This window comes from Tenacibaculum jejuense, assembly GCF_900198195.1.
GTDB lineage: Bacteria > Bacteroidota > Bacteroidia > Flavobacteriales > Flavobacteriaceae > Polaribacter > Polaribacter jejuensis.
Genome location: NZ_LT899436.1, coordinates 1157501 through 1272843, shown reverse-complemented (window position 1 = coordinate 1272843; position 115343 = coordinate 1157501). Strand labels below are relative to the sequence as shown.

At 30.2% G+C, this 115343-nt stretch carries 97 protein-coding genes, 3 tRNA genes, 2 rRNA genes and 1 pseudogene (2 of these 103 running past the window's edge); 37 read left to right on the top strand and 66 right to left on the bottom strand.

The window, feature by feature from the left end:
- The 4 genes in view from AQ1685_RS05875 to AQ1685_RS05860 are tightly spaced (at most 25 nt apart) and all read right to left on the bottom strand, a layout consistent with a single transcriptional unit that may run on beyond the window.
- On the bottom strand, positions 1 to 94 hold the 5' portion of the coding sequence (locus AQ1685_RS05875; RefSeq protein WP_095070292.1) for a hypothetical protein. The gene continues 431 nt to the left of window position 1, outside the view; the window shows 94 of its 525 coding nt (coding positions 1-94); it begins with the start codon at positions 92 to 94; its stop codon lies off the left edge, out of view.
- 25 nt (positions 95 to 119) lie between these two features.
- On the bottom strand, positions 120 to 950 hold the full coding sequence (locus tag AQ1685_RS05870) for a mechanosensitive ion channel family protein (protein ID WP_095070290.1): 831 nt from the start codon (positions 948 to 950) through the stop codon (positions 120 to 122).
- 9 nt (positions 951 to 959) lie between these two features.
- Positions 960 to 2285 (bottom strand): ABC transporter permease, encoded by a 1326-nt coding sequence (locus AQ1685_RS05865; protein WP_095070288.1) that lies wholly within the window; start codon positions 2283 to 2285, stop codon positions 960 to 962.
- Between the two features lies 1 nt (position 2286).
- A complete protein-coding gene (locus tag AQ1685_RS05860) occupies positions 2287 to 3216 on the bottom strand; it encodes an ABC transporter ATP-binding protein (RefSeq protein WP_095070286.1) in 930 nt (309 codons plus the stop codon).
- Between the two features lie 412 nt (positions 3217 to 3628).
- On the opposite strand from AQ1685_RS05860, the gene AQ1685_RS05855 reads away from it, so the two are divergent.
- The 7 genes from AQ1685_RS05855 (at position 3629) to AQ1685_RS05825 (ending at position 12174) form a co-directional block, all read left to right on the top strand.
- Positions 3629 to 4087 carry a MarR family winged helix-turn-helix transcriptional regulator gene (locus AQ1685_RS05855; protein ID WP_095070284.1) on the top strand — a complete coding sequence of 153 codons (459 nt, stop codon included), beginning with the start codon at positions 3629 to 3631 and terminating at the stop codon, positions 4085 to 4087.
- Between the two features lie 21 nt (positions 4088 to 4108).
- Positions 4109 to 6517, top strand: coding sequence for a 3-hydroxyacyl-CoA dehydrogenase/enoyl-CoA hydratase family protein (locus AQ1685_RS05850; protein ID WP_095070281.1), 2409 nt, complete (start codon positions 4109 to 4111; stop codon positions 6515 to 6517).
- A gap of 42 nt (positions 6518 to 6559) precedes the next feature.
- Positions 6560 to 6907, top strand: a complete 348-nt coding sequence (locus AQ1685_RS05845; protein WP_095070279.1) for a four helix bundle protein — start codon at positions 6560 to 6562, stop codon at positions 6905 to 6907.
- A 39-nt stretch (positions 6908 to 6946) separates the two neighbouring features.
- On the top strand, positions 6947 to 8137 hold the full coding sequence (locus AQ1685_RS05840; protein ID WP_095070277.1) for an acetyl-CoA C-acyltransferase: 1191 nt from the start codon (positions 6947 to 6949) through the stop codon (positions 8135 to 8137).
- Between the two features lie 27 nt (positions 8138 to 8164).
- On the top strand, positions 8165 to 9976 hold the full coding sequence (locus tag AQ1685_RS05835; RefSeq protein ID WP_095070270.1) for an acyl-CoA dehydrogenase family protein: 1812 nt from the start codon (positions 8165 to 8167) through the stop codon (positions 9974 to 9976).
- Between the two features lie 168 nt (positions 9977 to 10144).
- Positions 10145 to 11281 (top strand): helix-turn-helix domain-containing protein, encoded by a 1137-nt coding sequence (locus AQ1685_RS05830; RefSeq protein WP_157730124.1) that lies wholly within the window; start codon positions 10145 to 10147, stop codon positions 11279 to 11281.
- A gap of 50 nt (positions 11282 to 11331) precedes the next feature.
- Entirely contained in the window at positions 11332 to 12174 is an 843-nt protein-coding gene (locus AQ1685_RS05825) for a CPBP family intramembrane glutamic endopeptidase (protein WP_157730123.1), read from the top strand.
- 58 nt (positions 12175 to 12232) lie between these two features.
- Here AQ1685_RS05825 and AQ1685_RS05820 read toward each other — a convergent pair whose 3' ends face one another.
- Positions 12233 to 13885: an endonuclease/exonuclease/phosphatase family protein gene (locus AQ1685_RS05820; protein WP_095070266.1), complete on the bottom strand. Its 1653-nt coding sequence runs from the start codon at positions 13883 to 13885 to the stop codon at positions 12233 to 12235.
- Between the two features lie 245 nt (positions 13886 to 14130).
- Here AQ1685_RS05820 and AQ1685_RS05815 point away from each other — a divergent pair, with 245 nt between their 5' ends.
- Entirely contained in the window at positions 14131 to 15249 is a 1119-nt protein-coding gene (locus tag AQ1685_RS05815) for a helix-turn-helix domain-containing protein (protein ID WP_095070265.1), read from the top strand.
- A gap of 47 nt (positions 15250 to 15296) precedes the next feature.
- Here AQ1685_RS05815 and AQ1685_RS05810 read toward each other — a convergent pair whose 3' ends face one another.
- The 5 genes from AQ1685_RS05810 to AQ1685_RS05790 form a co-directional block, all read right to left on the bottom strand.
- Positions 15297 to 16109 carry a DUF4097 family beta strand repeat-containing protein gene (locus AQ1685_RS05810; protein WP_095070263.1) on the bottom strand — a complete coding sequence of 271 codons (813 nt, stop codon included), beginning with the start codon at positions 16107 to 16109 and terminating at the stop codon, positions 15297 to 15299.
- 54 nt (positions 16110 to 16163) lie between these two features.
- On the bottom strand, positions 16164 to 17075 hold the full coding sequence (locus AQ1685_RS05805) for a DUF4097 family beta strand repeat-containing protein (RefSeq protein WP_095070261.1): 912 nt from the start codon (positions 17073 to 17075) through the stop codon (positions 16164 to 16166).
- Positions 17076 to 17152: 77 nt separating this feature from the next.
- Entirely contained in the window at positions 17153 to 17947 is a 795-nt protein-coding gene (locus AQ1685_RS05800; RefSeq protein WP_095070260.1) for a HEAT repeat domain-containing protein, read from the bottom strand.
- A 1-nt stretch (position 17948) separates the two neighbouring features.
- On the bottom strand, positions 17949 to 18470 hold the full coding sequence (locus AQ1685_RS05795) for an RNA polymerase sigma factor (protein ID WP_095070259.1): 522 nt from the start codon (positions 18468 to 18470) through the stop codon (positions 17949 to 17951).
- Positions 18471 to 18569: 99 nt separating this feature from the next.
- On the bottom strand, positions 18570 to 19424 hold the full coding sequence (locus tag AQ1685_RS05790; RefSeq protein WP_157730121.1) for an alpha/beta hydrolase: 855 nt from the start codon (positions 19422 to 19424) through the stop codon (positions 18570 to 18572).
- A gap of 150 nt (positions 19425 to 19574) precedes the next feature.
- Here AQ1685_RS05790 and AQ1685_RS05785 point away from each other — a divergent pair, with 150 nt between their 5' ends.
- The 15 genes from AQ1685_RS05785 (at position 19575) to AQ1685_RS05715 (ending at position 37064) form a co-directional block, all read left to right on the top strand.
- Positions 19575 to 20423 (top strand): universal stress protein, encoded by an 849-nt coding sequence (locus tag AQ1685_RS05785; protein WP_095070255.1) that lies wholly within the window; start codon positions 19575 to 19577, stop codon positions 20421 to 20423.
- Positions 20424 to 20489: 66 nt separating this feature from the next.
- A tRNA-Thr gene (locus tag AQ1685_RS05780) sits at positions 20490 to 20563 on the top strand.
- An 87-nt stretch (positions 20564 to 20650) separates the two neighbouring features.
- Positions 20651 to 21256: a uridine kinase gene (gene udk, locus AQ1685_RS05775; RefSeq protein ID WP_095075012.1), complete on the top strand. Its 606-nt coding sequence runs from the start codon at positions 20651 to 20653 to the stop codon at positions 21254 to 21256.
- Between the two features lies 1 nt (position 21257).
- A complete protein-coding gene (locus AQ1685_RS05770) occupies positions 21258 to 21572 on the top strand; it encodes an FtsB family cell division protein (RefSeq protein WP_095070253.1) in 315 nt (104 codons plus the stop codon).
- On the top strand, positions 21572 to 22921 hold the full coding sequence (locus AQ1685_RS05765) for a methylmalonyl-CoA mutase subunit beta (protein ID WP_095070251.1): 1350 nt from the start codon (positions 21572 to 21574) through the stop codon (positions 22919 to 22921). The genes AQ1685_RS05770 and AQ1685_RS05765 overlap by 1 nt, the downstream gene beginning before the upstream one ends.
- Entirely contained in the window at positions 22914 to 23597 is a 684-nt protein-coding gene (locus AQ1685_RS05760) for a hypothetical protein (protein ID WP_095070249.1), read from the top strand. Before AQ1685_RS05765 ends, AQ1685_RS05760 begins: the two co-directional genes overlap by 8 nt.
- Entirely contained in the window at positions 23590 to 24330 is a 741-nt protein-coding gene (locus AQ1685_RS05755; RefSeq protein WP_095070247.1) for a hypothetical protein, read from the top strand. Before AQ1685_RS05760 ends, AQ1685_RS05755 begins: the two co-directional genes overlap by 8 nt.
- Positions 24323 to 26386 carry a methylmalonyl-CoA mutase gene (gene scpA, locus AQ1685_RS05750; protein ID WP_095070245.1) on the top strand — a complete coding sequence of 688 codons (2064 nt, stop codon included), beginning with the start codon at positions 24323 to 24325 and terminating at the stop codon, positions 26384 to 26386. The genes AQ1685_RS05755 and scpA overlap by 8 nt, the downstream gene beginning before the upstream one ends.
- 16 nt (positions 26387 to 26402) lie before the next feature.
- Complete coding sequence (locus tag AQ1685_RS05745; protein ID WP_095070243.1) at positions 26403 to 27209, top strand: VanW family protein; 807 nt, start codon at positions 26403 to 26405, stop codon at positions 27207 to 27209.
- Between the two features lie 3 nt (positions 27210 to 27212).
- Positions 27213 to 28091: a phosphatidylserine decarboxylase gene (locus tag AQ1685_RS05740; RefSeq protein WP_095070241.1), complete on the top strand. Its 879-nt coding sequence runs from the start codon at positions 27213 to 27215 to the stop codon at positions 28089 to 28091.
- Between the two features lie 106 nt (positions 28092 to 28197).
- A complete protein-coding gene (gene ccsA, locus AQ1685_RS05735) occupies positions 28198 to 31341 on the top strand; it encodes a cytochrome c biogenesis protein CcsA (RefSeq protein ID WP_095070239.1) in 3144 nt (1047 codons plus the stop codon).
- Positions 31342 to 31394: 53 nt separating this feature from the next.
- Positions 31395 to 31910 carry a hypothetical protein gene (locus tag AQ1685_RS05730; RefSeq protein WP_095070236.1) on the top strand — a complete coding sequence of 172 codons (516 nt, stop codon included), beginning with the start codon at positions 31395 to 31397 and terminating at the stop codon, positions 31908 to 31910.
- 56 nt (positions 31911 to 31966) lie between these two features.
- The gene (locus AQ1685_RS05725) at positions 31967 to 33865 is read left to right on the top strand and encodes a polysaccharide biosynthesis protein (RefSeq protein WP_095070234.1); all 1899 of its coding nucleotides are present in this window, start codon (positions 31967 to 31969) and stop codon (positions 33863 to 33865) included.
- Between the two features lie 30 nt (positions 33866 to 33895).
- Positions 33896 to 34672 (top strand): polysaccharide biosynthesis/export family protein, encoded by a 777-nt coding sequence (locus tag AQ1685_RS05720; protein WP_095070231.1) that lies wholly within the window; start codon positions 33896 to 33898, stop codon positions 34670 to 34672.
- Positions 34673 to 34676: 4 nt separating this feature from the next.
- Positions 34677 to 37064 carry a GumC family protein gene (locus tag AQ1685_RS05715; RefSeq protein WP_231970255.1) on the top strand — a complete coding sequence of 796 codons (2388 nt, stop codon included), beginning with the start codon at positions 34677 to 34679 and terminating at the stop codon, positions 37062 to 37064.
- A 36-nt stretch (positions 37065 to 37100) separates the two neighbouring features.
- On the opposite strand, the gene AQ1685_RS05710 is transcribed toward AQ1685_RS05715, so the two are convergent.
- The gene (locus AQ1685_RS05710) at positions 37101 to 37841 is read right to left on the bottom strand and encodes a tyrosine-protein phosphatase (RefSeq protein WP_095070229.1); all 741 of its coding nucleotides are present in this window, start codon (positions 37839 to 37841) and stop codon (positions 37101 to 37103) included.
- A gap of 141 nt (positions 37842 to 37982) precedes the next feature.
- Here AQ1685_RS05710 and AQ1685_RS05705 point away from each other — a divergent pair, with 141 nt between their 5' ends.
- Positions 37983 to 38831 (top strand): N-acetylglucosamine kinase, encoded by an 849-nt coding sequence (locus AQ1685_RS05705; RefSeq protein ID WP_095070227.1) that lies wholly within the window; start codon positions 37983 to 37985, stop codon positions 38829 to 38831.
- On the opposite strand, the gene AQ1685_RS05700 is transcribed toward AQ1685_RS05705, so the two are convergent.
- Together AQ1685_RS05700 and gldJ are read right to left on the bottom strand one after the other, a co-directional pair.
- Positions 38828 to 40096 (bottom strand): UDP-N-acetylmuramoyl-tripeptide--D-alanyl-D-alanine ligase, encoded by a 1269-nt coding sequence (locus AQ1685_RS05700; RefSeq protein WP_095070225.1) that lies wholly within the window; start codon positions 40094 to 40096, stop codon positions 38828 to 38830. The two genes, AQ1685_RS05705 and AQ1685_RS05700, sit on opposite strands and share 4 nt — an antisense overlap.
- 61 nt (positions 40097 to 40157) lie before the next feature.
- Positions 40158 to 41855: a gliding motility lipoprotein GldJ gene (gldJ, locus tag AQ1685_RS05695; RefSeq protein WP_095070222.1), complete on the bottom strand. Its 1698-nt coding sequence runs from the start codon at positions 41853 to 41855 to the stop codon at positions 40158 to 40160.
- Between the two features lie 185 nt (positions 41856 to 42040).
- On the opposite strand from gldJ, the gene porU reads away from it, so the two are divergent.
- From porU to AQ1685_RS05665, 6 genes are all read left to right on the top strand, one after another.
- Positions 42041 to 45424 (top strand): type IX secretion system sortase PorU, encoded by a 3384-nt coding sequence (gene porU / locus AQ1685_RS05690; protein ID WP_095070220.1) that lies wholly within the window; start codon positions 42041 to 42043, stop codon positions 45422 to 45424.
- A gap of 35 nt (positions 45425 to 45459) precedes the next feature.
- Positions 45460 to 46551, top strand: coding sequence for a type IX secretion system outer membrane channel protein PorV (porV, locus tag AQ1685_RS05685; RefSeq protein WP_095070218.1), 1092 nt, complete (start codon positions 45460 to 45462; stop codon positions 46549 to 46551).
- A gap of 72 nt (positions 46552 to 46623) precedes the next feature.
- A complete protein-coding gene (locus tag AQ1685_RS05680) occupies positions 46624 to 47106 on the top strand; it encodes a cytidine deaminase (protein WP_095070216.1) in 483 nt (160 codons plus the stop codon).
- Between the two features lie 258 nt (positions 47107 to 47364).
- Positions 47365 to 48429, top strand: a complete 1065-nt coding sequence (locus AQ1685_RS05675) for a 3-oxoacyl-ACP synthase III family protein (protein ID WP_095070214.1) — start codon at positions 47365 to 47367, stop codon at positions 48427 to 48429.
- Between the two features lie 49 nt (positions 48430 to 48478).
- Positions 48479 to 50014, top strand: a complete 1536-nt coding sequence (guaA, locus tag AQ1685_RS05670) for a glutamine-hydrolyzing GMP synthase (protein ID WP_095070212.1) — start codon at positions 48479 to 48481, stop codon at positions 50012 to 50014.
- Positions 50015 to 50039: 25 nt separating this feature from the next.
- Entirely contained in the window at positions 50040 to 51941 is a 1902-nt protein-coding gene (locus AQ1685_RS05665) for a LysM peptidoglycan-binding domain-containing protein (RefSeq protein WP_095070210.1), read from the top strand.
- A 959-nt stretch (positions 51942 to 52900) separates the two neighbouring features.
- Here AQ1685_RS05665 and AQ1685_RS05660 read toward each other — a convergent pair.
- The 38 genes and pseudogenes from AQ1685_RS05660 to AQ1685_RS05475 form a co-directional block, all read right to left on the bottom strand.
- Positions 52901 to 53452 (bottom strand): sugar transferase, encoded by a 552-nt coding sequence (locus tag AQ1685_RS05660; protein ID WP_095070208.1) that lies wholly within the window; start codon positions 53450 to 53452, stop codon positions 52901 to 52903.
- 15 nt (positions 53453 to 53467) lie between these two features.
- A complete protein-coding gene (rfbB, locus tag AQ1685_RS05655) occupies positions 53468 to 54514 on the bottom strand; it encodes a dTDP-glucose 4,6-dehydratase (RefSeq protein WP_095070206.1) in 1047 nt (348 codons plus the stop codon).
- A 4-nt stretch (positions 54515 to 54518) separates the two neighbouring features.
- Positions 54519 to 55376: a dTDP-4-dehydrorhamnose reductase gene (gene rfbD / locus AQ1685_RS05650; protein ID WP_095070204.1), complete on the bottom strand. Its 858-nt coding sequence runs from the start codon at positions 55374 to 55376 to the stop codon at positions 54519 to 54521.
- A gap of 1 nt (position 55377) precedes the next feature.
- Positions 55378 to 55931, bottom strand: a pseudogene (gene rfbC / locus AQ1685_RS05645) (dTDP-4-dehydrorhamnose 3,5-epimerase).
- A 2-nt stretch (positions 55932 to 55933) separates the two neighbouring features.
- The gene (gene rfbA, locus AQ1685_RS05640) at positions 55934 to 56809 is read right to left on the bottom strand and encodes a glucose-1-phosphate thymidylyltransferase RfbA (RefSeq protein WP_095070203.1); all 876 of its coding nucleotides are present in this window, start codon (positions 56807 to 56809) and stop codon (positions 55934 to 55936) included.
- A 1-nt stretch (position 56810) separates the two neighbouring features.
- Complete coding sequence (locus AQ1685_RS05635; protein WP_095070201.1) at positions 56811 to 57656, bottom strand: NAD-dependent epimerase/dehydratase family protein; 846 nt, start codon at positions 57654 to 57656, stop codon at positions 56811 to 56813.
- The gene (locus AQ1685_RS05630; protein WP_095070199.1) at positions 57653 to 58666 is read right to left on the bottom strand and encodes a lipopolysaccharide biosynthesis protein; all 1014 of its coding nucleotides are present in this window, start codon (positions 58664 to 58666) and stop codon (positions 57653 to 57655) included. The genes AQ1685_RS05635 and AQ1685_RS05630 overlap by 4 nt, the downstream gene beginning before the upstream one ends.
- A gap of 6 nt (positions 58667 to 58672) precedes the next feature.
- A complete protein-coding gene (locus AQ1685_RS05625) occupies positions 58673 to 59812 on the bottom strand; it encodes an NAD-dependent epimerase/dehydratase family protein (RefSeq protein ID WP_095075010.1) in 1140 nt (379 codons plus the stop codon).
- Positions 59812 to 60342 carry an LbetaH domain-containing protein gene (locus AQ1685_RS20615; RefSeq protein WP_317042156.1) on the bottom strand — a complete coding sequence of 177 codons (531 nt, stop codon included), beginning with the start codon at positions 60340 to 60342 and terminating at the stop codon, positions 59812 to 59814. The genes AQ1685_RS05625 and AQ1685_RS20615 overlap by 1 nt, the downstream gene beginning before the upstream one ends.
- Before the next feature lie 111 nt (positions 60343 to 60453).
- Positions 60454 to 61671, bottom strand: coding sequence for a hypothetical protein (locus tag AQ1685_RS05615; RefSeq protein ID WP_157730119.1), 1218 nt, complete (start codon positions 61669 to 61671; stop codon positions 60454 to 60456).
- Positions 61610 to 62860 carry an O-antigen polymerase gene (locus AQ1685_RS05610; RefSeq protein WP_095070193.1) on the bottom strand — a complete coding sequence of 417 codons (1251 nt, stop codon included), beginning with the start codon at positions 62858 to 62860 and terminating at the stop codon, positions 61610 to 61612. The genes AQ1685_RS05615 and AQ1685_RS05610 overlap by 62 nt, the downstream gene beginning before the upstream one ends.
- Before the next feature lie 3 nt (positions 62861 to 62863).
- Entirely contained in the window at positions 62864 to 64294 is a 1431-nt protein-coding gene (locus tag AQ1685_RS05605; RefSeq protein ID WP_095070191.1) for a lipopolysaccharide biosynthesis protein, read from the bottom strand.
- Positions 64295 to 64317: 23 nt separating this feature from the next.
- Entirely contained in the window at positions 64318 to 65061 is a 744-nt protein-coding gene (locus AQ1685_RS05600) for an SDR family oxidoreductase (protein ID WP_095070189.1), read from the bottom strand.
- The gene (locus AQ1685_RS05595; protein WP_095070187.1) at positions 65046 to 65957 is read right to left on the bottom strand and encodes a Gfo/Idh/MocA family protein; all 912 of its coding nucleotides are present in this window, start codon (positions 65955 to 65957) and stop codon (positions 65046 to 65048) included. Before AQ1685_RS05595 ends, AQ1685_RS05600 begins: the two co-directional genes overlap by 16 nt.
- Before the next feature lie 3 nt (positions 65958 to 65960).
- Positions 65961 to 66689 (bottom strand): acylneuraminate cytidylyltransferase family protein, encoded by a 729-nt coding sequence (locus tag AQ1685_RS05590; protein WP_095070185.1) that lies wholly within the window; start codon positions 66687 to 66689, stop codon positions 65961 to 65963.
- A 6-nt stretch (positions 66690 to 66695) separates the two neighbouring features.
- Complete coding sequence (locus tag AQ1685_RS05585; protein WP_095070183.1) at positions 66696 to 67742, bottom strand: nucleotidyltransferase family protein; 1047 nt, start codon at positions 67740 to 67742, stop codon at positions 66696 to 66698.
- Positions 67739 to 68839: a UDP-N-acetylglucosamine 2-epimerase gene (gene neuC, locus AQ1685_RS05580; RefSeq protein WP_095070181.1), complete on the bottom strand. Its 1101-nt coding sequence runs from the start codon at positions 68837 to 68839 to the stop codon at positions 67739 to 67741. Before neuC ends, AQ1685_RS05585 begins: the two co-directional genes overlap by 4 nt.
- Positions 68836 to 69858, bottom strand: a complete 1023-nt coding sequence (gene neuB / locus AQ1685_RS05575) for an N-acetylneuraminate synthase (protein ID WP_095075009.1) — start codon at positions 69856 to 69858, stop codon at positions 68836 to 68838. The genes neuC and neuB overlap by 4 nt, the downstream gene beginning before the upstream one ends.
- Entirely contained in the window at positions 69858 to 70439 is a 582-nt protein-coding gene (locus tag AQ1685_RS05570; protein WP_095070179.1) for a NeuD/PglB/VioB family sugar acetyltransferase, read from the bottom strand. The genes neuB and AQ1685_RS05570 overlap by 1 nt, the downstream gene beginning before the upstream one ends.
- Positions 70436 to 71590 (bottom strand): LegC family aminotransferase, encoded by a 1155-nt coding sequence (locus AQ1685_RS05565; RefSeq protein WP_095070177.1) that lies wholly within the window; start codon positions 71588 to 71590, stop codon positions 70436 to 70438. Before AQ1685_RS05565 ends, AQ1685_RS05570 begins: the two co-directional genes overlap by 4 nt.
- Before the next feature lie 4 nt (positions 71591 to 71594).
- Entirely contained in the window at positions 71595 to 72782 is a 1188-nt protein-coding gene (locus AQ1685_RS05560; RefSeq protein WP_095070175.1) for a UDP-N-acetylglucosamine 4,6-dehydratase, read from the bottom strand.
- A gap of 3 nt (positions 72783 to 72785) precedes the next feature.
- On the bottom strand, positions 72786 to 74111 hold the full coding sequence (locus AQ1685_RS05555; RefSeq protein WP_095070173.1) for a UDP-glucose dehydrogenase family protein: 1326 nt from the start codon (positions 74109 to 74111) through the stop codon (positions 72786 to 72788).
- A gap of 3 nt (positions 74112 to 74114) precedes the next feature.
- The gene (locus AQ1685_RS05550; protein ID WP_095070171.1) at positions 74115 to 74546 is read right to left on the bottom strand and encodes an adenylyltransferase/cytidyltransferase family protein; all 432 of its coding nucleotides are present in this window, start codon (positions 74544 to 74546) and stop codon (positions 74115 to 74117) included.
- 118 nt (positions 74547 to 74664) lie between these two features.
- Positions 74665 to 75675, bottom strand: coding sequence for an NAD-dependent epimerase/dehydratase family protein (locus AQ1685_RS05545; RefSeq protein ID WP_095070169.1), 1011 nt, complete (start codon positions 75673 to 75675; stop codon positions 74665 to 74667).
- Positions 75676 to 75681: 6 nt separating this feature from the next.
- Positions 75682 to 76959, bottom strand: coding sequence for a nucleotide sugar dehydrogenase (locus AQ1685_RS05540; protein ID WP_095070167.1), 1278 nt, complete (start codon positions 76957 to 76959; stop codon positions 75682 to 75684).
- A 4-nt stretch (positions 76960 to 76963) separates the two neighbouring features.
- Entirely contained in the window at positions 76964 to 77941 is a 978-nt protein-coding gene (locus AQ1685_RS05535) for an SDR family oxidoreductase (protein WP_095070165.1), read from the bottom strand.
- 39 nt (positions 77942 to 77980) lie between these two features.
- Complete coding sequence (locus AQ1685_RS05530; RefSeq protein ID WP_095070163.1) at positions 77981 to 78913, bottom strand: Gfo/Idh/MocA family oxidoreductase; 933 nt, start codon at positions 78911 to 78913, stop codon at positions 77981 to 77983.
- A 7-nt stretch (positions 78914 to 78920) separates the two neighbouring features.
- Complete coding sequence (locus tag AQ1685_RS05525; RefSeq protein WP_095070161.1) at positions 78921 to 79496, bottom strand: acyltransferase; 576 nt, start codon at positions 79494 to 79496, stop codon at positions 78921 to 78923.
- 112 nt (positions 79497 to 79608) lie between these two features.
- Positions 79609 to 79683 (bottom strand) — tRNA-Val (locus AQ1685_RS05520).
- 19 nt (positions 79684 to 79702) lie between these two features.
- Positions 79703 to 79777: transfer RNA gene (locus AQ1685_RS05515), tRNA-Val, on the bottom strand.
- Positions 79778 to 79846: 69 nt separating this feature from the next.
- Entirely contained in the window at positions 79847 to 81058 is a 1212-nt protein-coding gene (locus AQ1685_RS05510; RefSeq protein ID WP_095070159.1) for a bifunctional folylpolyglutamate synthase/dihydrofolate synthase, read from the bottom strand.
- Between the two features lie 12 nt (positions 81059 to 81070).
- Positions 81071 to 81919: an energy transducer TonB family protein gene (locus tag AQ1685_RS05505; protein ID WP_095070157.1), complete on the bottom strand. Its 849-nt coding sequence runs from the start codon at positions 81917 to 81919 to the stop codon at positions 81071 to 81073.
- Positions 81920 to 82312: an ExbD/TolR family protein gene (locus tag AQ1685_RS05500; protein WP_095070154.1), complete on the bottom strand. Its 393-nt coding sequence runs from the start codon at positions 82310 to 82312 to the stop codon at positions 81920 to 81922.
- Positions 82312 to 83001 carry a MotA/TolQ/ExbB proton channel family protein gene (locus AQ1685_RS05495; RefSeq protein WP_095070152.1) on the bottom strand — a complete coding sequence of 230 codons (690 nt, stop codon included), beginning with the start codon at positions 82999 to 83001 and terminating at the stop codon, positions 82312 to 82314. The genes AQ1685_RS05500 and AQ1685_RS05495 overlap by 1 nt, the downstream gene beginning before the upstream one ends.
- Positions 83002 to 83232: 231 nt before the next feature.
- Complete coding sequence (locus tag AQ1685_RS05490; RefSeq protein ID WP_095070151.1) at positions 83233 to 84333, bottom strand: ParA family protein; 1101 nt, start codon at positions 84331 to 84333, stop codon at positions 83233 to 83235.
- A gap of 258 nt (positions 84334 to 84591) precedes the next feature.
- Positions 84592 to 86085: a sodium/proton antiporter NhaB gene (gene nhaB, locus AQ1685_RS05485; RefSeq protein WP_095070150.1), complete on the bottom strand. Its 1494-nt coding sequence runs from the start codon at positions 86083 to 86085 to the stop codon at positions 84592 to 84594.
- Positions 86086 to 86101: 16 nt separating this feature from the next.
- Positions 86102 to 87328: a Glu/Leu/Phe/Val dehydrogenase dimerization domain-containing protein gene (locus tag AQ1685_RS05480; protein ID WP_095070149.1), complete on the bottom strand. Its 1227-nt coding sequence runs from the start codon at positions 87326 to 87328 to the stop codon at positions 86102 to 86104.
- 277 nt (positions 87329 to 87605) lie between these two features.
- Entirely contained in the window at positions 87606 to 88679 is a 1074-nt protein-coding gene (locus AQ1685_RS05475) for an anhydro-N-acetylmuramic acid kinase (RefSeq protein ID WP_095070147.1), read from the bottom strand.
- 94 nt (positions 88680 to 88773) lie between these two features.
- Between AQ1685_RS05475 and AQ1685_RS05470 the strand changes: the two genes are divergently transcribed.
- A complete protein-coding gene (locus tag AQ1685_RS05470) occupies positions 88774 to 89916 on the top strand; it encodes an acyl-CoA dehydrogenase (protein ID WP_095070146.1) in 1143 nt (380 codons plus the stop codon).
- Between the two features lie 52 nt (positions 89917 to 89968).
- Here AQ1685_RS05470 and AQ1685_RS05465 read toward each other — a convergent pair whose 3' ends face one another.
- Positions 89969 to 91186, bottom strand: coding sequence for a sensor histidine kinase (locus AQ1685_RS05465; protein ID WP_095070145.1), 1218 nt, complete (start codon positions 91184 to 91186; stop codon positions 89969 to 89971).
- Positions 91187 to 91440: 254 nt separating this feature from the next.
- Between AQ1685_RS05465 and AQ1685_RS05460 the strand changes: the two genes are divergently transcribed.
- Positions 91441 to 91923, top strand: coding sequence for an outer membrane beta-barrel protein (locus tag AQ1685_RS05460; RefSeq protein ID WP_175577900.1), 483 nt, complete (start codon positions 91441 to 91443; stop codon positions 91921 to 91923).
- Positions 91924 to 91989: 66 nt separating this feature from the next.
- Positions 91990 to 92676, top strand: a complete 687-nt coding sequence (locus AQ1685_RS05455; protein ID WP_095070143.1) for a GNAT family N-acetyltransferase — start codon at positions 91990 to 91992, stop codon at positions 92674 to 92676.
- A 2-nt stretch (positions 92677 to 92678) separates the two neighbouring features.
- Here the strand turns inward: AQ1685_RS05455 and AQ1685_RS05450 are convergent, their stop codons facing one another.
- Entirely contained in the window at positions 92679 to 93461 is a 783-nt protein-coding gene (locus tag AQ1685_RS05450) for a tRNA pseudouridine synthase A (protein ID WP_095070141.1), read from the bottom strand.
- Between the two features lie 187 nt (positions 93462 to 93648).
- Here AQ1685_RS05450 and AQ1685_RS05445 point away from each other — a divergent pair, with 187 nt between their 5' ends.
- Entirely contained in the window at positions 93649 to 94698 is a 1050-nt protein-coding gene (locus tag AQ1685_RS05445; RefSeq protein ID WP_095070139.1) for a Ca2+-dependent phosphoinositide-specific phospholipase C, read from the top strand.
- A 205-nt stretch (positions 94699 to 94903) separates the two neighbouring features.
- A complete protein-coding gene (locus AQ1685_RS05440; RefSeq protein ID WP_095070137.1) occupies positions 94904 to 96067 on the top strand; it encodes a pyridoxal-phosphate-dependent aminotransferase family protein in 1164 nt (387 codons plus the stop codon).
- A gap of 23 nt (positions 96068 to 96090) precedes the next feature.
- Here the strand turns inward: AQ1685_RS05440 and AQ1685_RS05435 are convergent, their stop codons facing one another.
- The gene (locus AQ1685_RS05435; RefSeq protein ID WP_095070135.1) at positions 96091 to 97029 is read right to left on the bottom strand and encodes a hydrogen peroxide-inducible genes activator; all 939 of its coding nucleotides are present in this window, start codon (positions 97027 to 97029) and stop codon (positions 96091 to 96093) included.
- 113 nt (positions 97030 to 97142) lie between these two features.
- Here AQ1685_RS05435 and katG point away from each other — a divergent pair, with 113 nt between their 5' ends.
- Positions 97143 to 99407 (top strand): catalase/peroxidase HPI, encoded by a 2265-nt coding sequence (gene katG, locus AQ1685_RS05430; protein ID WP_394341872.1) that lies wholly within the window; start codon positions 97143 to 97145, stop codon positions 99405 to 99407.
- Between the two features lie 136 nt (positions 99408 to 99543).
- Complete coding sequence (locus tag AQ1685_RS05425; RefSeq protein WP_157730118.1) at positions 99544 to 100980, top strand: glycoside hydrolase family 47 protein; 1437 nt, start codon at positions 99544 to 99546, stop codon at positions 100978 to 100980.
- 4 nt (positions 100981 to 100984) lie between these two features.
- On the opposite strand, the gene AQ1685_RS20470 is transcribed toward AQ1685_RS05425, so the two are convergent.
- From AQ1685_RS20470 to AQ1685_RS05365, 12 genes are all read right to left on the bottom strand, one after another.
- Entirely contained in the window at positions 100985 to 101278 is a 294-nt protein-coding gene (locus tag AQ1685_RS20470) for a hypothetical protein (RefSeq protein ID WP_231970254.1), read from the bottom strand.
- Positions 101279 to 101484: 206 nt separating this feature from the next.
- A complete protein-coding gene (locus AQ1685_RS05415) occupies positions 101485 to 102033 on the bottom strand; it encodes a hypothetical protein (protein WP_095070129.1) in 549 nt (182 codons plus the stop codon).
- A complete protein-coding gene (locus AQ1685_RS05410; RefSeq protein ID WP_095070127.1) occupies positions 102023 to 102514 on the bottom strand; it encodes an RNA polymerase sigma factor in 492 nt (163 codons plus the stop codon). The genes AQ1685_RS05415 and AQ1685_RS05410 overlap by 11 nt, the downstream gene beginning before the upstream one ends.
- Entirely contained in the window at positions 102515 to 103363 is an 849-nt protein-coding gene (locus AQ1685_RS05405) for an alpha/beta fold hydrolase (protein WP_095070125.1), read from the bottom strand.
- A 134-nt stretch (positions 103364 to 103497) separates the two neighbouring features.
- On the bottom strand, positions 103498 to 104676 hold the full coding sequence (locus AQ1685_RS05400) for an acetate/propionate family kinase (protein ID WP_095070123.1): 1179 nt from the start codon (positions 104674 to 104676) through the stop codon (positions 103498 to 103500).
- Positions 104677 to 104838: 162 nt separating this feature from the next.
- On the bottom strand, positions 104839 to 106932 hold the full coding sequence (gene pta, locus AQ1685_RS05395) for a phosphate acetyltransferase (protein WP_095070121.1): 2094 nt from the start codon (positions 106930 to 106932) through the stop codon (positions 104839 to 104841).
- Positions 106933 to 106992: 60 nt separating this feature from the next.
- Positions 106993 to 109395, bottom strand: a complete 2403-nt coding sequence (locus AQ1685_RS05390; RefSeq protein WP_095070119.1) for a glycoside hydrolase family 31 protein — start codon at positions 109393 to 109395, stop codon at positions 106993 to 106995.
- Between the two features lie 110 nt (positions 109396 to 109505).
- Positions 109506 to 111419: a 1,4-alpha-glucan branching protein GlgB gene (gene glgB / locus AQ1685_RS05385; RefSeq protein ID WP_095070117.1), complete on the bottom strand. Its 1914-nt coding sequence runs from the start codon at positions 111417 to 111419 to the stop codon at positions 109506 to 109508.
- Positions 111420 to 111439: 20 nt separating this feature from the next.
- Positions 111440 to 112714: a glucose-1-phosphate adenylyltransferase gene (locus tag AQ1685_RS05380; RefSeq protein ID WP_095070116.1), complete on the bottom strand. Its 1275-nt coding sequence runs from the start codon at positions 112712 to 112714 to the stop codon at positions 111440 to 111442.
- Positions 112715 to 112723: 9 nt separating this feature from the next.
- On the bottom strand, positions 112724 to 114130 hold the full coding sequence (locus tag AQ1685_RS05375) for a glycogen synthase (protein ID WP_095070115.1): 1407 nt from the start codon (positions 114128 to 114130) through the stop codon (positions 112724 to 112726).
- A gap of 335 nt (positions 114131 to 114465) precedes the next feature.
- A 5S ribosomal RNA gene (gene rrf, locus AQ1685_RS05370) occupies positions 114466 to 114574 on the bottom strand.
- Positions 114575 to 114675: 101 nt separating this feature from the next.
- Positions 114676 to 115343, bottom strand: a 23S ribosomal RNA gene (locus AQ1685_RS05365); it runs 2116 nt beyond the window's last position.

The window sequence follows — 115343 nt, the reverse complement described above, 5'->3', positions numbered from 1 at the left end:
TTTCTGTTTTCACCTCTTCTTTTTCTTCTTTTTTTATCTGATTACATCCTATAATAAAAATTGAAAAAATTAAAAGGTAAAATTGAAATTTCATCTTAATAGAGTTTGAAGTTTAATGACTATTCATTTTTTTGAATAATATGAACATCTCGTTGTGGAAAAGGAATACTAATTTGATGCTCTCTGAATAATTCATCTATTCGAAAACGTAAGTCACTCTGTATAATAGCCAATTGAAAGCTATTATGAATTGAGAAAACAAGCTCAAAATCTAAAGAACTATCTCCAAAGTTTTTAAATAAAACAATTGGTTCAGGTGTTTTCAAGATTTGTTTGTGCTCATCGGCAGTTTGAAGTAATATTTTTTTCACCAACTGAACATCTGTTCCATAAGCAACTCCAACTTGTACTGAACTTTTAGTTTTACTTCCGTTTTGTGTCCAATTGTATAAGCTGTTTTTTAAATACAAGTGATTAGGTATCACAAGCACTTTATTTTCGATAGTTACAGCTCTTGTAGTTCGTAATTTGATATCAACAACTCTACCTACTTTACCATCAATTTCAATATAATCTCCTACATGAACACTTTGATCCATAATAATGAAGATTCCAGAAATAATATCCTGAAAGAAAGTCTGGAGTGCCAAACCAACACCAATTAATAAGGCTGTAGACGCTGCAAAAACTGCTGTAATCTGAACTCCAGAACTTTGTAATGTGATTAAGAAAATAATAATGTATAACAACCACTTTCCGAAAGAAAAAACAGTATCGAACTTGTTTTTATCTTGAGCTTGTAATTTACCTTTTACATATCTTTTAAATAACTTTAAAAGAAAAGAAGCTAACATAATTACAGCTATCAGTATTAATATTGATTTTACACTGATGCTAATATGATCGTTGTAATGAAAAGTATAGTTTAATACGTTATTTATTTCCTCCATTATTTTTTATTATGAACTATAACGAATCCACTTCCATAAATCTTTATAGTTCGGTTTCTTTCCGTACATTAAAATACCAACTCTATATATTTTAGCAGCTATCCAAACAGCACTCATAAAAGTAAGAATTAATATTAATAACGAAATTACAATTTCCCACCAAGCTACACCAAATGGGATACGCATTAACATAACAATTGGCGATGTAAATGGTATATATGAAAATATCACCGAAATTGGTCCGTGAGGATCATTTATTACTGTAAAGAACCCAACATAAACTCCCAATATTAAAGGTAGCATTATTGGAGTCATAAATTGCTGTGAATCTGTCTCGTTGTCTACTGCTGCTCCTATAGCTGCAAATAAAGAACTATATAACATGTAACCTCCAAAGAAATAAAAGATAAATAAAATAAACATTTGAAGTAATGGTAAATCTAAAACACCTCTAATGATTTTTTCAAATTTCCCCATATCAGCTGCTTGTTTTATTGTTTCCATTTGTTCTGCGGAAACTTGAGCAGTTTGCATTTCAGAAATACTTACACCAAATATTGCTGGTAAAATCATACTTAAAGCAAATAATATAATCCCCCAAATAAAGAACTGTAATAAACCTGCAGATGCATTACCTATAATTTTACCTAACATTAGCTGAAAAGGTTTTACTGAAGAAACAATTACTTCGATAATTCTACTTGTTTTTTCTTCGATAACACTACGCATTACAGAAGTTCCGTAAATTAAAACAAACATAAACAGTAGATAACCTGCAGCACCTCCAGCAATTATACTCGCTACATTCTTGGCCTTAGATGATTCTTCTCCAGAGAAATTATACATTTTTACATCTGAAGAAATTTTAGAAGCTTTAATTTTTGCTAAATCTATTCCAAAATCAGTTAACTTAAGGTTTCGTAAACGCGCATCTATCTTTCTTTCAATGTCATCCATTACAGTTAATCCTGGAGAGTCTTTAGAATAAAACTCTATTGATTTTGCTAGAATTTCTAAACTATCTTTTTTAGGTAGGTATAATGCTCCGTAGTAATCTCCTTCTTCTACTTTTTTCTTAGTTTCCTCTATACCTAATTTTGTATAATCTTCAAATTGTAATGTTTTAGAATCTTTAAATACATCTTTAGAAAAGATTCCAGATTCATCAACAAAAACTATTTTTTTCACTTTCTCTTTATTTTTCTTAGTTAAGAAAAATACTAAAGCTCCCATACCAACCATTAATAATGGACTTAAAAAAGTCATTATTATAAATGATTTATTTTTAACCTTTGCAATAAACTCGCGTTGTATAATTAACTTTAACTTGTTCATCTTAAATTGTTTTGTTTATTGATTGAATAAAAATATCGTTTGCACTAGGCACTAATTCTACAAAATGATTTACCTGACCATTTGAAGTTAAAAATGATAATAAATCATTTGCGTTATTTCCTCCAGCTAATTTTACATTTAACTTTAACCCTTCATTTAAAGATTTAAAATCTGCTGGGGAAACTTCAAAATTCTGACTTAATTTTTGTTGTACTTCTTCAGGTGAATCTGTTTTTAATCCAACTTCAAAAACATTGGTTCTATACTGACGCTTAATATCATCTAACTTCCCATCTAAAATTTTATTAGACTTATTTATTAATGCAATATAATCACACATTTCCTCAACACTTTCCATTCTATGTGTTGAAAAAATAATAGTTGCACCTTCGTCTCTTAATTGTAATATTTCTTTAGCGATTAACTGAGCATTAATTGGATCGAAACCAGAAAATGGTTCATCAAAAATTAATAACTTAGGTTGATGAAGAACAGTTACGATAAACTGTACTTTTTGAGCCATACCTTTAGATAATTCCTCTATCTTTTTGTTCCACCAAGCTGTAATATCAAATTTCTCAAACCAATATTTCAATCTTTTTTTAGCTTCAGATTTACTCATTCCTTTCAGTTGGGCTAAGTACAAAGCCTGATCTCCTACTTTCATTGATTTATACAATCCTCTTTCTTCTGGTAAATAACCAATCTGTTCGATATGATGAGGTGCCAATTTTTCTCCATCTAAAATTACTTCTCCACTATCTGGCATTGTAATTTGATTGATAATTCTAATTAAGGAAGTTTTTCCTGCACCATTAGGACCAAGAAGTCCGAATACACTTCCTTTAGGAATATGCATCGATACATTATTTAATGCAGTATAATCTCCATAGCTTTTTACTACATTATTAATTTCTAATAAATTACTCATTGATTTTTGGTTATTTGATTATAGCTTGATCAAGTTTTATGACAAACTTACACACTTTTATGAGTATTAGTAATGTTATATTACAATATGTTACATTTTTTCAACTTTTTTATCTAAAAAAACAACTCTTTATATGTGTTTGACTAAGATAAAAATACTGGAGAAAGAAATATCGACATTTTTATAATTAATGATTTTACAGATCATCGTTACTATAAATCAATCAACAGAACTACTCTGTTAAAATTCTAGTTTCATCCAAAAAACTGATAATCTCTTAAAAATATTGAAGTTATAATCCCATAATCTCAATTTTTCATATTAATTAATCGTTAAAATTTATTATGCATGCATAATTTTTCCTCTATTTACTATGCATGCATAATAAATTTTTATATCTTTGAAATGTTATATGGATAAAAGTAAATCAATAGATCACCAATTAAGAGCTACATGGCAAGCTGTAGCAAAGATGTATAATGAACAAGCATCAAAACATGATAGTACTATGGCAATGGCTTTTGTATTATTAAATATTGATTACGAGAACGGAACTCCTTCTACTTCACTGGGTCCTTTAATGGGAATGGAACCAACAAGTCTTTCTAGAATTTTAAAATCTATGGAAGATAAAGGTTTAATCTTAAGAGAAAAAAATCCTGAGGATGGTAGAAGTGTAATTATTAAGCTTACTGAATTTGGTAAAGAAAAACGTGAGATTTCTAAAGGTCATGTTTATCAATTTAATAATAAGGTCCGCGAACGTTTAACAGATAAAGAAATTCAAAGTTTTTTTAAAGTAACAGAAATTATAAACAAGCTTATAGCTGAAAAAAAGATATACGGAGATATATCTTCTCAAGCTGTATAAAAATTCAAACCTATATAAGTAATGAGCAAAAGAAGAATTAAAAAGGTAGCGATTATTGGATCAGGTATTATGGGATCTGGTATCGCTTGTCACTTTGCTAACATCGGTGTTGATGTATTACTTTTGGACATAGTACCAAGAGAACTAACAGACAAAGAGAAAGCAAAAGGATTAACTCTAGAAGACAAAGTTGTTCGTAATCGTTTAGTAAACGATGCTTTAACGGCTTCTTTAAAATCTAAACCGTCCCCTATCTACAACAAAAAGTTTGCTGATAGAATTACTACAGGTAATATTGATGATGATTTACACCTAATTAAAGATGTTGATTGGGTAATGGAAGTTGTTGTTGAACGTTTAGATATTAAACAAAGTGTTTTTGAAAAAGTAGAAAAATATCGTACTCCTGGTACTATTATTTCTTCTAATACTTCTGGTATTCCTATCAAATTTATGAATGAAGGAAGAAGCGAAGACTTCAGAAAACATTTTGCTGTAACTCACTTCTTTAATCCACCTCGTTACTTAAAATTATTCGAAGTTGTTCCTGGACCAGACTGTAAGCAAGAAGTTACTGACTTCTTAATGGAATACGGAGATAAGTTCTTAGGAAAAACTTCTGTATTAGCTAAAGATACTCCTGCTTTTATTGGAAACCGTATTGGTATTTTTGGAATCCAATCGTTATTCCACCAAGTAAAAGAATTAGGTTTAACAGTTGAAGAAGTTGATAAATTAACTGGACCAGTAATTGGTCGTCCTAAATCAGCTACTTTCCGTACTGTAGATGTTGTAGGTTTGGATACATTAGTACATGTAGCTAATGGAATTTATGATAATTGTCCAGACGACGAAGCTCACGACTTATTTAAATTACCAGATTTCATCAATACAATGATGGAAAACAAATGGTTAGGTAGTAAAACAAAACAAGGTTTCTATAAGAAGTCGGTAAATGCTGAAGGAAAGAAAGAAATCTTAACACTTGATTTAGACACGATGGAATATCGTTCTAAAAAGCGTGCTAAGTTTGCTACTCTTGAATTAACTAAAACTATAGACAAGCCAATTGATCGTTTTAAAGTATTAGTTGGTGGTAAAGATAAAGCTGGAGAATTCTACCGTAAGAACTTTGCTGCAATGTTTGCTTATGTTCAGAATAGAATTCCAGAAATTTCTGACGAATTATATAGAATTGATGATGCCATGAAAGCTGGTTTCGGTTGGGAAAATGGACCATTCGAAATTTGGGATGCTGTTGGAGTTGAGAAAGGTATCGAATTAATGAAAGCTGAAGGAAAAGAACCTGCTGCTTGGGTTACTGAAATGGTAGCAAAAGGAGAAACTGCTTTCTACACTGTAAAAGACGGAGCTACTTATTATTATGATGTAAATGAAAAAGCTCAGGTTAAAAAACCTGGTCAAGACGCATTTATCATCTTAGATAACATTAGAAAATCTAAAGAAGTATTCAAAAACTCTGGAGTTGTTATTGAAGATTTAGGAGACGGTATCTTAAACTGTGAATTCCAATCTAAAATGAATACAATCGGTGGTGATGTTTTAGCTGGATTAAACAAAGCTGTTGATTTAGCTGAAAAAGACTTCGAAGGATTAGTTGTTGGTAACCAAGGAGCAAACTTCTCTGTAGGTGCAAACATCGGAATGATCTTTATGATGGCTGTTGAGCAAGAGTACGATGAGTTAAACATGGCTATTAAGTATTTCCAAGATACGATGACGCGTATGCGTTATTCATCTATTCCTGTTATCGCTGCTCCTCATGGAATGGCTTTAGGTGGAGGATGTGAATTATCATTACATGCTGACAAAGTTGTTGCTGCTGCTGAAACATACATGGGATTAGTTGAATTCGGTGTTGGAGTTATTCCTGGTGGTGGTGGTTCTAAGGAAATGGCTTTAAGAGCTTCTGATACATTCCGTAAAGGAGATGTTCAGTTAAATGTTCTTCAAGAGTATTTCTTAACTATTGGTATGGCTAAGGTATCTACTTCTGCTTACGAAGCTTTTGATTTAGGTTTATTACAACAAGGAAAAGATGTTGTGGTTGTAAACAGAGATCGTCAAATTGCTGAAGCTAAGAAACATGCATTATTACTAGCTGATGCAGGTTATACACAACCAGTACACCGTAACGATGTATTAGTTCTTGGTAAACAAGCATTAGGTGCATTTATGGTAGCTACTGATTCTATGCAAGCAAGTAGATTCATTTCAGAACACGATCAAAAGATTGCAAACAAACTGGCTTATGTTATGGCTGGTGGAGATTTATCAGAACCAACAAAAGTTTCTGAACAGTATTTATTAGACATCGAGCGTGAAGCGTTCTTAAGTCTAACTACAGAACGTAAAACATTAGAGCGTATTCAGCACATGTTAAAAACTGGTAAACCTCTTCGTAACTAAAGTTACGATTAGTATTGAGATATTAGTATTAAGTAGTTAGAAATGCATAAAGTAGAAAATTTAAAAATATGGCAAAAGTCAATAGAGTTAACAAAAGCTATATATCTACTTGTTTCAGAATTACCAATTGATGAAAAATTCGGACTAACATCTCAGATAAAAAGATGTGCTATTTCTATACCTTCTAATATAGCAGAAGGCGCTGGTAGAAATTCACAAAATGAGTTTAAACATTTTTTAAGTATTGCTAATGGTTCTAGTTATGAATTACAAACGCAATTGATATTAATAATTGAATTAAACTTAATTAATAAAGACAAAGTACAACCTATTATTGAGTTGTGTATTGAAATACAAAAAATGAATTATGCTTTTCAGCAGAAACTATAAACTCAATACTAAAAACTCAATACTCAATACTAAAAGAATATGAAAACAGCATATATAGTAAAAGGATATAGAACTGCCGTAGGAAAATCAAAAAGAGGTGGTTTTAGATTTAAGAGAGCAGATGAATTAGCTGCTGAGACAATTCAATACATGATGGGAAAACTTCCTGAGTTTGACGTAAAACGTATTGATGATGTAATTGTGGGAAATGCTATGCCAGAAGGATCTCAAGGATTAAACATGGCTCGTATTATTTCATTAATAGGATTAAATTCTGTTGATGTACCGGGTGTTACAGTAAACCGTTTTTGTTCTTCAGGATTAGAAACGATTGGTATGGCTGTAGCAAAGATTCAATCAGGAATGGCTGAGTGTATTATTGCTGGTGGTGCTGAAAGTATGACTTCTGTACCGATGACTGGTTTTAAACCTGAACTAAACTATAATATTGTGAACGCTGGTCACGAAGATTATTATTGGGGAATGGGAAATACTGCTGAAGCTGTAGCTCAAGAGTATAAAATTTCTCGTGAAGATCAAGATGAATTTGCTTTAAATTCTCACTTAAAAGCACTAAAAGCACAATCTGAAGATCGTTTTCAAGATCAAATCGTTCCTATCGAAGTAGAAGAAACATACATCGATGGTAAAGGAAAAAAAGCAACACGTAAATTTACTGTAACTAAAGATGAAGGTCCTCGTAAAGGTTCTACTATCGAAGGTTTACAAAGATTACGTCCAGTATTTGCTGCTAACGGATCTGTTACTGCTGGTAACTCATCTCAAACAAGTGATGGAGCTGCTTTCGTAATGGTAATGAGTGAAGATATGGTGAAAGAATTAAATCTTGAACCAATTGCTCGTATGGTAAGTTATGCTGCTGCTGGTGTTCCTCCTAGAATTATGGGAATCGGACCTGTTGCTGCTATTCCAAAGGCATTAAAACAAGCTGGTTTACAACAAAACGATATTGACTTAATTGAGTTAAATGAAGCATTTGCTTCTCAATCATTAGCTGTAATCAGAGAATTAGGATTAAATCCAGATATAATCAACGTAAATGGTGGAGCTATTGCTTTAGGTCATCCGTTAGGATGTACAGGAGCGAAGTTATCTGTTCAATTATTCGACGAAATGCGTAAGCGTGAAATGAAGAATAAATACGGAATGGTAACTATGTGTGTAGGTACTGGACAGGGTGCTGCTGGTATTTTTGAATTCTTAAACTAACGTAACAAAAAATTATAATACAAAAAGATGGCTGAAACATTAAATAAAGACATTTTACGAGGAGGACAATTCTTAGTAAAAGAAACTAATTGCGAAGATATATTTACTCCTGAAGATTTTACTGAGGAGCAAACAATGATGAGAGACGCGGTTATCGAATTTAACGATCGTGAAATTATTCCTCATAAAACTCGTTTCGAGGCTAAAGATTATGCATTAACTGAAGAAACTATGCGTAAAGCAGGTGAATTAGGTTTCTTAGGTGTTGCAGTACCTGATACTTACGGAGGATTAGGTATGGGATTTGTTTCTACAATGTTAGTATGTGATTACATTTCTAGTGGAACAGGTTCATTTAGTACTGCTTTTGGTGCGCATACAGGAATTGGTACTATGCCAATTACATTATACGGTACTGAAGAGCAAAAGCAAAAATATGTACCAGCTTTAGCAATGGGTGAAAGATTTGGAGCTTATTGTTTAACTGAGCCGGGTGCAGGATCTGATGCTAACTCTGGTAAAACTACTGCTGAGTTAACTGAGGATGGTAAACATTATAAAATTAACGGACAAAAAATGTGGATCTCAAATGCAGGGTTTGCTGAGATTTTCATCGTTTTTGCTCGTATCGAAGATGATAAAAACATTACTGGATTTATCTTAGAATACGATAAAGACAATCCTAACGGAGTAACTTTAGGTGAAGAAGAGCACAAATTAGGTATTAGAGCTTCTTCTACGCGTCAAGTATTTTTTAATGATACTTTAATTCCAGTTGAAAACATGTTATCTGAGCGTGGTGGTGGATTTAAAATCGCAATGAACGCATTAAACGTTGGTCGTATCAAATTAGCTGCTGCCTGTTTAGATTCTCAAAGAAGAGTAATTACTGATGCTGTAAAATATGCTAACGAGCGTAAGCAATTTAAAACTCCAATCGGCGAGTTTGGTGCTATCAAATCTAAGTTAGCTGAAATGGCAACTAGCGCATATGTTGGTGAGTCTGCTTCTTATAGAGCTGCTAAAAACATTGAAGATAGAATCGCTATCCGTGAATCTGAAGGAAATACACATCAAGAAGCTGAATTAAAAGGAGTTGAAGAATATGCAATCGAATGTTCAATCTTAAAGGTTGCTGTTTCTGAAGATATTCAAAACTGTGCTGACGAAGGGATCCAAATCTTTGGTGGTATGGGATTCTCTGAGGAAACTCCAATGGAGGCTGCATGGAGAGATGCTCGTATCGCTCGTATCTATGAAGGTACTAACGAAATTAACAGATTACTTTCTGTAGGAATGTTAGTTAAGAAAGCAATGAAAGGTCATGTTGATTTATTAGGACCAGCAACTGCTGTTGGAAATGAATTAATGGGTATTCCTTCTTTTGATGTTCCTGATTTTTCTGAGTTATTCTCTGAAGAAAAAGATCTTATTGGAAGATTAAAGAAAGTATTCTTAATGGTTGCTGGAGCTGCATTACAAAAGTTCGGTCCAGATTTAGAAAAGCACCAACAGTTATTAACTGCTGCTTCTAACATCTTAATCGAGATTTACATGGCAGAATCTGGTATCTTAAGAACTGAGAAAAACGTTAAGCGTTTTGGTGAAGATGCACAAAAAGAGCAAATTGCTATGGCTAAATTATATTTATATAATGCTGTAGAAATTATTACTCAAAGTGCTAGAGAAGGAATCGTTTCTTTCGCTGAAGGTGATGAGCAACGTATGATGTTAATGGGACTTAAGCGTTTCACTAAATATACAAACTACCCTAACGTAGTTGAGTTACGCAATACTATTGCAGAAAAATTAAAAGCAGAAAACAAATACTGCTTCTAACAATATTAGCCTTCGGGCTTAACAATTTCTTCAACTTTTATAGGTTTTAGAATTTAGTTGTTTGTTTAAAGATCACTAATTTTACTTAGTGATCTTTTTTTGTTTTTATATTTTAACAACTTCTTTGAAAAACTATATTTGTTTAAATTTTAGTCAAAAACAAACAAATTGCAAGATTTCTTCCTATTCATTATTTACTCAGGAATTACACTAAATCTTTTATTGATTCTTCTTGTTATAAACAGATTTAAAAAGCAATTTTCAAATCAGATATTAGCATTCATATTAGTATGTTTACTTGTTTTGTTTTTAACTTATGCTTCATCCTACATACAAAGTGATACAATTAGTACTTTAATACTTCCGTTTGGAGCAATTATCTATATGGCTTTAGGTCCATTATTGTTAAATTATGTACAAGCTATTTATGGTAAAATCACAATTCAAAAAGTAATTAAGGATTTGATTCCTTTCTTTATTGGATTACTAACATTTACATTACCTAGTTATATTTTTAAAATTCCAACAAATGAACAAGGATTTAATTACAGTACTCTAATTTACATTATTCCATTTTTAGGTTCTATTTACTTTATTTACTGTTTGTACAATTGCTATAGAACTTTAAAAAAATATAGAACTACTCTTAAAAAGAATTACTCTTTTACAAAAAACATTGATTTAAAATGGTTTTCGATATGGGTAAATGGTTTAATTGCTTTGTTAATAATTGATATGATTTGCGGCGGAATCTTAATTGCTTATCCTTCCCTTCAATTGGTACTTTTTATTAATCTTTTATACTTAACTGGATTAATCTGGTATATGGGATATTATGGATTAAATCAATCTCAAGTTTTTTTGACAACTCAAGAAGTAGAAAAAACAGAAACCAAACTATATAGCCAATCTCCTACTCTAATTCAATCTGATGAGTTTTTAGATTTAGAGAAGAAATTGAAAGAATTATTTGAAAACAGACAGTTATTTAAACAACAAAATCTAACATTAAGAGAAACAGCAGATGCTCTTGAGATTTCAGATAAAAAACTTTCTAATTTCATCAATCAACATTTGAAAACTAGCTTTTATGATTATGTAAATTCATATCGAATTCAAAATTTTAAAGAAAGTATTCGAAAAGGTGATTCTAATCAATTAACCTTACTTGCCATTGCTTTTGATTCTGGATTCAATTCCAAAGCAACTTTTAATAGAGTTTTTAAAAATAGTGAAGGTATTACACCTCTTCAATACAAAAAAAGTATAGAAAAAGGTATCATTGCTTCCAATGAGTCGATTTGATTCTTGTTTATCAGTTGATTTGCTCAAAATTTAAAATGAGTCTCAACATTATGAACACTACAATCCAGACAAAAACAAAACAAAAATCAGACCTTAAAAAGTCTTTAAATTACATTCTTTTAGTTCTTATTGTTTCTTGGGCAATTGGTTTTACGATATATAATTTATTAGATACATCAACAAGTATTATTATTAGAGCTGTATCAGAATTATCCTTAGCTATTATGCCTGCTTTATTAGCCATAATTATTAATAAACGAGAAGGTGGAAATTGGAAATCGTTAAATTTTTTCAAATCATCTGTAAAAGGAATATTTCTAGCAATCTTAATTCCTTTAGTTTATGTAAGTATTGATTTTTTTATTCAAATTTCACTAGGATTTCGAACTAGTCCTGATTGGTCTATTTTAGGAACTTTCCCTAAAAATGCTGCTCTATTATTATTTGGTTACTTAGCTATGACAATATTAGTAATGGGTGAAGAAATTGGCTGGAGAGGTTATTTACAAGACAAACTTTTTAATTCATACGGAAAATTCAAAGGTGTTTTTATACTCGGATTTGTATGGGGAATTTGGCATTTACCTGCAGCTTTACAAGGATACAACTTTCAACATTATCCTTATATAGAAGCTTTTATTACATATCCTCTTATTTGTATCGCTTCATCTATAATTATTGCCTATATCGGTTTCAACAAACATTCAATATTTATTGCTGCTTTTTTTCATGCCGCTAACAATCACTTTAAGGTAACTGTATTATCAACCACAGAAGTAATCGATAACTTTAACTTTATGCTAATTAGTAATTTCGTTTGTATTGATTTAATTTTAATTTTCGGATTTCTTTACTGGAAAAAAATTAAAAAACAAGAACGATTAGAAAAGTAAAAACATAAAAAAAGCTCAATGAAAAAGAATTCATTGAGCTTTAACTTTTATCTCTTTTTTATCTAATAATTAAAGATTTAGTTTTTACAATTCCTTTATCATTTACGAATCTAACGATATATAATCCTTTAGATAAGTCTGATATAGAAATCTCAGTATTAGATTTTGTAAGTTCCACTCTTTTCTGAATAACACCTAAAACATTTACAATGAAAATCTCTCCTCTATCTCTATTATTTATACTGATGATATTTGTTGCTGGATTAGGCCAAACTTTAAATTCATTTTCCGCTTCTTTAATTTCTTCTTTGAGAACGTTACTTCTTCGAGACAACTTATTTTCTTTTGTTCTTAAACTTAACGCATCTAAATAACCATCATTTGAAGTTCCACTGTTTCTTTCACTCAATAAAATTACCCTGATCTTTCTTGTTCCTATTGGAGCAATTCTTTCATCAGTAACTTCTTCCCAACTACTACTTCTATTTTTCCAATTACTATCAAAACTTGCTAATACAGTATTGTTTGCATTTCTATATTCTAATCGAATTCTTGCTCTGTCTCTTCCGCTATAAGATCTAATAAACCCTTCTAGATAAAAAGATTGTAAACCATTATCAATAGCATTTGCATAAGCTTCAACATTTACATCTTGATAAACTTCTCCTATACTAGAATTTCCAAACCAAAAAATATAATTTCCTTGTTTAGCTGTTGGATATCCATTACGTCCACCTCGAACTCTAATACTATTTCCAGAAACTTGATTCCAACTATTCAAATTACTTTCTTCTGCACTATACTGTTTCAATAGGTTTTCGCCATAACTTGAATCACTTCCATTATCTCCTCCTCCATTTTCTTCAGGAATAATATAAGTAACCATCATAGCACGATGATCACTCGCATAATTATTTAACTTAACTTCAGCTTCGTCATTTGTTGGTCCGTATCGAACTGCATTAATAGCTTCAACATTATTTCCTTTATGATAAATGATATCGATTCTATCATAAACCTCATTCGATGATCTTCTAGGCGTCCATGTATCTCCAGGATTTAATACTTCATTCGGATACACTTCTCGCCAAGAATCTTTCAATCCAATGTTTATTGCTTTTCTACTAGCTGGCCAAGCCACTTTTAGCGCATGAACGTTAGCATTTGCAGCTCTTGTAGTCCAATCTAAATGACTTGGTTCGTTAAAATCTCCAGTAAAAAATACAGGAGCTCCAGCAGGAACCCAACTTTGTATGGTATTTACAATCTTAGTCATTTCGTTTCCTCTTGTTCTATTTGCCGAATTAATAGCCGCAGACTCTGATCTTATACTTCTATCTCTTATTTCATAAGGCTCATAAGGATATGAAGTTAAATGTGCATTGAATACATAAATTTTTAAACCATCAGGTAAAGTGATTTGAACTCCTGAAGAATTTGTAGAAGTAATAGGATAACGAGAAATAATTGTTACACTACTATTTACAGAATGATAATAAAACCCAAGCGAGTTTGCAATGCTTCGAGCTGCTCCGTATGATTCTTGTAAACCAATAACATCTGCACCTGAAGCTCTTACTACGTTTAAAGCTGAATTACTACTTGTTGAATACAACTTATTAAAAGTCATTACTTTTAAGTTATTTTGTGAGTTCGAAATACCCAAAAAAGTAAAAAACATTAGAATACATAAAAAGTAGATTTGTTTCATTTTTAGTGATTTTAAATTTAGAAGGTTATAATTGTTTTAATTAATTGATGCTCGAAATTAAACCACTAAAATGTTGAGAACACTAAGCTTGAATTAACTTTTTGTTAAGTTGACTGAATTAAAATAGAACTGTAACAATTCGTAATTTAAATTGTTATTAATGTTATATGTTCTCTTTAACTGATGTATTTTAGAGAATTGAAATTTAAAGAAAATAACATCTTTTATACTCTTAATGTTAAGATATGCGCATAGAATTATCTTTTTTTGATTTATCTGTATTAATAGGAATTACAACCGGAATTGTTTGCAGTATCATTTTACTGAAAAAATCAACCATTAAAAAATCTAATAAATTTCTTGCTTTAGGAATTTTAGCCTTTGTGTGGTTAAACTCAAAAATGTTATTGCTTTCTCTAAATCTTTGGGAAGTTCATGGTTTTGGATATTTTCCTAATAGTGTAGAAATAGCAATACCTCCACTATTCTACTTTTATTTTTTATCAATAAAAAATATCGACTTTAAATTTAAAAAGAAAGATTGGCTGCACTTTATTCCCTTTTTTATTTCTCAAATGTACTCTGTAATCATGTATATCGTCGCCATGCAAACTCAGGTATACTCAGAAAAAAGATTAATTACAGATGCTTTGTTTTTTAATGAAGCAAAAAATCTAGATGAATATATTTTAATGATTATGAGTGGTTGTTATTTATATTTTGGCGGATTAGAACTTAAAAGTTTTATTATAGGACTTCCAAAAACAAACACAAAACAAGATTCTGAAATTAAATTTCTAAACATTTTATTCTTTTTACTCTGTACATTATCTGCACTTCATATTATTAATTTTACTTTAAATGCTGTTTTAGATCACAGTTACAACTGGCGTTGGGATCTTCATCATTCTTTAATAGCAGCTATTGTTTATTACATAGCTATAATTGGATTTAAAAATGCTGAAGTTATCTTACCTCAAAAAAATAATAACAAAGAAAATGATGTAGATATTTCTATAATTGAAAAATTAAATACCGCCATCATTTCTGATAAAGTTTATTTAAATCCTAAATTGACTTTAAAGTCTTTAGCCAAACAATTAGATATTAGTGACACTTTATTGTCTAGTACTATAAATGCTCATTATCAAAAAAACTTTAGATCGTTAATTAATGAAGCTCGGGTTGAAGAAGTAAAAAAGCGATTACTTAATGGAGAGCTAGACAATTTATCTCTTTTAGGAATTGCCAAAGAATGTGGTTTTAACTCTGAAGCTAGTTTTTATAGAATTTTTAAATCAGAAACTCAAATTACACCTAAAAAATTTATCAGCAACAACTTAGAATTATCTAATTCTATTTAATCAAACAATAAACAAAAAAGATCACTTATTCAGTGATCTTTTTTCGATTAGTTAGAACGAATAATTACATCGCCATTATAATTTTTGAATAAAATTTCTGGACCTCCACCATTAATTTCTCCTTCTATCCATTTTTCTACTTTTACTTTATATCCATTACCAGTTCTTTCACTTTTAGAAGTTTTACTTTTAACAGGCTTCGATTTTAAATCGTAATCGGTAAAAATATCACCTCGTTCAGATTTAATTCTTACATCTGCTTTTAAACTTTTGGGAAAAGTAATATCTATATCTCCATTTAAACTACTAAACGCCATAGGTGTATCTGGAGTAACTTTAAGAAAATTTACTGTAATATCTTTATTTAATGCATCGGCACTTACAGCTCCACTAATATCTTTTAATGTGATTTTTCCGTTCGCATTACTTACATCCATAATACCATTTACATTTTCTACATAAATTTCACCACTATTGTAAGTCGATAGCCTTAGAGAAAAATCTTTAGGAACTTCAATTTCAAAATCTGTCGTACCATTTCTATCAGAATCTACATCAATAGCATTATTATATTCTTTTACACTAAAATCTAATCCTGTATTTGAAATTTGTTTTAATCCTTGTAAATCTTTTCTATTTTTCTTTTTCCTACTTCTGTATTTATTTCCTTCCCTAACGGAAGCTTTTATAATTACTTCTTTAGTATTAGAACCTTTTACTTTTATAGCACCGTTAAGAATCTTCACTTTTAAAAATCCTGGTTTAGATGGATCTGTTAATGGTACTTTTACAGTTTCTTGAGCTGAAAGTTGAAAAACAACTAAGAAAACAATGCTGATTATTATTTTAATAAATCTCATACTTCTTTTATTTTTTTACAGCTGATTATTATTTTAATAAATCTCATACTTCTTTTATTTTTTTACAATGGCATCTCCATTCAACTGATCGAAATGAAAAGGAATTTTACCATTTCCTATTTTAAAATTCTTTCTTTTATTAAGTTTATATTTTACTCCTCTTTTTGAGTTCTGTTTTATTTTGGAAACTTGAGGCGTTGTTTTCTCAACATCAAAATTTGTATAAAAGTTTCCATTCATTGTTTTGTAACTAATTTCTGCATTTAATCCATTTTTAAACAACACATTAATATCTCCGTTTAGTGATTTAAACCAGCTTTCTTTAGTTGGATTTTTAGCATAGGTGATATTAATATCTTTATTCAAAGCATTTACATCTGTTTGTCCAGAAACATTGGTCATATCAATTGCTCCATTCACATTATGCACGATTAATAATTTTCCATGAACATTATCTATCGTAATATTGCCTTTATTAATTGCTTTAACATCTATACTTACATTTTTAGGAACTTTCACTTTAAAATCTAAACGATATTTATACATTCTTTTCTTACGATGTTTGTAATTTCTTCTACTTCCGAAATTAAACTCATGATGTTGAAAATTTCCTGTTTCTAAATCAAACTTAGAATACGGTGAATCCATATAAATATAAACTGCATCTCCCTTTTTTGAAGATTTCACTCCTATTTCTTGCATACCTTCAGCAACATCTTGTTTTGTATCTGCTGAAACTTTCTTTACTACTTCAATTTTGATGGTTTTTCCGTTGTAACCTTCCACATCTATAGAACCGTAAACATTATCGATTACCACAATATTGTCTGGCGATTGTTCTAAAAATTGATATTCTTCTTCTATTGTTTCAACTTGATTGTACTTCTTTTCTCCTTTAAGATATTGTGCATTTATAAATAAGATATTGAACAATAGTATTAATAAACTGATTTTAATTGTTTTCATGTTTTTTGGTTTTGATGAATGACTATATGTATCTCTGTAAAAAGCGACCTAGGATTTGCCATTTACATCAAATTCTTTTAGTATATGTTAGATATACTTTCTTCTATTTTTTGTTTTGCGCTAGAATTTATTCCTTCTTGATCTATTAATTCTTTAAATGGTTTTACAGCTTCTTTTTCCTGTAATAAAACCATCACATCTGCTAATTCTATTTGTACTAATGGTGATTTCTGATGTACTATCGAAGCAACCAATCCTTCTCTTACAATAGGCATGTCTGTGTATTTTTTTAAAGATTCTATTGCAGATAAACGAACATTTACATTTTCATCGTTATTTAATGTTGCGAACAAAGCCTTTATAATTGTTTCTGTTACTTCACTTAATTTACTCACTTCATTAACAGCTTGTAACCTTTGATTTGCAGAAGGTTGATCTAATAATGTTAATACCAATTGAGATCGTACTTGCTCTGTTTCTTTTTGAGCTACTCTTACTTCTTCAGTGATGTGTACTTCTTTTACATTGTTCATCCCTTTTCCTAAAAAAAAGCCAATAGTTAAAATACCTAATGCATAGAATACTTTTCTAAATGGTAATACTTCTACACGTTTTATAAATCGTACTAATGATGAATCTTTTTGTTCTTCCTTCACTTCTTCATTCAGCATTTCATAAAACTTTCGATCCATTTCCATAGTAGGCTCTGGAATTTCTGTATTCTCTGCTTCCCAGAAAAAACTCATTTCTAAGAATTCTTCTTTTAAAGCCGGATCTTTTTCTAACTGAATTTTAAAATTCTTTTCTTCTGTTTCAGATAAATTACCAGATAAGTAATCTATCATCATTGCTTTAACATCTAAATTTTCCATACTATCTCTCTTCTAATGTTAAATAAATCTTTTTTAAATCGTGCAATGCTCTATGTACTTTTATCCTTGCATTACCTTCTGAACACCCTATGATTTCTCCCAATTCTTTATACTTCAACTCTTTCATTTTACTTAGAATAATTATTTCTCTTTTAGCCTTAGGCAATTGATTTATCGCTTTCTTTAAAAGCAATATTCTTTCTGTTTGTTCTATTGAGTTCTCTGCATTTTCAAAAGAATGAACATCATATTGTTCTTCTATATCATAGGTTTTACTTTTGTTTTTCCCTTTGAAATGATCATAATATACATTTCTGGCGATTTTAAAAATCCATGACACAAAATTACTTTCCTCGGTATAAGTGTGCTTATATTTAATAACTCGTATGAACACGTTTTGTACTAAATCTTCACACAAACTAGCATCTTTACTCATCTGAAAAAAGAAACCAAACAAACGTTTCTTGTAACGCTCATATAAAAGCCCCAACGTATGACTTTCGCCTGATTTTACTTTCAGCATTAATGCACTATCTGATAATGAATCCAAACCTTTTAAATAATGTTAGTTAGTTGTTTGATAGGAAGAACTGGAATTTTTTAAAAACGTTACAAAGTTTTTTTAATTTTTATTTAAAAAAGATTCAATTTTAAGGAAAGTATCAAGAATATTGGGCTCTCCCCAACCATGACCTTCAGTAGGATATATGTATAATTCATTTACTACTTGAAGTTCATCTAAAGCTTTATGTAATATTTCACCTTGTTGTTCAGGAACTAGAAGATCATTTCCTCCATAAAAAGAAATTGTAGCTGGTGATTCTGAAGAAATATGAAAAATAGGACTAATAGATTCGTAAAAAGAAGGATTATTTTCTATAGTTTCATTATGTAAAACCTGAACATTATTTAATAATTCTGCCGTTTCATTGTTTGTAGTTTGCGTATAAGATGTATGCAAAAAATTAGTAGGTCCGACAACATTAATAATTCCTCTAATATCTTTATCTGTATCAAATTTATAACCATACATCATCGATAAATGTGCTCCAGCACTCGATCCTAATAAAAAGAATTCATCTCCTATATTATATACATCTTTCATTTCTTTTAGATGAGAAATAAACTTTTTTATATCGTTAGTTTGTAAAGGAATCGGCTTAGTATTTAAATCTGCCAATGTGTAATTAAAATTTACAATCGCAAAATTACGCCCTAACTTTTTAAAATAATTGTAAATAAAAGTCAATTCATTTTTATCGCCAGAAGTCCATCCTCCTCCATGAATAATCATCAATACTTTGGTATTTGCTTGAGTTCTTCCCTCAGGTAAAAAAATATCATATTTCTGTAAATCACCGATACCGTAAGATTTATCAAGGAATTCTTCCTGATCTAAATTTATAGTTTTTTCATCATTTGATGAACACGAAATTATTAGTATTAATACCCCAAAAACAGTGATAATTTTTTTCATTAATATCGTTTTACTACTAAAATATGAAAACATTTGAACTAAACAAAACCACCACTTAAACACACAAAACCAAACACTTAAACATCCAACAAGTTTTAAAAACCACTTTTTTTTTGTAATTTAAAGGGTACAACTTCAAACACACACTTTATGAAAAGAATATTAGTCCCCGTAGATTTTTCTATCCAGTCAGAAAATGCATTAAAAACAGCGGCCTATTATGGTAGAACTTTTGATTATGAAATCGTAGCTGTACATATGCTTGAGTTATCTACAGCAATGATGAATAATTCAAATACTACAAAAGAAACTGTACTTTATCTGAAATTAGCTGAAAATAAATTCAATGAATTTTTAGATAAAGATTACTTAAAAGATGTAAAAGTGACTCCTATTTTAAAACATTATAAAGTTTTTACAGAACTAAACACTTTATATAATGAAGAAAAAATTGATCTTGTTATGATGGGATCTAAAGGAGCCACTGGTTTTAAAGAATTTTTAATTGGATCTAATGCTCAAAAAGTAATTAGACACTCAAATGTTCCAGTGCTTGTGATAAAAGACGAACCGTTAGATCATGGATTTAAAAAAGCAATTTTTGCCTGTGATTTTACAGACGATTCAATTGGACCATATAAAAGAATTAAAGAGTTTTGTGATTTTATCGGTTTACAAACAAAAATGATTTATGTAAATACACCAGGGAAATCATTTTTAAGTTCTGCTGAAATGAGAAATACAGTTAAAAATTTCTTCGATAAAGCAAACAATAATTCAGATCATTTAGAAGATGTTTCTTATATTTCTGACTATACTATTGAAGCTGGAATTACCAATTATGCAAAGAGTTACGATGCTGACATCATAATTATGACCACTCATGGTAGAAGTAGCTTTTCTCAAATTTTTGATCACAGCATCACTGAAGACGTCGTAAATCATGTAAACATCCCAGTTATTTCATTCAAAATATTACCTAAATCAGAAAGAAAATAATTTTTTTCAAAAAAGTTTGCCAGTTTCAAAAAACGTTATATATTTGCCACGCTTTTAAAGGCAACAGCCGATATAGCTCAGCTGGCTAGAGCAGCTGATTTGTAATCAGCAGGTCGTGGGTTCGAGTCCCTCTATCGGCTCAAAATAAAAAAGACATCTAAAAAGATGTCTTTTTTTATGCCCTATTTTTTCTAAATTTGCTTATATTTTAACTACAAATGAAAAACATTTTTATCATAGGAATTGCTGGAGGAACAGGAAGTGGAAAAACTACTGTAGTAAATCAAATAATTAATGAGTTACCGCCAGATGAAGTCTGTGTAATTTCTCAAGACTCATATTACAACGCTACAGACAATTTAACCTATGATCAAAGATCAAAAATTAATTTTGATCATCCTCGAGCTATCGATTTTGAATTATTGGTTAAACATTTAACAGAACTTAAAAATAATCAGATCATAGAACAACCTGTGTATTCATTTGTCACTCATAATAGAACAAAAGATACAGTAAAAACACATCCTCGTAAGGTGGTTATTGTAGAAGGGATATTAATCTTTAATAATAAAGAGTTGAGAAATTTGTGTGACATTAAAATCTTTGTGCATGCAGATGCTGATGAGCGCTTAATTAGAAGAGTTAAAAGAGATATTACAGAGCGTGGTAGAGACATTAATGAAGTTTTATCTCGTTATCAAGATACTTTAAAACCAATGCACCAAGAGTTTATTGAACCTACAAAAAACTATGCAGATATTATTATTCCTAACGACAGATATAATACAGTAGCCATTGATATTGTTAGAACTGTAATTAGCGAACGCTTGTAGCATGAAATTAAACAGAACAGTAAAAATATTAGGTATTACCGTTGGAATTACATATGTTATTATACTAACAGTTTTTGTTGGATGGATGATTTTCTTTGATGAGAATTCTTACATGAGACATCAAGAATTTAATTCTGAAATTAAGGAACTAGAAACTTGGGTAGATTACCATAAAAAAAGAATTGCTGAAGACAAAGAAACCATACGAAAACTACAAGATTCTCTAGAATTAGAACGATTCGCCAGAGAAAAATATTTAATGAAAAGAGAAAACGAAGATATTTACATAATTGAATTTGATACCATAAAAAAATAATGGAGAATTTTTTATTTGATGAATTTGAAGGTGTTTCTGAAAAAGCTTGGAAACAAAAAATACAGGTAGATTTAAAAGGATTAGACTACAATAAAACGTTACTTTGGAATACTAACGAAGGAATTACAGTTAGACCTTTTTACTCTAAAGAAGATCAAACACATCAAAAAATTCAACTACCTTCTTCTAACTTTTCTATTTGTGAATCAATTTTCATTGATGACGTCTACATAGCAAATAAACTGGCTAATGATGCGCTGCAAAGAGGTGCAAACGCTATCGAATTCATAGTAGATGAAGAGTTTGATATAGAAAAACTTTTAAATAATTTACAACTAAAATCAGAAACAAAAACATATTTTAAGTTTAACTTTTTAGATGCTAATTTTGTAAAAAAATTATCTGATTTCTTAATTAACGAAAACGTTTACTTTAATATTGATATTATTGGAAACCTAGCAAAAACAGGTAACTGGTATTCAAATTTACAATCAGATCATAAACAGCTTGAAAGTATTAGTAGCATAAATAATAGTATTGCAGTTAATGCTTCTACATATCAAAATGCAGGTGCTAATTGCACACAACAGTTAGCATATGCGCTAGCTCATGCTAATGAATATTTAAATCATTTTGGTGCTAAAATAGCTGATCAAGTCCATTTCAATTTTTCTGTCGGCACAAACTATTTCTTTGAAATCGCAAAGTTGAGAGCATTTAGAATTTTATGGCAATCACTTTTAAAAGAATACGACATCAGCGAAAATGAAGCACATATATTTGTTCAACCAACATTAAGAAACAAAACATTATATGACTATAACACTAACATGCTGAGAACTACATCTGAGTGTATGAGTGCAATTTTAGGAGGAGCTAATACTATTTCAAATGCTTCTTATGATGAAATTTTTCATAAATCAAACGAATTTGGAGAACGAATTTCTAGAAATCAACTTTTAGTTATTAAAGAAGAAAGTGGATTTGAAAATGCACAACATTTTGCTGATGGTAGTTATTATATAGAAAGTATAACTCATCAGTTGGCAGAAAATGCTTTAGAAATTTTCAAACAAATAGAACAAGGTGGAGGATTTTTAAAACAATTAAAAGAAGGAATAATTCAAAGAAAAATAGAAGAATCTGCACAAAAAGAACAAGGTTTATTTGATCAAGGAGAACTAGTTTTATTAGGAACGAATAAAATTCAAAACGAAAATGATCGAATGAAAAACGATTTAGAGTTATTTCCTTTTGTAAAGAAACGATCAGAAAAAACGTTAATTCAACCAATTATTACAAAAAGATTAGCAGAAAAACTTGAACAAGAAAGACTAGAAAATGAATAAAATTATTCTGTTCTTAATTATTTTTTGTTGTTCTACAATAGTTGCTGAATCCCAATCAGACAGCTACAACCATTTCAATAAGGAAAACTATAAAGATGAACTTGTTTTAAAAATGGTGAATGACTTTCAGAATAACATTTGCAATTACTATCTGATAAAACCTGAAAATGCTTCAATAGCTTTTAAAATGTTTATCAAAGATCTTTCTAGAGAAAACATAAACTTTCCTCTTCTCTTATCTAAAATATCTTCAGAAAACAGCTTAAATCTTTTAGAAGAATCTTATGAAGAATTATTTGATTATGTCTGGGTTAAAAGTTCAAATATCAAACATAAATTAGCTTTCTTAAGCTTTACTCCTTTTACACCAGAACAAATTGAGGCTTTCAAAGATGATGAGTTTCTAGATGAATATGTAGAAAAAATAAAAAATAAAGATTTTGTTTACATTTTGAACTATGAAGATCGTTTTTCAGAAAAAATAATAGCACAAGGCAACAATGAAAACATCAATGATTTCATAATTACTTTTAGAGAAAATTACCTTAACAATCCTTTATTAATAGCTCCTCTACTAGACTTAAAAGAAAAAGACTATAATAACATAGCTATTAAAACCTTTATTGCTTTCGAACTTTTTTACACTTGCTTAACCTCAAAATTAGATCATGAGTAAAACACTGAACATAGTATTTCTTATACTTTTTATTCAAATTACCAAGGCGCAAAATTTGAATATTAATGATAATATGTACTCAACAAAGAATCTATATGATATAGATAACATGGTTGATCACTTTGAAGGTATAATATGTAATAAATACAACATAGATAAAAGCGATTCACATTTAGCTTATAAAAAATATGTTAATGCACTTAATGATAACCTTAATTTCATTAAAGCTAAAAGTCCTGAAAAAACATATATCAATCAAAACACGCTTAAGGATTTATTTTACAATAACACTCTAGATTCAACATACATCACAAAAAAAACTATCGAATTACTTTTAACATCACATAGAAAACTAAAAAACTATGTATGGATAAAAAATAAAGAAAATAGGGCTAGAAAAGGTTTTAAAAGTCTTTCAGAACTTGATTCAAGTGTTATAAAGAAAATGAATACAGTTACATTAAACTGGTATAAAGAGCAAGAAAAAAACAACTCTAATTTAGTTTTAAATCATTTTGATAAGTTTTCTGAGAAATTAATTCTAGAAACAAATCATAAAGATATTACTGATTTAATTATTACATTTAGAGAAGAACCCGATCACTCACCTCAGACCATAGCATATGCTTTGATCGATCTAAAAGAAAATGATTTTAAAAATCAAGCTATAAAAACCTTTGTAGCTTTTGAACTATATTACGCTTACATAAACTCACATATTTCTTATGAGTAGAAAAGATATATCCAATATAAAATTAGAGACAAATAAAAAAACTGATATCCAAAGTTTTGAACACGAAAAATTTGTTGCTGGAATAGCCCCTAATTTACGTGGGCCTTATTCTACAATGTATGTAAGAAGACCTTGGACTATTAGACAGTATGCTGGTTTTTCAACAGCTGAAGAAAGTAATGCTTTTTACAGAAGAAACTTAGCTGCCGGACAAAAAGGTTTATCTGTTGCTTTCGATTTAGCTACGCATAGAGGTTACGATTCAGATCACGAAAGAGTTCAAGGTGATGTTGGTAAAGCTGGTGTTGCTATTGATTCTGTAGAAGACATGAAAGTATTATTCGACCAGATTCCTTTAGATAAAATGTCTGTTTCTATGACAATGAACGGAGCTGTCTTACCAATTCTTGCTTTTTACATTATTGCCGCTGAAGAACAAGGTGTAAAACCAGAACAATTAGCAGGAACTATACAAAATGATATTTTAAAGGAGTTTATGGTGAGAAATACTTATATCTACCCACCTACTCCTTCAATGAAAATTATTGCTGACATCTTTGAATACACCAGTAATCATATGCCGAAGTTTAATTCAATTTCTATCTCTGGCTATCATATGCAAGAAGCTGGAGCTACTCCTGAAATTGAATTAGCTTATACATTAGCTGATGGATTGGAATATATTAAGACTGGTTTGGCAGCAGGAATGGACATTGATGCTTTTGCTCCAAGATTATCTTTCTTCTGGGCTATTGGAATGAATCATTTTACTGAAATTGCAAAAATGCGTGCAGGTAGAATGTTATGGGCAAAATTGGTAAAACAATTCAATCCTAAAAATCCAAAATCTTTAGCATTAAGAACACACTGCCAAACAAGTGGTTGGAGTTTAACAGAGCAAGACCCTTTTAACAATGTAGCAAGAACAGCAATTGAAGCAATGGCTGCCGCATTTGGTGGAACGCAAAGTTTACACACTAATGCTTTAGATGAAGCTATTGCATTACCTACAGACTTTTCTGCTCGTATCGCAAGAAATACTCAGATTTATTTACAGCAAGAAACTCACATTACAAAAACTGTTGATCCTTGGGCTGGTAGTTATCACTTAGAGCAACTTACTGAAGAAATTACCAATAAAGCTTGGAAACTTATTCAAGAAGTGGACAAATTAGGAGGAATGACTAAAGCTATTGAAAAAGGAATTCCTAAAATGAGGATTGAAGAAGCCGCAGCAATTAAACAAGCAAGAATTGATAGCGGACAAGATGTAATTGTTGGTGTTAATAAGTATAAATTAGAACAGGAAGATCCTTTACATATTTTAGAAGTTGATAATGAAGCTGTTCGAAAATCTCAAATAGATCGTCTAAACGATTTAAAAGAGAAAAGAAATCAAGAAGATGTTCAGAAATCTCTTACTGATTTAACAAAATGTGCAGAAACTGGTAACGGAAATTTATTGGACTTGGCTGTTAAAGCTGCTAGAAATAGAGCTACCTTAGGAGAAATTTCAGATGCTTTAGAATCTATTTTTGGTAGACATAAAGCAGTACATAAAACCATATCTGGCGTGTATAGTAAAGAAATAAAAGACGATTCGTTATTTAAAAAAGCTAGTGAACTAGCTGATAATTTTGCTGAGTTAGAAGGAAGAAGACCAAGAATAATGATTGCTAAATTAGGTCAAGATGGTCATGATCGTGGTGCAAAAGTTGTTGCCACTGGTTATGCTGACTTAGGATTTGATGTAGATGTTGGTCCACTTTTTCAAACACCAAAAGAAGCTGCAAAGCAAGCCATTGAAAATGATGTTCATATTTTAGGAATTTCATCATTAGCTGCTGGACATAAAACATTAGTTCCTCAAGTAATTGGAGAATTAAAAAAATATGGTCGCGAAGATATTATGGTAATAGTTGGAGGTGTAATTCCTGCTCAAGATTATCAATTTTTATTTGATACTGGTGCTGTTGGGGTTTTCGGACCAGGAACAAAAATAGCTCAAGCCGCTATAGATATGTTAGAAATTTTAATTGATAGTGTAGAAGAATAAATACCAAAAATTAATTGTGAAAAAAATTGCTAAACCCATTGAAAGAAGTAAATTAAGATTATATATAGGAAAAGAATATTACATCATAAAGAGAAAACTAAAATGGCTATTTAGTTCAAATTGGGCGAAACCTAAAGAAGATATAAATTTCACTAATATAGTTTTCAAGCATAGGTCTCTAATTTTAAGACCTCTTAAGGATGTTGAGATGTATTTACAGGAAAATAAAAGGACGAATTTAATTTTAGCCACAAAAAAGATTCATAAAACAGTTATTAAGCCAGGAGAAACATTTTCTTTATGGAAACTAGTAGGAAGACCTTCTAAAAGAAAAGGATATCTTGAAGGTTTAGTTTTGAAAAGTGGAAAAATTGATACTGATACAGGTGGAGGATTGTGTCAATTAGGAAATTTACTATTTTGGGTTTTTGCTCACAGTCCTTTAACCATCACAGAAAGGTACAGACATAGTTATGATGTTTTTCCCGATGTGAAAAGAAAAGTACCTTTTGGAGCTGGGGCAACTTTATCTTATAATTATATAGATTTACAAGTAAGAAATGAAACTAATAATAGCTTCCAAATCAATTTAAGTTTAGATGACACTCATTTGAATGGAAATTTAACCTCATTACATAGTCTAAACACTAGTTACTCAATTGAAGAACGTGATCATAAAATAGAACTTCAATTTTGGGGAGGTTATACTAGACATAATAAAATTTATCAAATGCAAGAAAATTCAAATGGAATTATCAACGAGAAACTTTTAGTTGAAAATAATGCTATTATGATGTATAATCCTATATTAGAACACCAATAAATCATGCAAATAAAATTCATCAATAGAAAAACAGGTAAAACAGAAATCGAAACTCCTCCTGGAGAAGGTTTTTTAAAACTCTTATATAACAATCCGTTTGGAAAAATATTATTTCTTCCTTTAATAAAACGTAAGTTTTTATCTGAATGGTACGGAAGAAAAATGAACAAAAAGTCTTCTACAAAAAAAATAGAAAGTTTTGTTTCTGATTTGAACATTGATATCTCTGAAGCTAAAAAATCAATTGATGAGTTTACATCTTTCAACGACTTTTTCTATCGTAAATTAAAACCTGAAGCCAGACCTATAGAAAACGGATTTATATCTCCTGGTGACGGAAAATTATTAGCATTCGAGAACATCGAGGATGTACATAACTTTTTTGTAAAAGGAAGAAAATTTACATTAAATGAATTTTTAAATGATAAAATATTGGCAGAAAAATATAAAAATGCTTCTTTGTTAATTTTACGATTAGCTCCGAATGATTATCATAGATATCATTTTCCGTATGAAGGAATTCCATCTTCTTCAACAAAAATAAAAGGAGATTATCTATCTGTTTCACCTTATGCCCTAGCATCTAATTTTACAACTGTATTTTGCGAAAACAAACGTGAGTATTGTATTTTAAAAACTGAAGACAAAGGCGATATCTTATTAGCACCTGTTGGGGCTACAATGGTGGGAAGTATTTTAGAAACTTACACAGCAAATGCTTCTGTTAAAAAAGGTGATGAAATGGGATATTTTGCTTTTGGTGGATCTACTATTGTAGTCTTGATTGATAAAGACAAAATTCAAATTGATAATGATATTTTAGAAAACACCAAAAATAAAATTGAAACTTTTGTCAAAATGGGTGAAAAAATTGGACTTTAAATTGTTATAATTTTAACTAATTCTAAACATTAAAAATCACATCAGCTTACAAGCTAATTCCTATAACTTTCCGTAACTTTGCGCAGTTTTATCTACGCAACTTACAATGAAGAAAATCTTAAATATATTATACTCTACTCGTTTAATGGCTGTCTTATTTTTTGTTTTTGCAGCCGCAATGGGAATTGCCACTTTTATTGAAAACGACTTTGGAACTCAAACAGCAAAAAAACTAGTATACAATACTTGGTGGTTTGAAGTTATCATGTTGTTCTTTATCATTAATTTCTTTGGAAATATTTTCAGATATAAATTATTAAGAAAAGAAAAATGGACCGTTTTTATGTTCCATATTGCTTTTCTTTTCATAATTATTGGTGCAGGAATTACTAGATATATCGGTTATGAAGGAATGATGATTATTGATGAAGGAGAATCTACCAATGTTTTCTTGTCAGATGTAAATTATCTTAATGCTACTATAGATGATAATGTTTCTCAAAAAACATATGAAGAAAAATTATTATTATCAGCTTGGGGTAAAAACAGCAAAGACTTCACTTTTAAATTTCAACCTAACAAGAGTAAACCAGCTAATGAAGTTAACTTTAAACTTGTTGATTATATTCCTTGGTCTGAGAAAAAATTAGTTTTAGATGAAAATGGAGTTGAACATTTATTCTTTGTAGAAAGTTCTAGCGGTAGTCGTCACGAACACTACATCAAAAGAGGAACTATTCAAAACATTCACAATATTTTAGTTGGATTTGATGCACCAAACAGAAACGCTAACATTAATTTCTTTTACGAAGGAAAAAGTTTAAAATTTACTTCTAAAGTAGATGGGAATTGGTTACGTATGGCAGATCAAAAACGTGGTCAAATAGTTAAAGATAGTACTCAACATTTTCAATTCTTAACACTTCATAATATTGATGGACTTCAATTTGTAATCCCGCGTCCTGCTGAAAAAGGTGAAATAAAAACTATACGTGGTAAAAAGGATGATAAAAAGTTTGACACTGTAGTTTTCGATATTTCGTGTAATGGAGAAACAAAACAAGTAGAATTTGTAGGAGGTCAATTCAATACCAGTAACAAACAAGATTTAACTATAGGAGGTTTAAACATTAGAGCTTGGTATGGTGCTAAATTATTACAAACTCCATTTAATATAAAACTTAACGATTTTCAACTAGAGAAATACCCAGGATCTGAAACTGCTTCTTCATACGCAAGTGAAGTTTCCGTTATTGATAACAATGATTCTTTCGATTACAGAATTTATATGAATCACATTTTAGATTACAAAGGCTATAAATTCTTTCAAGCAAGTTATAGAAATGAAGGAGAAGCTATTGAACAAACTCACCTTTCTGTAAATCATGATTTTTGGGGAACTTTTGTTACCTACTTAGGATATTCACTTTTATATATTGGTTTAATTTCTATGTTATTTGCTAAACATACTCGATTTGATAGTTTGAAAAAACAACTAAAGAAACTTCAAAACAAAAGAGCCATACTTTTCTTACCATTAGTATTCTCATTCGGATTAACTTTTGGTCAACACGAAACACACAAAAACCTTCTTTCTGAAGAAAAAATAGATAGTATTTTACAAGCAAATAGTGTAGATATAAAACATGCAGATAAGTTCAGTAAAATTGTAATTCAAGATGCTGGAGGAAGAATGAAACCTGCACATACATTTGCATCAGAACTAGTAAGAAAAGTTTCACATTCAGACAGCTTTAAAGGAATGACACCAAGTCAGATATTACTTTCTATGACTGAATATCCACGTTTCTGGTTTCAAGTTCCGTTTATATATCTTGAAAAGGGAAATTATAAAATACGAGAAGCTTTAGATTTACCTAAAGATGCTACGCACGCACGTTTTATTGATTTTTACGATACGAAAGGTAATTCTAAAATCAACAAATTAATTGGTGAAGCACAGAAGAAAAAGATTCAGAATAAATTCGAAAAAGATGTTATCAAAATTGAAAAGCGCTTATGGTTATTAAACCAAGCCATTGGAGGAGGCATTTTAAAAATATATCCTATTCCGAATGATGAAAATAACAAATGGGTTTCACAACCTGAAACTTCTCAAGCTCCTTTTAAAGGTACAGACTCTGTTTTCGTAAAACAATCTTTACCTGTTTATTTACAATTATTACAAGAAGCGAAAAAAACAGACGATTATTCAGAAGCGGGGAAAATATTAGATGGTATTAAAAAATTCCAGAAGAAATATGGTAATGAAGTAATGCCCTCAGACAATAAAATTGATGTAGAAATAGCTTACAATAAAATAAATATATCACAAAAGCTATTTTTATATTATGGCCTATTTGGATTTTTATTAATCACTGTAGTAATTTTTAAAATTTTCTATGATCGTAGATTTATTAAATACATAATAAAAGGCCTTATAGGTATTATAATTTTACTCTTTATAACCCATACAGCTGACTTAATAGCACGTTGGTATATTGCTGGTCATGCTCCATGGAGTAATGCTCATGAAAGTATTGTTTTTGTTTCTTGGGCTTCTATGGTATTCGGATTATTCTTAGGACGAAAATCACCATTAACAATTGGAGCTGCTACTTTTGTTGCCTGCGTTGTTTTAATGTTTGCTTTAGGTAATTGGACTGATCCTGCAATAGCTAACTTACAACCAGTTTTAAATTCTTGGTGGGTAGTTGTACATGTTCCAATTATTGTAGCTAGTTATGGTCCTTTTTCTTTAAGCATGATTTTAGGAGTTGTATCATTATTCTTAATCATTTTCACTAATAAAAATAACAAGAAAAAAATGGATACTCATCTTAAAGAACTTACAATTATTAATGAAATGTCCGCTGTAGTTGGTGTTGTTATGCTTACTGTTGGAAACTTTTTAGGCGGTATGTGGGCTAATGAAAGTTGGGGACGTTACTGGGGTTGGGATCCAAAAGAAACTTGGGCTTTAATATCAATTATTATTTATGCTTTTATTTTGCACATACGCTTAATCCCAGGATTACGAGGAAAATACACCTTTAATTTATGGTCAATTTTAGCTTATTTCTCTATAATCATGACCTTTTTCGGTGTAAATTTCTATTTATCTGGTCTACATTCTTATGCTAGTGGGGATAAAGTTATAACTCCTAATTCAATAATATATTCTATAGTTTTTATTGTTATACTGGGAACTTTTGCTTGGTTCAAAAACAAAAAGTTTTACAAGAAATAATTCCATTTATGTAAGAATAACGTACATTTGTCGCAAAATTAGAAAGAATAAACATGTTTAATAAGAATATAAAATTAGGCTTAGCTTTTTTAACCTTTGCATGGGCCGTATATGAATTTTCTCAAGGTCACATTGGTAATGGTATAGCTATATTAATACTTACAGGAATTTTTATTCTTTTCTATTTTAAAAACGAATTTATTTTACTTGCTTTTTTGAAGTTGAGAACTCAAGATTTCGATGGAGCAAAAAAATGGTTAGGTTACATTAAAAACCCTGAGGCTTCATTAACGCTTAAACAACAGGGGTATTATAACTACCTTCATGGAACAATGCTTTCTCAAACAAATTTAACCCAAGCAGAAAAATTCTTAAAAAAAGCTGTAAAACTTGGGTTGTCGATGGATCATGACATGGCTATGGCTAAATTACAGTTAGCAAGTATAGCTATGTCTAAAAGAAGAAAAAGGGAAGCTACGACATTAGTGAATGAAGCAAAGAAACTTGACAAGCACGGAATGCTTAAGGAGCAAATTCAAATGCTTAAACAACAAATGAAGAGAATTTAAAGCCAAAATTCGTATTATTTAATTAATTGTATCTTTACTCGAATTGATTTTTTTTAATGATTAGAAACTTTCTTTTAAAAGCTCTGAATAAACATGCTTCACATTGGGTAGTGTTGATTATAGATACTGTTTTAGTAGCATTATCTTTTATATTGGCATATACCATAAGATTTGCTTCATTAGACTTTAATGTTTCTAATTTAACTTATCAAATTCCTTTTGTATCATTAATCTCATTGATTAGTTTTTGGCTTGTAGGTTCTAATAAAGGTATTATTAGACATACAGGTACCAGAGATGCTTTTAATGTATTTATAGGTGTTACATTATCATCAATGGGAATAGTTTTTTTTGTAGCTACCAATAATGTTTTTAAGGTTATACCTTGGTTCACTATTCCTAAAACAATAATTCTTATTCATTACTTTATAACAATATTTGTATTAGTTGTTTGTAGATTTATATTCAAAGCTTTTTATGAGATTATATCTTCTGAGTTAAAAGAAATAACTAATGTGATGATCTATGGTGCTGGAGATTCTGGTTTAATAACTTATGGTGCGTTGAACAGAGACACTAGAAATAACTATGAAGTTGTTGGTTTTATTGATGATGATAAAAATAAAGTAGGAAAAAAAATAGATCGTGTTAAAATATATAGCAGATCCCAAATCACTAAAGATTTTGTAGATCATAAAGAAATTGACGAGATCATTTTTTCTATCCAAAATATAAAATCAGAAAGACTTTTATATCTTACTGATAGATTGTTAGAACTTGGTGTGAAACCAAAAATTGTTCCTCCATTCTCTAAATGGATAGGTGGTGATTTTGAAGCTAATCAGATTAAACAAGTTAAAATTGAAGATTTACTTGATAGAAAACCAATTTCAATTGATAATCCTATTGTAAAGAGAGATGTAAATAATAAAGTAATTCTAGTAACAGGTGCTGCAGGGTCTATAGGTAGTGAAATATCCAGACAAATATGCAAGTACAACCATAAACATCTGGTTCTTATTGATCAAGCTGAATCTCCTCTTTATGAAATTCAACAAGAATTAAAGAGAAATGGAATTGAAAACTTTTCTTCTATAGTAGCTGATGTAAGAGATTTAGTAAGAATGGAAGCAGTTTTTAATGAATTTAAACCAGATAAAGTTTATCATGCTGCTGCTTATAAACATGTTCCTTTAATGGAAGAAAGTCCATATGAAGCTATCAAAATAAATATCAAAGGGACTAAAAATATAGCAGATTTATCTGTAAAATATAATGTTGAGAGATTTGTAATGGTATCAACAGATAAGGCTGTAAATCCAACTAATGTAATGGGAGCTACAAAAAGGGTAGCCGAAATGTACATTAGTTGTTTAAGTAATATGAAAACTAATACAAAATTTACTACAACTCGTTTCGGTAATGTATTAGGCTCTAATGGGTCTGTTATTCCTTTATTTAAAAAACAAATTGAAAATGGAGGTCCATTAACTGTTACTCATAAAGATATAACTAGATATTTTATGACAATTCCTGAGGCTTGTCAGTTAGTGATTGAAGCTGGAACTATGGGTGAAGGTGGAGAGATATATATTTTTGACATGGGGAAATCTGTAAAAATATTTGATATTGCTAAAAGGATGATTCATTTATCTGGATTAAAATATCCTGAAGATATAGATATAGAAATTACTGGTTTAAGACCAGGTGAAAAATTATATGAGGAATTACTTGCAAATGGTGAAAACACCACTCCAACATATCATGAAAAAATTATGATAGCTAAAACACAAGATTTAAATGTTGACGACGTTAAAAAAGATATAGAAAACTTGTGCACAGAAAATCTTAAATATATAAATGATCAATCTGTAAAACTCATAAAAAAAATAGTTCCTGAATTTAAATCTAATAATTCAATCTATGAGAAATTAGATGAAAAGATTTTAAATTAAATTTATTACTTTCGCCAAAAAATTTGACAAATGCAAAAAGCTTATAAAGTTGTCTTTTTTATACTTATTTCAAGTATAACATTTACATCTTGCGTTTCTAAGAAAGACATCACATACTTTCAAAATGACCAAATAAATCAAAAAATTGTATCGAACTCTTACAAAACGATATTCAAGCCAGATGATTTATTACAAATAACCATTTCTGCTCTAGATTTTGAATCAGTAAAATCTTTTAACCTTCCTGCAGTTAATTTCGCTACAACTACAGACAGAGCTATTGGAACTCCTCAACAGCAAACATATCTTATAGATAATAATGGTTTTATTGACTTTCCTGTTATAGGTAAATTAAAAATAGGAGGTTTAACTAGGAATGAAGCTATTGAGTTATTAAAAAATAAATTAGATCCAGATTACGTAAAAAATCCCACAATAAATATCAGGATAGCAAACTATACCATCACTGTTTTAGGAGACGTTAGAAGACCTGGAACATACACAATTCCTAATGAAAGAATAACTGTTCTTGAGGCTATAGGTCTTGCAGGTGATTTAAATATTACAGGTAAAAGAAATACTATTAAAGTTATTAGAGAAGTAAATAATGAAAAAATACAATTTGACATTGATTTGAGATCTAACAAAGTTTTTACTTCTCCTGTTTATTACTTACAACAAAATGATCTTGTTTATGTTGATCAAAACAAATCTTCTTCTCAAGATGCTGCATTTAATAGGAACACAGGATTATTTGTTTCAATTGGTTCCATCATAGTTTCTTTAATTGCTGTTTTAACTAGATAATATAATGAACATCCAAAACAATATAGATAATCAGCAAATTAACGATAATGATACAATTAATATTCGTGCTGAAATAGAAAAGTATTTAATTCATTGGAAATGGTTTCTTCTTGGGATCATTTTAAGTTTGGTTTTGGCTTTTATGTACTTAAGATATAGTGCTCCTAAATACTCGGCAAGCACTACTATAATGATAAAAGACAATAAAAAATCAGGAATTTCTGCTGAACTTGCTGCTTTTGAAGATTTAGGAATTATAGGAGGAGGTTCCAGTAATAATCCGGATAATGAAATAGAGATTTTAAAATCAAGAAAGATATTAGGTGATGTAACAAAGAAATTAAAACTTAATACAAAATATATATCTGAAGGTAGAGTAAAAAATTCAGAAATTTATTTGAAATCACCTATTAGCTTTATAGTTGAAGATTCATTACTGTTTCATACATTAGAAAAAACAAAAACATTTTTTGTTAAAATAAAATCTTTAACAGATCTTCAAGTATCCGATGAAGATGGGAATATAATTAATAATGGAACTTTTGACAATACTTTTGAAATAGAGGATATTGGTAATGTTAAAATTGATAAAACAATTTTTTTAGAGGAAGAATATATTGGTAAACAAATTATAATTGTACTCTATCCAACTGATAAAATCATTGATCAATTAATTAAAAATGTAGGTATTGCTCCTATCAACAAAAACTCAAGTGTACTAAGATTAACACTTCAATCTACAGTACTCAAAAAAGCTGAAGATGTTTTAAATGCTATTGTAAATCAATATAATTTAGATGCAATAAAAGATAAAAGTGAAGTATCTAACAAAACTGTTGAATTTATTGATGAAAGGTTAAAAGAGGTTGGTAAAGAATTAGCTAAAGTAGAAGATCAAGTAAAAAACTTCAAGAAAAAGAATAATGTAACTGATATTGAATCAGAAGCTAAATTAGCATTAGAAGTTAGTACTGCTACTAGACAGAAAATAATAGACACTAATGTTGAACTCAACATTATAAAGTCATTAAAAAAACAACTAAACAAGCCTGAAGGTACTTTGCCTCCAAATCTAGGCTTAAAAGATTTAAATATAGCTAAATCTATAAATGAATATAACAACCTATTAATAACTAAAAATAGATTATTAAAGAGTGCAGGAAGTAAGAACTCAGCAATAATTGAAATTCAATCTAATATTGATAACCTAAAAGAAGCAATAAGAGTAAGTTTAGATAATCAAGAAAAAGCTGTTCAATTTAGTTTAAGTAATTTAAATAGAGAAGCAAGAATAACAAATTCTAAAATATCTTCTATACCTGTTAAGGAAAGAGAATTTTTAGATATTGCAAGAAACCAAGAAATTATAGCTACTCTATATTCTTATTTACTTCGTAAAAGAGAAGAAACTGCTATATCTTTAGCGGTAACGGTAGACAATGCTAAAATTATAGATAAAGCATATGGTTCAGATATACCAGTATCTCCTAAAAAGAAAATTATCTTTTTAGCTGCTATATTATTAGGAGCTATTATTCCTTTCATTATAATATATCTTAGAGATTTACTAGATACTAAAGTACATACAAAGAGAGATATACAAGAATTAACTTCAGTTCCTTTTATTGGTGACGTACCTCATAATGAAACGAGTCAAAAAATAGTAGTTAATACAGATGCTAGATCAAGTACAGCTGAAGCATTTAGATTAATTCGTACTAATTTGGATTTCATGTTGTCTAATACGAAAACTGAAAACGGTAAAACTATTTTTATCACCTCAACTACAAGTGGTGAAGGAAAGTCATTTATTTCTATAAATCTAGCTGCTACATTAGCGCTATCAGGAAAAAAAGTAGTATTAGTTGGTATGGATCTACGTGCTCCTAAAGTAACAGAATATTTAGGTATACCTGATAGAAAAGGAATCACAAACTATATTACTAATGATAAATTATCCTTAGATGAATTAAAGTTTAGAGTACCTGAACTTAGAGATTTAGATATTATAGCTTCTGGAGTGATACCTCCAAATCCAGCTGAATTATTGATGTCTGACAGAGTTCAACAACTATTTGATGAATTAACTACTAGTTACGATTATGTTTTAGTAGATACAGCTCCAGTTAACTTAGTTACAGATACACTTCTAATAGCTAAATACGCTAATGTATTCTTATATATAACTAGAGCAAATTATTTAGACAAAAGACTTTTAACTGTACCTGACACTTTATATAAAGAGGAAAAACTACCTAATATGGCTATCGTTTTAAATGATACTGATATGAGTAGAGGATATGGATATGGTTACGGATATGGTTATGGTTATGGATACGGAAATGTTGAGGAAACCAAAAAACCATGGTATAAAAGAATATTTAATAACTAAATAAAAAAGGATGAACATATGTTCATCCTTTTTTATTTAGTGTAAAAATCTACTATTATTTTGTAGTAAGTTTTCTATCTTCTTGTAATTTTTCTTAGTTCCAATTTTCTGAAGTAAACGTAAATGATTTTCATGATGTGTGTCTGTACCAACGAAATCATATAAATTTTCTTTTATTAATTTTTCCGCAGTATTTTTTACTCCTTTACCATACTGTTCCGTAAGTGATAATAAATTCAATTGAAATAAACAACCAGCTTTTTTTAGTTTATAAAAATTTTGAAAATCGTTGTGGTAAAATATATATCGTTCTGGATGAGCTAATACCGGTTTATAACCTTTAAGCTGTATTTCAAATAAAATATCATATAAATTATATGGAGCATTGAAATACGACATCTCAACTAATACATAATTATCTTTCAATGTTAATATATCTTCGTTAGCTAGCAATTCAGAAAATTTTTCATCCATCATATATTCAGCCGCACAATTAATAAATATATCATCATTACCAGATTTCACTAATGCTTCCCTTACCTCATTTAATTTAAGTTTTATTATTTCTGTTGTATTTGGATATACGTCACCTAAAACATGTGGCGTAGTAATAAAATTCTTAATCCCGTAAGATCTCATTTTTGATATTAATGATAATGTGTGTTCAATATTCTTTGCACCGTCATCAATTCCTGGAAGTAAATGTGAATGTATATCTGTAAAACTATCATTAAAAAATGTAGTTAATGGTATACTCTTTTCTTTTAAAAAAAACATAATGTATATTATAAACTATGTAAAATTAAAGTATTTCATCAAAAATTCAACTTTTATTTCGACGAAAACGTTTGAAATTTTTTAGCCTATTGTATATACAGATTGGAACATATATATTTGATTTAAACATCAACTATAACAATGATTTTAATAGCAGACGGAGGTTCAACTAAAGCTGATTGGATAGCTTTAGATAATAATAAAAATGAAGTATTTAGAGTACGAACTTTAGGATTAAATCCTGCAGTAGTTCAAGAAGATGAACTCAAAAATCGTATTGTAAATATGTTTCAATTAATAAATATCAAAGATGAAGTTAGTGAAATTCATTTTTATGGAGCTGGGTGTGGAACACCAAAACCTGTTCAGATTCTTCATAAAGTAATGAAAGAAATATTTATTAATGCTGAAATTAACATAGCCGAAGATATGTTAGCTGCCGTATATGCTGCTTCTGGTAAAGAACCTGCAATTGTATGTATCTTGGGCACTGGCTCAAATAGTTGTTACTTTAATGGAAAAGAATTAGAAATGATAGCTGCATCCTTAGGATATTCTATAATGGATGAAGCTAGTGGTAATTATTTTGGTAAAAAATTGATTAGAGATTATTATTACAATCAAATGCCAAAACAAATAGCAAAAAAATTCTCAAATGAGTTTAATTTAGATGCAGACCACATTAAATATAACCTATACAAGCAACCTAATCCAAATATGTACTTAGCTACATTTGCAAAATTCATGTTTGACTTTAAAGAGGAAAAATATATTAAAAAAACGATCAAAAAAGGTTTTGAAGAGTTTTTTAAGTATAGGGTTTTACCTTATAAAAAAGATAAGTCTACTCCTATTTACTTCATAGGGTCTATAGCTTATTATTTTGGAGATATTCTAGAAAAAGTTTCTAAAAAATATGATCTTGAAGTTACTGGTGTAATACAGAGACCTATAGATAAATTACTTGATTATCATAAAGCAAATATTTAATTTAAAAAATTTAAGGTTCTTTCTAAAGCCATTCCTCTAGAGCCTTTAATTAAAATATTACTATCATTTATATCATATTGAATTAAATAATCTTTGAAGTTTTCAAAATTTGAAAACTTCAAATTATTTGATTCAATATCTGTTTGATAAAAGTGTTCTCCGATTAAAAAAACTTTTTGAAATGATAAAGAGTTTGATAAATCTACTATCTCTTGATGTTCTTTATTACTTGTATCACCTAATTCGAACATATCTCCTAGAATGACAACTTTATTTTTACCATTTGAGAGTTGTTGATCAAAACTTTCCAAAGCTGCCCGCATACTTGTAGGATTTGCATTATAAGCATCTAAGACAACATCATTAGAACCTATTTTTAGCACTTGAGATCTATTATTTTCTGAAATATAACTCTCTATAGCTTTTTTAATTTTTTCGTCAGAAATTCCGAAGTATTTACCAATTGTTATAGCACATGCTATATTATTGTAATTATACTTTCCAATTAAATTCGTTTGAATATTAATAGCATTCAAACGAACATTAACATTAGGACTTGCACTTACAAAAGATATACTATTTTCTAAGAAAATCACATTAGCATTTTTTGTCTTTTCAACTTGAATTGGGTCATATTGATTAACAAATATTTTTTTATGATTGGAAATTAAAAAATCGTACAACTCAGATTTGGCCTCAATAACTCCTTCAACTGAACCGAATCCTTCCAAATGTGCTTTACCAAAATTCGTTATATATCCATAGTCTGGTTCTGCAATAGTTGATAAAAACGCTATTTCTTTATGATGGTTTGCTCCCATTTCTACTATTCCAATTTCAGTCTTTGGAGTCATAGATAGTAACGTTAATGGAACACCGATATGATTATTTAAATTTCCTTTAGTAGCATTAGTGATAAATTTTTCTTTTAAGACAATATTTATTAGCTCCTTTGTTGTTGTTTTACCATTACTACCAGTTAAAGATATAATAGGTATATTTAATTTTTTACGATGAAAATTTGAAAGCTCTTGGAGCGTTTTTAACACATCATCTACTACTATAATACTTTCACTTGTTTTATATTTTTCTTCATCCACTACACAATATAATGCTCCTTTACTCAAAGCTTCTTCAGCAAACTTATTTCCATTAAAATTTGCTCCTTTCAATGCAAAAAAGATTGTATTTTTTCTGATATTTCTAGTATCAGTATCCACTAAATAGTGTTGACTATATAAATTGTAAAGTGCTTCTATATTCATAGTGTAAAAATAAAAAAACCTCACTTAAAAAGTGAGGTTTTATATTTTATATAAATTCAATTTATCTTCTTGAATAACTATATCTTGGTGTAGCGGTCTTTTTCTGATCTCTTACCATTGGACCAACTTTGTCTGTAGCACATCTAAAACCAATAAAGTTTGTAGAGATATATTCTGGGAAATATCTTCTTTGAGCTGGATCTAACCAATATTCTCTATCTGCCCATGAACCTCCTTTATAAACTCTAGTCTTATTACTGATTAAAGTAGTTCTTCTCTTTTTATCATACTCTAAATTAGATATGATATTACCTAAAGTATCTCTTTCAGCTTCAGGCCTAATTGGAGAATCATACATTCTTGGAACTCTTTGATCTTTATCTGCATCAAAATCTTTAGTAGATTTCTTATCACCATCATTTAAATCAGAATTATCAGCAAAAGAATAATTTCTTCTCATGTATGTATCATCTTTTGTAATAGGAATATATTTTATAGTTCCAGGTAGCGCTTTTGGTACTATACTTCCATTTACAAGAGTATCAATTTCTACTTCACTATCATCTACAATAACAACTTTACCATTTTCATCAATTAATTTCTTTGTGTAAATATTACCTCTAAAATAATTGAAATCGTTTGCTTCAGAATCTACTAAAGGTCTATAAACATCAGAAACCCATTCTGCAACGTTACCTGACATATCATATAATCCAAAAGCATTTGGTGGATAACTTCTTACTGCATTTGGAATATCTGCACCATCATTACTCCAACCTGCAATTCCACTATAGTTACCTTTACCTTGCTTAAAGTTAGCTAACTGATCTCCTCGCTTAGATCTAGATCTGTTTCTAGTGTACTTACCACTCCATGCATATTTCTTTCTACCTCTAATATTATTATATTCTCTGTTTTCAAAAATAGCTTTTGCAGCATATTCCCATTCTGTTTCAGTTGGTAATCTAAATTTTTGAGATAAAATACCATCAGACGAAGTAACTTGTCTACCAGTAAAAGCTCCTTTTTCTGGTTTTGGCTCTCCTTTCTTTCTAGGAACTGGTATTCCTTTTTTGTAGATAGTAGAATCACCATCAAATAAAACATATGGATCTGTTAAATATACGTCAGTGTCAAAGTTATTTCTACCTCTAAACTCTAAAGAATCTTCTTTGAAAATATTTGTAATAACACCTTTATCCATTAAAATCTTAAGGTTAACAGCATTAGTTCTCCATTTACAATATTGATTCGCTTGTATCCAAGTTACACCAACTACAGGATAATCTGAATAAGCTGGGTGTCTTAAGTAACTCTCAGAAAGTAAGTTTGTGTTACCTAAACCTTTCCTCCATACCAAAGTATCTGGTAATACTGAAGGATATATGTGTTTGAATTGTGGATCAGATGGAGGGAAAACATCTTTAGTATATTGCATAAATAAACTATACTCTGAGTTAGTTACCTCTGCTTCATCCATGAAAAAAGAACGAACATGCATTTGTTTTGGTGTAGTATTCCAATCAAACATTACATCATCCTGAACTAATCCCATAGTAAAAGTTCCACCTTCAATGTGTACCATTCCTGAAGGAGTGTTTACATCTTTAAAATCTCCTTTCACATAGTTTCCGTAGCTAGGATCATTAAAATTCCATCCTGTTAGAGAAGATTTACTAGAGCTTCTTCTTGAACTATTACAAGAAAAAATCATAGTGGAGATAACTAGTAAACCTAATAATTTTAACGTACTTTTCATGTATTAACTTCTTTTTTTAGGGTCTGCCAATTTACAACATTTAAAATTCATATTTATTATATAAATATAATAATTTTGAATTATTAATGAATACTAAATCTTAACGATTGTTTTTTAACTTTATTATATTAATCTTGTAAAATGAATACTAACCTATAAAAGGTCTCGTTATATTAGAACATTTCATGAGAAAAAAGTCACTTTTTATTCTAATTTTTTACACTGTTTGCTTAATCAGTCAAACAAGAAATTCTGTACTATCTACAGGAGAATGGTATAAATTTTCAATAGATACCACCGGTGTATTCAAAATAGACGCTAATTTTTTATCTAGCTTAGGTATTAATATCAATACAGTCAATCCCAAAAATATTAAAATATATGGAAATGGCGGAAATTTATTACCCGAATTAGCTTCTGATTTTAGATATAACGATCTTCAAGAAAATTCTATACTTGTAAAAGGAGAAGATGACAATCAATTCAATGGCGATGATTTCATCTTATTTTATGGTGTTGGTCCGCATAGTTGGAATGTAGACATTAATAACGAAACAGCTAGTCACATTCAAAATATATACTCTGACAAAGCTTACTACTTTATTAATATATCTGACTCACCAGGAAAGAGAATCACAAGCACTTCGAATATAACAAATCCAGCTACCATAAATATTACAGAGTTTGACGATTATATCTTTTATGAATTAGAAGAAACAAACATATTAGCCGTTGGTAGACTTTGGTTTGGAGAAAACTTTAGTATAAATTCTAATCAAACTTTTAATTTACCCTTCAATAATATTGTTCCTGGTTCAAATATTAAAGCCACAGTAACAGCTGTTACACAATCGAGTATTACCTCTAATATGAATATTACTGTCAATGGTGGAAATTTACCTACGATAAACTTCCCTCCTGTGGCAAATTCGTCATCTTCAGGTTTAGCAAGATATGGATCAAGTACAGGTAATGTTATAGGTACAAACGATAATAGTATCAATATTTCATACAACAACAACGGTAATCCTTCCGCCAATGCCTTTTTAGATTACATAGAGATTATTGGTAAAAAGCAATTAGTTGTAAACAACAAGCAATTCGCTTTCAGAAGTTTTAATCAAGCTAAAAGTACAGATGTTGTCTCTTTCGAAATACAAAACTCGAATAACATATCTGCGCTTTGGGATGTTTCAGATCCTTTGAATCCTAAAATTATTTCTAACGAAAATACTTCATCCGCAAACTTTTCCTTTAAAGCTTTAGGTGGTAATTTAAATGAATATGTAATTTTAAATGAAAACGATTATTTTTCTCCAGAAAGGATAAATAATTCCTCTGTTAGAAACCAGAATCTACAAGCGTTAACCGATATTGAGTATTTGATTATTACTAATAATGAACTAATGAACCAAGCACAACGCTTGGCTGATTACCATCAGGAAAACTCTAACTTAAATACAAAAGTCATAAATGTTCTAGACATTTATAATGAATTTTCGTCAGGTTCACCTGATATAGTTGGGATTCGCGATTTCATAAAATATTTACATGATACTAGTACTAGAAAATTACAATATGTTTGTTTCTTTGGTGATTCTTCTTATGATTTTAAAGACAGAGTTACTGGTAATAATAATATTGTGCCTACTTTTCATGCTGAGGAAAGTTTTGATCTAGTTGCTTCTTATGTTACAGATGATTTTTTTGTAATGATTGATGATGATGACGGTAGAATGCGACCTACTGATAATATTGATATTACTTCTGGTAGAATTCCTGTTTCTACTACTCAAGAGGCTAATGATGTTATCAATAAAATTTTAAGTTATTATGAAACTAATGCTTTTGGTGATTGGCGAAACAATATTGCTTTAATTGCTGATGATATAGATGAAAATTCAGATAGATCATTACAATCTGGATTAGAGGAAGTGGCTGATAGTATAAAAAAATACAAGCCTATTCTCAACATCAATAAAATTTATGCCGATGCATTTAAACAAGAAACCTCTTCAGGTGGTGAACGCTACCCTGATGTAAAAAATGCTATTACGAATGCCATGGAAAAAGGTGTTCTAGCGTTTGATTATTTTGGTCATGGTGGTGAAGACGGACTTGCTCTAGAGCGTATTTTAGAAATTCCTCAAATCCAAGGTTTCAACAACTTCAACACCTTACCTTTATTTATAACCGTTACATGTGAGTTCTCAAGATTTGACAATCCGTTAAGAGATACAGCTGGTGAACAACTATTTTTAAATCCAAATGGTGGAGCTGTGAGTATGATTACAACGACACGTGATGTTTTTATATTCTTAGGTGAGGCTTTTAATAAAGAGCTAGCAAAATATGTTTTTGATTTTGATAATTCTGATGATAGTATTGCAGCAAACCTTATTAAAACTAAAAATGAAACCTCTAGTAATCAACGTTTTTTCATTTACTATTTTGGAGATCCAGCTATGAAATTGGCAATTCCTAAACCTGATGTTAGAATAACCAAAGTTAATGATGTTGATATTACACAACCTGTAGATGCGTTAAAAGCATTGTCTAGAATTAAACTAGAAGGAATTGTTAGTGATAACACAGGAAACCCTTTAACTAATTTTAATGGAATTGTTTTTACCACAATCTTTGACAAACCTATTGATAAAACTACTTTAGATAATGATGGATTTGGTATTGTAAATACTTTCGATTCTCAAGAAAGTAAAATATTTAGAGGAAAATCTTCTGTTGAAAATGGTCGATTCGAATTTGAGTTTATTGTTCCTAAAGACATCAAAATAACAGATGGTAAAGGTAAAATAAGTCTGTACGCTCAAAGTGAAAATGAAGATAAAGCGGGGGTTAATTTTGATGTTACGGTTGGTGGTATAAATGAAAATGCTCCTGAAGACAATACTGGTCCAGAACTTAGGGCCTTTATGAACGACGAGTCATTTATAGACGGCGGTACCACAAACTCCTCTCCTAACCTTATTATAAAATTAGCAGACATCAGTGGTATAAACACATCTATAACAGCTGTTGATCATGATATTGTAGCAATTTTAGATGGAAATGAATCTGAACCTTTTATTCTGAATGACTTTTATGAAACTGAACTAAATGATTTTACCAAAGGCGAAGTAAACTTTAAGTTTAGAGATTTATCTGTAGGAATTCATACTTTAAAAATAAAAGCTTGGGATACCTATAATAATTCTTCTGAAATCACGTTAAGCTTTGAGGTAATTAGTGATACAGAACTCACGTTAGAAAATGTATTAAATTATCCTAATCCATTTACAAACTATACTGAGTTTTGGTTCAACCATAATAAACCAAATGAACCTTTGAATGTTCAAGTACAAATATTCACAGTTTCAGGAAAACTTATTAAAACTATTAATCAAACAGTACAAACTAATGGAGGATTATCAAGATCAATAACTTGGAATGGTTTAGATGATTTTGGTAATAAAATAGGAAAAGGTGTTTACGTATATAAAATTAAAGTTACGTCCTCTGTTAATAATTTAACTTCAGAGAAATACGAGAAGTTAGTTATCCTACAATAAAATCATATATTTGTCAAAATAATGTTAAAATCAAAATGAAAAAAATACTATTACTAACCTTAGCTATTTCTATCACGGGATTAAAACTAAACGCCCAATTAGACTCCCGAGCAATTACTACTGCAGTTCCTTTCTTACAAATTAATTCAGACGCAAGAGCTGGTGGTATGGGAGATATTGGAGTAGCAACATCTTCAGATGCATTTTCACTATATCATAACCCTGCAAAAATTGCTTTCAATAGTAATAAATTAAGTATAGGAGCTAGTTATGTTCCTTGGTTAAGAAATTTAACTGATGATATTTTTGCTGGTAATTTATCTGTAATTAATAGATTTAACGAGAATAGTGCTTGGGGTGCAGACTTAAAGTTATTTTCATTAGGTAGAATTGATTTAACAAACGGAGATGGTTCTAGTAATGGTAGTATTAACCCTACTGAACTTGCAATTTCTGGTTATTATTCATTAAAGTTGAGTGAAAAATTCTCTATGGCTGTTGGTCTTAAATACATTAACTCTAATTTAGATGTTGATAGTACTTTAGAAGCAGTAAATTCATTTGCTGTAGATATTGCTGCTTATTATCAATCAGACGAACAAAACTATGGTACTTTTAATGGACGATATAGAATTGGTTTAAATGTTGCCAACATAGGACCAAAAGTAGAATACACTCCTGGCGAAGAGAACTTTATTCCAACAATAGCTAAATTAGGTGGTGGTTTTGACTTTATTTTTGATGATTTCAATACTTTAGGTGTTAATTTAGAATTCAGAAAGTTATTAGTGCCTTCAAGTGGTACGCAATCAGATAGAGGATGGTTTGAAGGAATGTTTACTTCATTACTAGATCGTAGCTTTAGCGAAGAATTACAAGAAGTTAACTGGTCTTTAGGTGCTGAATATTTATACAATAATGCTTTTGCAGTACGTGCTGGATACTTTAATGAAAGTGAAGTAAAAGGAAATAGAAAATTCTTTACTATGGGTGCAGGTTTTACAGCTAATGCTTTTAACGTAGATTTATCTTATTTGATTAATGTATCAGATGTAAATAACCCATTAGAAAATACCTTACGTTTTTCAATATCATTTGATTTAGGTGAGATTTACGAAGATTATTAGTATCTTTCGTATATAAAATATTTAAAAAGCAGTCTAACGACTGCTTTTTTTAGCTAGTAAAGAATCGTATTTATGAAAAAAATTAATTTTTCTTCTGAAGCAATTATTTATGATGATGTTTCAGAGTTAAGTAAAGAAGACCAAGAAATTATAAAAGAAGCAAACATCGCTAAGGGAAAATCCTATGCACCATATTCTCAATTTAATGTTGGTGCTGCTATCTTATTAGAAAATGGCGTTATTATTCATGGTAGTAATCAAGAAAGTGCTGCTTATCCTTCTGGAATGTGTGCAGAACGTGTAGCTGTTTGGAAAGCAGGCTCTGAATATCCTAATGTAAAAATCTTAAAACTAGCTATTGTAGCTTCTTCAAAAACCACTGTAGTTGATAAACCTGTTGGTCCTTGTGGTGCGTGCAGACAGACTTTATTAGATTATGAAGTAAATCAAAAAGCTCCTTTTGAAGTTATTTTTATGGGAGAAGTAGGAAAAATAATTAAAACAGAATCTTTAGTTTCTTTATTACCTTTCTCATTCGATAGCAGCTATTTATAATTATTCATTAACATAGGTTAATTTTTGTCATTTTTATAATAAAAACAATAAAAAAAGATATAATCAATAAAAAATAAGGATTTTCGCAAAAAACCATTTTATCAAATATACATTTTAAAAGTGTTAAAATTGTTAATTTGTAAAAATTACAGCCTTAAAATACGAATCTAACAAAAATAAAATTTCACTTTCAATTTAAATAGGTTTCCTAAAACAAAACCTGTTTATTTGTTGTTACCCTAAATATAAATTTTAGCAATGAAGGCAGTTATAACAGGAACAGGATGCTATATTCCAACGGTAAAAAAGGAGAACGATAAATTTATTTCAAATGAATTTTTAAATGCAGATGGTACACCATTTAATTCTTGTAATACAGAAATCATTGATAAGTTTAAATCTATAACAGGGATTTTAGAAAGGAGATATGCCGAAAATAATTATACTGCATCTGATCTTGGTTACTTCGCCGCTAAAAATGCGATTGAGAATGCTAATATAGATGCTGAAAGTATCGATTATATAATTGTAGCTCATAATTTTGGTGATGTAAAAAAAACAGGAATACAAAGTGATATTATTCCGAGTTTAGCGACGAGGATAAAACATTCACTACAAATCCAAAATCCAAATTGTGTTGCATACGATATATTATTCGGTTGTCCTGGTTGGATTGAAGGTGTTATACAAGCACAGGCATTTATAAAAGCAGGTATTGCTAAAAAAGTCCTGGTCATAGGAACAGAAACTTTATCTAGAGTTATAGATGAGAATGATCGTGATTCTATGATTTATAGTGATGGAGCTGGAGCTTGTATTGTAGAAAGTATAGATACTGATGTAGAAAATGGCATTTTAGGACACGCTACGCAAACGTTTTCTAAAGATGAAGCTTACCACCTATTCTTTGGGAACTCTTATGATCAAAGTAAAGATGAAAATGTACGTTACATTAAGATGCATGGTAGAAAAATTTATGAATTTGCTTTAACTCATGTTCCTAAAGCTATGAAAACTGCACTAGATAAAAGTAATGTTGATATTGATGATTTGAAAAAAGTTTTTATACATCAAGCAAACGAAAAAATGGATGAGGCCATAATAAAACGTTTCTATCGACTTTATAAGAAACCCGTTCCGAAAGATATTATGCCAATGATTATCCATGAATTAGGAAATAGTTCTGTAGCTACAGTACCTACACTATTAGACTGGGTTCTTAAAGATAAAATAGAAGGTCATAATCTAAAAAAAGGAGATATTTTCATGATGGCATCTGTTGGTGCAGGTATGAATATCAATGCAATAGTATATCGTTATTAAAAAGTGAAAAATTCATGCAAAAATAAAAATCAAACTATTATTTTTGCGGATGCAACAACACAACGTATTAATATTAGATTTTGGTTCGCAATACACTCAATTAATTGCGCGTAGAGTAAGAGAGTTGAATATTTACTGTGAAATTCATCCTTACAATAAAATTCCACAAAACTTAAACGATTTTAAAGCTGTAATCTTATCAGGAAGTCCATCTTCTGTTCGTTCAGAAGAAGCACCTCATCCAGATTTATCAGAAATTAGAGGCAAAAAACCTTTATTAGCTGTATGTTATGGTGCACAATATTTAGCACATTTTTCTGGTGGTTTAGTAGCTCCATCAAATACAAGAGAGTATGGTAGAGCTAATTTATCATTCATAAAAGATGGAGAGCAATTCTTAAATGGTATTTCTGAAGGAAGCCAAGTTTGGATGAGTCACTCAGATACGATTAAAGAACTACCTGAAAATGCTGTTTTACTTGCAAGTACTAAGGATGTAGAAAATGCTGCATATAAAATTGAAGGTGAAACTACTTTTGCTATTCAGTTCCATCCAGAAGTTTACCATTCAACAGATGGTACGTTATTATTAAAAAACTTCTTGGTTGATATTGCTAACATCGAGCAAAATTGGACTCCAAATTCTTTTGTTGAATCAACAGTTTCTGACTTAAAAGAGAAAATTGGAGACGATAAAGTAATATTAGGTCTTTCTGGAGGTGTAGATTCTACAGTTGCTGGAGTTTTATTACACAAAGCAATCGGTGACAACTTACACTGTATTTTCGTAAATAATGGATTATTGAGAAAAGATGAGTTTAAAAGTGTACTTCAGCAATACGAAGGCATGGGATTAAACGTTAAAGGTGTAGATGCTTCTGAAAGATTCTTAAATGCTTTAGAAGGAATTAGTGATCCAGAAACTAAAAGAAAAACAATAGGTAGGGTATTTATCGAAGTTTTTGATGATGAAGCAGCTAAAGTTGAAAATGCAAAATGGCTAGCACAAGGAACTATTTATCCAGACGTAATTGAATCTGTTTCAGTAAATGGAGGTCCTTCAGCAACAATAAAAAGTCATCATAATGTTGGTGGATTACCGGACTTTATGAAACTACAAGTTGTTGAGCCATTACGAATGATTTTTAAAGATGAAGTTAGACGTGTTGGAGCTTCTATGGGAATTGACAAAGAACTATTAGGTAGACACCCTTTCCCTGGACCAGGTTTAGCAATAAGAATCTTAGGAGATATTACTTCAGAAAAAGTTCGTATTTTGCAAGAAGTTGATGCCATTTTTATAAATGGATTAAAAGAATACGGATTGTATGACAAAGTATGGCAAGCTGGTGCAATCTTATTACCTGTGAACTCTGTTGGAGTAATGGGAGATGAAAGAACATATGAAAAGGTAGTAGCTTTGAGAGCTGTTGAAAGTACAGATGGTATGACAGCCGACTGGGTAAATTTACCTTATGAGTTCTTACAAAACATATCGAATAAAATAATTAATAATGTGAAAGGTGTAAATAGAGTAGTTTACGATATTAGTTCTAAACCACCTGCAACAATAGAATGGGAATAATCATACGAAGCAGTAATTGAATTATATGAATAAGATTAAATTTTGGACTTTTACTTTAATAGTAACTCTATTAATATCTTCTTGTAGTCAACAAAAAAGATATATCTCTTATAAAGTAAAAGAAGGGGAAACTATGCGAGATATCGCTAAACGCATCGATGTTAAAACGGAAGATTTAGTTCGTTTAAATCCAGATGTAGGTGAAACCCCATCAATGAATAGTGTTATTATTATACCTAATCCAGAGTATAAAAAATCGATTCCTTTAATACAAGATTCTAAAAATGATAAAGAATCTAAGGAAAATAAAGATGAAAGTCCAGATGAATCTTCTTCTGAAAACGAAGTTACTACTGAAGACGAAAATGAAACTGTAAAACAACCAGATTCTACTCAAATCATTAGAACTGTAATTGAGTTCAAAAAACATACAGTTAAACCAGGAGAGACAGTTTATAGAATTACAAAAGACTATAATATTTCTAAAGAGGAATTGATAAATCTTAATCCTCAATATCCAAGATTAAAAGAAAATTATTTAGATGTTGGTCAGGTTTTAAAAGTAAAAGTAGCGGAAAAGAAAATCGTTTACTTATCTAGAGAAGAAGATTTAAAAAATCATGTAACTCATACAGTCAAATCAAAAGAAACTGTTTACAGTTTAACTAGATTTTACAATATTACCAAAGAGGAATTAATGAACTTAAATCCTGAATATCCTGAAATTGAAAATAATAATTTACAAATCGGTCAGGTATTAAGGATTCGTAATGTTGCTGATAATATTGAGAGCTATTCTTCTGAAATGTTTATTGATAGTATTGGTCAAATAGACGAAAGTATTCGTGTAGCTTTACTTTTACCTTTTAGAGCAGATGAATACAAAGAAAAAGTGTCAGATGATATTTTTGATACATCTAAAGCTGACAGAGGTAATGCTAATTTAGCAAACTTAGTTACCGATTTTTATCTAGGAAGTGAAATAGCAATAGATTCAGTAAAAAGTTTAGGCGTTAATTTAGATATTTCGGTGTTTGACACTGGAAATAGAGGGAAAAATATAGAAGCAATTTTAGAAAAGGAACTTTTAAATGATATGAATGCTATCATTGGTCCTTTTTATTCCGATAAGGTAAAAGAAGTTGCCAAAGCTTCTGATGCTCCTGTAATATTTCCTCATTATTCAAAAAATCAAAATCAATTTTCTTCTTCTAAAATTGTAAAATCTGCGCCAGATAAGACAATTCGAAGTCAAGCATTAGGAAATTATTTAAGTAAAATTTACGATGGTGAAGGAATTTTTATTGTTTCAGATGGAACAGAAACTTCTGATGCTCAATCTAAAGAAATTACTCAGATATTAAAAAGTAACGATTCTATTGAAAATGTTTTTGTTTTAAAACCTGAAGACAACTTTATCAAAAAAGAACGTTTTACAGATAAAATGAAACCTAATTCTCATAATTGGATTATTATAGCTACAGATCAACGAGATGTTGTTGCTAACGCTATTAATAGTATGATCGTCCTACCTGAAGGTATTTCTGCACAGGTTTTTGCTATTGAGAAAAACACTAGATCATATGAAAGTGTAGATAATAATACTTTGGCTCGAATTGGTTTTACATATGTAACTGATAGCTATGCTAACTATGAAGATCAAAATATGAAAAGGTTTATAAATAGCTATAAAGCTAAGAATAACGATATTCCAACTGAATATGCTGTTCGTGGTTTTGATATTACTTTTGATGTTTTAATGCGTTTAGCTTCTGGAGAAAAGCTTTTAGACACTTATAAACAAGGAGCTTCAATTCGTTTAGAAAACAAATTTGAGTTTGACAAAAAACTCTTTGGTAGCATCTACAATAAAGGATTATTTATTGTAAAATATAATCCAGATCTAACCTTAGAAAGAATTAAATAAATAAAAAAGGAGCTTTGAAACTCCTTTTTTTATTTATACTATTCCTTCTTGAAATAAGTTGATACAATATAGACTTACTTTATGAATAACAAAGGATCCAAGAAAACGCGTACCCAACGAGATTACAATTTAGGCTTTAAATTAGCTGTAGTTTCCCAAGTAGAAAAGACGAATTAAATTATAAACAAAACAGGCTCAGCTTAGACACAGGATTCAAAGCTGAAGTATCAATATCAGAGGAGAAAACGATATTATTGATTTAGCAGAGAAGGAGTATAACTTTCAGTTCAGAATAACTCCAATAATATATTTGTTTTACAAAAGAAAGAATGTATCTCTTCTACTAGTAATTTATTGGACTTTTTATTATCGAACTAATTAATTATTTATAAAACGGTAAAAGAGTTACCATATCATACCCAATTCTTATCATTGCTATAGAAAACATTCGAATCTTACTGAAAATTTAAATGTAAATAGACTAGAAAGAGTGTGAATAGTAGATATTACCTCATCTAGGAAATCGTAAAAACCTTGTATTATCACTAATTACAAATACATATTCTAAGAAAATTATAGGTTATTTATTTGAATAAAACTTTTAAAGTAATCTCAACTGAGAAAACCAGATATTACTAAAAAAATAGAATGTATCCAAACAAGGAACTTATCCATCATTGATATAGAGGTTTGTAATACTATAGTAATATATCAAGATTATTATCAAAACACAATATCTAAACAAGTTAATTGAATCTTAAAACAAGAGTTCTTTATGAATACAATACTACTAGTATGAATGTAAAAAATAGTATTGCTATCAACAGCTATATACAACTATTTAAAAACTCTTAATAAAACAAAAATGAAGATAAAATTATGATAAAAAAACATCATCTAAAGCTACAGCTTTAGATGATGTTTGATATGTTTAACCTATAAATAACTGTAACAGCTATTTATTCTTTAATTCGATCTCCTGAACCTTTGCCCCCTAAAGTAGCAAAAATATAGTGAAAATATTTTTTTATAGTTAACTCTTGAAGCATTTGTGCATCTACTTTGGCTAATTTTTCTGGTGTAGACATATCAATTTCATTGATTTGTGCAAGTCCAGTGATTCCTGGTAAAAAATCATATACACCTCTTTCGCTTCTTTCTTTTACTAACTCTTCTTGATTGAATAGATTTGGCCTAGGACCTACTAAGCTCATGTCTCCTTTTAAGACATTAAGAAGCTGCGGTAATTCATCAAGCTTTGACTTTCTTAAAAAAGCTCCTAACTTAGTGACAGAACTACTATTTGCTAAATGTGTTGCTACAGATTTTGTATCCACTCCCATAGTTCTGAACTTTAATAATGTAAATGGTTTTTGATGTTTACCAACCCTTTTTTGTTTAAAAATTGGTGAACCTGTATCAAACAATCCTAAGATATAAACAATAAGACCAACTGGCCATAAAAATAAAATTCCGAAAAATGAGAATATGAAATCTAAAAGGCGTAACATAAGTATATGGCTATTTTAATTAGAATACATCTCTTGATAGTAATTTTGATAATCTCCACTAGTTATTTTTTTTACCCAATCTTGATTATCTAAATACCATTGTACTGTTTTTTCTATACCTTCTTCAAATTGTAATGAAGGTTCCCAACCTAATTCATTTTTTAATTTTGAAGAATCTATTGCATAACGAAAATCATGGCCTGCTCTGTCCTTTATATAAGTAATTAATTTTTCAGATTCTCCTTCGGATCTTCCTAGTAACCTATCCACTGTTTTAATTAAAACTTTAATTAAGTCTATATTCTTCCATTCATTAAATCCTCCAATATTATATGTGTCTCCATTTTTCCCTTCATGGAAAATTACATCTATAGCTCTTGCATGATCGTTTACAAATAACCAATCACGAATGTTTTCTCCTTTTCCATATACTGGTAAAGGCTTATTATTACAAATATTATTAATAAATAATGGTATTAATTTCTCAGGGAATTGATATGATCCATAATTGTTTGAACAATTTGATATAATTATTGGTAATTCATACGTATCATGAAATGCTCTAACAAAATGGTCTGAAGAAGCTTTCGAAGCAGAGTAAGGAGAATGTGGATCATAAGATGTATTTTCTGTGAAAAAACCTTGCTCACTTAAACTTCCATATACTTCGTCTGTAGAAACATGATAAAATAATTTATTTTCAAAATTATTCCAGTTATTCTTAGCTGCTTGTAATAAACTTAAAGTTCCTAAAACATTTGTTTTAGCAAAAGAAAATGGGTCCTTTATTGATCGATCAACATGAGATTCAGCTGCTAAATGTATCACACCATCAATTTCATATTCTTTAAATAAAGAATCCATCTTTTCATGATCACAAATATCTGCTTTAATAAAAAAATAATTTTCTTTTGATTCTACATCTTTTAAATTTTCCAAATTTCCAGCATAAGTAAGAGCATCTAAATTAATTATGTTATAATTTGAATATTTATTTACAAATAACCTCACAACATGGGATCCTATGAAACCTGCTCCACCAGTAATTAATATATTTTTCATCTTTTTATTTTTCTAGTTCTTTAATACATTCATTTAACGAATCTCTCCAATGAGGTATCTCTATGTTTAAATCTTTTTTAATTTTTGTTTTATTTAAAAATGAATAATTCGGCCTTTTAGCTGGTGTCGGATAATCTTTTGTTTCTATCGGTTTAACATTGCATTTAAGATTAGCTATTTCCATAATACTTTTAGCAAAGTCATACCAAGAAGCCACTCCTTCATTAGAATAATGATAAATTTCGGTTTTACTCGGAGTATCTTGTTCTAAGAAAGTTAAACACACCTTAGCGAGATCTCTTGCATATGTAGGTGATCCTATTTGATCAAAAATAACACCGAGACTCTCTCTATCTTTACCAAGACGAAGCATAGTCTTGACAAAATTATTCCCAAAACTAGAATACACCCAAGAGGTTCTTATAATAAAACCTTTTGTGTTAGAATTAAGAAAATACTCTTCCCCTTCTCTTTTTGTTTTCCCATAAGTCCCTAATGGGTCAACTTTGTCAGTTTCTTTGTAAGGAATATAACTTTCTCCATTAAAAACATAATCTGTTGAAATATGAATAAATCTACCTCTTTCATTTAATGCTTCTAATAAGTTTCTTACTCCATCCGCATTTACTTTTCTTGCAAGCTCTTGCTCCGATTCTGCTTTATCAACAGCTGTATAAGCTGCACAATTTATTACAGCATTGATATCGTTTTGTTTAAAATAATCTTTTACAGAAGATAGGTCAGTTATGTCTAATCCTGAAGTGTTTTCAAAGAAAAAAACATGTCTGTATATGTGTTTTTTTGAAAGCACTTTAATTTCTGATCCTAATTGTCCCGATGATCCTGTTACTAATACATTCATGTTAATATATGAAAGGGCTTTTTAAATCTTTAAAGGATTGTAATTTTTTATCTTTATCTGATAGAGTTATATTTTCATCTTTAATCTTCCAATCAATCTTCAAATCTACATCATTCCATATTATACCACTATCAAGTTCAGGAGCATACCAATTATCAACTTTATAAGAAAATATTGCACTTTCGGACAGAACAACAAAGCCATGAGCAAATCCTCTTGGACAAATAATTGTCTTTTATTGTCTTCAGATAGTTCTACAGCTTCATACGCTCCAAAAGTAGGAGAACCTCTCCTAATATCTACAGCCACATCTAATACACTTCCCTTAACACATCTTACCAGTTTTGCTTGTTCATATGGTGGTTTCTGAAAATGTAAACCTCTTAAAACTCCTTTTGAAGATCTTGACTCGTTGTCTTGAACAAAATCTACTTTGAAGATATGCTCTTCAAATTGCTTCACATTAAATGACTCAAAAAAATACCCTCTTTGATCTCCAAAAACTTTGGGTTCTATAATCATTAAATCAGGTATTTTTGTTTTTATAAAATTCATCATTATTCTTTAACTAAATTTAATAAGTATTGACCATAATTATTTTTCTTCAAAGGTTGAGCTAATTTTTCAACTTCTTCTTTAGTAATATAGCCCATATAAAGAGCTATTTCTTCTAAACAAGCTACTTTTAATCCTTGTCTTTTTTCAATTGTTTCTATAAATTGACCTGCTTCCATTAAAGAATCATGGGTCCCTGTATCTAACCATGCAAAACCTCTACCCATTAATTCTACTTTCAAATCATTCTCTTCAAGATAAGTTTGATTAAGTGAGGTAATTTCAAGTTCTCCTCTATCTGAAGGTTTTACTTCTTTAGCTTTCTTAACTACATTATTTGGAAAATAATACAAACCTACTACTGCGTAATTGGATTTTGGTTGTTTTGGTTTTTCCTCTATCGAAATTACATTTCCATTATCATCAAACTCAGCAACACCATAACGCTCCGGGTCTTTAACATAATAACCAAAAACAGTTGCCTTTTTTTCTTGTTCTACATTCTTCCTAGCATTTCCTAGCATTTCCACCAAACCATGACCATAAAAAATATTATCTCCTAAAATCATACATACATTATCATCCCCAATAAATTCTTCACCAATAATAAAAGCTTGTGCTAATCCATCTGGAGAAGGTTGCTCTTTATAACTTAATTTTATACCAAGATCCTTTCCGTTTCCTAATAATTTTTCAAAATTTGGTAAATCATGAGGTGTGGAAATAATTAAAACTTCTTTTATTCCTGACAACATTAAAACCGATAATGGATAGTAAATCATCGGTTTATCATAAATTGGTAATAATTGTTTTGAAACTCCTTTGGTAATTGGATATAAACGAGTACCACTTCCTCCAGCTAAAATAATTCCTTTCATTTTATTTAATTTTACTAATACTTTTTAAACCATCAAATAACGAATATGGTGTTTTATACTTTAATATATTATTAGTCTTTGTATTATCAATTATTAAGTCACTATATAATTTATCATACAAAATTGGTTTAAAAGTTCTCAGGACAAAATTAAAAAAAGGAATCCTTATCAGTATTACCCTTTTATTAATTACTTTTGATAAATTAATGATTAAATCTGTTGTACTTATACTTTCATCATCACAAATCAAAAAATCTCCTTCTATTTTATTCTCAATAATATGATTAATTCCTTGTAATAGATTCTGGATATAAACAAAATTTCTTTTATTCTTAATTCCTTTAAAAGGTAAAATTGGTGTTCTTTTAATTAAACTTAATAACCTATTTATGTTACCAGGTGCATTTTTACCATAGACCATTGGAGGTCTAACAATACTAACTACAAAAGTTTCATCATTTAACGATTCAAGTAATTCTTCTGCTTGCAATTTACTAAGTCCGTATTCATTATTTGGTTTTTTTTCAGTTTTATAGTTAATCAACGATTTATTTCCATAGATTGCTATACTACTAATAAAAACAAATTGTTTCACTCCTTGTGACTTAGCTTTTTTTGCTAAATTATATGGATAGTTAACGTTTACCTTTTTATACTCTGCATTTTTAACTTTCGATTTATGAACTAAGGCAGCACAATGAAGAATTACATCTATATTTTGTAATTCTAGGCTTTCTATAGAATTTTTCAGTAAGGAGAAAGTAAATAAATTGTAATTTGACGAATAACTTTCAATAAAATTTTTCCCTACATATCCTGAAGCTCCAGTAACCATTACATTTCTCATTCAACTATCCATTTTTCAATTTGATTCTTAAAAAAAATACTTTTAAGCCATCCTTCTATGGACAATGCATCGTAAATTTGTTCTGGTATGTCTTGATAAGGACCTGTAAAAAAGTCTTCATTTAAGACAATATTATTCCTATCTATAACCAATATATTATTTTCATTATAAAAGATATATTTCTTAATTTCTGGGTTAGTTGTAATTATTTTTTTTCTTGCTCCAACAGCCTCCAGAGTTCTCATTGTTAACCCTTTTTGAGAGGGGTGATTAATGTCAAGGATTACATTAGAATCTTTATATAAATCTATTATATCCTGTTCTGTTAAACTCTTAAAACTTAATTTTTTGTAATCAAAATATTTAAAAGTAGAGTCAAAAATTCTTTTAAAAAAATATACAATCCTTCCCTGCAAATAAAAAAAAGTGTAAGAAGATAATTCTTTATCATTACACCAATCAACTATTTTGTTAGCCAAAATGTACCTATCAGAATGAGCCGTTCCTATAAAAAGTAAGTGATGTTTAAAATTATTTATTTTCTTTATACCTTTAAATGAGTCAAAGAAAAACAAAGGTTGTAAATCTAAACCAAATTGCTTTGCGTCATATGAATCAAATGTTATTTTTGACTGAAAGTATTTAAGTATCTTCTTAGAATTATTATTGTTATTAAAAGAATCCCATGTGTAAAAAATTCTTTTAGCACTTGGGTTAGATTCACAAAATTTTTTTAAAAAAAACTCAGGTATAACCTCACCTTTTATCAAGAATAAAAAATCATATTCTTTATCTTTTATCTCATATAATATTTTTCGATAATAATTATCTATTCTCCTTTTATATAAATCTCGTTTAAGCCTAATTAATCCTTTTACTAAGATACTATTTGAAGGTCTTTCATCATAATAATCTACTATAGCACCTAGAGAGCTTAATTTATTTTCTATTTTATTTTCAATGGAAAATAGTTTAACTGAAAAAAAAAGAATTTTTTTATTATTAAACATAAAATACTACTTTAACAACCCTTTTTCTTTCATTTCTCGAATAGATTCATCAAATTTATCATTTTTTATATCTTGTTGATTTACCCAATTTGTAAATCTAGATATACCCTCTTCAAAGCTTATCTTTGGTGTAAAGTTCAATAACTTCTCTATCTTAGTCAAATCAGCATAATTATCTCTAATATCACCTAATCTAAAGTTCCCAGATACTTTTATTTCTGTTTTACTATTATAATTTCTCCTCAAGGTTTTTGCTACGGTAACTACACTTGTTCTTTTTCCTGACCCCACATTAAAAACATTAAAATTAGCTTCTTGTTTTTCAATGCCTAAAATTGTTGCATCAACAACATCATCTATATAAACAAAATCTCGACTCTCTTGTCCATCTTCAAAAACATTAATATTATTTCCGTTTTTTATTCTTGTAGAAAAAATTGATAAAATTCCTGTGTAAGGATTTGATAATGATTGCCCTGGACCATATACATTTTGATATCTAAATGCTACTACTGGAACTCCAATAGATTTACCTACAACCATACACATTTGTTCTTGTACTTGCTTGGTTATTCCATAAATAGAAGAAGGATGTATTTTACTCTCTTCATCTGTTGGTAATAACTTTACATTTTCATTACTATATGGACACTTAACATTAAAATCTCCTTTTAACATATCCCTCTCATCTCTTTCTTTAGGATATACTATTCCGTGCTTAGAGCTTTCATATTTTCCTTCACCATAAATAGATCTAGAAGATGCTATAATAATTTTTTTTACAGAATAAGATTTACTATTTGTTAATAAATCTAACATTATCGAAGTTCCCATAATATTAACTTCATTGTAATGATTTATTTCATACATAGATTGTCCAGTACCAGTTTCAGCAGCAAAATGCACAACAATATCTTGATCTATTAAAGCTTTTTCCCAATCTTTCTTATTAGAGACGTCTCCATTAATGAAACGAACTTTATCTTTTATACGATTATACAACGGAGAAGTTTCTTCTGGATTCTCTCCATGTATCTGTGGTGATAAATTATCTAAAACTGTAACATTATAATCTTTCGATATAAGTTTTATAGCCAAATTACTTCCTATAAAACCAGCCCCACCAGTTATTAATACGTTTTTCATTATATTTTTTCCCATTTTTTTGTTTCTAAATTAAATTTCTTTATAACCTTAGCTGGTACACCAATTGCTATACTATTGGAAGGTATATCTTTAGTGACCACAGAATTTGCCCCAATAATACTTCCTTTTCCTATTCTGACACCAGGTAAAACAGATACAAATTCACCTAACCAAACATTATCTTCAATTACTATAAAATTTATTTTGTATTCTCTATCAATTGGAATTGACTCGGGGCTACTATCTCTTTCCCCTCCTTCATAAAATCCATGAGAACAATCTGATATATATATCTTACTCGCCATCAAAACATTGTTGCCTATAACTACTTTATTCATTGCTGTTATATGTACATAATCATTAAGTTGAACATTATCTCCGAATACTATTAGTTTGTCGTTCCTCAGTTTATCAGGATAAGCCTCAATTCTACATCCGATACCAGTAGTTAGACCTTTACCAAAGTCAATACTCTTTCTTCCTCTAATAATTATAGGGAAACGAATTAATCTTGATCTATTAAAAAACAAAATCGTTTTTATTTTAAAAAAAACAAGTTGAATTAAGCCAAAGAAGCCATAGATTTTAATTTTTTCAACAATACTCATCATTACATTAATAAATCTTTAAATGAAATTAAACTACCCTAAATCCTTGTATTTTAAATCAAAACCTTCATCCTCATATCTTAAGACTGTAATCCCTTCATTTTCATATTCATCAGCTAGTGTTGACATATAAGAAATAACAAAGTCAACTTTAGGAAAATCATTTTTAGCTAATATCACAAAATCACACTCCTTCTTGAGATTTTTATAAGGACTAATATCCTTATCTCCAGGATGTGGTTTGATATAAAGATTTAATTTTCTTTTAGGCAAATCTCTTATAATTACTTCTTCTTTTTTTAAAAAAAACTTATTACAAATTAAAAGAATATTTTTGAAACTGTTTTTTAGTAATAAATCACTAGAAGAAAATGTAATTGATGCTCTGTAATAAGCTTTTGGTTTATTCTTTAAAAGTACATCTTCACAAATTTTTTTTTGCTCTTCATTTATATAATATGCTAAATCAACACTCCCTATTTTCGGAGCTTTAGTATATTTATACAATATACCATGTTGTATCAAGCATTTATTTTTATTAGTATAATTTGCAAGATACGCCCATCTATCTAATAAACTAATAAAATAATAAGAATTAGAAGCATCCATTTTTTTTAAATAAAAATATGCCAAAAAATATTCGAATGAAGTATATGATCTGAACATTAAATCTCTAACGCCATATTTTTTTTTCATAAAAAAGGAAATTTTTACTGAATAAATAAATGAACAAAATAAATCAGAATAATTTATACCGCTAAACAAATGTAACTTTTCAAAATCACTGTAATCGGATTTTATAGAAGGTAATTTTATTATTACAACTTCATCGAGATTTATTTTAGCACTATTTAAAATCTTAACAAACCTTTCATTGTCAAAACTTATACCAAACATTATTAATTTATTATTTACATCTCTTTTTGATGTAACGAAATATTCTATGGAGTACTTGGAAAGTTTTAAGAGCAAAACTAAAACATAGACCAATACTTCAAGTTTAGATAACAAAAAAGTAAAAATATAAAAAACATTATGTAGACTATTTGGGAGATTTAAATATCTGGCTACTTGTTTAATTTTAAATTTTTTATAAGATAAATCTAAATTTTCTTTTCTACGCAAATCTTCATAGTTATTATATTCATTTATATAAGCATATAAATATCCTTTTGAAATTGTTTTAAGACTATAATTCATTTTTTCTAAAAAAAAATAAGACTCTAACGAGAGAGAAAAATAATAACGCAATGTAAAGTAATTCAAAACCACAATAAAAAATTGACACAATTGAAATTACTAAAAGTAAAATTAAAATAAATAAATTTTCTATAGGTAATTGTTTTTTATTATTTAATTTTCTTTTTATGTATAAGTAAAAAAAGAAACTTAATAACAAAGATATTGTATAACCAAAATTATATACCATTTGACATGTGTAACCATAAAAAAGATGAGATTTATAGTCAAAAGACCTATTAACCTTTTCCTTTGAAACATCTGAATCCCAATATATTACCCCGAAAAAATCCAAGAACTGGTAAACAATGCGAAGCAACCCCTCTCCATAAAGTGTTTTATCTACTGTATATAATTCTAGGCGATTTACTCCATTATAATAACCTTGGGCAGCATAATCAGCAATACTATATACTATTGGGTCTTTAATTCTCGATCTTGGAGGAATACGGTCTTTATAATAGTCCATTTCAGAGAATCGAGTTACAGTTATAGACACAAATACAAAAACTATTACAGAAGCAACTATTCTAAACCTTCTATTAATTTTATTTTTTATATTTAAAGGTATTATATCCCTTAAAAGTAAAAAGGCACCGAAAAAAACCATTACATAAGTAAATATTTGTGCTCTTGAATAAAAAGCAATTCCTGCTATTATAGATGATGATGATAGTAATAATGCTATCCTAGACTTTTTAATATCTGAAATAGAAAGGTAATAGAAAAAAAAAGGAATGGCAAAATACCCTAAATTTTGGGTTAGGTATGAGTATCTAAATAAATTAGCGAAATAGGGAATTTGATCATATAAATCTCTATATGCACCTTCTGCTTTAAAAGAAGCAATACTTGGTATATATGTACGTATTATTATTAACATAAAAATTCCTAGCAAAAAATTAAATAATAACACCTTATATAAAATTCGCTTAAAAAAAAACACGAATTTTTTATTTTTTAAATAAATCATTTGGATTTTAGCATACCGCCATGGAGCCAGAATTAAAAATAAATTAATGTTAATAAAAACAATACTAAAAACTATTTTAGGAGAGTCATAATCTATCTCTGCTCCAACTAAAAATTGAGATAAAAAGGAAAAAAATTGTAGTACAATTAGAGCAAAATAAAGTTTAGTCTTTCTATTATTAAACAGTAGAAATATAAAAAAGAATAAAACCTGAAGTATAAATCCCATACCTTAACTTTTAGTAATCATTTTTTTTAAGAAAAAATATTCTTTTGACTTTAATAGAAATACAACTGAAAGATACAATCCTATACCAATAATAATACTAAATAAAATCTTGTAGAAGTTATCAATAAACAATGATGAAATATAACTTATTAATAAAAATAACAAACCATTTAAAAAGATATTTAATAAAATAAAACTGATCTGTTTATAAATTTTAACTTTCAAGTATTTTTGCGTATAGTACATTGATAATACCGCGTCTAGCGTATAATAGCAAATTATTCCATAGCATACAGTAATTATATCATAATTCATGGTAATTAGTAATATAGTGATTCCAATCAATTTTTTCAGTAAGTTAATCTTAAGTAGCACCTGAGTTTTATCAAGAATTTTTAAATATGAATTATTGATATAAATTAATGGGATAAATAAATAAGCTACTGATAATAACTTTAATATTTCTGCACCTCCAAGCCATTTCTCTGTCAAGATAACCACTATTAAGGGTTTACTCAAAGCTATGATAAAAATAAGAATAGGGAAAGCTAGAAAGGTTGATAATCTTAAAAGGATTTCATACTTTCCTCTCAAGTAATCTTCATCATTTTTACTTTTAGATAGAATTGGAAAAAAAACACTTTCTACAGCATACATAAAATTAGTTGTTGTGAAAAAAACAACCGTTTGCATCCTATTATAATAACCTAGAATTTTTGCTGAAAAAACTTTACCTATAACTAAAGAATAAACATTATCATAAAATACTTGAACGAAATTATTAGATAAGATCCGAAACGAATACGGTAATATTTCTTTTAATTCTTCAAACGAAAAAATAATGTTAGGTTTCCAATTAGATAATCCCCAAAAAAGCAAGGCTTGTATTAGGTTAATTGATAAGGTTTGAAAAACTATTGACCAAACTCCATAATCGTTATAAGCTAAATATAATCCCACAGCAGCTCCTAAAACCGAGGAAACTAGTGTAACTAAAGCCGGGAATTTGAAATTAAGATTGATTGAAAACAGTACTCTTTGTATATAAGTAAACGAATAAACAATAACATTAAGTCCTACTACTTTTGTAAGTATACTTAATCGTTTAATTTCATAAAAATCTGCAATAAAATCAGCGCATAAAAATAATATCGAATAAAGTAATAATGATACCGATAAATTCGTATAAAAAACTGTGGAATATAAAGATTGTGTATTATTTACTCTAAAAATCAAGGCTTCAGAAAATCCTGATGCCACAAGTAAACTAGCAATCTGTGTGAAAGTAGTAATTATTGCTACTTCTCCAAAGTCTTGTGGTGTTATTAATCTTGCTATAATTAACGTCGAAACAATTTGGATTATCTGAGGTATGTAACGACCCAACATACTCCATAGTGTCATTTTTACTGAACTCTGTTTATCTTTTGTCATAATTTTAAATAACTATCAAAAGATTAAATAGCTGTCCAACCTCCGTCTACCATCAAATTATGCCCTGTTATAAACGAGGCATCGTCAGATAACAGAAAAACTATTGGCTGTGCAATCTCTTCAGGATTTCCCAATCTACCTAACAGGGATTTCTCACTATATCTTTGTATAAAGCTTTTGTGTTGTTGATCTTTAGATAAAATTCCTCCAGGAGATAAGCAATTTACTCTAATATTGAACTTCCCGTAATAAGAGGCAAGATATCTTGTCAGATTAATGATTCCTCCTTTAACAGCGGCGTAAGCTGCAGGAGATGTCCCTCCATAATCTTCATATAAAGAAAAGTCATTTCCAACAACTCCATAAATAGATCCAATATTTACAATGGAACCACTGCGTTGGCTTTTCATAACATCTAATACTTTTTGACACATGTAAAAAACCATATTCATTTGCATGTCTACATTTTCTCTCCATGATGATAGTTTTATATGCTCAAATTTCGTCCCCCAATCCTTTGTTCTAGGATAGGCTAAATTTACCAATCCGTCAATTCTTCCATGTTTCTCCAACACAAAAGAAATGAGTCCATCTATGGCTTCTTCTTCAGTAACATTAAAAGCCATTATATTATTTTCAACATCTGCCACAACATCAACTGCAACTACAGTAGCTCCATTTTTAAGTAATGAAATGCGGGTTGCGTTTCCTATTAACCCCTTTGCACCTGTTACTATAATTACTTTGCTTTTCAATCTTTCAGACATAACTCTAATACTTTGTAAGATTCTCTTATAGTGTTAAATTTCTCACCTTTAATAACATGGTGTGTAAAGAAATTCATTTGATCTATATACATATCTTTTAGTCCCTGTTTGGATTCAAAAATAGTACTATTATTGAACATAATTTTATTACTTAATAAATCTAAAAGATATGTTCCTTGATGTGTTAAAACTTCAAAAGTTCTTTTGGGTTCTTTTCTGTAATAATTCAAAATAATATTAGCGTAGAACGTTTCATACTCCCAAATAAAATTAGCATAATCAACAGAAGATATATTTAAAGATGATTTACTACTAAAAGTTTTTACTATTGATTTTGGTTCTTTAAAAATCCAATATAAATAATCAAGTTCATGAATTAAGTCTATGTGAACTCCACCACCCATTTCTTTATTTGCGCTGTAGATTTTTCTAAAATCTTTTCCTGGCCTCCAATCTGGCAAATAAGACCCACAATAAACATTAACCTCTTCAACTTTTTTATCTTTTAATTCTTTTTTTAAGAAACGAATACCTTCATGAAATCTCAAATTACAAGCGACATATGTTTTTATTTTTTTGTCATTTATAGCCCTAACTAATTCTTTCTCTTTTTCTCCTACACCAGAAAATAAAGGCTTTTCAATAAACAAAGGATAATTAAATTCTAATAATTTTTTTAAGGTTTTAAAATGCTCAGAGGTAAGGTTAGATACAATCACGAAACTAGGATTAATTTCTTTTATTAATTCTATATCATAAAAATCAATTATTCCATCTACAGGCAATGACTCTTTACTATGTCTGAGTGCATATATTTGGTTCTCAGATTCAATAACGTTAATAGCTTCTATATGCTTTTTTGCTATAGAGCCTAACCCGATAATTACGACCTTCATTATTTAAATATTTATACTTAATTTATTATTAGTTATTAAATATTCCATAAACTCAAAGTCTATCGGTGAATCTATATCAAAACACATGTGGTCCATTTTATAAATCAATGACTTTTCTGTAATTGCAGAATTGTTTCCTTCATTAAAAAATGAATCTCTATAGATATAAAATGAAGCATTCATTTCATATACTTCTGTGGCTGATTGTCTAGTTAAGAAGTTTCCTTTTTTACACAAATTATAATATTTTCCATATTTTTCTACCATATTAAAGTATGGATTTTTATGGGCTGTATTTACTGAAAATATATTATAAGCTTCTTTATCTGAAATTAGTTCTTGAAAGGCATACTCAACATCTTCAATAGTTCTTAGCGGAGAGGAAACATCTAAATCTAAGATATAGTCATATTTTTTATTCCTGTTTTCCTCCATATATTTTTTTACATCTATAATAACATCTAGTTTACCAGACTCGTCGGTTGCCAATTCTTGAGGACGTTTATAATCTAAGAAAACTCCTTCACCTTCAGTATTTCTAACTACTTTTCTAATTTCTTCTGAATCTGTTGATAACACTATATCTATTATATCTTCAGACCTTCTTTTTATTAATTTTTTAGCAACATCTATAGTGTAGTTAATTAATGGTTTACCTGCTAGTTCTTTTATATTTTTTCCCGGCACACCTTTAGAACCTCCTCTGGCACAAACCGTAATTAATACATCCATGATCCTTTAAAACTTAATTTTATTTATATCTTCTTGTGCTTGTTTAAAATCTTCATGCTTCCCTACATCTAACCAATATCCAGCTAATGGATAAGATATTACTTTCCTCTTCTCTTCTATTAAGCGTTCCATTAAATCTGTTGCATTGAAAAACTCTTCTTTTGGTATAAAATCTAATACTTCTTTTTTCATTAAATATATACCTCCATTAGAATAGTAAGTATAAGTTGGTTTTTCTTTAAAACTTTTTATTACACCATCTTCATTTTCTAAAACAGCATATGGTATGTTTACTTGATATGGAATAGATACTACTGAAAAATCTGCATCTTTTTTTATAAAATCGAGATAAAAATGTTCGTAATCTAGATTTGTTAAAATATCTGAGTTTGTTAATAAGATATAATCATGTTTAAAATCTTGTATTTTAGAAACGGCACCTATTGTTCCCATAGGTTTATCTTCCCATATGTAGTTAATATCTAGATTTTTCTCTTCTCCATTTCCAAAAAACTCTTCAATTTGTTCACCTAAGTACTTTACAGAAAACCAATAATCATCTATACCGTACAAGGCTAATCTATCTACATTATGTTCCATTATAGGCTTTTCACCTACCTTTAATAATGGTTTTGGTGTGTTATCTGTTAAAGGCATTAGTCTACTTCCTCTACCTCCAGCCATTATTATGGCATCCACTGGTAAATAAGATCTTAATAAACGAAAATTAATTACATTCACAACCTCATTATTTCTATCTATCACTGGAAGTATCCTATAATTATTCTCTCTATATTCTATAATTTTATTTATATCATATTCTCCTTTTTTAATATACTTTGGATTCTCTTGAATAATTTTTGTTACCGTATCATTAATAGTTACTCCTTTCAGTAATCCTCTTCGAACATCTCCATCTGTTAAAGAGCCTTTCAATTTATTTTCTTCGTCGATAATGAAAAGTATAGCATCTTTACCTAAAAGATTTAATTTAGACAAAGCTTCTTTAATTATACTTGAATGTGGTAATAAATGTTCTTTGAAATTTCTCATATTCTTTTTAATATTCTAACAATATTTTGTGCTATATTTTCTTTATAATATATATTACTTCCGCTGTACTCCCTCTTTTTTATACAAGTATCAACTGATTTAATTATTTCACTTGCGTTAAATTTAGAGTTGATAATATTTTCACTCTGAGCTCTACCTTTTTGTCTATCACCAACATTTACTACAAATTTCTTAAATGATGCCGCCTCAATAATACCACTTGAAGTATTACCTAGCATAAATTCTGAGTGATACATAGCAGAAAAATAATTCTCTTTACCAAAGTTTTCAACAAGAAAAATAGTTTTACTTCTATTTTCTTTAGCATTAAGCAATTCCTTTCTGTATAATGATCCCATTGTATCAGCATTAGGCATAGTAATAACTAGGTTGATTTTTTTAGATATTTCTTCTAATGCTTTTCTCATTTCTACTGCATACTCTTTATTTCTATCAAAAGCATTAGTCTCAGGATGAAACGTTATTAAACAATATGGTTTGTCTTCTATATTAAATTTACCCAATAAATCTTCCCTTCTAATTGGAGAAAACTCTTCTATTCCTGAAAGACTTAAAGCTCCTACATTATATACATTTTCATCCGACTCTGTCAACTCAATAACTTTATTCTTATATTCTTTAGTAGATGTAAAATGATTAACAGAAGCTAATGAGATCTGATGCCTATATATATTATCTGTTGCTCCTAAAGTCGTTTCACCACCATGAATATGGTTAAACTTAATTCCAAAAGGTATACCTGCTTGTACAGCTGCAGCCATTTCATATCTATCTCCTAGGCAAAATACCGAATCATATGTATTAAGATTCCAAAAATCCGCAAATTTAAGTACAGTCATTCCATATGATGTTGCTATGGAATTCTCGTCATCATTAACAACTAATGAAGTTATCTCATGAATTTTATTTTGGTATTTATTCTTAATATTTTGTATTGTATACCCATGATATTTTGACAAATGGGTACCAAAAGCTATTATTTCTATTTCCAATCCTTCATCGAGAATTAATTCATCAATTAAAGGTTGATAAATTCCAAAATCTGCTCTAGAACTTGTTAATATTCCTATTCTCATATTAAATCACTCCATTTCAATTTATGAAACTTATTTAAATCTCCACTAACTCTTCTTCCTATAACTTGATTCCATTGCATTGTTGAAATACCATCACCAGGTCTAAGTGGTTGTAAATCTTCTTCTTTAATTATTTGCCCTTCTTTTAATTCATTCTTTAAATGAATACTTTTTCTAGCAATTTTCTTATTCTTTTTTTCACTTTCGCTTGGTTCTTTAATTCCATTTCCTGAAACTGCTTCTTCAATATTTCTAATAGCATAAACCATATCTTTTAATTCTTGAGGTTCTAATGAAGCTCTATGATCTGGCCCAGGTAAATTTCTATCTAAAGTAAAATGTTTTTCTATTACAGTTGCTCCTAGAGCTACTGCAGCAATAGGCACTTCAATTCCTAATGTATGATCAGAATATCCTACTTTAACACCAAAAGCTTTTTCTATAGTTTTCATTGCTTTTAGGTTAACATCCTTCATTGGGGTTGGATATTCAGTGTTACAGTGTAATATTGTTATTTCAGATCGTGATAAACCATTTTCAATAAGAATTTTAATGGCTTGCTCTATTTCTGATAAATTACACATTCCTGTGGAAACAATTACTGGCTTCCTTTTTTGTGCAATGGATTTTATGTATGGATAATTTGTTATTTCCCCGCTAGGTATTTTATACAACCTAAAATCTAAACTTTCTAAATAATCAATTCCATCAACATCAAAAGCTGTAGAAAAAAACTCAATCCCTTTCTCTTTACAATAACTTATTAACTCCAAATGATCTTCATGACTTAATTCTAGCTTTTTAAGCATTTCATATTGACTATCACTTTCTTCTTTTGTGTTCTTTATTTGATAATCAGCTTTTTTAGCAGTTTTACTGACTATAACATCTGCTTTAAATGTTTGGAATTTCACTAAATCTACTTTAGCTTCAACAGCAACATCAATTAGTTGTTTTGCTGTAGTAATACTTCCATTATGATTAACACCTGCCTCAGCTATTATTAGAGTTTTTTTCATCATTTAATAAATTTACCTGCACTAATTATGCTGTTTTTTTCCACTACTATTCCATTAGATATGGTAGCATTGCTCCCTACAAACGTTCCATATTCAACCTTAGAATCTCCATTAACAACAGCACATGTAGAAATATGACAAAAATTTTCTACTTCAACTCCATGTTCAATATTTACTTTGGTATTTATTATGCAATGGTCCCCTACTTTGGCTCCAGCATTAATTATCACATCATGCATAATAACTGTTCCTTTACCTATCGTTGAATATCTAGAAATGTGAGCTCTAGGTGAAACAACAGTAGCTAACTTTGCTCTAGCTTTTATTAACTTTTGAGATATTTTTTCTCTTACTGAATATGATTTTATCTGGCCAATTGTGATTAAAAAACTAACTCTTTCTTTTACTAAATCTGTAATTAAATCATCAGTTCCTAAAACAGGATATCCCAATACCTCTTTTGTTTCTTTATCAGAGTCAAGAATTCCTTTGATATTATATTTATTTTCATTTTCAATAACATCTATTACTGACATACAGTGCCCACCTCCTCCGATTAAAACAATATCTGGTTTTCTCATTTTTCTCTAACACTACTTGGTATATTAACGACTCTATCTTCTAACCACTCAGAATTAGCTAAATCTCCTTTAATGTTATTTTTAAACATTGGGAGTTTATTCATTAACTGCCATATGGGTCTTGTCATGACACCAGCATCATTACTTTCTTCTAAGAAAGAATCTCTTTCTTTTTTATCATTAAAAATAATAGCATTTAACCAAAAATTACATTTTTCTTCATCTCTCTCATCGAAAAACTCAATTGAATTTTCTTTAAAAAAGACTGAATATTCTTTTGCTAATTGCCTCTTGTTTTCTAGAAAAAAATCTAATCTCTCTAATTGGGCTAACCCTAAAGCTGCATTAATATTAGGCATTCTATAATTATAACCTATATTATCATGAACATATTCCCATTTATGAGGAATTTTTGACTGGGTTGATAGATGTTTTGCCTTAGCAGCTAAAGCATCATCATCCGTTAAAATTATTCCACCTCCGCCAGTAGTCATTATTTTATTCCCATTAAAAGAAATTGCAGAAACTTTTCCGAAGGTACCTAAATGTTTACCTTTATAAACACTTCCCATACCTTCTGCTGCATCTTCAACTAATTCAATATTGTATTCATTACAAATACTTAGTATTTCTTCTATTCTACAAGCATGTCCAAAAGTATGCATTGGCATACATGCTTTTATTCTATTGTTAGTGATTTTATTATAACATACTCCGTCTCGCAACTCCGCATTCTCAAGTAAGAATTTTTTTAATGCTACAGGGGACATTCCCATTGTATCTCTATCTACATCTACAAATACAGGAGTAGCATTCGCATAAGTTATAGCATTGGTAGTAGCAATGAATGTAAGAGGCTGTGTAATTACCTCATCTTCAGACTCAACACCGACTAGCAATAATGCAAGATGCAGCGCATTTGTACCATTTACACATACAATAGCGTGCTTAGCTTTTGTATATTCTGCTACTTTGTCTTCAAATGAGTTAACAAATTTCCCTACACTTGAAACGAAAGTGGAATCAATACATTCATTTAAATATTTCTTCTCGTTTCCATTTAAGCATGGAATATGTAATGGAATAAATTCATCGTTCCCAGCATTAAATAATTTCCTGATTAATGCTAATATAGTATTCGTTTGGTTCATTTTTTTACATCTTAGAGTCTAAATACACTCCTATCTCTTTGTGCCCAAAATTTGGAATCATTTTATGAAATAATGAAACAATTTCTTCTTTGTCCCATGATTTTTTTTCACGCAAATTGCTAATAACATTTAGAAAATAAGCTAGTTTTTCTTCATCAAACATAGGATCATTTTTCACAACACCTAAATTGTGATGTTTTTCTAAATCTAACGTTTCTTTTTCAGTAAAAAACTCTTCAAAACTCTTTTCTCCGGTTGTATTACTTTCACCAAACAAACAAGGCCATTTCCCATCTTTAATTAGGGAATTTATAGAAGATCTCGCTTCGTCTTCACTCTCTACCAGATGAGGTTCTAATCCTTTTTCTTTTAAGAATTTTTTTGCTATTTCAGAAAACGTAATTAAATGCAGACCCTGATCTAGCTTAGGAAAATATATATCTCTATTCTCTCCAAAAATACATGACATTAAACATAATTCTCCAGACTCTTGAGGAACTACAAAATACCTTTTGATATCAGAAGGTGCTGCAATTGGTTGCTTTTTTTTTATTCGTTGTTCAAAACCATGTAATAATGAGCCATCAGAAAATGCAACATTTGCAAATCTAGCAGTAGATATATTTATCTGTTTACTCCTTTCCATAAGAAACATTTCCATTATACGTTTAGATCCCCCCATCATATTAACAGGATTTGCTGCTTTATCAGTAGAAACGCAAAAATACTTCTTTGCATTCATTTTTATGGATTGATCTATCGTTTTAATTGTGTTTAGGATATTTACCTTTATCATCCTCATTAGAGTATATGGGTCTTTCTCACTTCTTACATGCTTTAATGCGGATAAATTTAAGACATAATCGTACCCTTCTCCCTTATTTATAAAAGCATCATATTCAATCGAACCAATATCCAGGGCATACGTTTTAAAATCTCCATCTATGTAACCAAATGAACTTCTAATATCCCTAACTAACTCAACTAGGTTGTTTTCACTTATATCAACAACATGAAGTTTTTTGGGGTTTCTCTTAAAAATTTCTTTTGTAACTGCTTGTCCAATAGTCCCTGCCCCTCCTAAAACTAAAAAAGTAGAACTAGTAACTCTATTTAATAGTTCTAGTTTGTTTGCTAAAATATCTTTTTCAAAAAGAAGTTTATCTCTATTTATTAAACTTAAATAATCCATTTACTAATTTTTCCCTATTCTGTAATATTCAATTCCTTGTTGTTCTAAATCATAGGCAATATATTGATTCCTACCATCAAAAAGAATTGGTTGATTTAATTGTTTTTTTATTTCTTCGAAATCTGGTGATCTGAACTCTTTCCATTCTGTCAATAAAACTAAAGCATCTGAATTTTTGAGAACATCATATTTTCTTTCAAAATATTCAATACTATTGTTATTTTTCAAATAAAATGTTTTAGCCTCATCTATAGCTTTAGGATCATAAGCTTTTACTTTCGCTCCTCTTTTTACTAATTCATTTATAACATACAACGATGGAGCTTCTCTCATATCATCTGTCCCCGGTTTAAACGAAAGCCCCCAAACACCAAAAGTTTTACCTTCTAGATTTTCTCCAAAACGTTTGACTATTTTTTCTGCAATAACATATTTTTGCCTATTATTAACATCTTCCACAGATGCTATTAATTGAGCTTTATAATCATGTTCTTCAGCTATTTTTTTTAAAGCTTTTACATCTTTAGGGAAACAAGACCCTCCATACCCACAGCCTGGATATATAAAACTATAACCTATTCGGGAATCTGAACCTATACCAATCCTTACATTTTCTACATCTGCACCAACTCGCTCACAAATATTTGCTATTTCATTCATAAATGAAATTTTTGTTGCTAACATTGCATTAGCTGCATATTTTGTCATTTCAGCAGATCTTACATCCATAGTTATCAAACGTTCACGAGATCTAAAAAAAGGGTTGTAAAGTTGTTTCATTTTCACAAAAGCATGCTGAGATTCTGCCCCAACAATAACCCTATCTGGTTTCATAAAGTCATTTATTGCATCCCCTTCTTTTAAAAATTCTGGATTTGACACTACATCAAATTTTATACTTACACCTCTTTTATTTAATTCATCAATAATTGTATTTTTAACCTTATCTGCTGTTCCAACTGGTACTGTTGATTTATTAACAATTATTAATGATCTATTCATCTTTTGCCCAATCTCTTTAGCAACAGAAAGTACAAACTGTAAGTCTGCTGAACCATCTTCTCCCATAGGTGTCCCTACAGCAATAAAAATTATCTCTGCATTATCTATTATGTTATTAATTGATGTATCGAAAGAAAGTGTTCTATTTTCTATATTTTTAAGAACCATTTTTTCTAAGCCAGGTTCAAAAATCGGAATAATACCTTTATGAAGTTTTTCTATTTTAGCTTGGTCGATATCGATACAGGTAACATTATTACCCATTTCAGAAAAACAAGTACCTGAAACTAACCCAACATAACCTGTTCCTATTACAGCTATATTCATTAATTATCTGTCCTTTGATTTTAAACTTTCCTTTTCATGAACTTCTTTCCTTAGTCCACTGCTTGAAAAACGATGCTCTCTTTTATTGAAGTATAATTTTATTCCTTTTTTTTCACAATAATCTCTCCCTGTGAACATCTTATTGGCATATTCATCTCCTATAATACGTATATTGATATGAAATGATCTTAAAATATCTTCCAAATCTTGTTCTGTTGCATAGGGTACAATTTCATCGACATATTTACAGCCTTTCAATTGAATGTAACGTTCAACTACAGATTGAACAGGTTTATTTTTTTCTGGTCTATCTAAAGTTGGATCAGTCTGAAGACCGCATATCAAGTAATCACATTGACGTTTGGCTTCTTCCAACATTTTGATATGACCCGCATGAAGTAAATCAAATGCACTAAATGTTATACCAACTTTCATATTTCTATTTCTTTCAAGAGACAAATATATTAACTATATTAATATACCAAAGTTTTTTCAAATTTAATTAATATTAATTTTATTGATATAATAATCTAAATCAGAGTTTTCAAAATTTCTAATTTTTATAACCAATAAACCAATTCACAAACTCTAAAACCCCTTTTTTTACTGTTGTACTAGGTTTATAATTATAATCCTTCATTAACTTATCGACATTTGCCCATGTTTTTTTCACATCACCTAATTGCATTGGCAATAAATGTTTCTCTACTTTTCTATTAAAATTCAGCTCTAACTCCCCAATAAAATCAGTTAACTTAACTGTTTTATTGTTACCTATGTTGTAAACTTCGTATTTTTTTCTGCGTCTAATAGGATTTTCAATAACTTTTACTATGCCTTTAACAATATCATCGATGTAGGTAAAATCTCTCTCCATATCACCATGATTAAACACTTTTATATGCTCATTTTTATTGATTGCTTCCGCAAACAACATTGGTGCCATATCAGGCCTACCCCATGGACCATAAACAGTAAAAAATCTTAAAGCTGTAGTTGTCAAATTATAAAGATTACTGTAAGAGTGTGCCATCAACTCATTACTTTTTTTAGTTGCAGCGTACAAACTTACAGGAGAATCAACTTGATCTTCTTCTGAAAAAGGAATTTTAGAGTTCATTCCATATACACTAGAACTACTAGCATAAACTAAATGATCTATCTTGTTACATCTACAACATTCTAAAATATTTAAAAATCCTACTATATTACTATCTATATAAGCTCTAGGATTTTGTATACTGTAACGAACTCCAGCTTGGGCTGCCAAGTTACAAACTACATTAAAATTATTTTCTTTAAATAACACTTCTAACTTATTTCCATCTTCTAAATTCATTCTAACAAAAGATAGAGATGGAAAAATTTCACTGTAACAAGCATGATGAAATTTTGAAGATGAGCCTTCTAGTATTCCTAATTCTTTTAGTCTATCATATTTAAGATTAACATCATAATAGTCATTTATATTATCGATACCTACCACAGTGTGTCCTAACTCCAGTAGACTCTTAGTCAAATGAAACCCTATAAAACCTGCAGCTCCTGTTACTAAAATTTTCATTTAAAACTATAATGTTTTATCTTTATTTATTAGCGCATTTTTGACATCATAAACGACAGCATTATCCGCTTTTAACATCTCAAGGTTTAGATTATTAAACTCTTTATGAGCGACAGTTAGAACTAGTGCACTATACTTTTCTTTTGGTACTTTTGTTGTTGAGCTTAAATTATATTCTTTTAAAACCTCATCTTCATTTGCCCATGGATCAAAAATATCTACACTAACGCCATACTCTTTTAGCGCATTAACCACATCCACGACTCTTGTATTTCTTACATCTGGACAATTTTCTTTAAATGTGATACCTAGAATCAAAACTTTTGCGTCTTTAATTCTAAGATCGTTGCCTATCATTAATTTAATAACTTCTGAAGCCACATACTCCCCCATACTGTCATTTAATCTTCTTCCTGCTAAAATAATCTCAGGATGGTAACCATACTCTTGAGCTTTTTGTGCTAAATAATATGGATCTACACCTATACAATGCCCTCCGACTAGACCTGGTTTAAAAGGCAAGAAATTCCATTTTGTTCCAGCAGCTTCCAAAACATCATGAGTATTAATATCCATTAGATTGAAAATTTTTGCCAACTCATTAACAAAAGCAATATTTATATCTCTTTGAGAATTCTCTATTACTTTTGCTGCTTCCGCTACTTTAATTGTTGGAGCCAAATGTGTTCCAGCTGTGATAACTGACTTATATAGTTCATCAACAATCTTGCCTACTTGTGGCGTAGAACCTGATGTTACTTTTAAAATTTTATCTACTGTGTGTAACTTATCGCCTGGATTTATTCTTTCTGGCGAATACCCAACAAAGAAGTCTTGATTGAATTTCATACCAGAAACCACCTCTAAAACTGGCACACAATCTTCCTCTGTGGCTCCAGGGTAAACTGTAGATTCATAAATTACTATATCCTCCTTCTTTAAAACTCCACCTACTGTTTCACTAGCTTTTATTAATGGCGTTAAAACTGGACGATTATTTTTATCTGTTGGTGTGGGTACTGTCACTATAAAAATGGTACAGTCTTTTAAATCATTTACATCTGAAGAACAGTACAACCCTTTTGAACCAGTATTCTTATCAACTATTACAGAATTCAACACTTCATCATCAACCTCTAGAGTTGAATCTACTCCCGATTTTAATTCCGATATTCTGCTTTTATTAATATCAAAACCAACAACTGAATATTTTGTAGCGAATAACCTAGCTAAAGGTAATCCTACATATCCTAATCCTATGACTCCTATTTTCGGCTCGCTCATTGTTTTATAAATTTTCCCAATACCAAGTTACTGCTTCCTTTAATCCTGATTCTAAAGAAAATTCTGGATTATAATTCAACAACTCTTTAGCTTTATTAATATCAGCTAATGAATGTGGTATATCTCCTTGTCGATTGGGACCGTGTTCTGGTTCTATCAAATTAATTTTTTCATCAAACTTAGATAAATACTCTTTTAAATATTTCACTAAATCAATTAAAGTATTTCTTTCTCCATAAGCAACATTATAAACTGTATTAATGGCTTCTTTACTTTTCGTTGCTAAACAAAGAAGATTAGCTTGAACAACATTATCAATATATGTAAAATCTCTTGAATAAGTACCATCTCCATTGATAACTGGAGATTTATTATCCATCAATAATTTAACGAATTTTGGAATCACAGCTGCATAAGCTCCGTTAGGATCCTGCCTTCTTCCGAAAACATTAAAATAACGTAAACCGATAGTTTCTACTCCGTAAGTTTTAGAAAAAACATCAGCATATAATTCATTTACATATTTTGTAATCGCATAAGGAGACAATGGTTTTCCTATCTTATCTTCAACTTTTGGTAAAGCTTCTGAATCTCCATAGGTAGAAGAGCTTGCGGCATAAACAAATCTTTTTACTCCTGCATCTCTAGAGGCAACTAACATATTTAGAAAACCTCCTACATTAACATCATTAGAGGTTATTGGATCTTTGATCGATCTTGGTACTGAACCTAGAGCAGCTTGATGTAAAACAAACTCTCCATTTTCTACGGCCTTTTTACAATCTTCTAGATTTCGAATATCTCCTTCTATTAATTTAAATTTTGGATGATTTAATAAGTGAATTATATTCTCTCTTTTTCCTGTTGCAAAATTATCAAAACAAACTACTTCATTGTCCATTTCAATAAGCTTGTCACATAGATTCGAACCTATAAAACCAGCTCCGCCTGTTACTACTATTTTTTTTCCTTGTAAAATCATATCTGAGTTTATACTCAAAAAATTATATTCTAATTATTTTTATAAATAAGGATGTTTTATTCCGTTATTTACAACTTTTGCATTTCTTATGTTATACACCGTCTCAATAGAAGATCTTGCATCTTTCAATGAAAAACCATTTCCTAACAATACCTCTTCGTAAGTTTTAGTATGTAAATCTGTAAAACCTTTACTAAATTCAATTTCTTCCCCTCCAACAGTTATCGATCTGAACGTTCTTTGTCCTTTAACTTTAACCTCTTCTGGCAGAGAATTTTCATCTATAGACAAAAACCATCGAACTCTAGCATTTTCAAGCTCTAAATATCCGCTTGCTTTATCTAAATCTCTTAAATAAACTTCACTTTCTTGAACATTTCCAAAAATCCATGTCAGCATATCAAAAAAATGTATTCCTATATTGGTTACTATTCCTCCCGATTTGCTTTCGTCTCCTTTCCAAGAAATATCATACCATTTGCCTCGAGAAGTGATATACGTTAAATCAATTTCGTGTTTTGTTTTATTTTTCTGTGATTCTACTTTTTTCTTCAAAGCTATAACACTTGGATGTAATCGTAATTGTAGAATAGCATGAATTCTATTTTGACTTTCTTCTTCAATAGCTTCAAGCGCATCTAAGTTCCAAGGATTTAACACTAAAGGTTTTTCGCACAAAGCATCCGCTCCTCTTCTTAAAGCCATTCTTATGTGAGAGTCATGAAGATAGTTGGGTGTACAAACACTTACATAATCCAATTGAATACCTTCTTGTCTCTTAAGTTTTTCTATGTGACGATCAAACCTTTCAAATTCGACAAAAAAACTAGAATCGGGAAAATAACTATCTAAAATACCCACACTATCATTTTTATCTAACGATGCTAGTAAATTATTTCCTGTTTCTTTTATTGCCATTAAGTGCCTTGGAGCTATATATCCTGCCACTCCTAAAATTGCAAAATTTTTCATCTGAATTTTACTTTACTCTTTTAACTTCATTTTGCTGTATCTGATATACTTGCTTACTTTCATCACAAATAGCAAAACCATCTTGATCAAATACTAATCTATGCCCATATTCGCTTACCCATCCAATGTGTTTTGAAGGATTACCCACAACTAAAGAATAAGGTAAAACATTTTTTGTAACTACTGCTCCGGCTCCAATTAAAGCATACTCACCTATCATATTCCCACAAATTACTGTTGCATTGGCGCCAATAGTAGCTCCTTTTTTAACTATAGTTTGCTTAAATTCAGTCTTTCTGTTAATTGCACTCCTAGGATTAATCACATTTGTAAAAACCATTGATGGACCTAAAAAGACATCATCTTCACAAACTACTCCAGTGTAAACAGAAACATTATTCTGTACTTTTACATTATTTCCCAAAACTACGTTTGGCGAGACCACTACATTCTGACCTAAATTACATTCTTCTCCTATTTGTGAATTAGGCATAATATGTGAAAAATGCCAGATTTTAGTTCCGTTACCAATCTTGGCTCCTTGATCGATTATAGCAGTATGATGCGCAAAATAATTCAACATAAAAGATGTCTTTTAAACATATTTATTTCGATTAACAAACCTACAAAAAGCATATTTAATATTAGTGAAGAAAACAAAAAACCTCAATCTGTATAGACTGAGGTTTTGTTTGTGGGCGAAGAGGGATTCGAACCCCCGACCCCTTGGGTGTAAACCAAGTGCTCTGAACCAACTGAGCTATTCGCCCTAATAACTTTTAGGTTTTGTGGGCGCGAAGGGATTCGAACCCCTGACCCCTTGGGTGTAAACCAAGTGCTCTGAACCAACTGAGCTACGCGCCCTAAATCGTTATTGCGGGTGCAAATATAACACTGTTTTTTATAATAGCAATACTTTTTTTGTTTTTTTTGCTATAAAATTTCAGCTACTGTAAAAGTACTCCCACCAACAAATATGAGATCTTCATCTGAAAAACAATTAAGAGACTCATTGTAAGCATCTTGAACAGAACCATAATATTCTCCTTCTAATCTATACATTTGTGCTCTATTTCTTAACTCTCTTTCTGAAAGTCCTCTTGGAATATTTGGTTTACAAAAATAATAAGTTGCTTCAGCTGGAAACATTGGTAGAATTTCATCTAAGTTTTTATCAGAAACTACTCCTAAAACAATATGTAATCTCTTATAATTTTCTTCTTGAAGTTGTTTTAATACATAAGTAAGCCCTTCTTTATTATGAGCTGTATCACAAATTACTTTTGGAGATTCTTGTAAAATCTGCCATCTTCCTTTTAAGTTTGTATTGTAAACCACATTACTTAACCCTTTTTGTATCTGTTCTTCATTTACTCTAAAACAAGAAAGTTTAGCAATAGCTGTAACTGCTGTTTTCATGTTTTTCTGTTGATACGATCCCAGTAAATCTGTTTTATGACGAATTTCTTTACTATCTGAAGCAAATACAATTTCAGAAAATAACTCTTGTGCTTTATTGATAAAAACATTTTCTGTATCTACATCTCTTTCTCCAATAACTACAGGAATTCCTTTTTTAATGATTCCTGCTTTCTCAACAGCTATTTTCTGAACTGTATCTCCTAAAATCTGCACATGATCTAATCCTATATTAGTAATTACAGAAACTTCAGGAGTTATAATGTTTGTAGAATCTAAACGCCCTCCTAGTCCAACTTCAATAACAGCAATATCAACATTTTCTTCAGAAAAATATTCGAAAGCCATTCCTACTGTCATTTCAAAAAAAGACAAGTAATTTTCTTCAAAAAAACTTTTGTTCTTTGTTATAAAATCGACAACATTATGTTCTTGAATCTCTTTCCCGTTAATTCTAATTCTTTCAGTAAAACTTTTTAAATGAGGCGAAGTATATAATCCAACTTTATAACCTGCTTCCTGTAAAATTGAAGCAACCATATGACTCGTAGATCCCTTTCCATTAGTTCCTCCTACATGAATGGACTTGAACTTATTTTCTGGATTACCTAGGTGGTTAGATAATTTAATAATATTAGATAAATCTTCTTTATAGGCAGTTTTTCCCTGACTCTGGTACATTGGTAATTGATTAAACATCCAATTTACCGTTTCTTCATATGTCATATTAATTGTAAACTACTTTGATAATGAGAATTTGTAAATAATGGTTCCTTTTTGCTTTTTTGGAGCATTCCCATCAGGATTCCATTTTGTTTTTAACGCTGCTTCTTTAGCTGCTTTAAATAAACATGGGGCAGAATTAGTTGTTCCTCTTGCTCCAGGTGAAGCTTTGATTACACTTCCATCTTTATTAACTTCTATACTTACCACTACAGTACCTTCTTCTTCACAATCTGGTTTTTGCACGGGTTTAGACAAAGCTTTTCTTCCTGCTAAATTATAATTACCTCCTGAACCTCCTCCAGCTTCTCCATAATATTTATTAGAATCAGGATCACCTTTTTTATCACCTTTTACTCCAGTTTGAGCATCATCCCCTTCTCCTTTTTTCACTTCTCCATCTGGTGAACTTCCTTTTAATAAACTATTTAAAGCATCTGTTGCAGCTTTAGATGGTTTTGGCTTTGGCTTCTCTTTTGGTTTTTCTTCTTTAACCTCCTTAACTTCTTTAACAGATTCCTTTTTTTCTTCATTCTTTTCTACAACAGGAACATCTTCTTTAGTAGTGTCATCTGTTATTACCTCTTCAGCTATTTCTTCTTTAGGTTGCTCTTCCACTTTTTCAATTTGTTCCTCAACCTTTTCCTCTTGAACTTCTTCAGCTTTAGGTTGCGTAGCTTTTACCTTTTCAACAGGTTCTCCACTTCCGACATTAGAATCTCCATAATTGATAGACACTCCGTATTCAACTGGTGGATCCATATAACGCATACCAAAACCATACATCATTAGAAGTATCAACAGTAAAAGTATTGCTGTAATTATAGCAGACTTTCTTTTATGTATTGTATCAAATACTTGCATTTATCTTCCTTTAACAGCTAAGATCATCTTCAATTTATTCCTGTTTGCAATGTCTATTACCTGCATTACATTTTTATATGGAACATTTTGATCTCCTCTGATTACAACTGTTTTTTCTTTATTTACACCTACTTTATTTAACAATTCTTGTTCCAAACTGTTTGAAGAAACTTTTGATTTATCTATATAAAAATCTGAATCTTTTGTAATGGTAACAGCTATTGAAGTTTGGTTCTCTGTTTTTCCACCTGCTTTTGGCAATAATACATCTATAGCACTTACAGTTACTAATGTAGATGTTAACATAAAAAATATTAACAGTAGAAAAACTATGTCTGTCATTGAAGACATATTAAAGTTTGGATTTACTTTATTTCTTCCTCTTAAATTCATTACACTGGTTCATTTAATAAATCTAAAAACTCTACAGATTTTGCCTCCATTTGATATACAACTTTATCTGTTCTTACAACCAAATGATTATATGCTATATAAGCCACAATACCGACTATTAAACCTGCTACTGTAGTTGTCATGGCTGTATATAAACCATCTGATAACATTTTAATATCTATCTGACCTCCAGAATTTGCAATCTCATGGATAGCTACAATCATACCTATTACAGTTCCTAAGAAACCAATCATTGGAGCTGCACCAGCAATTGTTGCTAATACAGATACATTTTTTTCTAATTTATATACTTCTAACTTACCTGCATTTTCGATTGCAGTATTAATATCATCTAAAGGTTTTCCTATTCTAGAAATTCCTTTTCCGACTAACCTAGAAGATGGTGTGTTTGTACTTTCGCATAATGCTTTAGCTGAATCTAGATTTCCATTTAAAACAAAATCTCTTATCTGATTCATAAAATTACTATCTTCTTGAGAAGCAGATTTTACAGCAAAAAAACGTTCAAAATAAATGTAAAGCGCAACTCCTAACAAGACAAAAAGAATGGCTATTATAATCTGCCCTCCTGGCCCTCCATCTTTTATTAACTGAATAATTGATAATGTTTTTTCTTGTGATGCTTCTTCTAATACTTGCTCAGCAGCTTCCTGAATAAATAATAACATATACTATTCTTACTTTTTTAAATATTTAAACGAATTGTTTGTTTGAAAATTTCAATATAGGAATCTAAAAGTAAACGTATTATCTTTTTTTTAACTTTTTAAAGTAAAAATAACAGCAACTTTCCACTTTCAAATCCACTTAATTTGAGTTGCACAACATTATACACAACATAAACAAATATATTCATTATAGATTGAATAATAAGTTGTCTTTAACAATGAAATTAAAATTTAACGACTAAACCATTTCGTTGTATAGTGAGATACAGTACCATTATCGAAATGTATATGAAGGTACTTTTTCTTAAAAAGATTCGAACTGTTTATTTTATATACCCAAGTATTACCAAAGTGATTTTTATAACATGAACCCATAATCTTTTCAACGGTTTTCTTCTTTAAACTTAGTAGCTCATCAAAATTATTTAAAAAAGAAAATGATTGATGTTCAGAAGAATTTTTAAAGCTATCTAAAATCTTCCCATACAAAACATCACTTTTAGTCTCTTCGGAAGAAACACTACTAAACGTTCTTGAATTAAATGTTGTTTCTACTTCATTATTTAACATAACTTCTTTAACATCTTTGTTTCTCACTAAAATCTCACTCGCTAACTGTAAATAACATTGCGCTCCAACACAAGTAGCATCAAACTCGATAACACTCTGACCAAAACTTGGCGCTTGAGTAATTTTAGAATTACGTTCTATTAATGTATTAAAAACAAGATCTTTAAAATAACTACGCACATAGTCAACAACTTTGTTAGAAAGGTTTAATCGTTTATCATACATTGTAAGTAGAAAACCTTCTATATGTAACTTTTCATTCATTTTCTTTTGTACAAAGCGTACAGTTTTCAAAAACTTGTGTAAGCCTTCTAATGCATAATAATCACATTGAACAGGAATAAGAACGGCATCTGAAGTAGCTAATATTTCTAAATTTTTCGCTTTAAAAAAAGGAACACAATCAATTAGAATATAATCATAAGAATGTTTTATTTTCTGTAATGCTTTTTGAAATTTTGATACTACAGAAGACTTCTCAAAAAAGTTTAAATCTTCAAAAAAAGGAAATAAACAAACGTTTGGAGCATTTGTTTTTATAATATTGTTTTTAATAACAGATGTAAAATCCATATACTCGAGAGCAGGATTATTAAGTTGATCTGCTCCGAAACCAAATGAAACCGAAGCATTTGCTTGTGGATCTGTATCTATTACCAATACTTTTTTCTCAAGAACTCCCAATGCAGCAGATAAATTTACACAGGTAGTTGTTTTACCTACGCCTCCTTTCTGATTACAAATAGAAATAATTTTTCCCATGTAAAATGTTACTAGTTGAAATTAAAAGTTAATTGATCAAGATTTCCAATATTCAACACTCGAGAAAAAGCAGACTTAAAATTATTTTAGCATACTAATTTAGGGGGATGTATCACTATAAAAACCTTTATAGTTTATTCTTTAATCATGATAACAAAATTTTAAATCATTGTTTATAAAAAGAATAGACCTTTAAAGCTAAAAAAAAATCCTGAATTTAAAAAATTCAGGATTTTCTATAAAGAATACTATATTTTCTTACAGCATAACCTTTACTAAAACATAACCTAATACACCTAAAACGATAGTGTAAGGAAGTGCCATTTTCACCATCTTTCCATAAGATAAATTAATCAACGGTGCTAATGAAGATGTTAGTAAGAATAAGAAAGCTGCTTGTCCGTTTGGAGTAGCCACACTTGGTAAATTTGTTCCTGTATTAATTGCTACAGCTAATTTTTCAAAATGCTCTCTGGTAATTGCACCACTTTTAAATGCATTTTCTACTTCTCCAATATATACTGTTGCTACAAAAACATTATCACTTATCGCTGATAAGAATCCGTTAGCGATGTAAAATAATCCTGGTTGAGTTGCTGGATCTTGATCTAAAGCCCATTTAATAATTGGACTAAATAAATGCTGATCGTGAATCATCGCTACAATTACAAAGAATACTACTAATAAACCTGTAAAAGGTAACGCTTCTTCAAAAGCATGCCCTAGTTTATGTTCATCGATAATTCCCATAAAAGCAGTTTGAACTATAATTAATCCTAACCCAATAAAACCTACTGGTGCAATATGTAAAGCCAAACCAGCTATTAATAAAATTGCAGAAACACCTTGTACAATTAATCCATACTTTTCTCCATCTGTTCTTTTATTATCTTCTTCTATGGTGTAGCTTTCTATAATTTCTGCAGCAACTTTAGGTAGTTTTGCTCCAAAACCAAACCAACCTGTAGTTTCAAGTACAACTGTAGTTAGTAAACCTGCTAACAACACAGGAATTGTTATAGGTGCCATTTGTATGAAAAAGTCTACAAAATTCCATCCTAATCTTTCTCCAATCAGTAAATTCTGAGGTTCACCAACTAAAGTACAAACTCCTCCAAGAGCAGTACCAACTACACCATGCATAATTAAACTTCTTAGGAAACTTCTAAATTGCTCTAATGTATCGCCACTTAATTCTTTTCGATCTAATGTTCCGTCATTATCATAATCTGCTGAACTTGATGCTATTCTATGATATACTCCATAGAAACCTACAGCTACACTAATTAACACAGCAGTTACAGTTAAAGCATCTAAAAATGCTGATAACACTGCCGCTAGAAATACAAATAATAAGGATAGAATTAGCTTTGATTTAATTTTTGTGAATACCTTACTAAAAATATACATCAGTAAGGGCTTCATAAAGTAAATACCTGCCACCATAAACACTAAAAGTAAAACTACTTCTAAGTTTTGATCAACTTCATGGTACGCACTTTTGGGAGTTGTTAACCCTAAAACTAAAGCTTGTATTGCTAGTAATCCTCCAGATTGTAAAGGATAACATTTTAATGCCATTGCTAAAGTAAAAATGAATTCGCCTATAAAAAGCCAAGCCACAATACTGTGCGCTAAATGGTTCTCCATAAAAATTGGCAATAGGAAATACAGAACAGTATTTAAAACTAAAAAACCTACCATGGTTAACTTGAACCACTTTGGGCTATTTCCTAAAAAGTATTTTAACATAATTGTACTTATTTGATTAAATTAATTCCTTGAGGGCGATCTCAAACGCCGTTTCGCTAATATTTGTTTTTAAGGGATTATTAGCATGTGCTTTTTGTAAAGCATTTTTTATTATTGTTGATGTATCACTAAAAATAGCTTCATCATCCATTGCAACTCTTTTCTCCATAAAGTAAGCAAACACTCTTGCCATTCCACAATTTGAAATAAAATCTGGAATTAAACTTACCTTTTTATCTGTATTTTCCATTATTGGTCCAAAGAAAATTTCTTTATCTGCAAATGGAACATTGGCACCACATGAAATAACTTCTAAACCAGTATTAATCATTTGGTCAATTTGCTTTTGAGTAATTAATCTTGAAGCCGCACAAGGAGCAAAAATTTCACAAGGTAAATTCCATACTCTAGCATTCATTTCTTCAAAAGGTATCATGTTTTCAGCAACTAAAGTATTTCCATCTTTATTCAAGAATAATTCTTTAATTTCTTCAAACGTAAAACCTTCTTCATTAATTACTCCTCCAGCTCTATCTATAATTCCAACTACTTTAGCTCCCATTTGTGCTAAGTAATAAGCTGCTGCAGAACCTACGTTTCCAAATCCTTGTATTACTGCTCTTTTTCCTTGCACATCTCCACCATAAATATCATAATAATGCTTTACAGCTTCAGCAACTCCGTAGCCTGTAATCATATCAGCAACAGTATACTTCTTTGTGATATCTGGTGAAAAATCCTCACTTTCAATAACTTTAATTACACCGTGGCGTAACTGACCAATTCTATTGATTTTATCAGCTTCTGTTGGTTTAAAATGACCATTAAAAACTCCTTCTTGCGGGTGCCAAACACCACAATCTTCTGTAATTGGAATTACTTCGTGAATTTCATCTACATTTAAATCTCCACCTGTTCCGTAATAATTTTTTAATAATGGCGCTACTGCTTTATACCATCTTCTTAACACACCTTCTTTTCTAGGATCTCTAGGATCGAAATTAATTCCTGACTTTGCACCACCAATAGCTGGACCCGAAACAGTAAATTTCACTTCCATTGTTTTGGCAAGTGACATTACCTCATATTTATCTAACCCTTTACGCATTCTGGTTCCACCTCCTGCTGCTCCACCTCTCAATGAGTTTATTACTGTCCAACCTTCAGCATCTGTTTCTGGATCTTTCCAATTAAAAACTATTTCTGGTTGCTTCTCTTCGTATTTTTTTAATAATTCTTTCATGATTTAATTAATAATGGTTGTTTGTTAATTTTTTGTTTGTTTTTAAATTAAATCATGTAAGCTAAAGTTGTGTCATTTCATTTATTTTTTGTTATCTCGCAAACTTACCAAAAAATTAGATTTTTTAATGCAAATATTTTCATACAATATTCAACAAAAACACATCTAATTATTAACGCTTTCAACATTTTTTCACAAATAAATACTTGCGCAATTTACTAAGGAAACTTTTAAGACAAAAATAGTTTCCTTAGTTTATTTATACTTTAACATTTCTTTATGATTGGCGATTTTTAGGATTAAAAATCACTCCTGTTGCATGATCTTTAGAGGCTCCTGTTACAGATTTTAAACAATTCACTTCATTTTTAAGTTTCAATAATCCAAGAAAAGCAAATATTAAAGCTTCCTTGTATTCTATCAAGAGCTCTGGAGCCATATTTATCTTCTTATTTATATTACGTTCAACTTCTTGTATAAAATAAGTATTAAATGCTCCACCACCTGTAATTAAAACTTTATTTGAGTTTTTAATCACTTCACTTATTTGAAATGTACTATGTTTTACAAATGTTTTTAAAATTGTAGGAATATTTGTTTCCAAATTGTTAATTAATGGAAAGATTTCACTTTTCACCCATTCTAAACCTAAAGATTTAGGAGGCTGTTTTTTATAAAACTCTAAAGCATTTAGTTTAACTAATAAATCACTATTTACTTTACCTGATCTTGCTATGTTTCCGTTTTTATCATAGTCTAAGCCTATTTTTTTTGTGTAATAGTTTAACACAATATTGACAGGACAAATATCAAAAGCAATCCTTTCATTTTTAGATTTGTAGGAAACATTTGCAAAGCCTCCTAGATTCAAACAATAATCGTATTCTTCAAATAACAATTCGTCACCAATAGGAACTAAAGGCGCACCTTGTCCTCCCAGATTAACATCTTGTGCTCTAAAATCACAAACAACTTTTATGTTTGTCATTTCTGCTATTTTCTTTCCATTACCAATCTGTAATGTAATTCCTTTATCAGGCTGATGAAAAACTGTATGCCCGTGAGAAGCAATGAAATCTAGATTATTAATCCTAAATTTTTCAATAAATTCATTAACACATCTCCCTAAATACAGTCCATAATCATCATTTATTTTGTTAAGTTCTTCCGTACTTAATGTTATAGCATCAGATAAAATATGTTTCCAATCTTTATTATAAGCTCTAGTTTCTGCATGTATAATTTGAAAATCTTTATAATCGAAGTTGTTGAATTTCACGTAAACTAAATCCAAACCGTCGAGTGATGTGCCCGACATTAATCCTATTGCGTATCTAAACTCATTCTGCATAAAGTAAAAATATAAAAGCTATTGAAAAAATAATATTAAAAGGGTATCTTTGAGCGCGTTTTATACAAATTTAATATAACTATAACGATTTAGTATGGATTTTAATCTGACAGAGGAGCATTTAATGATTCGAGACGCAGCTCGTGATTTTGCTCAAAATGAATTATTACCAGGTGTTATTGAGAGAGATGAAAAACAACAATTTCCTGATGAATTAGTGAGAAAAATGGGTGAACTCGGCTTTATGGGAGTTATGGTAGATCCTAAATATGGAGGTAGTGGAATGGATACTATTTCTTACGTACTGATTATGGAGGAGTTATCTAAAATTGATGCTTCTGCTTCTGTAATGGTTTCTGTTAATAATTCACTTGTTTGTTATGGATTAGAAGCTTATGGTACTGAAAAACAAAAGCAAAAATATTTAACAAAATTAGCGACTGGTGAACAAATCGGTGCTTTTTGTTTAAGTGAACCTGAAGCAGGATCTGATGCTACGTCTCAAGCAACTACTGCTGAAGATAAAGGTGATTATTATTTATTAAATGGAACTAAAAACTGGATTACTAACGGTGGACGTTCTGATGTGTATTTAGTAATTGCTCAAACTGATAGAGCTAAAGGTCATAGAGGAATTAATGCTTTTATCGTTGAAAAAGGTATGGAAGGTTTCCATATTGGTCCTAAAGAAGATAAATTAGGGATTCGTGGCTCTGATACACATACTTTACAATTCAATGATGTAAAAGTTCCTAAAGAAAATAGAATTGGAGAAGATGGTTTCGGATTTAAATTCGCTATGAAAACTTTATCTGGTGGACGTATTGGGATTGCTGCTCAAGCTTTAGGTATTGCATCTGGTGCTTATGAATTAGCTTTAAAATATTCTAAAGAGCGTAAAGCTTTTGGTACTGAAATTTGTAACCACCAAGCTATTGCTTTCAAATTAGCTGATATGTATACAGAAATCACTGCTGCTCGTCATTTAGTAATGCAATCTGCATGTGATAAAGACAATGGCAATAATTATGATCGTTCTGGAGCTATGGCTAAATTATATGCTTCTAAAGTAGCTATGGAACAAACTGTTGAAGCTGTTCAAATTCACGGTGGAAATGGATTCGTAAAAGAATATCATGTTGAGCGTTTAATGCGTGATGCAAAAATTACACAGATTTATGAAGGAACTTCTGAAATTCAAAAAATAGTAATTTCTAGAAGCTTGATTAAAGAGTAGTAAGAATACAATATTTTTATAAAACTCATCTTAATAATTAAGATGAGTTTTTTTATTCAAATAAATTAGGTTTAGGTATTTCAAACTCAAAACGAACACCTTCTTTATCATTCGATCTTTTCGCCAAACGTATGCTACCATTCAATCTTGTGATTATTGATTTAATTGTAGCTAAACCTATTCCTGTGTTTTGAAAATTAGTTTCGCCTAAAGTTTCAAACATCATAAAAACTTTATCATAAAATTTAATTGGTATTCCTGGTCCGTTATCTTCATATATAAATTGATAAGATTCTTCTTTTAGTTCGCATGATGTAAATACTTTACATTCCTCTTTGTCATTAAACTTATCTGAATTAGTCAATAGATTTTGAAAAATTTGAATAAAACAGATTTTTGAATGGTAAATATTAAAATCTAATTCTTTGAAGCTAATTGTCACCTTATTCTCTAAATCACAATTTTTCACAATATCACGAAGAAGTTCTTTAAAATTAAAGCTCTCAAAACTAATATCTGCATTTGTAACTTTTGAGTACTGTAGTAGTTGATTTATCATGGACTCCATGTATGTTGCTCTTGAGGAAATAAGTTCTATAAATTCTACAATTTTACTTTTTCCAGAAATATTATTTAAATCTTCTTTAAGAAATAATGCTAAAGAATTAATACCTCTTACAGGAGTTTTTAAATCATGAGTTAATCTATGAGTAAATTGATTTAACTCATTATTTAACCTTGTTATTTCTTGATTGGCTTGCTGTAATTTTAAGTTTTTCTTTCTTAGCTCTAACAAACTCATGACCTGTTGCGACAATGCTCTTAGCGACTCTTTTTGTCCTTCAGATAACGATGTTCTAGGTTCATTATCAATCACACATAAAGTACCTAAAGCATGTCCATCTTTCGTTGTTAATGGAGCTCCTGCATAAAACACTACATGAGGATCGTCGATAGTTAATGGATTATCTGAAAAACGATGATCTTTTGTTGCATCTGGAACTATAAATAATTCATCTGGCTGTAGTATACTATGCGCACAAAATGCATAATCTCTAGGAGTTTCTTTTGCGTCTAACCCATAAGTAGATTTAAACCATTGTCGTTCAGGATCGACTAACGACACTAATGCTATTGGAGCCTTACATATTTCTGCAGCTATCTTTGTAATATTATCATAGTCTTCTTCTGGAAGTGTATCGAGAATGTTGTAACTTTTTAAAGCTTCTACTCTTTCTTTCTCATTTGTTGGGGGTGTTGCTATTTTCATAGAGTAATTTTAATGGATTCAATAATAGTTCGTTTTTAAATAAGTTACTCTTTAGATCTACTCCTAAATATAACATAATAATTTAATACAATAAAGAAAGAAAATTGATAAACAGTGTTTTACCTGTATGCTTACTATATAATTAAATAAACTTACAGTGCGTTTATCTTCTTTATTTTTTGTTAATGATTTCTTAATTCTATTTTATGGCATAAAGCTTGCTTATCAAAATGGAAATTATAAATCTAAAAAACATGAAAAAATTACTTTTACTATTCGCTTTAACTTTTACATTAATCTCTAACGCTCAAGATGGGGAGTTCAATATCGGAGCTAATTTTGGTTTACCTGTAGGCGATATTGATGTTAGTCACAATTTTGCTATTAGTGCAGAAGTTAATTATTTATTTGATGTTTCTGATGAATTCCAAGTTGGTCCTTCAGTTTCCTTTATCAATTACTTTGGAAAGGAAGAAAACAACATTGGATTTGGGAGTATTCAATTCTTACCAATTGCAGGTGCTGCAAGATTCAATGTTTCAGATGCTTTTTCTCTGGGAGCTGATTTAGGTTATGCTGTTGGAATTAACCAAGGTAATGATGGTGGATTTTACTACAGACCTGTAGTTGCTTATCATTTGACCGAAACGATAGCTTTACAAGCTAGTTATAGTGGTGTAACAAGTGATGGAGCTACAGCAAGTAATGTTGGTTTAGGCGTAGTATTTAAACTTTAAAAAACATCTCATTAAAAATTACAAAGTCTATTCAATTTTGAGTAGGCTTTTTTTATTTTTACGGTTATGACAGAAAAGAAAAAATTCAACAATCCGGTTTGGTCTGCTTTAAAAGAAACACATAAGGAATACCTCATCAGTTATGAGAACGCAAAGTTTTATCATCCAGATTATTGTCCATTTGGAAGTCTCTACGAAACTAAAGATATTACAAAAGCTATGGAATCTTATGCAGAATTAACTTCTGATTTTTTCATTGTTTGTCAAGAAGCTCCAATATATCCAGAAAGTTTAATCTTAAAGGGAGAATATCGCTGTTTACAAATGGGACTATCTCAAGAAGATTTTAAAATTCCTGAATATACTTCAACTATAGTAAAATTAACCAAAGCCAATGAGCAGCAACTTTATGATTTAATAATGCTTGTAATGCCAGGAACTTACCGTAAAAAATCATTCAATATTGGTGATTATTATGGAATTTTTGATGGTGACGAATTAGTAGCAGCTACAGGAGAACGTATTCAAGGCGATGAATTTATTGAAGTTAGTGGTGTTGTTACTCATCCTAATCATGTTAGAAAAGGATATGCAAAACAATTAGTTGCTTATACTTCTGCAGAAGTTTTACGAAAAGGAAAAACTCCAATTTTACATGTACTAGAAACCAATGAAGGTGCAATTCGACTTTACGAGAAATTAGGATATACAACTTTAGACTTTATGTATTGGAGGCATTATATAAAAAGTTAATGCTACTTAAAGTTTACTTCATGCAAATGTAAACCAGAAGCAGGTGCAATACTTTTAAGAAATTCAATATTAGAATTTCCATCTAAACTTTGTTTGATAAAATCTAAATTATAATTTCCTTTGCCTAATTCTGCTAATGCGCCCATAATTAATCGGATCTGATTTCTTAAAAAACCTTGTCCTTTTATAACTAAGATATAACTCTTCTCAGGAAAAAAAGAAGCTGTTAATTCTGTGTTTTCAATAATCTCACAAGAATCAATTGTTCGTTCGACTTTTGTTTCTTCTGATGGTTTGGTACAGTAATGTTTAAAATTATGAAATCCTTCAAACAATTTAGCTCCTTCTATCATCAAATCAATATTAAGATGATCTAAATATCCTACTAAAAAAGGCGCGCAGTATGGATGGTTTTTTTCTCCAAAAGAAAAGTAATAACGATACTCTTTTTGTTTTGGATGTTGAATTATATTAAAGCTTTCGTCTTCTATTCTTTCAATTGCTGTTACTCTAATATCAGAAGGAGAGTTTATATTAAAAGTTTCTATAAAAATATCTTCATCTAACTTTTCATCTATGAATAATTGGTACGCATAATTTGTAGAAGAAACCTTCGCATCTGTTCTCCCCACTCCTATTGTTTTACAACGAATTCCTTTACAAACAAACTTTAGAGTTTTATCTAAAGCCCAGTGTACAGTTTTCAGATTTGGCTGTTTTTGCCATCCATGAAATCGAAATCCTAAATATTGAAAACGTACTAAATACGCGTAATTATAATTCATATGCCAAAGTTACTATTTTTAAAATGCTGAACTACTCTATAAAACTCACCTAACATTTTTAGCTAGTTAACTATCAATCAACATAGTTTACATTAAGCTAAACTTTCTTTTATTTTTAAATAACTATTTAAAAACATCTATCAGCTTCATTTGCTGATTAATTATTAACCCCAAACTTTTTATCAAAATGAAAAAAATTTTATTCCTTTCAATTTTAACTTTATTCACTTTAATCAGTTGTTCTGAATCTAATAATTGTTATGAATGTGAATCTTCTATTACTAATGAAATCGAATCATCAGACATAGAAATAACAAAAAACAGAGCTGTAAATCTTGATCAATTAAAATACAATCAAGTAATGTATAAAGGTTCTCATAATTCTTATGAAAGAAGAGAAGACATTACAGAACAGATAACAAATAGTAGTCCGGCTTACCAAAATAATGTATTAGCATTAGAGTTAGATATTTGGAGAAATACCCCAAGAAGCTCATACACAAACACTAGTATTCCTTCGAATACTTGGGTTGTAAATCATTGGCCACATCCTGGACGATATGGAAAAACTTTAGCTTCTTATTTTTCTAAATTAAAAGATTGGCATAATAGAAACAGAAATCACTTACCAATCATGATTAAATTAGATGTAAAAAGTTCTAATGGTGGATATCAAAATTTTCACGAACAAATAGAATGGTATTTACAACGTTACTTAGGAGATAGTGATGTTATTTTTAAAGCGCAACGATTATTTAAAGATCCTAACAGATCAATCAGACATAATGTTTTGTATGAAGATGCTTGGCCTTCTATGAATGAACTTCGTGGTAAATTTATTATTGTTTTAACTGGAAATGGAAGTTGGATGGATCAGTACGTTAGAACAAATTCTCGTTACAGATGGGCTTTTGGAATGAAAGCACAAACTATTGCTAATACAAATAATACGAATAGTGGTATATCTCAAGCTAACAATACCATTGACAATAACCCTAATTATGTGTTTTATAACTTTAGTATGTCGGATATCAATGACAAAAGAAATAAAGCAGGTTCTAGAGAATATGCTCGTCAACTAGCAAGAAGAGGAATGATTACTAGAGTTTATTCTGCAAATAACAGAGATGAATGGGAACGCTGTAAAAGTTGGAAAATCAGTTGTATTTCTACTAACAAAATTAAGAATCACGATTGGGCTAAAATTGATAATAACAATATGTTCATTCAACGATAATTAAAATTGTTATAATTTTAAGAAGGAGAGTTTTTAAGCTCTCCTTTATTTTTTACTTTCATAAAAACAACCTCTTCATTTTATTTAAATCAAAAAATGAAAGGGTATATTTTTAAATATTCGTAATATTTTTCATTCTTTCTCGTAGCTTAAAACTATTCTGTAACTTACAACGAAATCGTTGTAATTACTATATCATTTTTTCATGAAAAATAGAAAACTATTGATGATACCAGGACCAATTGAAGTAGATCCTGCAGTATTAAGAGCTATGGGAGAAGTGACTACCAGTCATATTGCTCCTAATTTTATAGAAAGTTTTGGAAACGCATTAAAGTTAATGCGTAAAATTTGGTTAGCTCCAAAAGGTCAGCCATTTATTATTGCTGGTAGTGGAACTTTAGCTATGGATATGGCAGTAAGTAATCTTATCGAATCTGGTGATAATGCATTAGTAATTTCTACAGGATATTTTGGAGAACGTTATAAAAATATTTTAGCAACGTATGGTGCGAACGTAACTGTACTTCAGGCTGAAATTGGTGAAACGGTTTCTTTAGAAAAAATTGAAGTAGAGTTATCTTCTAAAGATTATAAATTATTAACTATTACTCATGTTGATACCTCAACCGGAGTTTTAACAGATCCTAAAGCGATTGCTGCATTAGCTCAAAAATATAATACATTAAGCATTGTAGATGGAGTTTGTGCTACAGCTGGAGAAGAAACACAACAAGAAACTTGGGGAATCGATGTAGTATTAACTGGTTCTCAAAAGGCAATTGGAGTTCCTCCTGGTTTGGCTTTATTGGTTGCTTCAGAAAAAGCAATAAACGTTTGGAAAAATAGAACAACTCCTGTACAAAACTATTATGGAAGTTTTACAAATTGGTTGCCTATTATGCAGGCTTACGAAGAAAGAAGACCTTCATATTTTGGTACACCTCCAGTAAATTTAATTCGTGCTTTAGAAGTAAGTTTAGATTTAATCAATACAGAAGGAATTGAAAATAGAGTAGCAACTCATATTACATATGCAAAAGCATTTAGAAAAGCTGTACAAGCTATCGGTTTACAGTTAGTTCCTAAGACTAACGATATTGCCGCTAATACAATGACTGCGATTTATTATCCTGAAGGAATTGATGGAAACTCATTTAGAAAAGATATTTCTGAATACGGAGTAATTTTAGCTGGTGGTTTACATGCAGAAATTAAAACCAAATACTTTAGAATTGGTCACATGGGAGCAATTACTAAAAGTGATATTGTTGCTACATTGAGCGCAATAGAATCTGCTTTACAAAAACAAAACTACAATTTTGAGTTTGGTAAAAGTGTTGGGATATTTTTATCGAGCTTAGCTTAAAATAATATAAACCCTTGTGTTTTTTACAAGGGTTTTAAAATTTTGTATTCACTCTCTTTTTGTGGTAAGTGTTCAATTACTGAATTCTGAATCAGTAATTTTAATTCTGATAATAATTTCTTTTTTACAAAAAACTTGTGCGTAACTAAACCTACTTTTCGAACAGGAATCGGCTTATCAAATTCAACCAATCTTTGTTTTATATCAGGAGATAAATCAGTAGTTGCTAAATATGGGAGAATTGTCATTCCTTTTCTGGCTCTTGTTATTCTCAATAAGCTATCCATAGAACCAGATTCAAATTCAAAGTTTTCATCTCGATTTGTATATTGATCAGACAAATCACAAATTCGTTGTACTTGTGTTCTTAAACAGTGCCCTTCTTGTAAAAGACAAAGTTTAGAATAATCAATATCATTTACAGAAATCTTACTTGTAATATCTCCTTCACTACAATCATATAAAACGAAAGGTTCAGAGTATAAATCTACTTCATTTAACATATCGTCTTCTAGAGGAAGCGCTAAGATGCCAACATCAATACTTCTGATTTTTAAAGCTTTTTGAATTTCACTTGTAGTCATTTCTCGAACAATAATTTTTACCTTCGGAAAAGCTTCAGCAAAATTTGTTAAAAATAGAGGTAATAAATATGGAGCGACAGTTGGAATGATTCCAATCTTTAATTCTCCGATCATTTCTCCTTTTAATTCCTGAACCAAATTATTTAAAGCATCAACTTCATTGGCTAAAATTCGTAATCGTTTTATAATTTCTTCACCTTCTACAGTAATCGAAACAGGCTTGGTTTTTCTATTAAAAATCTTAATTCCAATTTCTTTTTCAAACCTTCCAATCATGGTACTCAACGTAGATTGTGTTACAAAACATTTCTCTGCTGCGGCTTCAAAATTTTTTAAATCGACTACAGCTAATACGTACTGAAATTGTTGTATATTCATAATGAAGCAAATATAACACAATATTCACATTGTAGATGTTATATACACAAATATCGTTTTTATAAATAAAAATGATCCTCTTACTTTGTAACCTCTTAATTAATCGAATAAATATGAAACTACATTTTTTTACAGGAATGTTCCTTATGTTTTTAGTATCGTGTAATACAGCTAACGACAGTAAAGAAGGAACTAAAGAAGGCGGAAGTTGTCCTTTTGGTTTTGGTAAAACTCCATCTACTGGTATGACCATTAAAGGAGAAGGAAAAACTACCAAAGATTGGTGGCGAAATAATTTAGACTTAACTGTTCTAAGACAAAACTCTTCTTTATCAAATCCTTTAGGTGATTTTAACTACAAAAAAGAATTTGAAAGTTTAGATTACTTTGCTTTGAAAGAAGACATTGCTAAAACTTTAAAAGATTCTAAAGATTGGTGGCCGGCAGATTACGGTACATACGGTGGTTTATTTATTCGTATGGCTTGGCATAGTGCTGGTACTTACAGAACTGGTGATGGTAGAGGTGGAACAAGAGAAGGAAGACAACGTTTTGCTCCACAAAACAGTTGGCCAGACAATGCTAACTTAGATAAAGCAAGAAGATTACTTTGGCCAGTAAAACAAAAATACGGTCAGAAAATTTCTTGGGCAGATTTAATGATTTTAGCTGGAAATGTTGCTTTAGAAAAATCTGGATTTAGAACTATTGGTTTTGCTGGTGGTAGAGAAGATACTTGGGAACCTCAAACAAATGTATATTTTGGTTCTGAAACAGAATGGTTAGCTAATGATAAACGTTATAAAGACGGAGAATTAGAAAAACCTTTAGCCGCTGTTCAAATGGGATTAATTTATGTGAATCCTGAAGGACCAAATGGAAATCCAGATCCGATTGCTTCTGCAAAAGATATTCGTGTTACTTTCGGAAGAATGGGAATGAATGATGAAGAAACTGTAGCTTTAATTGCTGGTGGACATACATTAGGTAAAACTCACGGACAAGCTGGTGGAGATCATTTAGCTGCTTCTCCAGAAGGAGCAGGAATTGAAGAACAAGGTTTAGGTTGGAAAAGTGATTATAAATCTGGAAAAGGTAAAGATGCTATTACTTCTGGATTAGAAGTGATTTGGACGGTAACACCAGATAAATGGAGTCAAGGATATTTCAAAACATTATTTGAAAACGAATGGGTATTATCTAAAAGTCCAGGTGGAGCACATCAGTTTGAAGCAAAGAATTCTGTAATTAAATTTCCGGATGCATTTGATAAAACTAAATTCCATAATCCAACAATGTTAGTTACAGATGTTGCTTTAATTAAAGATCCTGCGTACGAAAAAATCTCTCGTCGTTTTTATGAAAATCCAAAGGAATTTGATGAGGCTTTTGCTCGTGCTTGGTTTAAATTAACACACAGAGATATGGGACCAAAATCAACATATTTAGGTCCAGAAATTCCTAAAGAAGATTTTGTTTGGCAAGATCCTATTTCAGCTGAAAATTCTTCAACAATAACAACCGCTGACCTTAACAATTTAAAATCTAAAATTGAAGCTTCTGGTTTAACAACTGGTGAATTAGTTTCAACTGCTTGGGCTTCTGCTTCTACATATAGAAATTCTGATAGACGTGGTGGTGCAAACGGAGCAAGAATTCGTTTAGAACCGCAAGTTAACTGGGAATCTAACAATCCTGCTCAATTAAAAAGAGTATTAGGAGTATATGAGAAAATTCAACAAGAATTTAATAAAGGAAACAAAAAAGTTTCTATTGCAGATTTAATTGTATTTGGTGGTAATGTTGCCATTGAAAATGCAGCAAAAAAAGCAGGAGTTGATGTTAAAGTTCCTTTTACATCAGGAAGAGCTGACGCTACGCAAGAGCAAACTAATGTTGAAGGAATGGCTGTTTTAGAACCAATGGCTGACGGATTTAGAAATTATCAGAAAACAGATTATACTTTATCTGCTGAACAATTATTAGTAGACAAAGCTCAACTATTAACTTTATCTGCTCCTGAAATGACCGTTTTATTAGGGGGAATGAGAGCTTTAAATGCAAATTATAATGGTTCTAATATTGGAATTATGACCTCAACTCCTGGAACATTAACTAATGAATTCTTTGTGAATTTATTAAGTATGCAATACAAATGGGAAGCTACTTCAGATAAAAAAGATCTTTTTAATATTAAAGATAGAGCTACAAACGAAGTAAAGTGGACTGCCACTAGAGCTGATTTAATCTTCGGTTCAAATTCTGAATTAAGAGCAATCTCAGAAGTTTATGCTAGTGAAGATGCAAAAGAGAAATTTGTTAAAGACTTTGTAAAAGCTTGGACTAAAGTAATGAACTTAGATAGATTTGATATCTAATCATTGTGACAACAAACAAAACAATAATACACTATAACTGTGTGAATTGTTTTGACTAACTTGATAAGAATCTCATTTCATTTCATCTGTTTTTTATTTCCTAAATTCGTAGGAATCAACCAGAGAAATGTACCAAATGAGATTCTTATTCTTTTTTAGCTTACTATTATTTCTTTCTTGTAATACTTCAACAAAAACAGAGAAGAAAGAACTTAAGACTTCAGTTTCAAAAAACGATACAATACAAAGTTATACTGCTGAAGAAATAAAATTGGAAACATTACGATCTTGGGAAGCTTATAAAAAATATGCTTGGGGTTACGATGTTCTATTACCATTATCTAAATCGGGTTACAATTGGTACAAAGAATCTTTAGGAATTTCTCCTTTTGATGCCTACAGTACACTTGCAGTAATGGGATTAACGAAAGAAGCAAAAGAAATAGAAGAATACGCATTATCTAAAGACTGGAATCAAGATGTTTATGTTCAAGTTTTTGAAGTTAATATTCGAATTTTAGGCGGATTATTAGCAATTTACGATCATACTCAAAATCCGAAAATATTAGAAAAAGCAATAGATTTTGCAGATCGATTATTACCTGCTTTTAACTCTCCTACCGGAATGCCTTATCATTCTGTAAATTTAAAAACAGGAAAAACATCAGGAAATCAAGGTGAAGGAAAAGGAAATGTAGTTAATGTTGCTCAAGCTGCTACATATCTTTTCGAATTTGGAATTTTAAGTTACTATGCTAAAGATCCTAAATATTATCAAGCTGCAAAGAAAGCTACCAAAGCAGTGTTTAGTAGAAAATCTGAAATTGGTTTACCTGGTGATTTTATCGATGTTGAATCTGGAAAATGGACAAACAACTGGCATTATTTACAAGCCGGTGTAGATTCATATTATGAATACATGTTTAAGAGCAACTTTTTATTTCCTGATCCTGAAATCAAAGAAATTTGGGAATATAGTTTAGGGAAAATCAATAAATATTTAGCAGAAGATTATAACGGTAAACGCTTTTATACTTGTGTAAATATGCATACTGGCGAAGTTGTAAAAAGATCGGTTTCACTTTACGATGCATTTTTTCCAGCAGTACAAGCATTGCATGGTGATCTTGAAAATGCCGAAAAAAACATGGAAACTTGGGATTGGATTTGGAATAAATACGGTTTACTTCCTACTCGATATTTATATGAAAAAGACGCTATTGAATATGCAAATTCAGAATTGAATCCAGAAATTATTGAATCTGCTTATTATTTGCATCAAATTACAGGTAAAGAAAAATATATCAATATGATTTACAAGTATTGGAATGATTTAAAATTATGTTGTAGAAACGATGTTGCTTTTCACTCCATAGAAAATGTAAGTACTATGGAGAAAAAAGATTATTTAGCAACGTTCTTTTATGCAGAAACTTTAAAATATTTTTATGTAGCTGTTGCTGATAAAGATCTATTTGATTTTAATGATTATGTTTTCAACACAGAAGCGCATCCATTTAAAAGAAATCATTTTGATCCTGAAAAAGCAAAAGAATATTTAGGTATTGAGTAAAATACTATACTCTTATTTCTCCTAAATCGATTATAATTAGCGTAGGTTTTCCTGAAATATCTTTACCTGAAAACTTTATCTTTTCGAAAGAAACTTTTTTAATGGAACGTTTCTCTTCTCCTTCTTTATTAATAGAAGTAATGAAAATTGGAATAAAATCTCTACTCTTTTTATATAGTTCAATTAATTGATTTGAAGTATACAACGATCCTAAATGAGATGTAACTGTAACATCTATTTTTCTATTATTTAACTTGGCGTAATCAAAAATCCAATTTCCTTTATTATCTTTTTTCATTTCATTACTATGATAAAAAAATGTATTAGGTAATTTTATTTTGAAACTTAGATCGTTATTTGAAACGATTTTTCCTACATACTTTAAATTATAAACTCCACAAGCTTGGCTAAATATTATTTGTACGAAACATATAATAAATGTGAAGCTTAAAATACTCTTTTTCATAAATTAATTAAATGGTATTTAAAGGTACTAACTTTTTATTATACCTGTAATTGTTTTAAAAATCGATGTTCCTTAACAATTCCTTTTATTATAATAACTACTACAACAGCAAGAGAAAGAATACCTGAAATTAAAATGTAATTATAAAAAGCACTAGAAAATTTTTGCTTAAAGTATGGTAATAATAAATAAAAACCGAATATATAAACTGCAACACAAATAGGCGTTACAATATAGTTTACTAACAATCTCGTTTTATAATACTTTTTCAAATAAGCATAATATAATTTTTGAGGCATTGAAATCAATTGTTTTTCTTTACGATACAACGAGAAAAACTCTAAAACAACTCGGAAAATAAGACTACTTATCATAAGAACTAAACCTAAATTAAAAGTATTCCATTCATGAAATGCATAATAAAAAGCATAGCTTAATAATACTATAACCGTTAAAGACATTACTGTAATATTAATGTATTGTCCGTTACGTTGTTTTTTAGCTTTTGCTATTATATTTTGAGGAGTAATATTTGAGCTATGATCAGCTTGAATCTCCCATAATTTATCTAAGTTATCATTTTCCATTTTTAATGCATTTTAAAAGTGATTTTCGAATACGGCTTAAACGTGTTCGCAATGTTCCGTGAGCTAAACCTACAGTTTCTGCAATTGTAGCTTGTGGTATATTTTCGAGTTCTAACAATATTAGTGCTCTATTTTGTTCATTGAGTTTATCAATACAATGATACATTTGCTTAATATTTTTTTCAGTATTATTACTGTTATCATCGTTGGTATGATCAGATAATACGTTTTCATTTATAGGAATATTTTTATTGATTTTACGTAAATCTCCTAAACATACATTTACTGCAATGCGATATATCCAAGTATCAATAGAAGATTTACCTTTAAATGTTTTTCTATGTTTCCAAACCTTTATAAAAGTTTCTTGTAACCACTCATTTGCAAGTCCATTATTACCTGAAGCATAGCCCAAGCATAACCGATGTACTTTCGGAGCGAATTCTTTATAGGTTTTGGTAAACTCTTGTTCTGTATTCATTTATTTAGATGATAAAATCATTTGTACTTGTTCTAAAAACCAAGATGGTTGATCTAGCATTATAAAATGGGCGCTATTTTCAGCTAAAATAAAATTATAGTTTTTTAAATTTTTATATTGATTATTATACGTTTGCTTCACCATTTCTGAGCCATAAGGTTTTGAAGCTGCTATTATAGAAACTGGTATTGAAATATTTTTTAAATCTTCTCTTAGATCTAATTTAAAATAATCAGTATATCCGTATACATAAGTTTTTCGGTCTGCTTGTAAAATCCAATTCTTAATTTGCTCTTGAGCTGAAGCTTTAAGACTCATACCTTTTGACATTCCAGTAGCTAATTGTGCAAAAGCAGCATCGTCCATTGCTAATTGTTGCTTGTTATACGGACTCTCATACACTATATTTTCAGGATTAAAATTAGGAATCATTAGTGCGCCAGAAGCAGGAAGTGCATCAACAACTATAATTTTAGAAAGTTTTATTTCTTTTTGTGTAGCAAGCCAAGTAGCAATTGTACCTCCTAAACTATGACCAATTATAGTCGCATTTTGTAAATCATTTTTGACTATATAATTTTTAAGAGATTGATTAACTTTTGGTAACCAAGGAAATTCAATAGGCGCTTTTCCTCCAAAACCAGCTAACGTTACAATATGACATTCATAATTATTTTCTAGCTTTTTCACTAAGGGATTCCATATATCTCCCGGAACTGTAAAGCCAGGAATCAATATAACAGGATTTCCTTTTCCTGTGACTTTTACATGGATAGGTTGACTTTCATTCTGCGCATAAATTGATACAGAAAACACGAATGCGATACATAATAAAATAACATTTTTCATTTTTAAAAGTTTTTGATTTCCCTTTAGATGCAGGAATAAAAAAATGTTACATGTTATTTTTAATAAAATGAAAAAGACTGTTTAACCGTGATATAATAGTTAAACAGTCTTTCGTTTTATTATTTTCTAACGTCTTACAAACTAAATGATTGCTTTGCTATTTCTACTTCTTCGTTTGTAGGAATTACTAATAATTTCACTTTAGAATTATCTGAATGTATTTCAGTAAGTTTTTTAGCTCTGATATTATTCTTATTCGTGTCTATTTCTATTCCGAAGAACTCTAAGTCAGTACAAACTTTTTCTCTAATTAATGAAGAATTTTCTCCTATTCCTGCCGTAAATACAATAGCATCAACACCATTCATTGCAGCAATGTAAGATCCAATATATTTTTTTATACGATACGTATTAATATCTAAAGCTAATAGACAAGCTACATTTCCTTTTTCAGCTTCAGCTTCAATATCACGTAAATCACTGTAACCTGTTAAACCGAACATTCCGCTTTCTTTCTGTAACAAAGTATTTACTTCGTTTACGTCATATCCTAAAGTATTTACCAAATAGAAAATTAAAGTATGATCGATATCTCCACTTCGTGTTCCCATAACTAAACCTGTAACCGGACCAAAACCTAAACTGTGATCGATACTTTTTCCATTCTCTACAGCAGAAATACTACAACCATTTCCTAAATGAACTGTGATTAATTTAGAATTTGATGTTTGTAAATATTCATTGGCTTTTTCTGAAACATATTTATGACTTGTTCCATGAAATCCGTATAAACGAATTTTATTATCTGTTAAAAACTGCTTCGGAATTGCATACGTAAATGCTTTTTCTGGAATAGTTTGATGAAAAGCTGTATCGAAAACTGCTACTTGTTTTGCTTTCGTAAAAATTGCTTCGGCAACATTAATTCCTTCTAAATTTGCAGGATTGTGTTGTGGAGCTAAAGAAAATAAACTTTCTATTTCTTTTTTTACTTCCGCAGTTACTTCTGTAGTTTTAGTAAAAGAACTTCCTCCATGTACAACTCTATGACCAACAACTTCAATTTCATCAGTAGAAGAAATTACACCTACTTTAGCATCCAGTAATAACGAAACGACTTTCTCTAAACCAACTTTATGATTTTCAATTTGTATCGTTTCTTTAATTGAATTCTCTTCAGATTCGTAATGAACTGCTCCTTCTTCTATTCCTATTCTTTCAATTAATCCTGAACAAATTACTTTTTCTTCGGGCATATCAAAAAGTTGATACTTAATTGATGAACTTCCTGAATTGATAACTAATACTTTCATGTGTTATTTTATTTTTATCATAACTCTTCAACGTTTCACCGTCATTCCGAATTTAGTTCGGAATCTCATACCATTGAGAAGAAATCATCTTGATGAGAACCTGAAACAAGTTCAGGTTGACCTTAATCATGAATTATATGTTAGGGATAACTGTTTCTTAAACTATTCTTGAGCTTGTATCGCTGTTAGGATAATTGTGTTATAAATATCTTCAATTGTACATCCTCTACTTAAATCGTTAACTGGTTTATTTAAACCCTGTAACATTGGTCCGATTGCTAAAGCTCCAGTTTCACGTTGTACCGCTTTGTATGTATTATTTCCTGTATTTAAATCTGGGAAAATTAATACGTTAGCTTGTCCCGCTACTTCAGAATTTGGTAATTTCTTCTTTCCAACGGTAGGATCTACAGCTGCGTCGTATTGAATTGGACCTTCTACTTTTAAATCTGGTCGCTTACGTTTTACTATTTCTGTAGCTTCTCTAACAGTATCTACATCTTCTCCTTTTCCTGAGCTTCCTGAAGAATAAGAAAGCATGGCTATTTTCGGATCAATTCCAAAAGCTATACTTGAATCTGCTGATGAAATTGCTATTTCTGCTAATTGTTCTGAAGTTGGATTTGGATTAATAGCACAGTCTCCAAATACAGAAACACGATCTTCTAAACACATAAAGAAAATTGAAGATACTACAGAAAAACCTGGTTTAGTTTTTACAAACTGTAACGATGGTTTAATTGTATGCTGTGTTGTATGTGCAGCTCCAGAAACCATTCCGTCTGCTAAACCTTTATACACCATCATTGTTCCGAAATAAGAAACATCAGCCATTAAATCTTCTGCCATAGCCGGACTTAATCCTTTGTGTTTTCTTAATTCGTAAAGTGTAGCTGCGAAATCTTCAAAATATGCTGAAGTACTTGGATTTATAATTTGTGTTTTATCAAAATCAAAAGAAAGTTGTAAACGTTTTACAGCTGCCTCTACATTAACTCGTTTTCCTAAAATGGTTAAATCAACGATATCTAATTTTTGTAATTGTGCCGCTGCTGTTAAAATTCTATCATCGTTTCCTTCTGGTAAAACAATATGCTTTTTAACTTGTTTTGCTCTTTTGAATAAGTTGTATTGGAACATTCTTGGTGTTAACACATTAGTTCCCTTGTAAGTGATTAACTTATCACTTAATGTTTCAATATCTACATACTTTTCAAAAGTATTGATCGATAATTTGATCTTGTTTTTATTTTCTGCGTAGATGTGAGAACGAACTGCTCCTAATCTAGATGCGATTCCGAAAGTTCCTCCTTTTACTTTTAAAATCGGAACAATTCTTTCTAAACCGGTAATTAATTCTATTACTGACGGACTTAATTCTAAATCACCTGTAAGAATAATTCCGGAGATTGACGGATATCGATTTGAAATATTTGCTTGTAAGGTTCCTAGTAAAATATCTGAACGATCTGAAGGTGTAATTACAACACATTCATCTGTTAAGTGATTTAAAAAGTGAGCCAATTGCATTGCTCCTACTTTTATTTCACCAGTTGTAGCATCTAACAATTCTTCACCGAAAACAACTTCTGCATCTAGTGCTTTTGAAATTTCGTAAATCGTTGGATTATTTAATTTACTATTGATTGGAATCGCGTTAATTAATAGCGACTTAGGTAAGTTCTCTCCTATTCCATCAATAATTAAATCTACATTTTTCTCTTGGACTTTATTAGCAATAACAGCAATTACTTCTACTTCTTTATTACTGAAAGAATCGTAAGTTAATCGTAAACCTTGAATAAATTCTTCTAGTGATTTATCAATTCCACCAGAAACAATAATTACAGGAATTCCAAGGTTTTTAGCGATTAATACGTTTAAATCCATTTCTATAATCGCACCGTGATCTGAAAAATCAGTTCCTTCTACAATAACGAAGTCATTTTTTTCTTCTAGTTTTTTATACTTGCGAAGAATTAAATTAATGACTTCATCTTCTTTATCATCATTTAATAAATCTAATAACTCAGATCTTGTGAAAGCGTAGGTATCTTCATAATCACATTTTAAATTGAAATAATTAACAATAGTATTTACGTGATTATCTTTTTTACCATCCACAGGATTATCAATTATCGGACGAAAATATCCGACCTTAGGTTTATTACGCAACAACAGTTGCATTAAACCTAAACTTAGCATCGATTTTCCTGAATTCGCTCCACTTGCAGCGATATAAATAGCTTTATTCATATTCTAATTTTGGGCAAAATTAGTCTAAATTTAATAAAGCAAGCTGTTAAATGTCAGCTTTTATCCTTCGATATGTATTTCTGTAAAATTCTTTGGAATTATTAAAGTATTTGGTTTTGTTTTACTCAATACCTTTTTTAAATCTATATCTACATTATCGATTTCTACTTCTTTAATTTCAAAAGGTAAACCGATAATTTCGAACTCCATAGTTTCATATTCCGTAACAAAAGTTCCATCTACATGTTGTTGAATAATTACTTCATTCTCTTTACCTGTAAATGTAAATGTTCGTAAACTATAACGTCCTTTAGTGTAATCGTAACCATCTTGAGCATCTTCGTAAACTTTAGAAACTTCTTTTTCTCCTAGTTTAAAATACACTTCAAGTTTTAATTCATCTATAGTTTTTTCACCAACATATTGTTGCACTGGATATTTAGGAATTATAGCTCCTTCTTTAATAAAAATTGGAATAATATCTAAATCGGCATCAACCCATTTTTCTAATCCACCAGTAACATATTCTCTAGTCCAGTAATTGTACCAATGTCCACGAGGAATATACATTCTTCTTCCCTTAGCATTTGGCTCTTGAATAGGACAAACTAAAATCTGATTTCCGAAAACAAATTCATCTGTTCTATAATGTGTTTGAGGATCGTGCTGATCGAATAGCACCAATGGTTTTAACATTGGAATTCCGAATTCAGCATATTCCCAAAACATGGTATATAAATACGGTAATAATTGGTATCGTAACTCTACATATTTACGAGTAACATCGATCACTTCTTCACCAAAAGTCCATGGCTCTTGATTTCCGTGATCTCCTGAAGAGTGCGTTCTACAAAACGGATGGAAAACTCCTAATTGAATCCAACGTGCGTATAATTCTCCTGTTGGATGTTCAGCAAAACCACCAATATCACTTCCTGTGAACGACATACCACTCATACTCATTCGCTGTGCTTGAATATTGGCAATCCATAAATGTTCCCATGTAGCAATATTATCTCCTGTCCAAGAAGAAGTAAAACGCTGCGCACCAGAATAAGCAGAACGTGTTATGATAAACGGACGTTTTGGATATGCATATTTTTTTACACCTTCGTAAGTTGCACGAGCCATTTGTGTTCCGTAAATATTATGTGCTTTTCTATGACTACAATGATTTCCATCATAATTATGACGAACATCATTCGGGAATGTTTTTCCTGGAACTTCCATTACAGCTGGTTCGTTCATATCATTCCAAACACCTTTCACTCCGATTTCATCAATTAACTCTTTAAATAATCCTGCCCACCATGTTCTTACTTTCGGATTTGTAAAATCTGGAAAAAAACATTCTCCTGGCCAAACTTTACCACGCATGTAAGGACCATCTGCTCGTTTACAGAAATAATCATTTTCCATGGCTTCATTATACACCCAATAATCATCATCGATTTTAATTCCTGGATCTATAATTACAATCGTTTTAAATCCGTCTTCAGCAAGTTCAGCAACCATTCGTTTCGGATCTGGGAAATATTCTTTATTCCAAGTAAAACATCTGAAACCATCCATATAATCGATATCTAAATAAATACCATCACATGGAATTCTTAATTCTCTGAATTTACTAGTAACTTCTTTAACTTTTGCTTCTGGATAATAACTCCATTTACATTGATGATATCCTAAAGCCCATAAAGGTGGCAACTCAGGTTTTCCTGTTAAATCGGTATATTTTGTAATTACTTCTTGCATATCTGGACCGTAGAAGAAATAATAATTCATTTCTCCTCCGTGTGCCCAAAAACTAGTTACATTTCTGCGTTCGTGACAAAAGTCAAAAAATGTTTTAAATGTGTTGTCGAAGAAAATTCCGTAAGCTCTTTCTTCGTACATTCCTAAGTAAAAAGGAACACTTTTGTATAGTGGATCTTGGTCTTTACCAAAAGCATATTGATCTGTTGCCCAATTTTCAATTCTTTTTCCTTTCAAGTTCAAATGCATGGGTTTGTCTCCTAAACCATAATAACATTCACCTTGTGGAGCAGATTTACTCATTTTTACAATATTTCCACCGTACTCATAGCTTTGTTCCCAATGGAATCCCCAATCATCTTTACAGATTACGTTTCCATGAATATCGTATATCGAAGTTTTTAGACTTTCTTTATCTATCTGAATAATTACCTTGATGGTAATAATTTTATAACAAGTATCATGCTCTTCGACTTCTAATTTACTGTAGCCTCGAACTCCATCTTCACTGATAGCATAGGAGAAATCATTCTCAAAATTATTATCTGTTGCGTATCTAAATCGAATTACACTTCCTCGAATTACGGTGACTTGTAGTATTACTCCGTTTTCTGTTTTGAAGTAGATTTTGTCTACATCTTGAGAGAATGAATTTATTTTTCCGGGGAAAAGATTTCCTTTGTTTTCTAACTCTGTATTAATAATCATAATACTTCAATTTTGATGGGTTGTACTTGTATTCTGTTATAAAAAAACGACTTATGCCTGAATTAAAGAACTTATCGTATTACTTTTTTTACGAAATCGATTGATTAGAATTAAGCTTCAATTTTAAAAATTACTGTTGCTAATGGAGGAACTGTAATTTCGCAAGAATGCTCTCTGTTATTCCAATTTAATTGTTCGATTTTTATACTTTTTTTGTTGGAAATACCACTACCTCCATATTTTTTATAATCACTATTAAAAACTTGAACTAGTTTTCCTTTTTTAGGTAATCCAATTCTATAATTTTCTCTAGGAATAGGAGTCATATTACATACTGTAATTAAAATATCCTCAGCTGACTTTCCTTTTCTGATATAACTTAAAACTGAATTTTCATGGTCATCATGAGCTATCCATTCAAAGCCATCATGTTCAAATTGCTTTTCATGTAAAGCCGGATACTTCTTATATAGAATATTTAAATCTCGAACTAAATCTTGCGCTCCTTTATGAAAATCGTATTCTAATATGTACCAATCTAAACTTCCTTCGAAATTCCATTCTGTATGTTGACCAAATTCTCCACCCATAAATAACAATTTACTTCCTGGATGTGTGTACATGTAACTATACAGTAATCTTAGATTTGCAAACTTTTGCCATTCATCACCTGGCATTCTACCAATTATACTTTGTTTTCCATACACAACTTCATCGTGAGATAATGGTAACATAAAGTTTTCAGTAAAAGCGTAGGTCATACTAAACGTCAAATCATTTTGATGATGTTTTCTATAGATTGGTTCTTTTTTGAAATATTTAAGCGAATCGTGCATCCATCCCATCATCCATTTCATACCAAAACCTAATCCGCCAAGATATGTTGGTCTCGATATTTTTGGAAATGCGGTAGACTCTTCCGCAATCGTTTGTACATCTGGAAAACTAGCATAAACTTCTTCATTCAATTCTTTTAAGAAATCTATGGCTTCTAAATATTCGTTTCCACCAAACATATTTGGTTCCCACTCTCCATAATTTCTAGAATAATCTAAGAAAATCATCGATGCAACGGCATCTACTCTTAAACCATCTACATGATATTGATCTAACCAAAAAATAGCATTACTAATCAAGAAACTTTTCACTTCGTTTCTTCCGTAATTAAAAATCAAACTTTTCCAATCAGGGTGATATCCTTTTCTTCTATCTGGATGTTCATATAAATGAGAACCATCGAAGAAACCTAAGCCATGATCATCTTCAGGAAAATGCGACGGAACCCAATCTAAAATTACACCAATATCATTCTGGTGAAATTTATCTATTAGAAACTTAAAATCTTCTGGATAACCGAATCGTGAAGTTGGTGCGAAATATCCTGTGATTTGATATCCCCAAGAAGGATCGTATGGATATTCCATAACAGGCATTAACTCGACATGCGTAAACTGCATTTCTTTTACGTAGTTTACTAATTCATCAGCCAATTCTACATAAGATAATGATCTGTTATTATCGTTAAACTTTTTTTTCCAAGAACCTAAATGAACTTCATAAACAGAATATGGAGCGTCGACTGCGTTATGTTTTTTTCTTTTCTTCATCCATTTAGTATCATCCCATGTATAAGGATCATCCCAAACTACTGAAGCGGTTTTAGGTGGATGTTCACATCTTCTAGCATAAGGATCTGCTTTCTCTGTGACAATTCCTTCGTTATGAGAATGGATTTTATATTTATATAAGTTCCCTTTTCCGACTTTAGGAATAAAACCTTCCCAAATACCAGAAGCATCCCAACGAACATTTAAAACATATTCTTGATCTGTCCAATAATTAAAATCTCCAACTACTGAAACAGATTTAGCCGATGGAGCCCAAACAGCAAAATATGTTCCTTCTACTCCATCTAATTCGATAATATGAGAACCTAACTTCTCATACAATCGGAAATGTTTGCCTGCTTTAAATAAATTAATATCAAAATCTGAAAATAAACTATGCGCTATAACTTTACTCATAAAATATGATGTCCTAAAACTTATTGTAATTTGAATCCGTGAGGGATTACAGCTCTTCTACGAATCACTACAATTCCATCTTTAATTACATAAGCATCTTCTGTAACATCTTTAAGATGTTTTCCTCCTTTTATTACTACGTCATTTCCAATTCTAGCATCTTTATCAATAATTGCATTTTCAATGGTACAATTATCTCCAACACCTATATATGGAACACCTTCTTTTTTATCTTTCTCTATTTCTTCAATATCTTGATAAAGATTAGCTCCAATCATATACGTATTATTGATTTCACTACCTTTTCCTATTCTTGAACGAATTCCTATTACAGAGTTTTCAATTGTATTTGCATTAATAATACAACCATCTGCAATCATGGCTTTATTCAATCTAGTTCCATAAATTTTAGACGGTGGTAATATTCTCGGACGAGTTAATACATTTTTTGAAGTATTAAATAAATCGAATTTTGGAACTTCATCAGTAAGTCCAATATTAGCTTCGAAGAAAGAAGCAATCGTTCCTATATCTGTCCAATATCCTTTGTATTGATATGCTAACACTGTATTCTTTCCTATTGAATCTGGAATAATTTCTTTTCCAAAATCAATTGTATCTGGATTAGACATTAATTCTACTAATAAATCTCTATTGAAAATATAAATTCCCATAGAAGCTAGATAATGTCTGTCTTCATTCTTCATTTCATCATCAACTTCAGATTCCCAACCAGGAAGTGCATCTGCAGATGGTTTTTCTACGAATGAAGTAATATAATCTTCTTCATCTGTTTTTAAAATACCAAATCCCGTAGCATCTTTAGCATTAACTGGTAAAGTTGCAATACTAATTTCTGCTTTTTTATTGATATGTTTTTCTAACATATCATCGAAATCCATTTGATATAATTGATCTCCAGATAAAATTAATACGTATTCAAATTCGTGATTTAAAATATGGTGCATAGATTGACGTACTGCATCTGCTGTACCTTGAAACCAAGTTTTATTTTCTGGAGTTTGCTCTGCAGCCATTATATCGACAAAAGCCTCGCTGAAAGTGCTAAAAGTATAGGTGTTTTTTATATGCCTATTTAAAGAAGCAGAATTGAACTGCGTTAGGACAAACATTCTTTTAATATCACAATGAATACAATTGGATATTGGAATATCTACTAATCTGTATTTTCCAGCGATAGATACTGCTGGCTTTGAACGTCTGTCTGTAAGAGGAGATAATCTTGTTCCTTGTCCTCCTCCTAAAATAATTGCGAGAACTTTTTTGTTAATCATGTAGGTCGGTTAAATTGATTTATATAGATCTAAATATTCTTGAGCAGACTTAGTCCAAGAATGATCTATTTTCATTATTTGTTTCTGAATTTTTCTGAATGTTTTAGTGTCGTTGAACAGTTCTACTGCTCTTTTAATAGAGTAACAAATATCCCATACTGAAGCTTGATCATGACAAATTCCAAAACCACCATCTCCAATATCAATTACTGTATCTTTTAATCCGCCTGTTCTTCTCACTATTGGGATAGTTCCATATCGTAACGAATACATTTGATTTAAACCACAAGGCTCAACTCTGGATGGCATTAATAAGAAATCTGAACCTGCATAAACTAAATGAGATAATTCTTCGTCATAGCCAATATGAGCATTAAAATTACCTTTATATAATTCTTTTAGTTCTATTAACTCTTCTTCTATATGTTCGTGACCAGAACCTAAAACGAAAATATTGATATCTCCATGTTCTTCAATAGCCTCTTTAATTGCTAGCGGAAGTAAATCTGCCGACTTTTCTCCTACGAGTCTTCCTATGAAACCGAATAGTGGTAAATTGATATCAAATCCATATTTATCACAAATCTCTTTTTTATTAGCTTTTTTCCCAGAAACAACATTTGTAGATTTATAATTCTTCTTTAACATTTTATCTGTTTCAGGATTCCATATTGCTGTATCAATTCCATTTAAAATTCCAACACATTTTTCGCTTTCACTTCGTAATAATCCTTCTAGTCCATTTGCTTGTTGTTTCAACTCCTCCATATAGGATGGAGATACAGTATTTACTCTTGAAGCACATTTAATTCCTGCTGCTAAAGGATTAACTGATCCATACCAATCTAATAAGCCTACATTAGAGAAATCAAATTCTGGTAAAAGATCTAATTTATCATGTGAAAAGTTACCTTGATATTGTGCATTATGAATGGTTAATACTGTTGGTGTCTTTTCTAATGATTTAAAACTATTACAATAATTAATAAAGAAAGGAATTAAAGATGTATGATGATCATGACAATGAATAACATCAAATTCTAATTCATCATTTATAATCCAATCTAATAATGCTAACTGAAAACCAAGATATCTTTGAGTTTCGTCTTCATATCCATAAACAGCTTCAGTATCTAAAAGGTTATCAATTTGGATAACATATAATCCAAAGGGTATTTTTTTTGAAATAAACTTTAGTATGTTATAATCATAACTTTGATCGTTAAGCTCTAATTTACCATTACTTACTTCTTTCAGTTTTTGTTTTTGTACGAAAGAATTCTTGTAATACGGCATTACAACAATAGAATCAGCTTTTAGATCTCTCTGATATTTAGGCAAGGCTCCAACTACGTCTGCTAGACCACCTACTTTAGCTATTGGATAACATTCAAAACTTGTGTGAAGTATTTTCATTACGGAGGCATTAAAAGTTCACTTATAAAGTTAATGAATAGCTTAAAGAAAAAGATGAAATAATTATTAAAAAAAAGCTATCAAAATTATGAATTCAATAATACGAATACGTTTTCCAAACTGTATTACATTAAAATTAAGTTATCTAACGATTTCGTTAAATTATTATTTAGAGCAGATCGAAGTACAATTACATTTATAACTTAATATAATTATATGCTTATCAAACATCCTTTTAGAGTTTTGTTTATTATGTTTTGGTGAGTATTGGGTGAGGGGTATTGATATAAACAAAAAACTCCGATTAGAGTATTCTAATCGGAGTTTTGTATAAAGAAAGGCGACGACCTACTCTCCCACCAGTGGCAGTACCATCGGCGCTAATGGGCTTAACTTCTCTGTTCGGAATGGTAAGAGGTGAGCCCCATTGCTATAATCACCTTAAGTTGTTTCAGTATATTTCAACTGTATAAGTTAACATATTAGTAAAATGGTATTTTAAATCATCAAAAGAGTTGTCTTCCCCTCACTTGGAGGGGAAGTACGTACATAAGCCTATGGGTTATTAGTACTACTCAGCTACATACATTACTGCACTTACACTTATAGCCTATCAACGTTGTCATCTTCAACGACCCTTTAAAGAAATCTCATCTTGTGGTGGGTTTCGCGCTTATATGCTTTCAGCGCTTATCCCTTCCGAACGTAGCTACTCTGCAGTGCCCCTGGCGAGACAACAGATACACTAGAGGTTCGTCCAACTCGGTCCTCTCGTACTAAAGTCAGATCCACTCAAATTTCTAACGCCCACAGCAGATAGAGACCGAACTGTCTCACGACGTTCTGAACCCAGCTCGCGTGCCACTTTAATGGGCGAACAGCCCAACCCTTGGGACCTTCTCCAGCCCCAGGATGTGACGAGCCGACATCGAGGTGCCAAACCCCCCCGTCGATGTGAGCTCTTGGGGGAGATCAGCCTGTTATCCCCGGAGTACCTTTTATCCTTTGAGCGATGGCCCTTCCATGCGGAACCACCGGATCACTATGCTCTACTTTCGTACCTGATCGACCTGTATGTCTCTCAGTCAAGCTCCCTTATGCCATTGCACTCTACGCACGGTTACCAAGCGTGCTGAGGGAACCTTTAGAAGCCTCCGTTACTCTTTTGGAGGCGACCACCCCAGTCAAACTACCCACCACGCACTGTTCTCAT

Excerpts from the sequence above, each read along its gene's own strand:
- AQ1685_RS05870 (WP_095070290.1), bottom strand. The coding sequence starts at position 950 with ATGGAGGAAATAAATAACGTATTAAACTATACTTTTCATTACAACGAT.
- AQ1685_RS05865 (WP_095070288.1), bottom strand. The coding sequence starts at position 2,285 with ATGAACAAGTTAAAGTTAATTATACAACGCGAGTTTATTGCAAAGGTT.
- AQ1685_RS05860 (WP_095070286.1), bottom strand. The coding sequence starts at position 3,216 with ATGAGTAATTTATTAGAAATTAATAATGTAGTAAAAAGCTATGGAGAT.
- AQ1685_RS05855 (WP_095070284.1), top strand. The coding sequence starts at position 3,629 with ATGGATAAAAGTAAATCAATAGATCACCAATTAAGAGCTACATGGCAA.
- AQ1685_RS05850 (WP_095070281.1), top strand. The coding sequence starts at position 4,109 with ATGAGCAAAAGAAGAATTAAAAAGGTAGCGATTATTGGATCAGGTATT.
- AQ1685_RS05845 (WP_095070279.1), top strand. The coding sequence starts at position 6,560 with ATGCATAAAGTAGAAAATTTAAAAATATGGCAAAAGTCAATAGAGTTA.
- AQ1685_RS05840 (WP_095070277.1), top strand. The coding sequence starts at position 6,947 with ATGAAAACAGCATATATAGTAAAAGGATATAGAACTGCCGTAGGAAAA.
- AQ1685_RS05835 (WP_095070270.1), top strand. The coding sequence starts at position 8,165 with ATGGCTGAAACATTAAATAAAGACATTTTACGAGGAGGACAATTCTTA.
- AQ1685_RS05825 (WP_157730123.1), top strand. The coding sequence starts at position 11,332 with ATGAACACTACAATCCAGACAAAAACAAAACAAAAATCAGACCTTAAA.
- AQ1685_RS05820 (WP_095070266.1), bottom strand. The coding sequence starts at position 13,885 with ATGAAACAAATCTACTTTTTATGTATTCTAATGTTTTTTACTTTTTTG.
- AQ1685_RS05815 (WP_095070265.1), top strand. The coding sequence starts at position 14,131 with ATGCGCATAGAATTATCTTTTTTTGATTTATCTGTATTAATAGGAATT.
- AQ1685_RS05810 (WP_095070263.1), bottom strand. The coding sequence starts at position 16,109 with ATGAGATTTATTAAAATAATAATCAGCATTGTTTTCTTAGTTGTTTTT.
- AQ1685_RS05805 (WP_095070261.1), bottom strand. The coding sequence starts at position 17,075 with ATGAAAACAATTAAAATCAGTTTATTAATACTATTGTTCAATATCTTA.
- AQ1685_RS05800 (WP_095070260.1), bottom strand. The coding sequence starts at position 17,947 with ATGGAAAATTTAGATGTTAAAGCAATGATGATAGATTACTTATCTGGT.
- AQ1685_RS05795 (WP_095070259.1), bottom strand. The coding sequence starts at position 18,470 with ATGCTGAAAGTAAAATCAGGCGAAAGTCATACGTTGGGGCTTTTATAT.
- AQ1685_RS05790 (WP_157730121.1), bottom strand. The coding sequence starts at position 19,424 with ATGAAAAAAATTATCACTGTTTTTGGGGTATTAATACTAATAATTTCG.
- AQ1685_RS05785 (WP_095070255.1), top strand. The coding sequence starts at position 19,575 with ATGAAAAGAATATTAGTCCCCGTAGATTTTTCTATCCAGTCAGAAAAT.
- AQ1685_RS05770 (WP_095070253.1), top strand. The coding sequence starts at position 21,258 with ATGAAATTAAACAGAACAGTAAAAATATTAGGTATTACCGTTGGAATT.
- AQ1685_RS05765 (WP_095070251.1), top strand. The coding sequence starts at position 21,572 with ATGGAGAATTTTTTATTTGATGAATTTGAAGGTGTTTCTGAAAAAGCT.
- AQ1685_RS05760 (WP_095070249.1), top strand. The coding sequence starts at position 22,914 with ATGAATAAAATTATTCTGTTCTTAATTATTTTTTGTTGTTCTACAATA.
- AQ1685_RS05755 (WP_095070247.1), top strand. The coding sequence starts at position 23,590 with ATGAGTAAAACACTGAACATAGTATTTCTTATACTTTTTATTCAAATT.
- scpA (WP_095070245.1), top strand. The coding sequence starts at position 24,323 with ATGAGTAGAAAAGATATATCCAATATAAAATTAGAGACAAATAAAAAA.
- AQ1685_RS05740 (WP_095070241.1), top strand. The coding sequence starts at position 27,213 with ATGCAAATAAAATTCATCAATAGAAAAACAGGTAAAACAGAAATCGAA.
- ccsA (WP_095070239.1), top strand. The coding sequence starts at position 28,198 with ATGAAGAAAATCTTAAATATATTATACTCTACTCGTTTAATGGCTGTC.
- AQ1685_RS05730 (WP_095070236.1), top strand. The coding sequence starts at position 31,395 with ATGTTTAATAAGAATATAAAATTAGGCTTAGCTTTTTTAACCTTTGCA.
- AQ1685_RS05725 (WP_095070234.1), top strand. The coding sequence starts at position 31,967 with ATGATTAGAAACTTTCTTTTAAAAGCTCTGAATAAACATGCTTCACAT.
- AQ1685_RS05720 (WP_095070231.1), top strand. The coding sequence starts at position 33,896 with ATGCAAAAAGCTTATAAAGTTGTCTTTTTTATACTTATTTCAAGTATA.
- AQ1685_RS05715 (WP_231970255.1), top strand. The coding sequence starts at position 34,677 with ATGAACATCCAAAACAATATAGATAATCAGCAAATTAACGATAATGAT.
- AQ1685_RS05710 (WP_095070229.1), bottom strand. The coding sequence starts at position 37,841 with ATGTTTTTTTTAAAAGAAAAGAGTATACCATTAACTACATTTTTTAAT.
- AQ1685_RS05705 (WP_095070227.1), top strand. The coding sequence starts at position 37,983 with ATGATTTTAATAGCAGACGGAGGTTCAACTAAAGCTGATTGGATAGCT.
- AQ1685_RS05700 (WP_095070225.1), bottom strand. The coding sequence starts at position 40,096 with ATGAATATAGAAGCACTTTACAATTTATATAGTCAACACTATTTAGTG.
- gldJ (WP_095070222.1), bottom strand. The coding sequence starts at position 41,855 with ATGAAAAGTACGTTAAAATTATTAGGTTTACTAGTTATCTCCACTATG.
- porU (WP_095070220.1), top strand. The coding sequence starts at position 42,041 with ATGAGAAAAAAGTCACTTTTTATTCTAATTTTTTACACTGTTTGCTTA.
- porV (WP_095070218.1), top strand. The coding sequence starts at position 45,460 with ATGAAAAAAATACTATTACTAACCTTAGCTATTTCTATCACGGGATTA.
- AQ1685_RS05680 (WP_095070216.1), top strand. The coding sequence starts at position 46,624 with ATGAAAAAAATTAATTTTTCTTCTGAAGCAATTATTTATGATGATGTT.
- AQ1685_RS05675 (WP_095070214.1), top strand. The coding sequence starts at position 47,365 with ATGAAGGCAGTTATAACAGGAACAGGATGCTATATTCCAACGGTAAAA.
- guaA (WP_095070212.1), top strand. The coding sequence starts at position 48,479 with ATGCAACAACACAACGTATTAATATTAGATTTTGGTTCGCAATACACT.
- AQ1685_RS05665 (WP_095070210.1), top strand. The coding sequence starts at position 50,040 with ATGAATAAGATTAAATTTTGGACTTTTACTTTAATAGTAACTCTATTA.
- AQ1685_RS05660 (WP_095070208.1), bottom strand. The coding sequence starts at position 53,452 with ATGTTACGCCTTTTAGATTTCATATTCTCATTTTTCGGAATTTTATTT.
- rfbB (WP_095070206.1), bottom strand. The coding sequence starts at position 54,514 with ATGAAAAATATATTAATTACTGGTGGAGCAGGTTTCATAGGATCCCAT.
- rfbD (WP_095070204.1), bottom strand. The coding sequence starts at position 55,376 with ATGAATGTATTAGTAACAGGATCATCGGGACAATTAGGATCAGAAATT.
- rfbA (WP_095070203.1), bottom strand. The coding sequence starts at position 56,809 with ATGAAAGGAATTATTTTAGCTGGAGGAAGTGGTACTCGTTTATATCCA.
- AQ1685_RS05635 (WP_095070201.1), bottom strand. The coding sequence starts at position 57,656 with ATGAGAAATGTAATGGTTACTGGAGCTTCAGGATATGTAGGGAAAAAT.
- AQ1685_RS05630 (WP_095070199.1), bottom strand. The coding sequence starts at position 58,666 with ATGTTTAATAATAAAAAAATTCTTTTTTTTTCAGTTAAACTATTTTCC.
- AQ1685_RS05625 (WP_095075010.1), bottom strand. The coding sequence starts at position 59,812 with ATGAAAAACGTATTAATAACTGGTGGGGCTGGTTTTATAGGAAGTAAT.
- AQ1685_RS05610 (WP_095070193.1), bottom strand. The coding sequence starts at position 62,860 with ATGGGATTTATACTTCAGGTTTTATTCTTTTTTATATTTCTACTGTTT.
- AQ1685_RS05605 (WP_095070191.1), bottom strand. The coding sequence starts at position 64,294 with ATGACAAAAGATAAACAGAGTTCAGTAAAAATGACACTATGGAGTATG.
- AQ1685_RS05600 (WP_095070189.1), bottom strand. The coding sequence starts at position 65,061 with ATGTCTGAAAGATTGAAAAGCAAAGTAATTATAGTAACAGGTGCAAAG.
- AQ1685_RS05595 (WP_095070187.1), bottom strand. The coding sequence starts at position 65,957 with ATGAAGGTCGTAATTATCGGGTTAGGCTCTATAGCAAAAAAGCATATA.
- AQ1685_RS05590 (WP_095070185.1), bottom strand. The coding sequence starts at position 66,689 with ATGGATGTATTAATTACGGTTTGTGCCAGAGGAGGTTCTAAAGGTGTG.
- AQ1685_RS05585 (WP_095070183.1), bottom strand. The coding sequence starts at position 67,742 with ATGAGAAATTTCAAAGAACATTTATTACCACATTCAAGTATAATTAAA.
- neuC (WP_095070181.1), bottom strand. The coding sequence starts at position 68,839 with ATGAGAATAGGAATATTAACAAGTTCTAGAGCAGATTTTGGAATTTAT.
- neuB (WP_095075009.1), bottom strand. The coding sequence starts at position 69,858 with ATGAAAAAAACTCTAATAATAGCTGAGGCAGGTGTTAATCATAATGGA.
- AQ1685_RS05570 (WP_095070179.1), bottom strand. The coding sequence starts at position 70,439 with ATGAGAAAACCAGATATTGTTTTAATCGGAGGAGGTGGGCACTGTATG.
- AQ1685_RS05565 (WP_095070177.1), bottom strand. The coding sequence starts at position 71,590 with ATGAACCAAACGAATACTATATTAGCATTAATCAGGAAATTATTTAAT.
- AQ1685_RS05560 (WP_095070175.1), bottom strand. The coding sequence starts at position 72,782 with ATGGATTATTTAAGTTTAATAAATAGAGATAAACTTCTTTTTGAAAAA.
- AQ1685_RS05555 (WP_095070173.1), bottom strand. The coding sequence starts at position 74,111 with ATGAATATAGCTGTAATAGGAACAGGTTATGTTGGGTTAGTTTCAGGT.
- AQ1685_RS05550 (WP_095070171.1), bottom strand. The coding sequence starts at position 74,546 with ATGAAAGTTGGTATAACATTTAGTGCATTTGATTTACTTCATGCGGGT.
- AQ1685_RS05545 (WP_095070169.1), bottom strand. The coding sequence starts at position 75,675 with ATGAAAATTTTAGTAACAGGAGCTGCAGGTTTTATAGGGTTTCATTTG.
- AQ1685_RS05540 (WP_095070167.1), bottom strand. The coding sequence starts at position 76,959 with ATGAGCGAGCCGAAAATAGGAGTCATAGGATTAGGATATGTAGGATTA.
- AQ1685_RS05535 (WP_095070165.1), bottom strand. The coding sequence starts at position 77,941 with ATGATTTTACAAGGAAAAAAAATAGTAGTAACAGGCGGAGCTGGTTTT.
- AQ1685_RS05530 (WP_095070163.1), bottom strand. The coding sequence starts at position 78,913 with ATGAAAAATTTTGCAATTTTAGGAGTGGCAGGATATATAGCTCCAAGG.
- AQ1685_RS05525 (WP_095070161.1), bottom strand. The coding sequence starts at position 79,496 with ATGTTGAATTATTTTGCGCATCATACTGCTATAATCGATCAAGGAGCC.
- AQ1685_RS05510 (WP_095070159.1), bottom strand. The coding sequence starts at position 81,058 with ATGACATATGAAGAAACGGTAAATTGGATGTTTAATCAATTACCAATG.
- AQ1685_RS05505 (WP_095070157.1), bottom strand. The coding sequence starts at position 81,919 with ATGCAAGTATTTGATACAATACATAAAAGAAAGTCTGCTATAATTACA.
- AQ1685_RS05500 (WP_095070154.1), bottom strand. The coding sequence starts at position 82,312 with ATGAATTTAAGAGGAAGAAATAAAGTAAATCCAAACTTTAATATGTCT.
- AQ1685_RS05495 (WP_095070152.1), bottom strand. The coding sequence starts at position 83,001 with ATGTTATTATTTATTCAGGAAGCTGCTGAGCAAGTATTAGAAGAAGCA.
- AQ1685_RS05490 (WP_095070151.1), bottom strand. The coding sequence starts at position 84,333 with ATGGGAAAAATTATTTCTATTTGTAATCAGAAAGGAGGCGTAGGTAAA.
- nhaB (WP_095070150.1), bottom strand. The coding sequence starts at position 86,085 with ATGTTAAAATACTTTTTAGGAAATAGCCCAAAGTGGTTCAAGTTAACC.
- AQ1685_RS05480 (WP_095070149.1), bottom strand. The coding sequence starts at position 87,328 with ATGAAAGAATTATTAAAAAAATACGAAGAGAAGCAACCAGAAATAGTT.
- AQ1685_RS05475 (WP_095070147.1), bottom strand. The coding sequence starts at position 88,679 with ATGCAGAATGAGTTTAGATACGCAATAGGATTAATGTCGGGCACATCA.
- AQ1685_RS05470 (WP_095070146.1), top strand. The coding sequence starts at position 88,774 with ATGGATTTTAATCTGACAGAGGAGCATTTAATGATTCGAGACGCAGCT.
- AQ1685_RS05465 (WP_095070145.1), bottom strand. The coding sequence starts at position 91,186 with ATGAAAATAGCAACACCCCCAACAAATGAGAAAGAAAGAGTAGAAGCT.
- AQ1685_RS05460 (WP_175577900.1), top strand. The coding sequence starts at position 91,441 with ATGAAAAAATTACTTTTACTATTCGCTTTAACTTTTACATTAATCTCT.
- AQ1685_RS05455 (WP_095070143.1), top strand. The coding sequence starts at position 91,990 with ATGACAGAAAAGAAAAAATTCAACAATCCGGTTTGGTCTGCTTTAAAA.
- AQ1685_RS05450 (WP_095070141.1), bottom strand. The coding sequence starts at position 93,461 with ATGAATTATAATTACGCGTATTTAGTACGTTTTCAATATTTAGGATTT.
- AQ1685_RS05445 (WP_095070139.1), top strand. The coding sequence starts at position 93,649 with ATGAAAAAAATTTTATTCCTTTCAATTTTAACTTTATTCACTTTAATC.
- AQ1685_RS05440 (WP_095070137.1), top strand. The coding sequence starts at position 94,904 with ATGAAAAATAGAAAACTATTGATGATACCAGGACCAATTGAAGTAGAT.
- AQ1685_RS05435 (WP_095070135.1), bottom strand. The coding sequence starts at position 97,029 with ATGAATATACAACAATTTCAGTACGTATTAGCTGTAGTCGATTTAAAA.
- katG (WP_394341872.1), top strand. The coding sequence starts at position 97,143 with ATGAAACTACATTTTTTTACAGGAATGTTCCTTATGTTTTTAGTATCG.
- AQ1685_RS05425 (WP_157730118.1), top strand. The coding sequence starts at position 99,544 with ATGAGATTCTTATTCTTTTTTAGCTTACTATTATTTCTTTCTTGTAAT.
- AQ1685_RS20470 (WP_231970254.1), bottom strand. The coding sequence starts at position 101,278 with ATGAAAAAAGATAATAAAGGAAATTGGATTTTTGATTACGCCAAGTTA.
- AQ1685_RS05415 (WP_095070129.1), bottom strand. The coding sequence starts at position 102,033 with ATGGAAAATGATAACTTAGATAAATTATGGGAGATTCAAGCTGATCAT.
- AQ1685_RS05410 (WP_095070127.1), bottom strand. The coding sequence starts at position 102,514 with ATGAATACAGAACAAGAGTTTACCAAAACCTATAAAGAATTCGCTCCG.
- AQ1685_RS05405 (WP_095070125.1), bottom strand. The coding sequence starts at position 103,363 with ATGAAAAATGTTATTTTATTATGTATCGCATTCGTGTTTTCTGTATCA.
- AQ1685_RS05400 (WP_095070123.1), bottom strand. The coding sequence starts at position 104,676 with ATGAAAGTATTAGTTATCAATTCAGGAAGTTCATCAATTAAGTATCAA.
- pta (WP_095070121.1), bottom strand. The coding sequence starts at position 106,932 with ATGAATAAAGCTATTTATATCGCTGCAAGTGGAGCGAATTCAGGAAAA.
- AQ1685_RS05390 (WP_095070119.1), bottom strand. The coding sequence starts at position 109,395 with ATGATTATTAATACAGAGTTAGAAAACAAAGGAAATCTTTTCCCCGGA.
- glgB (WP_095070117.1), bottom strand. The coding sequence starts at position 111,419 with ATGAGTAAAGTTATAGCGCATAGTTTATTTTCAGATTTTGATATTAAT.
- AQ1685_RS05380 (WP_095070116.1), bottom strand. The coding sequence starts at position 112,714 with ATGATTAACAAAAAAGTTCTCGCAATTATTTTAGGAGGAGGACAAGGA.
- AQ1685_RS05375 (WP_095070115.1), bottom strand. The coding sequence starts at position 114,130 with ATGAAAATACTTCACACAAGTTTTGAATGTTATCCAATAGCTAAAGTA.